Consider the following 110,877-nt stretch of genomic DNA (forward strand, 5'->3'; position numbering starts at 1 on the left):
AGAAGACCTTCGCGAAGTACATGTACTACCCGGACATGCCGGACGTGGACCTGTTCCTGCGGCCGAGCGGCGAGCAGCGCACCTCCAACTACCTGCTCTGGCAGAGCGCGTACGCCGAGATGGTCTTCCAGGACGTGCTGTGGCCGGACTTCGACCGGCGCAACCTCTGGCAGGCCTGCCTGGAGTACGCACAGCGCGACCGCCGCTTCGGCGGCGCGGTCCCGAACCAGGCGGAGGGCCCCACCGGCTGACGGGCGGCCGCGCGCCCCGGCGATAGGCTCCGCTGTCATGGACATGAACGCGGGCACGGATGCGGAGACGGCACGGCAGGACGGGCAGGCCGTCGAGCTCGTCTACCGGACGACCAAGGCGGACCTCGCGCACGCATTGCGAGTCCGGGACGCGCGCACGGCTCAGGGACGCCGTCGGCGCGGGGTATTGATCTTCGCCGGGACGCTGCTGCTGGGGCTCGGCCTGCTGGCGCTGGTGGACGGGGAGATCGCGCCGGGGAGACCGGCGGGCTTCCTCGTCGGCGGGGCGGTGCTGTGGGCCTTCGTGCTGTTCGGCCCGCGGCTCCAGGCGCGCGCCTTCGGCGGGCTGCTGGACAAGGCGGGGGAGGCCCGTACCGTCGTCGACGGGGCCGGGGTCCAGGTGAGCACAGCCGCCTCCCAGACGCGCATCGGCTGGGAGGCGCAGCCGAGGTACGCGGAGACGGCCGAGGCGTTCGTCATGCTCAGTGACGACAAGGGGGCGGTGGCCATGACGGTCCTGCCCAAGCGGGGCGTCCGGGAACCGGCCGACGTCGACCGTCTGCGGGCGCTCCTGGACGCGAACCTGCGTCGGATCTAGGCGCGGCCGTGGCCGGCTCCGGCGCCGCCGGACGGGCCCGGGGCGCGGGCGCCCGTACCGATCAGCCCGCGGCCGCGCAGTCCGCGCAGGTGCCGAAGATCTCCACCGTGTGGGCCACGTTCACGTAGCCGTGCTCGGCCGCGATGGACTCGGCCCACTTCTCCACGGCCGGGCCCTCCACCTCCACCGCCTTGCCGCACTTGCGGCAGACCAGGTGGTGGTGGTGGTCGCCGGTGGAGCAGCGCCGGTAGACGGACTCGCCGTCGCTGGTGCGCAGTACGTCGACCTCGCCGGCGTCCGCGAGCGACTGGAGCGTGCGGTAGACGGTGGTCAGGCCCACGGAATCGCCACGGTGCTTGAGCATGTCGTGGAGTTCCTGGGCACTGCGGAACTCGTCCACCTGGTCCAGCGCCGCCGCCACGGCGGCCCGCTGCCGGGTGGATCGTCCTCGTACTGGCGCGGCATTCGTCTCGCCAGGCGCAGTCGCCACCGGTTCCTCCTCGTATCGGCCTGCGGCCATTGTGCCAGTCCGCTAGACCTTCACATCGTCCCGAGTGCAGACCTCTTCCGCCGCCACCGCGGCTCTGGCCCGGCGCCGGGCCAGCGGAGCGGACAGCGCGGTCAGTGCCATGAAGACGGCGATCGCGAGCAGGACGATCATGGCACCCGAGGGCGCGTTGACGTAATACGTGGTGGCCGTGCCCGTCAGGGAGACGGCCAGGCTGATCGCGATGGCCAGGCCCAGCGTGGCGGCGAACCCGCGCGTGAGCCGCTGGGCGGCGGCGACCGGGATCACCATCATGGCGCTGACCAGCAGCAGGCCGACGATGCGCATCGCGACGGTCACGGTGACGGCGGCGGTGACGGCGATCAGCAGGTTCAGGGCGCGCACCGGCAGGCCCGTGACCTTGGCGAACTCCTCGTCCTGGCAGACGGCGAAGAGCTGCCGGCGCAGGCCGATGGTGACGGCGAGGACGAAGGCCGCCAGGATCGCCATCGCGGTGACGTCCTCGGACGCGACGGTGGTGATCGAGCCGAACATGGCGCTGAGCAGGTTGGTCGTGGAGCCGCCGCCCACGTTGATGATCATCACGCCGCCGGCGAGGCCGCCGTAGAAGAGCATGGCGAGGGCGACGTCACCGCTGGTCTTGCCGCGGGAGCGGATCAGCTCCATGCCGACGGCGCCGATGACGGCGATCAGGGTGGCCATCCACACCGGGCTGCTGTTGAGCACGAAGCCGAGGGCGACACCGGTCATGGCGACGTGGCCGAGGCCGTCACCCATCACGGCCTGGCGGCGCTGGACCAGGTACGTGCCGATGGCGGGCGCGGTGATGCCCACCAGGGCGGCGGCGATCAGCGCCCGCTGCATGAAGGCGTGGTCGAGGAGGTCCATCAGCTCAGCAGTCCCGTCCGCAGAGGCTCGGCGTCGTGCGCCGCGTGGGGGTGTACGTGGTCGTGGCCGGGCAGGGCGTGCTGGCCCACGGCCTCCGGGGGCGGGCCGTCGTGGACGACGCAGCCGTCACGCAGGACGACGGCCCGGTCGATCAGGGGTTCCAGCGGGCCCAGCTCGTGCAGGACGAGCAGGACGGTGGTGCCGACGGCGACCTGCTCGCGCAGCGCGGCCGCGAGGACCTCCTGGTTGGCGAGGTCGACGCCGGCCATGGGCTCGTCCATCAGCAGCAGCTCCGGCTCGCCGGCGAGTGCCCGGGCTATGAGCACGCGCTGGTGCTGGCCGCCGGAGAGGGCGTTGACCGAGACGTCGGCGTGCCCGTCCATGTCCACGAGGGCCAGGGCGCGCTCGACGGCGGCCCTGTCGGCCTTGCGCAGGAGGCCGAAGCGGGTGCGGGCCAGTCGGCCGGAGGAGACGACCTCGCGGACGGTGGCCGGGACGCCACTGGCGGCCGTGGTGCGCTGCGGGACGTACCCGATGCGCGACCAGTCGCGGAAGCGCTTGAACTCGGTGCCGAAGAGCGACAGGGAGCCCTCGGTGAGCGGGACCTGGCCGACGACGGCGCGCACGGCGGTGGACTTGCCGGAGCCGTTGGCGCCGAGCAGCGCGACGACCTCACCGCGACGGACGGTGAGGTCGATCCCGCGCAGCACGGGGCGCGAACCGAGCGAGGCCGTGGCCCCGCGCAGGGATATGACGGGCTGGTCCGCCTGCCGGGGCATGGACTGCATGGCTCGTGCCTCCGTAACTGCTGCTGTCATCTACTTGGCTCCGAGCGCCTTCTGGAGGTTCTTCAGGTTGGACCGCATGACCTCGAAGTAGTCAGCGCCCTGGGACTTGTCGGTGATTCCCTCGAGCGGGTCGAGGACGTCGGTCTTCAGGCCGGTGTCCCCCGCGAGGCTCTTCGCCGTCTTGTCGCTGGCCAGGGTCTCGAAGAACACGGTGGAGACATTCTCCTTCTTCGCGACCTCCTGGAGCTCCTTCATCCGGGCGGGGCTGGGCTCGGACTCGGGGTCGACTCCGGAGATGCCCTCCTGGTCCAGGCCGTAGCGCTCGGCGAGGTAGCCGAAGGCGGAGTGGGTGGTGATGAAGGTCTTGGTGGCCGTATTGGTCAGGCCGTCCTTGAACTCGGTGTCCAGCACGGTCAGCTTGCCGACGAGGTCGTCGGTGTTCTTCTTGTAGTCCGCGGCGTGGTCGGGGTCGGCCTTCTCCAGGGCCGCGCCGACACCCTTGGCGATCTCCGCGTACTTGGCGGGGTCCAGCCAGACGTGCGGGTCCGCGCCGGCCTCGCCCTCGTGGCCGTGGTCGTGGCCCGCCTCGGCCTCTGCCTCGCCCTCGTGACCGTGGTCGTGGCCGGAGGCCGCGTGGGCCTCGAGCTTGGTGAGGGTGGCGGCGTCGACGACGTTCTTCACGCCGGACTGGTCAACGGCCTTGTCGACGGCGGGCTGGAGGCTCTTGAGGTAGAGGATCACATCGGCGTCGGCGAGCTGCGCGGTCTGCTTCGGGGTGATCTCCAGGTCGTGCGGCTCGACACCCGGCTTGGTCAGGGTGTCGACCTGCACGTGGTCCTTGCCGATCTGCTCGGCGAGGAACTGCATCGGATAGAACGACGCCGTCACGCCGAGCTTGCCGTCCTTGCCGCCGGACGCGCCCGCGGCGGCTCCGGAGCAGGCGGTGAGGGCCGTGGCGCCGAGGGCGACGGCTCCGGCGAGGGCGGTGGCGGGTATGAGGCGTCGTACGTTCATGACATCCATTTTCATCAAAAATGGAAACGATTGTCAAAAAGCCTGGTGGGAGAGGTGTGGGCGGGCCCGGAGAGGGGGATCCGATTTGAAAGGGGGGGTGCGGGCGCCGGTAACCTGAGGCATTCGCCGTTCGTCCTCGTAATGAAGAGAGCACCGTGGCCGCCGACAAGATCGACACCATCGTCAGCCTGAGCAAGCGCCGTGGCTTCGTTTTCCCGTGCAGTGACATCTACGGCGGCTCCAAGGCCGCCTGGGATTACGGCCCGCTCGGTGTCGAGCTCAAGGAGAACATCAAGCGCCAGTGGTGGAAGGCGATGGTCACCGGGCGTGAGGACATCGTCGGCCTTGACTCGTCCGTGATCCTGGCCCCCGAGGTCTGGGTGGCCTCCGGCCACGTCGCGACCTTCTCGGACCCGCTGACCGAGTGCACCTCCTGTCACAAGCGTCACCGCGCGGACCACCTGGAAGAGGCGTACGAGGCCAAGCACGGCCGCACGCCCGCCAACGGCCTCGCCGACATCAACTGCCCCAACTGCGGTGTGAAGGGCCAGTTCACCGAGCCCAAGCAGTTCTCCGGCATGCTGGAGACCCACCTCGGCCCGACCCAGGACAGCGGCTCCAAGGCGTACCTGCGCCCCGAGACCGCCCAGGGCATCTTCACCAACTTCGCCCACGTGCAGACCACCTCGCGCAAGAAGCCCCCGTTCGGCATCGCGCAGATGGGCAAGTCCTTCCGCAACGAGATCACGCCCGGCAACTTCATCTTCCGCACCCGCGAGTTCGAGCAGATGGAGATGGAGTTCTTCGTCAAGCCGGGCGAGGACGAGCAGTGGCAGGAGTACTGGATGGCCGAGCGGTGGAACTGGTACCGCGACCTCGGCATCCGCGAGGAGAACATCCGCTGGTACGACCACCCGAAGGAGAAGCTGTCCCACTACTCGAAGCGCACCGCCGACATCGAGTACCGCTTCAACTTCGGTGGTAACGAGTTCTCCGAGCTCGAGGGCGTGGCCAACCGCACCGACTTCGACCTCAAGGCCCACTCCGCGGCCTCCGGCCAGGACCTCGTGTACTTCGACCAGGAGTCCAAGGAGAAGTACACCCCGTACGTCATCGAGCCGGCGGCCGGTGTCAACCGCGCCATGCTCGCCTTCATGCTCGACGCGTACAACGAGGACGAGGCCCCCAACGCCAAGGGCGTCATGGAGAAGCGCGCCGTGATGCGCCTCGACCCGCGCCTGGCGCCGGTCAAGGTCGCCGTCCTGCCGCTGTCCCGCAACGCGCAGCTCTCGCCGAAGGCCAAGGGCCTCGCCGCCGACCTGCGCAAGCACTGGAACATCGAGTTCGACGACGCGGGCGCCATCGGCCGCCGCTACCGCCGTCAGGACGAGATCGGCACGCCGTTCTGCGTCACCGTCGACTTCGACACCCTGGACGACAACGCGGTGACCGTGCGCGAGCGCGACACCATGAAGCAGGAGCGCGTCTCCCTGGACCAGATCCAGAGCTACCTCGGCAGCCGCCTGCTCGGCTGCTAGTCCCGAGCTTCCGCTTCGGCGAAACGACCGGTGGCCCGGTGCGCACGCGCGCACCGGGCCACCGGTCGTTTCTGCCGAACGTCAGACCGCAGAGGGGCCTTCGGCTGCGGCCGCCGTCGCCGTCGCCTTGGCCTCGGTCTCGGCCGCGCGGCGCTCGCCCTCGGCCTGGGACCGCTTTCCGTAGAGGGCGGTCCAGACGCCCAGGGCGCCCAGCACCGCATAGATCATGATCGGGCTGAGCGTCACCATGGTCTTGGTGTCCAGGGTGTACGTCAGCGCGATCCGGACCAGGGCCTCGGCCACGTAGGCCACGCCCCAGACGAGGGTCATGCGGCGCATGGTGGTGCGGAAGCCCTCGTACTGCCACAGGCCGTTCCACCAGGCGGTGCTCTCCGGGGTGCCGTCGGTGGCGAACTTGCGGCCGAAGTAGAACATCAGCGGGCGCGCCGCCGCCAGGGTGGCCAGGCAGAGCAGTCCGAACAGCCCCGTCACGGCGGAGTCCTTGATCAGCAGGGCCCGCGCCGAGTGGGCGCCGACGAGCGAGACAACAGCCGTGATCACGAGGAACACCAGGGTGACGACGGCGAATTCGTCGAGCTTGCGTCGCCAGGCCAGGCTGATGGCGCTGTCGAGCACCGGCCAGGCGCTGCTGAGGAGAAGGGCGGAGAACTCGCTCCAGGCGTGGTTTTCGGTCAGCGTGTTGTACGTGATGATCGGCGCGACCACGTTGAGGCCGATGGTCAGGATCCAGCCGAGGGCCGTGGCGGCGCCGGAGCGGGCGGGAGGTTCGGGTCGAGCTGCGTGGGTGGACAAGGTTCCCCCTGAAACATGCATGAAGAGTGCGGTAGGGGGACCGTAAGTACACGCCGATGACATGTACAAGGCGGGCACATCAAAATGATCACCAAGCCGACCGGACTGGACAGCTCCGGCTGCTTGATTCCTGACGGGGGCCGCGTCAGGCGCGCAGGCCCCGGATGATCAGCGCGGTGACCGCCTCGAACTCCGTGAAGATCGTGGGCGAGAGCCAGTCGGCCGCGTACTGCGGATCGTGGAAGCGGCCGGTGGCATCGAAGACCGCGCGGGCGGCGGCCGGCACGTCGTCGGCGGCGAGGGTGCCCGCCGCGACCCCTTCGGCGATGATCCGGGCCAACTGGTCGATCAGCTCGGTCAGGTGCGCGTCCACCACGCCGCTGTTCTCGGCCAGGAGCACGATGTAGGTGGCGAACAGCTCCGGGTCGTCACCCGCCTTGTGACGCTTCGCCTCGAAGAGCGCCTCCAGCCACGCCTCCAGCTTGGAGGGGGCGCTCTCGGCGGGAGCCGAGGTGATCTCCTCCAGCGCGACCACGCTCTTGGCGAGCCAGCGGTCCGTGACGGCCTCGCGCAGCGCCGCCTTCGACGGGAAGTGCCGGTACACGCTGCCGTGGCTGACGCCCAGCGCGCGGGCCACGTCCACCACCGTCGCCTTGGAGGGGCCGAAGCGGCGCAGCACGTCCTCGGTGGTCTCGAGGATGCGCTCGGGTGTCAGGGGCGCGGCAGCAGCGGGGGGCATGGGTACGACCGTACCGCCAGGTCAGTGTTCGCTGTCGAGGTGGGCCATCTGGGCCGCCGGATACCGCTCGCCCGCCGCGGCGCCGACGGGCACGGCCTCCTCGATGGCGGCCAGATCGGCGGCGCTCAGCGTGATGTCCATGGCACCCAGTGCCTCGGCGAGCCGGTCCCGGCGCCGGGCACCGACCAGCGGCACGATGTCCTCGCCGCGCGACAGGACCCAGGCGATGGCGGTCTGCGCCACGCTCACGCCCTTGCCCTCCGCCACCTTGCGCAGGGCGTCGACCAGGTCGAGGTTGCGGTCGAGGTTGTCCCCCTGGAAGCGCGGGCTCATCCCGCGGAAGTCGCCCGGGGCCAGCGCGCGGTCGCGGGTGAAGTGGCCGCTGATCAGGCCGCGGGACAGCACCCCGTACGCCGTGACCCCTATCCCGAGCTCCCGGGCGGTCGGCAGGATCTCGTCCTCGATGCCGCGGGAGATGAGCGAGTACTCGATCTGCAGATCGGCGATCGGGGCGACGGCGGCGGCCCGGCGCAGGGTGTCCGCGCCGACCTCGGAGAGGCCGATGTGGCGCACGTGCCCGGCCTCGACCGCCTCGGCGATGGCCCCGACGGTCTCCTCGATCGGGACGTCCGGGTCCACCCGGGCGATGCGGTAGATGTCGATGTGGTCCCGGCCGAGCCGCTGGAGCGAGTAGGCCAGGAAGTTCTTGACGGCCTCGGGCCGCCCGTCGTAGCCGGTGAAGCCGCCCTCGACCGTGCGCAGGGCGCCGAACTTGACGCTGGTCAGCGCCTGCTCGCGAGCCGCGGCGGGTGCGGTGCGCAGGGCTTCGTTGATCAGCAGTTCGTTGTGGCCCATGCCGTAGAAGTCGCCGGTGTCGAGCAGCGTCACGCCTGCGTCCAGGGCAGCGTGGATGGTGGCGATGGACTCCGCGCGGTCGGCCTCCCCGTACAGGGCGGACATCCCCATGCAGCCGAGGCCGAGCGGGAAGACGGCCGGCCCGGTGGTGCCGAGGCGGCGGTGGACAGGGTTCTCGTGGACAGGGTGCCCGTGGGTGGTGCTCTCGTTCGTCGTCATGGAACGAGAATGACATGACGAGTGACAGATTTCAATATCTGTCACTCGTCAGTGTGAGGGGGCTACGACAGGACCCGCAGGATCAGGGCGGCGGCCGCGACCACGGCGAGGACGGCGGCAGGTGCGAGCTCGTAGTCCTTGACGCGGAGGTGGCTGATGACCGCGCAGATGAAGTAGAGGGTCACGCCGATGGCGGCCGCGATGCCGAGCGGCGTGAACCACAGGCCCGCGACCAGTCCGATCGCACCTGCGGCCTTGAGGGTGGCCAGGCGTGGCAGCCAGGAGTCCGGGACCTGGACCTTCCGCATGCTGGCGACGATCTGGTCGTTGCGCTGGAGCGTGAAGGTGGCGGAGGCGGTGAGGACCAGGGCGAGCAGGCCACCGACGACGGCGTAGGCGATGAACATGGAGGACTCCAATGGTCGAAGATGCAGGATCATTGAATAGCATCAACGGTATCTCCGACGCAATCATTTCTCGATTGCTACGATGTGGACCATGACGGCAGATCAGGACGGATCGCACCCTCCGCAGCGGCTGGGCCTGCTGCTGGCCTGGCACGGATCGGTCACCCAGACCCGGATGAAGAAGGCGCTCAGCGCGGCCGGACTCACGCCGCGCCACGCGATGACGCTGATGCATCTGGAGGACGGCCCCGTCAGCCAGCGGGCGCTCGCCGAGCGGCTGGAGGTGGACCCGAGCGTGCTCGTCGGGATCCTGAACGACCTGGAGGGCGACGGCCTGGCCGAACGCCGCCGGGACCCGGCCGACCGGCGCCGCCACAACGTGGCCATCACCACCGCCGGATCCACCGTGCTCGGCAAGACGAACGCGGCGCTCGACGAGGTCGAGCAGGGCCTCTTCGCGGACCTCTCGGCCGCCGATCAGGAGACCCTGCGCGCCCTGCTGGCACGGATCGACGCCCACGGGGACGACGTCAACTGCGACGAGTAGCCCGGTGGCCCGAGCAGCCTTGGACGGGCAGCCCGGTGAACGAGCAGCCGGTGAACGAGAAGCCAGGTGAACGCGTAGCCCGATGGGCCGGGTGGCTCAGTGGCCGGGCTCCGACGCCCGCGGGGCCGCGGGAACGCGGGCGCCGGCCGGATCCAGGGTGCGGGCCGTGCGCTCCGCCGTCGAGCGGGCCCACTGGCCGCTCGACGCCGCGCCCACCACCAGGACCAGCAGCCCGCAGACCGTGATGATCCACCAGGCCGGGGCGGCCGACCCGGCGAAGTCGGAACCGCGCGCCAGACCGGCCGCCAGGACCGCACCGACGACCGCGACGCCGAGGGTGCTCCCGGTCTGCCGGCTGGTGGAGGCGATGGCGGCCGCGACCCCCGCCTGGGACCGCGGCATCCCGGAGACCGCCGTATTGGTGACCGGCGCGTTCACCATGCCGAAGCCGAGCCCGAACAGCACGTACCCGGTGAACATCAGCGCCGTGGACGTCTCGGCCCGGAAGGCCGCGAAGAGCAGCCCGCTCGCCGCCATCGCGACGCCGGCGATCAGCATGGGCAGCCGCGGCCCCCTGCTGCCCACCAGCCGGCCCGACAGAGGCGCGACGAGCATGGTCATCGCGGCCATCGGCAGCATGTAGAGCCCGGCGTGCAGCGCGTCCAGCCCCAGCACCTCCTGGAGGTACAGGGTGTTCAGGAAGAGGAACCCGGCCATCCCGGCGAAGGCGCTCACGGCGATCACCGTGGCCCCGCTGAAGGGCGCGCTCCGGAAGAACCGGAAATCGATCAGCGGCTCCTCGCGCCGGGGCTCGTAGCGCAGCAGCCCCACCAGCGAGGCGACGGCCACCAGGGCGCAGCCCATGATCAGCGGCGAGCGCCAGCCCGCGGCCGGCGCCTCGATGATCCCGTACGTCAGACTGCCCAGCAGCGCCATGACCAGCAGCTGGCCCACCGGGTCCACCCGGCGCGGCCGGGCCGCGCGGGACTCGGGCACGTGGCGCAGGGTCAGGGCGAGAGCGACCAGACCGACCGGCAGGTTCACCCAGAAGATGGAGCGCCAGCCCACCGAATCCACCAGTACCCCGCCGACCAGCGGGCCCGCGGCCATGGAGATGCCCGCGACCGCGCCCCACACCCCGATGGCCCGCGCGCGCTCGGCGGGCTCGGTGAAGGTGTTGGTGATGATCGACATGGCCACCGGGTTGAGCATCGCGCCGCCGACCGCCTGCACCATGCGGTAGGCGATGAGCCAGTCGAGGGTGGGGGCCAGCGAGCACAGCAGCGAGCCGACGCTGAAGAGGACCAGACCGGCGACGAACACCTTGCGGCGGCCGATCCGGTCCGCGGTGGAGCCCGCGAGCATCAGCAGCGACGCCAGCACGAGCGTGTAGGCGTCGATCGTCCACTGCATCCCCGCGACCGAGGCGTTCAGATCGCGGCGCATAGAGGGCAGCGCGACATTGAGGACGGTGTTGTCGAGGCTCACGATCAGGAGGCTCATGCAACAGATCGCCAGGACGACCATGCGCTGCCGGCGACTCGGCTGACTCGGCTCGATCATGCCGCCGATGGTACGTCTGCCGCACCGCCCCGGCATGCGGGACAATGGGCGGATGACCACGCTCCCTCCGCCCCTCGCGATCGGCCCGCACACCGTGCAGCCCCCGGTGGTGCTCGCGCCGATGGCCGGCATCACCAATGCCCCGTTCCGTACCCTCTGCCGGGAGTTCTCGGGCGGCAAGGGGCTGTTCGTGAGCGAGATGATCACGACCCGCGCCCTGGTCGAGCGCAACGAGAAGACCATGCAGCTGATCCACTTCGACGAGACCGAGAAGCCTCGCTCGATCCAGCTGTACGGAGTCGACCCGGCGACGGTCGGCAAGGCGGTCCGCATGATCGTCGAAGAGGACCGTGCCGACCACATCGACCTCAACTTCGGCTGCCCGGTCCCCAAGGTGACCCGCAAGGGCGGCGGCTCCGCCCTCCCGTACAAGCGGAACCTGCTGCGCGCGATCCTGCGCGAGGCCGTGGCCGGCGCCGGCGACCTCCCGGTGACGATGAAGATGCGCAAGGGCATCAACGACGACCACCTCACCTACCTCGACGCCGGCCGGATCGCCGTCGAGGAGGGGGTCACGGCGATAGCCCTGCACGGGCGCACCACGGCCCAGCACTACGGCGGCACCGCCGACTGGGACGCCATCGCGCGGCTCAAGGAGCACGTGCCGGAGATCCCGGTGCTCGGCAACGGCGACATCTGGTGCGCGGAGGACGCGCTGCGGATGGTCCGCGAGACCGGCTGTGACGGCGTGGTCGTGGGCCGGGGCTGCCTGGGGCGGCCGTGGCTGTTCAACGACCTGGTGGCGGCCTTCGAGGGCCGTCCCGAGGACTTCCACAAGCCGACGCTGCGCGAGGTCGCGGGCACCATGCACCGCCACGCACAGCTGCTGGGGGAGTGGATCGGCGACGAGACGCGCGGGGTGATCGACTTCCGTAAGCACGTGGCCTGGTACCTCAAGGGCTTCTCGGTCGGATCCGAGATGCGCAAGAGGCTCGCGGTGACCTCTTCGCTGGCCGAGCTGGATGCTCATCTGAGCGAGCTGGATCTGGATCAGGCGTGGCCCGAGAGCGCGGACGGCCCGCGGGGCCGGACGTCCGGAAACAACCGAGTTGTCCTGCCGGACGGCTGGCTGAAGGACCCGTACGACTGCGCGGGCGTCAGCGAGGAAGCCGAACTGGACACCTCCGGAGGCTGACAAATCGCCCTCCGTGTTGCGTGATATACGCCACGCATGGGTGGGGTTTCGCTCAGATGAGCACCAAAGTCACGGGTAAGACTTTCAAAGGGTGGCACTGGGTGCCACCCTTTGTGCATTCAATACTTGAACGCAAATGTATCGATGATCGCTCATCCGAGCGTGATCAGGCCTCAAAAGCCCCCTCCCCCTTCGGGAAGTGAAGGATCTTCGTACCTTCTGATTACCCATGAGTTACTTTCGATCTGGTGGCGCACGGGTGGTTACAGCCGCATGACGACCAAGTGGACGTACCCAGAAGCCTTCGATCTGGGTATGTTCCTGGCCGTCAGGGCAGCCACCGAGCCTCGAGGAGTCGAGACCCGTGTCGGAAAACAAAGATCAGAAGTTCGTCTACGACTTCACCGAGGGCAACCGCGACCTCAAGGACCTTCTCGGCGGCAAGGGAGCCAACCTCGCCGAGATGACCAACCTGGGTCTGCCGGTCCCTCCCGGCTTCACCATCACCACCGAGGCCTGCAAGGTCTACCTCGAGAGCGGCACGGCCCCGGCCGAGCTGCGCGACGAGGTCAGCGCCCACCTTGCCGCCCTCGAGACGAAGATGGGCAAGAAGCTCGGCCAGTCGGACGACCCGCTGCTGGTCTCCGTGCGCTCCGGCGCCAAGTTCTCGATGCCCGGCATGATGGACACCGTCCTCAACATCGGCCTCTCCGACGAGTCCGTGACCGGCCTTGCCTCCCAGGCCGGTGACGAGCGCTTCGCGTGGGACTCGTACCGCCGCCTCATCCAGATGTTCGGCAAGACCGTCCTCGGCGTCGAGGGCGAGCTCTTCGAGGACGCCCTCGACGAGGCCAAGGCCGCCAAGAAGGTCACCGTCGACACCGACCTCGACGCCGCCGACCTGAAGAAGCTGGTCAAGGTCTTCAAGAAGATCGTGGCCAAGGACGCCGGCCGCGAGTTCCCGCAGGACGCCCGCGAGCAGATGGACCTCGCCGTCGAGGCCGTCTTCAACTCGTGGAACACCGACCGCGCCAAGCTCTACCGCCGCCAGGAGCGCATCCCGAGCGACCTGGGCACCGCGGTCAACATCTGCTCCATGGTCTTCGGCAACCTGGGCCCCGACTCCGGCACCGGCGTCGCCTTCACTCGCGACCCCGCCAGCGGCCACGCGGGCGTCTACGGCGACTACCTCCAGAACGCCCAGGGCGAGGACGTGGTCGCGGGCATCCGCAACACCGTGCCGCTCGCGGACCTGGAGGCCATCGACAAGGCTTCGTACGACCAGCTCATGACGATCATGACGACGCTGGAGAACCACTACAAGGATCTCTGCGACATCGAGTTCACCATCGAGCGCGGCCAGCTGTGGATGCTCCAGACCCGCGTCGGCAAGCGCACCGCCGGCGCCGCCTTCCGCATCGCCACCCAGCTCGTGGACCAGGGCCTGATCGACGAGGCCGAGGCCCTCCAGCGCGTCACCGGCCACCAGCTGGCCCAGCTGATGTTCCCGCGCTTCGACGAGAATGCGAAGACCGAGCTGCTCGGCCGCGGCATCGCCGCCTCCCCGGGCGCGGCGGTCGGCAAGGCCGTCTTCGACTCGTACACGGCCGTCAAGTGGTCCCGCTCCGGCGAGAAGGTCATCCTGATCCGCCGCGAGACCAACCCGGACGACCTGGACGGCATGATCGCCTCCGAGGGCATCCTGACCTCGCGCGGCGGCAAGACCTCGCACGCGGCCGTCGTCGCCCGCGGCATGGGCAAGACCTGTGTCTGCGGCGCCGAGGAGCTCGACGTCGACACCAAGCGCCGCCGCATGACGGTCGGCGACACGGTCATCGAAGAGGGCGACGTCGTCTCCATCGACGGCTCCACCGGCAAGGTCTACCTCGGTGAGGTACCCGTCGTACCGTCCCCGGTCGTCGAGTACTTCGAGGGCCGGATGCACGCCGGCGCCGACGACGCCGACGAACTGGTCGCCGCCGTGCACCGGATCATGGCGTACGCGGACCGGGTACGCCGCCTGCGCGTGCGCGCCAACGCCGACAACGCCGAGGACGCGCTGCGCGCCCGCCGCTTCGGCGCCCAGGGCATCGGCCTGTGCCGCACCGAGCACATGTTCCTCGGCGAGCGCCGCGAGATGGTCGAGCGCCTGATCCTCGCGGACACCGACGGCGAGCGGGAGTCGGCACTCAGTGCCCTCCTGCCGCTGCAGAAGAAGGACTTCGTCGAGCTGTTCGAGGCGATGGACGGCCTGCCCGTCACCGTCCGCCTGCTCGACCCGCCGCTGCACGAGTTCCTGCCCGACATCACCGAGCTGTCGGTGCGCGTCGCCCTCGCCGAGTCCCGCAAGGACGCCAACGAGAACGACCTGCGCCTGCTCCAGGCCGTGCACAAGCTGCACGAGCAGAACCCGATGCTGGGTCTGCGCGGTGTCCGCCTGGGCCTGGTCATCCCCGGTCTGTTCGCCATGCAGGTGCGGGCCATCGCCGAGGCCGCCGCCGAGCGCAAGAACGCCAAGGGCGACCCGCGCGCCGAGATCATGGTTCCGCTCGTGGGCACCGTCCAGGAGCTGGAGATCGTCCGCGAGGAGGCCGACGCGATCATCGCCGAGGTCGAGGCCGCCACCGGCACGAACCTCAAGCTGACCATCGGCACGATGATCGAGCTGCCGCGCGCCGCCCTGACGGCCGGCCAGATCGCGGAGGCCGCGGAGTTCTTCTCCTTCGGTACGAACGACCTGACCCAGACGGTGTGGGGCTTCTCCCGCGACGACGTCGAGGCCAGCTTCTTCACCGCGTACCTGGAGAAGGGCATCTTCGGGGTCTCGCCCTTCGAGACCATCGACAAGGACGGCGTCGGCGCGCTGGTCCGCAGCGCCGCCGAGGCCGGCCGGGCCGCCCGTCCCGACCTCAAGCTCGGTGTCTGCGGCGAGCACGGCGGTGACCCCGAGTCCGTCCACTTCTTCCACGAGGTCGGCCTCGACTACGTCTCCTGCTCGCCCTTCCGGATTCCGGTGGCGCGCCTGGAGGCCGGTCGTGCGGCCGCCGAGGCGAAGGGCAGCGACAGCCGCTGATCCCCGGCCCTGAGAAGGGCCCCATAGACCGCGCCTGCCCCCGGGTTCCCTGACTGCCCGGTGGCGGGCGCGCCTATTTTTTGCTGTTCAACAAATCTTTACGCCAGCAGGCGGTGGACGGATCCCCACCCGTCCACCGCCGCTGTCATTCTGCCGGGCACGTCGGCGCTTCCCGGTGCGACCGACCGCCAGGCCCCGCAAAGCCCCCCACGGCCTTCACGGAGCGTTTCGGTCGCATCGGAGTGTGCCCGGCGGAGTACAGGATTTCGGTTGTCACGCCCCTGCCGAAAGGGGTTTCAACTGTGGCCGAAAGGGCGTGGTGACCACGTGTGACGGCATGCATACTCATGGGGCGGGGGGATTGCGGTTGCACAGGTGGGGGTTCGGTGCTGCGTATCCATTTCACTGGAGTGGACCTGGCACGCGTACGGATGGCAGGGCGTCCCGATGCGTTGTGGGAAACGATTCTCAGCTTTCACCGTTTAAGGGACCGGCGTGATGCCCGGTTGTTCGGTGAATGGCGCACGGAAACTCGGAGCCGGTTGAATAGTGAAACACGCATGCTGGGCATGCTCATACCGGCACGCGGCTATTTCCCCGATTTCCTGACCCCCGTGGAGGGGCAGTACGGGTGGGACGTGGCGCTCGACGCACTGCGCGGGATCCGGCCCGAGCGGATGCGGCGCGAGCTCGTGCTGCTCGGCGGCGGGTCCGGAGCGGGAGCGGTTGCCGGAGCGGTTGCCGGGACGTCGCCGGCGCCGCGGTTACGGGAGTTCATGGACGGCGGCACCAAGCACCTGCCGAGGCTCCTGGGCGAGCTGCGCGGGTACCACCGGGCGGCCGTGGAGCCGTACTGGACCCACATACAGGCCCAGATAGAGGCCGAGCGGGCCGCGCGCGGCCGGGCCCTGCTGGACGGGGGCGCGGACGAACTGCTGGCCTCGCTGCCGCCGATGCTGCGCTGGCGGGCCCCGGTGCTGGAGTGCGACTACCCCGTGGACCGCGACGTACGGCTGCGGGGGCGCGGGCTGTTGCTCCAGCCGTCCTTCTTCTGCCGGCGCACCGCAGTGACCCTGCACGATCCGGAGCTGCCGCCGGTGCTGGTCTATCCGGCCGCCTCGCACCTGGCCTCGGCCCCCACGGGGGGCGAGGCGGCGCGCACCGTCCACGTCGAGGAGCAGCGCCAGCGCACGCTGGGCAAGCTGGTGGGGCACACCCGCTCGGTGGTGCTGCGGGCCATCGGCGACGGCGCCACCACCAGCGAACTGGCCCGCCGGGCCGGGGTCTCGCTGGCCTCGGCGAGCCAGCACGCCTGCGTGATGCGCGAGGCGGGCCTGGTCACCACCCTCCGCCACGGGAACGCGGTGCTGCACACGGTGACCCCGCTGGGCGCGGCCCTCCTCAAGGGCGGCGCCGTGGCCTCGTGAAACGGTGCGGCCCCCGGCTGGGCGCCGGGGGCCGCGGTGGTGTGGGGCTCAGGTGCGGAAGGGGCCCGTCACCTCGTACGTGATGCCCGCCGACGAGCTGCCGCTCGTACCGCGCTGGCTGGAGAAGTAGAGCCGGTTGCCGGCCGGGGAGAAGGCCGGGCCGGTGATCTCCGAGGAGGACTGGCCGGTGATCCGCAGGAACGGCGCCACCACGTCGTCCGGAGTGATCACGCAGATCTCCATGTTGCCGCCGTCCTCGGCGACGTACAGGTCGCCGTAGGAGGACCCGGTGACGTTGTCGACACCCGTCAGCGGGGCCGCGCCGCCGGGCACGAGGGAGTCGTCGTACGCCAGCTCGTACGTGCTGTTGGCGAGGTTGAGCTGCCAGACGCGGTTGTCGCCCTTGGTGGTGAACCAGACCGTGTCGTTGGCGTAGTGGCAGCCCTCGCCGCCGTTGAACTTCTTGGAGCCGGAGACCTGGGTGCGGGTGGTGGTCGGGGAGCCGTCCGGGTCCGGGACGTTGGCCCAGGTGAAGGAACCGGAGGTGGCCGTACCGGCCTTGAGGACCTGGAGGGTGCCCGAGGAAAGGTTTCCCCAGGTGGTCGGGATGAAGCGGTAGAAGCAGCCGCTCGTCTCGTCCTCCGTCAGGTAGATCACCTGGCGGACCGGGTCGGCGGCGGCCGCCTCGTGCTTGAACCGGCCCATCGCCGGGCGCTGGACGGCCGCGTTCACGCCGTACGGGTCGGTCTCGTAGACGTAGCCGAGGCTGACCTCCTCACAGGAGAGCCAGGTGTTCCACGGGGTCTTGCCGCCCGCGCAGTTCTGCCGGGTGTTGGAGAGGATCCGGTAGGCGCCGGTGATGGTGCCGGAGGAGTTGAACTTGACCGCGCTCGCGCCGCCGGACGGGTTGATCTCCGAGTTCGACACGTAGATCCAGCCCGTGCCGTCCGCGAAGCAAGCGCCGCCGTCCGGGGCGCTGTGCCAGGTGTACGAGGTGCCGCTGACGGTCTGGCTCGAGCGGGCGATCACCCGGCTGCTGAAGCCGGCGGGCAGCTGGATGCCGTTCGCGTCCGCCGCTCCGAGTGCTCCGTACGGCCCGGCGCCGGGCTGGGCGGGCGCCGCGTAGGCGGCCCCGTGCATCAACGTGCCGCCGAAGGCGGCGGCCGACGAACCGATTACAGCGCCGCGCAGGAAGGTACGACGTTCCACGGTCACTCCTGTGGGAGGAAGGCCCCGCGGCCGGTCGGACGCGGGGTCGCACGCGTCGAGGAACCTAGGAGACGCCAGTTGACGTGGCGCCAATTCCTCATTACGCCCGAGCGACCGGTCGAGGTTCAATCCTGCGGCAGAGATTTCAGGGCGGCGAAGCGCCCTTTCCGGAAGGTGGCTGATTTCCCCGGCCGGTGCGTGCGCAGGTCGAAATCGGCGTGCGGCAGCCGGCGTTCGCACGGCGCCGGCGCCCGCCAAGGCCTCGGTGACCCGCTCGGCATCGGCCACCGCGGCGCGCCTGCCGGTCCCCTTCGCCGGACCGGCCGAGCCCGCGCATCCCGCGCTCCTGCCCGTGACCGACCGTGACCGCCCGGGCGGACCACGCACCGGCACGATGTGACGTACCGCGGGACTTTCTCCCCTGGGGAGGCCCGTCGTGGGGAAGGATGGTGGAGCAATGAACCACTTCGCCGCCGCCGACGACATCTCGGGCCGCGCCGACCTCGACGTCGTGCTGCGCCGCTTCTACACGGCGGCCTTCGCCGATCGCGGGATCGGGCCCTTCTTCACCGAGATCGCCGGCACGGACCTCGAGGCCCACCTGCCCCGGATCACCGACTTCTGGGAGCGGGCCCTCTTCCGCACCGCCGAGTACCGGCGGGACGCCTTCGCCCCGCACGCCGCCCTGAACTCGGCGCGGGCACTGACCGCCGCCGACTTCGGGCGCTGGGTACAGCTGTGGCACGCGACCGTCGACGGCCTGCACCGGGGGCCGAACGCCGAGCGGGCCAAGGCGCAGGGCGAGCGGATCGCGCTGGCCCTGCACAAGCGGCTCGCGGGCCCTGAGGCGTCCATGGCGAGCGAGGACGGCCTCGGCTTCGTCCCGCTGGCCGCACTGGAGCTGCGCTCGGTGGCCTGACCTGCGGTTTCGTGCTGCCGGGCAGGGTCGGGAAGAAATCTCGGGAAAACTTTGCGGGGAGCGATGAGTTTTCTCGCGGCCCCCGGTCTACCTCTCGAAGCAGCGAACACCGCGTGAGAGAAGAGAGACCGAGATGCCCCAGCCCCAGATGATCTTCGTAAACCTGCCGGTCAAGGACCTGGACGCCACCAGGGCCTTCTGGGAGAAGCTCGGCTACTCCTTCAACCCGCAGTTCTCCGACGAGACCGCCGCCTCCCTGGTGATCAGCGACACCATCTTCGCGATGCTGCTGACCGAGGAGAAGTTCAAGCAGTTCGCCACCAAGCCGGTCGCCGACGCCGCGAAGACCACCGAGGTGATGGTCGCGCTGAGCGCCGACAGCCGCGCCAAGGTCGACGAGATCGTGGACGGCGCTCTCGCGGCGGGCGCCATCGAGCCGCGACCGGCCATGGACATGGGCTTCATGTACGGCCGCGCCTTCGAGGACCTGGACCACCACGTGTGGGAGTACGTCTGGATGGACCCGGCCGCCATCCAGGGCTGATGCCAGCTACGAGGTCGCGGCGGTCCGCACCGGGTAGGTCCGGACCGCCACCTCCTCGTCGTCCAGGCATCGCCCCGACTCCAGGTCGAAGCGCTGCTTCAGCAGCGGCGAGGCCACGAACGGCCTGCCCGCCGCGCTCCCCAGCAGCCCCCGCGACAGCACCTGAGCGCCCGTGAAGGGGTCCTGGTTGCCGATGGCGTACGGGCGCCCCGCGCGGTCGACGAACACCGCGGCCTGGCTCCCGTCGGGCAGCAGGGCCGCGACCCCGCGCCCGGGGACGAGCGCGGACAGCTCGCACACCGTCAGCCAGCCTTCGGCCACCCGCAGTTCGATGGTCATCGGACAGCTCCTCCTATGGTCAGAACGGCCAGGTCGGGCTTGACCTGGTCGCGCTCGGGGACGAACTTCACGGTCGGGTCGGGGGCGCCGGGCGCGTTGACGAAGGACACGAACCGGCGCAGCCGCTCCGGGTCCTGGAGCGTCTCGGCCCACTCGTCGCGGTAGTGCGCCACGTGGTCGGCCATCAGGGCCTCCAGCTCCGCGCACAGCCCCAGCGAGTCGTGCACGACCACGTCCCGCAGATGGGCCAGGCCGCCCTCCAGCCGCTCCAGCCAGGTCGAGGTCCGCTCCAGCCGGTCGGCGGTGCGGATGTAGAACATCAGGAACCGGTCGATCAGCCGGACCAGTTCCGCGTCCGACAGGTCCTGGGCGAGGAGGTCGGCGTGGCGCGGGGTGGCTCCGCCGTTGCCGCCCACGTAGAGGTTCCAGCCGCTCGCCGTCGCGATGACCCCGAAGTCCTTGCTCTGCGCCTCCGCGCACTCGCGGGCGCATCCGGAGACCGCCGACTTGAGCTTGTGCGGGGCGCGCAGTCCCCGGTAGCGCAGCTCCAGGTCGATGGCCATCCGTACGCTGTCCTGCACCCCGTAGCGGCACCAGGTCTGCCCCACGCAGGACTTCACCGTCCGCAGGGCCTTCCCGTAGGCGTGCCCGGACTCGAATCCGGCGTCGACGAGCCGGGCCCAGATCCGCGGGAGCTGGTCCACGCTCGCGCCGAAGAGGTCGATCCGCTGACCGCCGGTGATCTTCGTGTAGAGGCCGAAGTCGCGGGCCACCTCGCCGATCACGATCAGCTTGTCGGGGGTGATCTCACCGCCGGGGATGCGGGGGACGACCGAGTAGGAGCCGTTGCGCTGCATGTTCGCGAGGAAGTGGTCGTTGGTGTCCTGGAGGGCGGCCTGCTCCCCCTCCAGGACGTAGCCGCTGGCGCCGACGGTCGGGGCGAGCGAGGCGATGATCGAGCCGACGGTGGGCTTGCACACCTCACAGCCGTCGCCGCCGCGGGCCTCGGGGCGGCCGTGGCCGTCGAGGAGCTGCTGGTACGAGGTCAGGCGGAGGGTGCGGACGATCTCGTAGAGCTCGGCACGGGTGAAGGGGAAGCAGCCGCACAGCCCCTTGTCGGCGGAGGCCGGCAGCAGCTGACCGATCACCTTGAGGCAACCGCCGCAGCCGGTGCCCGCCTTGGTGCACTTCTTCACCTCGGGGAGGGTGGAGTAGGCGGTGATGGCCTTCTTGGTGACGTTGTGGCAGGAGCAGATCACCGCGTGGTCGGGGAGCGAGGACGGGCCGAGCGCGACGGGCGCGCCGAGACCGGCGGGCAGGACCAGCTGCTCGGGTGCGACGGGCGGCACGCTGCCGGTGAGCGGGCGCAGCAGACCGTACGAGTCGGCGTCGCCGACCAGGACCCCGCCGAGCAGGACCCCGTCCGGGGAGACCACCAGCTTCTTGTAGACGCCGGAGCGGGAGTCGGACCAGACGACGTCGAGGCTGCCCGGGGCGCTGCCGTGCGCGTCACCGAAGGAGGCCACGTCCACGCCGAGCAGCTTGAGCTTGGTGGAGAGATCGGCTCCGGTGAACTCCTTCTCCCGGCCCAGCAGATCGTCGGCGGCCGTCTCGGCCATCTCGTAACCGGGGGCGACCAGGCCGTAGACGCGGCCGTCGGAGGCCAGCGCGCACTCGCCGATGGCGTAGACGTGCGGGTCGGAGGTGCGGCAGCGGGAGTCCACCGCGATGCCACCGCGCTCGCCGACGTCCAGTCCCGAGTCGCGGGCCAGCTGGTCGCGGGGGCGGACACCGGCGGAGAAGACGACGAGGTCGGTATCGACGGCGGAGCCGTCGGAGAGCAGCATGCCGTCGACGTGGCCGTCCTCGCCGGTCCGCACCTCCTGGGTGCCGACACCGGTGTGGACGGTCAGCCCCATGGACTCGATGGTGCGCAGCAGGGCGGCGCCGCCGCCCTCGTCGACCTGGACGGGCATCAGGCGCGGGGCGAACTCCACGATCCGGGTGGCGAGTCCGAGCCCCTGGAGGGCGCCGGCGGCTTCGAGCCCGAGGAGGCCGCCGCCGACCACCGCGCCGCGGGTGCGGTCCTTCGCGTACTCCTCGATGGCGAGGAGGTCCTCGATGGTGCGGTAGACGAAGCAGCCGGGGGCGTCCTTGCCGGGGACGGGCGGCACGAAGGGGAAGCTGCCGGTGGCCAGGACCAGGACGTCGTACGGGAAGACGCGGCCGGAGCGGGAGGTGACGGTACGGGCGTCCCGGTCGATGGCCTCGGCGGGGTCGCCGAGGTGGAGGCCGATGCCGTGCTCCTCCATGAAACCGGGCGGCGTCATGGACAGGTCCTCGGCGGTGCTGCCGGAGAAGTACGAGGTCAGGTGGACGCGGTCGTAGGCGGGCCGGGGCTCCTCGCAGAGGACGGTGATCCGGTGGGACCGGGTCGCACCGCGCTCGGCGAGCGCCTCCAGGTAGCGCTGGCCGACCATGCCGTGCCCGATGAGCACGATCGCGGGCAGGGGCTCGGTCATGTCAGTGGCCTCCGTCGTCGGTGAGCAGGTGGAACAGGTCGTGGGGTGCCTCGTCGCCCTCCCAGGTGCGGGCGACGGCGCCCACGGTGGAGAGTTCGCCGAGCAGGACCCCGCCGACCAGGCGGTCGTCGCGGAGGACGACCGTGCGGTAGGTCCGCCGGGTGGCGTCGGCGAAGCGGACCACGTCGTCGCCGGGGCGGGGGGTCGTCTCGCCGAAGCAGGCGAGGTCGAAGGGGCCGCTGCCTCCGGCGGTGGTGAGGGTGAGCCGGGTGAGGGCGCGGGTGCCGGTGTACGCGGTGTCCGCGCCGGCCAGGACGCCGGCGAGGACGTCGGCCTGCTCCAGCGCGGCTCCCGCCAGGCCGTACACCTGGCCGGCGTGCTCGGCGCAGTCGCCGATGGCGTGGATCCGGGGGTCGCTGGAGCGCAGCCGGTCGTCGACCACGATGCCCTTGCGCACCTCGAGCCCGGCGGCCTGGGCGAGCCCGGTGCGGGGCCGTACACCGCAGGCGAGCACGACGAGATCGGCGTCGAGCCGATAGCCGTCGGCGAGCTCGACCCCGGTGACCCTGCGCTGCGCCGTCGTCCGCGGAGCCGCAGGCGAGGTGGTCAGGCCGCGGACGCGGCACTCCGTGTGGATCTCCACGCCCAGGGCTTCGAGGTGGGCGTGCAGCAGAGCGGACGCCTCGGCGTCCAGCTGCCGTTCCATCAGGCGTGCGGCCTGCTGGGCCAGGACCACCTGCGCACCCCGCGCGGCCAGCGCCCTGGCCGCCGAGACGCCCAGCAGGCCCCCGCCGATCACCACCGCCCGCACGCCCGGACGGACGGCCGCCGAGAGCGCGAGGCAGTCGTCCATCGTGCGGAACGCGTGGACCCCGTCGGGGAGTTCCCGCCCCTCGGGCTCGAACAGCCCGCGCAGTGGCGGCAGCACCGGGTTGGACCCGGTGGCCAGCACCAGCGTGTCGTACGCCAGCGCCGCGCCGTCGTCGCAGTGGACCGTCCGGTCGGCGCGGTCGATGCGGACGGCACGGACCCCCCGTCGCAGCGCCGGACCGACCGCCGGGAGGGCGGCCACCTCCGGCGCGTACCGGCCCGCCAGGACCTCGGCGAGCAGCACCCGGTTGTACGGAACGTGCGGCTCCTCGCCGAGGACGGTCACCGCCGCACCGCCGGTCAGCCGCGCAGCGAGCCGCAGGCCCGCGAGGCCGCCGCCGATCACCACCACACGCTGTTCCGAGGTCATGCCCCGAGCGTGCGGGTCCGCTGTTTCCCCGCCGCATCGCCGTTGTTACCCGGACGGAACACCGGCCTCAGCGCACGGGTTAAGCGTCAGTGAGGCCTCCCTCAAGGCCGCCTTAAGGATCATCAAACCCGTCCGCCGGGCCCTTAGCGTGACCCGTATGCGAGATGTGGCGGTGCTGGTCAGGGGCGGGATGCTGGGCGGGGCGGGGGTGGTGGCCCTGCTCTGGGCGGTGCAGGTACGGCCCTCGGCCCGGCCCGACGCGCTGTTCGCCACCGCCGCGCACCTGACCGGCCTGTTCGCCGGGTACGGGGTACTGGTGCTGTTGTTCCTGATGGCCCGGGTGCCCGCCGTCGAGCACGGGGTCGGCGCCGACCGGCTCGCCCGCTGGCACGCGCTCGGCGGCCGTCATGTACTGCTCCTCTGCTTCGGGCACGGGCTCTTCGCCCTGCTCGGATACGCCGTGCACGAGGGGGTCGACGTGCTCTCCGCCGCCCGGGAGCTGCTCGGCTACCCCGCGCTCGCCGCCGCCGCGGCCGGGACCGTCCTCCTGGCCGCGGTCGGTGTGACCTCCGCCCGGGCGGTACGCCGCCGGGTGTCGCACGAAACCTGGCGCGGGGTGCACCTGCTCGTCTACCTCGCCGCCGCCCTCGCCTTCGGGCATCAGCTCGCCGGGCCCGATCTCGCCCTCGCCTCCTGGTTCTGGGCGCTCGCCCACACCGTGGTCGCCGTCCTGCTCCTGTGGTACCGGGCCGTCGTCCCCGTACGGCAGGCCATGCGGCACGCGCTGCGGGTCGCGGAGGTCAGGGCCGAGGGGCCGGGGGTGGTCTCCGTCGTCATGTACGGGGAGCACCTCGCGGAACTGCGCGCGGAGCCGGGCCAGTTCCTGCGCTGGCGGTTTCTCCAGCGGCGGCTGTGGCACACCGCGCTGCCGTTCTCGCTGTCCGCGCCGGTCCGCGGGAACACCCTGCGCATCACCGTCAAGGGGCTCGGCGGCCACTCCCGCCGGATCCGCCGGCTGCGGCCCGGCACGCGGGTCCTGGCCACCGGGCCGTTCGGGGCGCTCACCGCCGCCCGGCGGACGCGGCCCAAGGTGCTGCTGATCGCGGGCGGGGTCGGGATCACGCCGATGCGGGCCCTGTTCGAGACGCTGCCCGGCGGCCCCGGGGACATCACCCTGCTCTACCGGGCCGGGGCCGAGGAACAGCTCGTACTGCGCGCCGAGCTGGAGGCCATCGCCGCGGAACGGCAGGCCGGGCTGCACTACCTGCTCGGGCCCTCGGGCGCCGCCTACGATCCGCTCGCGCCGCAGGCGCTGGCCGCGCTGGTGCCGGACCTGGCCGAGCGTGACGTGTACCTGTGCGGGCCGCCCGGGATGTCCGGGGCGGCGCAGGCCGGGCTGCTGCGGGCCGGGGTGCCGGCCGGACGCATCCATTCCGAGTGCTTCGGCTTCTGACTCCGGCTTCCGACTGCAGGTACTGACCGCAGCCTCCGACTTCAGCTTCCGAGAGGGGCCACCGCTCCATGCGTCATCCGCTGCACATCGCCCTGTCCGCGCCCGTACCGGCCACTGCCTCCGCCGGCCGGGTGGCCCGGCACCGCAAACCCCGTAGGCCCCCGGTGCTCGCCGCCGGGCTGGGGCTGGCCAGTGTGCTGGCCGCCAGCGTGCTGACGGCGGCCGTGGACCCGGCGGCGCCGGTGGCCCCGGACCGGGCACCCGCCGGGCGAAGCTCAACCTTTGCGCAAGTTTCCGGAGATTGATGGCACCTGCACGCGACAGCTCCATAGGGTCAGGTCGTGCCTGACATATCAACGACCATGATCATCGTGCTGTGCGTGGCCGCCGCGGCGGCCGGCTGGATCGACGCGGTGGTGGGCGGCGGCGGCCTGCTGCTCCTGCCCGCCCTGCTGCTCGGCCTGCCGAACGCCCACCCGGCCACCGTCCTCGGCACCAACAAGGCCGTCGCCATCGTCGGTACCACGGGCGCGGCCGTGACCTACCTCCGCAAGACCACGGTGGACGTGAAGCTCGCCGTCCGCATCGGCCTCGCCGCGCTCGCCGGCTCGATGGGTGGCGCCGCGCTGGCCGGTGGCATCAGCAAGGACGCGCTCCGCCCGCTGATCATGGTGGTGCTGGTGGTGGTCGCCGCCTTCGTGCTGTTCCGGCCCGCCTTCGGCACCGCCCCGAGCGCCTCGGCCGTCAGCCGGCAGCGGGTGCTGCTCGCCATCGGCCTCGCCGGGCTCGGCATCGGCTTCTACGATGGTCTCATCGGGCCGGGCACCGGCACCTTCCTGGTGCTCGCGCTCACCGCACTGCTCCACCTCGACCTGGTCACCGCCTCCGCGACCGCCAAGATCGTCAACGTCTGCACGAACGCCGGGGCGCTCGCGATGTTCGCGTACCAGGGCATGGTGCTGTGGCAGCTGGCCGCGCTGATGGCGGTGTTCAACCTGGCCGGCGGCATGATCGGCGCCGGCATGGCCCTCAAGAAGGGCAGCGGCTTCGTCCGCGGCGTCCTGCTGACGGTGGTGGGCGCGCTGGTCATCAAGCTCGGCTTCGAACAGTGGGGCTGACCGGGCCGGCTCAGTACGTCCCGGTGAGGTGGGCGAAGACGACCACGTTGCCCCGGTAGCCCGTACGCGGCGAGAAGCCGCCGCCGCAGGTGATCACCCGCAGTTCGGCGCGCGCCGAAGGGCCGTACACACGCGTGTCGGGAAAGGCCTTGGCGTCGTAGACCTCGACCGCGTGGACCGTGAACACGGCGGTACGGCCGTCCGCGCGCCGGATCTCGACGCCGGCCCCACGGTGCAGGGCGCCCAGGTGGTAGAAGACCCCCGGCCCGGCGGCGTCGTCCACGTGCCCCGCGATGACAGCCGTGCCGGTGGCGCCCGGGGTGGTCCCGTCGCGGTACCAGCCGGCCAGGTCCCGCCGGTCGGGCGGGGGCACTTCGAGGCTGCCGCCCGGCTGCAGGCCGAGCCCGGTCAGCGGGGCGTCGACCCGGATGGAGGGGATCCGGATCCGCGTGGGCGGCGATCCGGGGAGCGGCGCGATGCCCGGGCCCGTGGCGCCGGCGGCCGTCAGGGCCTCGGCGGGGGAGGGCAGCGGCGGCCCGACGGGCTCGCGGGAGCCGCTGGTCACGAGCCAGACGCCGACACAGGCGGCGAGGGCCACGAGGCCTCCGTGGCGGGCTCCGCGGAAATCGCCACCCATGCGTACCCCCTCGGCCTTCCGTTTCGGGGTGACTGGCCGTCGCCCGGCCCCGCGAACGGGGGGACCTCGCGGGGCGGGCGACGGGGGACGGTACCGGTCGGACCGCGGCCGGAGCCGCGGTGGGCGTCCGTCAGCTCCGCGTGCCGCTCGCCCGGCGACGCAGGAGCCAGGTACCGCCGACGGCGGTCGCGGCCAGCACTGCCGCTCCCGCCGCGATCTTGGCGGGGTCGGTGGTGGTGGTCGTGCCACCGCCCACCCCGGTCTGGACGTGGCCCTGCGGGCCGCGTTCGGTGACGACCAGGTCGCCGGTGGCGAACTTGCCGTTTGCGCAGGTCGCCCCGATGCCGTAGGTGCCGGGGCGGGTGCCGGGGGCGACCTGGAACTGCCCCACGACCACCTCCTTGTGGGTCCCCGGGACCAGCTTGAACCGGCTGCCGCCCACCGTGGTGGCATCACCCTCGGCATGGCTGCCGGACCCGCAGGCGGTGGTGTTCACGGTGACGGTGGCGCCCGGGGCGGCGGACTTCGGCCACACCTCCAGCGCGGCGAAGTCTCCGGGAGCGAAGCTCACCATGCCGAGATCCACGGCGGCGACCGCACCGGCGACGGGGCCGGCGAAAGCGGCGCAGGTCATCGCGGTGGCAGTCAGCGCGTGGGCCGTACGTCGGCGCATGGGAACTCCCTGGAGACACGGGGTCGTGTCTCCGAGATAACCCGGCCCGCCCGCCGCGCGCCTGCTGATGTTCTGTCAGATTCCCTCGCGAGCGGCCTGCCACCGAGTCGTTTCCGCAGGTCAAGGCCGCCTATTCGGCCATCCGGGCCGCCTTCGCCGTCCGGGTGACCGCGGGGAGGAAGCGGGTCAGGCCGGCGGAAGCACCACCGTGGCCAAGGCTCCCGAAGGCGGCAGGTTCTCGAGGGTGACCCGGGCGCCGATCACCTGCGCCTGGCCGAGGGCGATGGTCAGGCCGAGCCCCGTGCCCTGGCCGCGCTCGGCGGCGCTGGTCAGGAACCGCTGCGGTCCCTCGCGCAGCAGCTTCTCCGGGAAGCCCGGCCCCCGGTCCCGGACCGTCACCGTGGTCCCGGACACGGTCACGGTGACCGGCTCCCCGCCGTGCCGCCGCGCGTTGGCCAGCAGGTTCGTCAGGATGCGCTCGAAGCGCCGTACATCGGTGCGGACGTACGCCGCCTCCGCCGTGCCCGCCGCCTCCGTACCGGAAGCACCGGACGCCCCAGCCGCCCCGGACGCGCCCACCACCTGCGCCGTCACCCCCGAGCGCCGCGTGATCGACTCCACCAGCGGCCCCAGCCGGTGCGCCTCCAGCTGCGGTTCCTCCCGGTTGGCGTCGAGCCGGGCCACCTCCAGCAGGTCCTCGGTCAGGGTCCGCAGCGCCGCGACCCGGTCCCGTACGAGCTCCGTCGGACGCCCGGGCGGCAGCAGTTCGGCCGCGGTGTGCAGACCCGTCAGCGGGGTCCTCAGCTCGTGCGCCACATCCGCCGTGAACCGCTGTTCTGCCTCCAGGCGCTGCTGCAGGCTGGCGGCCATCGTGTCGACCGCCGAGGAGAGTTCGGCGACCTCGTCCCGCGTCCCCGGCACCCCGGACAGCCCGATCCGCGCGTCCAGTTCGCCCGCGCTGATCCGGCGGGCCGTCTCCGCCGCCGTCCGCAGCTCCCTGCTCAGCCGGCTGGCGATCAGCGCCCCGCCGACCGCCGCGAGCGCCACGACCACCACCCCGTACGCCACGAGCCCGCGGTCCAGCTCGGCCAGCTCCTCGCGGTCGTCGGTCAGCGACAGCCGTACGGACAGCACGTGCGCCCCGCCGACCGGCCGGGCGGCCCAGACCGCCGGGTGCGGCCCGGACATGTCCAGGTAGGTGGTGCGCTCCCCGGCGAGGGCCGCCGTCCGCAGCGGGGCCGGCAGCTCCGGGCAGTCGATCCGGGCATCGGCCTCGCCGGAGGGTCACGGGCACCGGGAGGTCGTGTAACAGCGGTGCGTACGGTGGTGGGGCGCAGGCAGGTCGGGACCTTGGTCCCGGTCTGCGGAGTGTTCCGCCGTACCCCAGGGAGGGCCCCGTGACATCGGTCGTTCGGCCACAAGACCCGACCGCACCGCTCCCGTTCTTCGTCTACGGGACGCTGCGCCCGGGCGAGGTCAACCACGACCTGTTCCTGCGCGGCCGAACCGTCTCGGAGGAGCCCGCCGGCCTCCCGGACGCGGCCCTGTACGAAGGTCCCGGCTATCCCTTCGCGGTCGACTGCCCGGGTTCGGTCGTGGTCGGGGAGCTGATCACCGCGGCGCCGGGTGCGTACGGGGAGCTGCTGGCCGCCCTGGACGTGCTGGAGGAGTACGGGGGCCCGGGCCGCCCGGGGAACGTCTACGACCGGATCGCCCGCGATGCCGTGCGCCCCGACGGCACCCCGGTCCGGGCCTGGGTCTACCTGGCGTCGCCGCTGCTAGCCCGTGACCTGCGGGAGTCGGGCACCGAGATACCGGGCGGGGACTGGCTCAAGCGGCTCTAGGTCGTGTCGTCAAAGTCCCGTCTGGCTGGCGGGGCCTGGCACGCACGCTCGCCGCGTTGTCGTCGGTCACCGACGCTCCGCGTCGATTCCCTCCTCCGCCTTGCGATCGCACGCACCAGGCCCCGCCAGCCCCGCCCTTCGGGCGGCCGACGCTACTTTGACGACACTCCCGAGGGCCTAGAGGCCCTCGGCGCCGCGGTTGCGCAGCCGCTGGCCGTACTGCTGGAGCACCCACAGCTCCTCCTGGACCGCAGCCAGTTGCTCCGGCGGGGCCTGCGGGCCCAGCCGGGACAGCGTGCCCTGGATCTCGTGGACCCGGCGGTCGACGGCGCGCAGCCGCACCTGGACCAGCTGCACCCCCGCGTAGACCTCGTCCACCGTCTTCGCGTGGATGGCCTCGACCGCCAGCTCCGTGACGAGCGCGCGGACGGTGTCGTTGGGGGCCGCGTCACGTACGCGGACCAGATAGTCCTCGGTACCGAGCGAGGCGCCGCCGGCCTCCTGGATGGCCTGGCGCACGGCCGCGTAGGGCGGGGCGGTGAACTCGTCGCCCCCGTACGCGTCGAACGCCGGGGAGACCAGGGCCGGGCGCTGGAGGGCCAGCTTCAGCAGCTCGCGCTCGGTGCGGTGGGCCGGGCTGCGCAGGTTCAGCGCGGGGCCGCCCCCCGGCTGGGCGGCAGGCGCGGCGGCGGCCTCGTAGGACGGGCGGCCCCTGCCCTGCTGCTGGGGCTGGTTGCCGCGGTCGCGGGCCCAGCGCGCGAGCTGCGCGACGCGCTTGACCACGAACTGTTCGTCGCGGATGCCGAGCATTCCCGCGAGCTGCACGGCGGACTCGTGCTGGATCGCGATGTTCTTGATGTGGGCGACGACCGGAGCGGCCTCGTCCAGCGCCGCCGCCCGGCCCGCCGGGTTCTCCAGGTTGTGCCGGGCGACGATGTGCCGCAGCGCGAACTCGAAGAGCGGGGTCCGGGAGTCCACGAGCCCGGCAACGGCCGCGTCCCCCTGTGCCAGGCGCAGGTCGCAGGGGTCCATTCCGCCCGGGGTGATCGCGATCGAGGTCTCGGCGGCGAACTTCTGGTCGTCCTCGAAGGCCCGCAGCGCCGCCTTCTGGCCGGCCGCGTCGCCGTCGAAGGTGAAGATCACCTCGGCGGTGGCGTTGTCCATCAGCAGCCGGCGGAGGATCTTGATGTGGTCCCCGCCGAAGGCCGTGCCACAGGTGGCGATCGCGGTGGTGACCCCGGCCATGTGGCAGGCCATCACGTCCGTGTAGCCCTCGACCACCACGGCCCGCGAGGTCTTCGCGATCTCCTTCTTCGCCAGGTCGATGCCGTACAGGACCTGGGACTTCTTGTAGATCGCCGTCTCGGGCGTGTTCAGGTATTTGGGGCCGTTGTCGTCGTCGCGCAGCTTGCGGGCGCCGAAGCCGACCACCTCGCCGCTGATGTCGCGGATCGGCCACATCAGCCGGCCGCGGAAGCGGTCGATGGGCTTGCCGCTGCGGCTGTCCTGGGCGAGCCCGGAGGTGATCAGCTCCTTGTCGCTGAAGCCCTTCCCGCGCAGGAATCGGGTCAGGTGGTCCCAGCCGGCCGGGCTGTAGCCCACGCTGAAGTGCGCGGCCGCCCCCTGGTCGAAGCCCCGCTCGGCCAGGAACTTGCGGCCGATCTCCGCCTCGGGGCTGTCCAGCTGGTCGACGTAGAACTGGGCGGCCGCCTTGTGCGCCTCGACCAGCCGGATGCGCTCACCGCGGCCGCTGGTGCCGGCGGTGTAGCCGCCCTCCTCGTACCGCAGGGTGATGCCGGCCTGGCCGGCGAGGCGCTCGACCGCCTCCGAGAAGGAGAGGTGGTCGATCTTCATGATGAAGTCGAGGGTGTCCCCACCCGCCTGGCAGCCGAAGCAGTGGTAGAGACCCTTGCTGGGGCTGACCTGGAAGGACGGGGACTTCTCGTCGTGGAAGGGGCACAGGCCCTTGAGGTTGCCGCCGCCCGCGTTGCGCAGCTGGAGGTAGTCGGAGACCACGGCGTCGATCGGGACCGCGTCCCGTACCGCCTTCACGTCGTCGTCGTTGATCCGTCCTGCCACGCGTGAAGTCTACGGCCGGACGCCGACAAACCCGTCAGGCCCCCTCGGGCGTGAGCAGCGACGAGAGCGGAACCGAGGGATCCGACAGTTTCTCGCGGTCCACGGGCTCCTTTGACCTGATCAGGGCCTGGATGTGCTCGGTCACATCCCACACGTTCACGTTCATCCCGGCGAGCACCCGCCCCTCCGAGAGCCAGAAGGCGATGAACTCCCGCTTGCCCGCGTCCCCGCGGATCAGCACCTGGTCGTAGCCGCCGGGCGGCGCGTAGCCCGAGTACTCCAGACCCACGTCGTACTGGTCGGAGAAGAAGTAGGGCACCCGGTCGTACGAGACCTCCTGCCCCAGCATGGCCCGCGCGGCGGCCGGGCCCCCGTTGAGGGCGTTGGCCCAGTGCTCGACCCGCAGCCGGGTCCCGAGCACCGGGTGGTGCGCGGCGGCCACGTCCCCGACCGCGAAGACGTCCGGGTCGGAGGTGCGCAGGGAGGCGTCCACCGCGATCCCGCCACCGTGCTCCCGGTCGACCAGGGCCAGCCCGGAGGTCTCGGCGAGCGCGGTGCGCGGCGCGGCCCCGATCGCGGCGAGCACCGCGTGCGCCGGGTGCTCCTCCCCGTCGTCCGTACGGGCGGCCAGCACCATGCCGTCGTGGCCCACGATCTCGGTCAGCCGGGCCCCGAAGTGGAACCGCACCCCGTGATCGGCGTGCAGGTCCCCGAAGAGCCGGCCGATCTCCGGGCCGAGCACCGCGTGCAGCGGGGTGGGCTCGGGCTCGATGACCGTGACCTCCGCGCCGTACCCGCGGGCCGCCGCGGCGACCTCCAGGCCGATCCACCCGGCGCCCGCGATCAGCAGGTGGCCGTTGTCCCGGCCGAGCCCGGCCAGGACGCCCCGCAGCCGCTCGGCGTGCGCGAGGCGCCGCAGGTGGTGCACCCCGGCCAGGCCCGTGCCCGGGATGTCCAGGCGGCGCGGTTCGGCGCCGGTGGCCAGCAGCAGCTTGTCGTAGTGCAGGGCGGTGCCGTCGCCGAGGACCACCTTCTTGGCGTCCCGGTCCAGGTGGACGGCGGGCTGGCCGAGGTGCAGCTCGATGTCGGCGGCCGCGTACCAGGACGGCTCGTGGACGAAGACGCTGTCGCGGTCTTCCTTGCCCATCAGGTACCCCTTGGACAGCGGGGGCCGTTCGTAGGGATGGTCGCGCTCGTCGCCGATCAGGATCACCCGCCCAGTGAACCCCTCGGACCTCAGCGTTTCGGCCGCCTTTGCCCCGGCAAGCCCTGCGCCGACGATGACGAATGTCCGGTGTGCGTCGACCACCTGATGCCTCCTCATAACCTCTCCGCCACATGCGACCACATGCGAGCGTCCCGCAATGAGCCTGCCGCGTGAAGGGGGAGTGGCCCGATCAGCTCACCTGTCGGCGCGTCGCGTGCGCAGGGTGAGGCGTGCGTGCAGGGAACGGGCGGCTGCGTCGGTGAGGGACGCGATCTGGTCGATGACCGCTCGTTTCCTGGCCTTGTCGTTCGGTGCCGCGTCGAAAATGGCCCGGAACTGAGGGTCCAGACCCTCGGGGGCGCGGGCGCTGAGCGCCTCCGCGAGTTCGGCCAGGACGATGCGCTGGTCGGCGCGGATCCGCTCCTGTTCGTCGCGCTGCATGACGTACAGGTCGGCGACCGCCTTGAGGACGGCGCATTCGTTGCGCGCCTCGCGGGGGATCACCAGTTCGGCGGCGTACCGGGTGAGGCGGCCGGAGCCGTACGCCTCGCGGGTGGCGCCCTCGGCGGCCAGGCAGAAGCGGCCGATGAGCTGGCTGGTCGCGTCCTTCAGGCGGGCCTGGGCCACGGCCGAGCCGTCGTACCCGTGCGGCCACCACTCCTGCTCCATCAGCCGGTCGAGGGCGGCCCGCAGCTCCTCCGGCTCGGTGTCGGCGGGCACGTAGCGGCCGATGGCGACCCGCCAGATCGCGGTGCGCTCGGGTTCGGCGAAGAGGAGATTGGGGTCGAGGTGGCCGGCGTGCAGCCCGTCCTCGAAGTCGTGGACGGAGTACGCGACGTCGTCCGCCCAGTCCATGACCTGGGCCTCGAAGCACTTGCGGTCCGCGGGCGCGCCGAGGCGCAGCCACTCGAAGACCGGCAGGTCGTCCTCGTAGGCCCCGAACTTCACCGAGCCGGGGTCGGTCGGGTGGTCCCCGCGGGCCCACGGGTACTTGGTGGCGGCGTCCAGGCAGGCCCGGGTGAGGTTGAGGCCGACGCTGACGAGTTCGCCGCTCGCCGGATCGGGCACGAACCGCTTGGGTTCCAGACGGGTCAGCAGGCGCAGCGACTGGGCGTTGCCCTCGAATCCGCCGCAGTCCTTGGCGAACTCGTTCAGCGCCTCCTCGCCGTTGTGGCCGAAAGGCGGGTGTCCCATGTCGTGGGAGAGGCAGGCGGCCTCGACGAGGTCGGGGTCGCAGCCGAGCGCGGCGCCCAGCTCCCGGCCGACCTGGGCGCACTCCAGGGAGTGCGTCAGGCGGGTACGGGGGCTGGCGTCCCAGTCGTAGGAGCGGGTGCCGGGGGTGACCACCTGGGTCTTTCCTGCGAGGCGGCGCAGGGCGGCGGAGTGCAGCACGCGGGCGCGGTCGCGCTGGAAGGCGGTCCGCCCGGGCCGCTTGTCCGGCTCGGCGGCCCAGCGCTCGGTGGCGGTGGAGTCGTACAGGTCGTCTGCCAGGGCGTGCGCGGTGCCTTCCATGAAGAGACGGTAACCGGAACCTCTGACAAACCGGGATCAGGCGGAGAGGAGTTCCGGCCGTTCGGCGCTGAGGGGCAGGGCGCGCGCCCGGTCGTAGCGGTGGAGCAGGAGGCGGGCCAGGGCGGGGTGGTCGCCCAGGGGCGCGGCGGCGAGGGCGGGCGCGGCCGCGGCGGCCTGGGTGGCGAACCGGCCGGGCGCGGCGAAGTACGAGGCCACGGCCGGCCGGTGGTGACCGCGGGCGGCCAGGGCGCGGACGGCCTCGGGGACGGTGGGGGAGGCGGCGGAGGCGTAGGCGGGGACCACCGGGACGCCGCCGAGGCGCTCGGTGAGCAGGGCGGCGGTGTGGCGGGTGTCGGCGGCGGACTCGGGATCGCGGGAACCGGCGGCGGCGAGCACGACGGCCGTGCTCGCGTGGTGGGCGGAGCCCCAGCCGGCCTCCAGGAGGCGTTCGTACAGGGCCTCGACGAGCAGCGGGTGCGGGCCGAGCGGCGCGGCGACGGCGACCCGCAGGTGCGGGGCGGCGGCGGCCGCCGCGGGGAGATCACGTTTGACGTGGTGCCCGCGGCCGAGGAGCAGCGGGACGAGGACCGCCTCGCCGTCCAGCTCGTGCAGGGTGTCGCCGAGCAGCGGCCGGTTCAGCTCGATGTGCCCGAGCCGGACGTCGAGCCGCGGGCGGAGCTCGCGGACCTGTTCGAGGAGGGCGAGGGCGGTATGGAGGGCGCGCGGGTCGCGACTGCCGTGGGCCACGGCGACGAGGGTGGGCTGCTGCATGGGTGGGCTCCGTGGGGCCGGGCGCGCGGCGGGCGCACTCCGCTGAGCTGCGTGCCGAGTTGGGCGGTGATCCGGGACAGCAGTTCGGCGGCGCTGCCGAAGGGGAGGGGCAGGGTGTCGGGAGGGTGCACCGGCTCCGTCATGAATCGATCCTGCGCGCCGGAGGTTGCCGGTGCGTTGCGCGGGGATGACGGGTGTTTTCCGGGTGCTCACCCGCCCGCTCGGTCATCCGTGCGAGTGAATGGAGGGGAGGAGGGAACTGGGGGCCGGGGCCCGCTCGTCAATCCGTGCGAACGAGGTGTGAAGCGTGGGGTGCAAGGGGGCGGTCATGAGGATGGACAGCTGGGCTCGGTCGGCGGCTCGGTCGGCGTCACGGACGGTGGCGCGGGCGGTGGCGGGCCGGCGGCCGAGGCTGCCGCGGGGCGTGCGGGCGCGGCGGCGGGTCGTGCAGGTGGTGATGGCGGGCTGCGCGCTGGCGCTGCTGCCCGCGGCGTGGACGCACGCGGCGGCCGCGGACCGGCTGCGGACCACGGCCGACGCGCCCTCCGCCGAGGTGGCCGTGGTGTTCGGGGCGGGCCTGTGGAACGGGCGGCCGACGCCCTATCTGGCCAACCGGCTCGATGCCGCCGCCGAGCTGTACCGCGCGGGCAAGGTCAAGGTCGTGCTGGTCACCGGGGACAACAGCCGCACGGAGTACGACGAGCCCGACGCGATGCGCAGGTATCTGACCGGGCAGGGGGTGCCGGACGGACGGATCGTCAGCGACTTCGCGGGCTTCGACACATGGGACTCGTGCGTCCGGGCCAAGGAGATATTCGGGGTCGACCGGGCCGTGCTGATCAGCCAGGGCTTCCACATACGCAGGGCCGTCGCCCTGTGCCAGGCGGCGGGCTTGGACTCGTACGGGGTCGGGGTGGTCGACGAGCACGACGCCACCTGGTACTACGGCGGGACCCGCGAGGTCTTCGCGGCCGGCAAGGCGGCGCTGGACGCGGCCTTCAAGCCGGATCCGCACTTCCTGGGACCCAAGGAGCAAGGGGTGTCGCGGGCCCTGGGGGCTCTGGCAGACTGACGCGGCGTCGGCTATGCCGATTAGTCATATCCCGGTCGGTCTGTTCGAGCATCAGAGGTGTGAACCGTGGCTGTTGTGGATCTGAGCGGCAAGGTCGTCGTCATCACCGGCGCAGCCCGCGGCCTGGGCGCGGCGGCGGCGCGGGCCGTGGTGGACGGTGGCGGCAAGGTACTGGTCACCGATGTGCTGGAGGCGGAGGGCGCGGAGACGGCCGCGAAGCTCGGCGGCTCGGCACGCTTCCTGCGGCACGACGTGACGAGCGAGGCCGACTGGCAGGCGGCACTGGAGTACGCGGTCGCCGAGTTGGGCCGCATCGACGGACTGGTGAACAACGCCGGGATAGCCACCGGCCAGTTCCTGGAGCACGAGAGCGTCGAGCACTTCCGCCAGGTCGTGGAGATCAACCTGGTCGGCGTGTTCATCGGCATCAAGACCGCGATCCCGCTGCTGCGGGCGAACGGCGGCGGCTCCATCGTCAACATCTCCTCCGCCGCGGGCCTGACCGGCCTCGCGCTCACCGCCGGCTACGGCGCGTCCAAGTGGGGCGTGCGCGGCCTGTCGAAGATCGGCGCGGTCGAGCTCGCCGAAGCCCGGATCCGCGTGAACTCCGTACACCCCGGCATGACCCTGACCCCGATGACCGCCCCCGTCGGCATCCAGGCCGGCGAGGGCAACTACCCCGGTACCCCGATGGGCCGCGTCGGCGTCCCCGAGGAGATCGCCGCCGCCGTGGCCTTCCTGCTCTCGGACGCCGCCGGATACATGACGGGCGCCGAGCTGGCGGTCGACGGCGGCTGGACGGCGGGCCTCACGGTGAAGTACCTGACCGGCCAGTGATCCTCGCGGAGGTGCGCGTGCCACCGCCGGTGCTCCGGGCCTCACAGGAGCGGGCGGGCGGTGCTGAGGGGGAGCAGGCCGGCTTGTAACGCGAGGCGGCGGCCCGCGTAACACCGCCGTCGCACGCTGGACCGCATGCACACCCCGGAAGCAGCCGCCACCGCCACGCACTGTCCGTACTGCGCGCTGCAGTGCGGGATGAACCTCCGCCCTGAACCGGGCGGCGAAGGCGTCGCGGTGGAGGAGCGGGCGGACTTCCCCGTCAACCGGGGCGCGCTGTGCGGCAAGGGCCGTACCGCCCCCGCCGTGCTCTCCTCCCGGGTACGCCTGACCGGACCGCTCGTCCGCACCCACGCAGGGCGGCTCGAACCGGCCACCTGGGAGGAGGCCCTCGACACCGTCGCCGAGGGCCTCGCCCGCACGGGCCGCGCGTACGGGCCGGACGCGGTCGGCGTCTTCGGCGGCGGCGGGCTCACCAACGAGAAGGCGTACGCGCTCGGCAAGTTCGCCCGGGTGGCCCTGCGCACCTCGCAGATCGACTACAACGGCCGCTTCTGCATGTCCTCGGCCGCCGCCGCGCACCAGCGGGCCTTCGGGCTCGACCGGGGCCTGCCCTTCCCGCTGGAGGACATCCCCCGCACCGGCTGCGTGATCCTCGTCGGCTCGAACCTCGCCGAGACCATGCCGCCCGCCCTGCGCTACCTCACCGAACTGAAGGAGAACGGCGGCACCCTGATCGTCATCGATCCCCGCCGCACCCGCACCGCCGAACAGGCCGACCTGCACCTCGCCCCACGGCCCGGTACCGACCTCGCGCTCGCCCTCGGCATGCTGCACCTCGTGGTGGCGGAGGGGCACACGGACGAGGAGTTCATCGCGGACCGCACCACCGGCTGGGAGGCGGCGCGGGCCGCCGCCATGGCCCACTGGCCCGAGCTGGTGGAACGCATCACCGGCGTCCCCGTCCCCAGGCTCCGCGAGGCCGTCGAGATGTTCTGCGCGCCGTCCTCCGCGATGGTCCTCACCGCCCGCGGCCCGGAGCAGCAGTCCAAGGGCACCGACACCGTCGGAGCCTGGATCAACCTGTGCCTGGCCACCGGCCGGGCCGGCCGCCCGCTCTCCGGCTACGGCTGCCTCACCGGCCAGGGCAACGGCCAGGGCGGCCGCGAGCACGGCCAGAAGGCCGACCAGCTCCCCGGCTACCGCAAACTGACCGACCCGGCGGCCCGGGCGCACGTGGCAGGGGTCTGGGGCGTCGACCCCGACGCACTCCCCGGCCCCGGCCGCAGCGCGTACGAACTCCTCGACGCCCTCGGTACGGACGTCCGCGCCCTCCTCCTCATGGGCTCCAACCCGGTGGTCTCGGCCCCCCGCGCCTCCCACATCGAGGACCGCATCCGCTCCCTGGACTTCCTCGCGGTGGCCGACGTGGTCCTCTCCGAGACCGCCGCCCTCGCGGACGTGGTCCTTCCGGTCACCCAGTGGGCGGAGGAGACCGGCACCACCACCAACCTCGAGGGCCGCGTCCTGCTCCGCCGCCGCGCCCTGACCCCGCCGCCCGGAGTCCGCACCGACCTGGAGGTCCTGCACGGCCTCGCCGCCCGCCTCGGCATCGAGAAGGGCTTCCCCACCGCCCCGGAGGAGGTCTTCGACGAACTGCGCCGCGCCTCCGCCGGCGGCCCGGCCGACTACTCGGGCATCAGCTACGACCGCATCGAGGCCGAACAGGGCGTCTTCTGGCCCTGCCCGGACGGCTCTTCGGGCACGCCCCGCCTCTTCCTGGACGGCTTCGCCACCGACGACGGCCGGGCCCGCTTCGTCCCCGTCACCCACCGGGACGCCGCCGAGGTCCCGGACGCCGACTACCCGCTGTTCCTCACCACCGGCCGCGTGGTCGCCCAGTACCAGTCCGGCGCCCAGACCCGCCGCGTCGCCGAGCTCAACGCGGCCGCCCCCGGCCCCTTCGTGGAACTCCACCCCCGCCTCGCCGCCCGCCTCGGCGCCGTCGACGGCAGCCCGCTGGCGGTGATCTCCCGCCGCGGCCGGGCCGTGGCCCCGGCCCGCATCACGGACACCATCCGCGCGGACACCGTCTTCATGCCCTTCCACTGGCCGGGCGAGGGCCGCGCCAACACCCTGACCAACCCCGCGCTGGACCCGGTCTCCCGCATGCCGGAGTTCAAGGTCTGCGCGGTCCGCGTCGAGCCGGCCTGACCGGCAGGACGCCCCGCGCCCTCAGGACGCGAGCCGGGTCACTTTCGTCACCTTGCACGTGACCTGTCCTCGAATCTGCTCGAGGGCACCGGCGGTCGTCTCCGCCCGCTGCCCCGGGGCCAGGTCGTTGCTGAGGGCCGCACCCTCGGCGAGCCGCACGCCCGAGGGGCCCACGAACTCGACGCCGACGATGTACGTACTGGTCTCGCCGCTGCGATTCGTGATCATCAGCTTGGCCGACGGCCAGTGCGTGGCCGGGTCCACCTGGCACGAGGTGATCCGCACGCGGTCCGGGCGGAGGGCGGCTGTCCCGGGGGTGCCAGCCGGGGGGCGGATTCGGGTTCGACACGGGACACCCCCGGGGTTCGGGCCGGTGGCCTGCCTGCGGCTTCGACGTCTGCCGTGCTGTTCAGCATCGCACCGGTCCGGCGCGGCCACCTGTCGGCGAAGGCCCGTCCGGGCGCCGCGGCCGGATCGGACATGGGTGCGGCCCGCTTCGGGGCCGCCCTCGGGGGGTAACCATCCGGTCACGCACCGGACGCAGAAAGTGCTCGCACGCCCCTCGTGGCAGCGATGTGTCGTACCCCACACTGAGTTGCGGTGCCTGAGTCCTCGGACCCCTGGAGGTCGCCCCCGTGCAGACCCAGACGCAGCCCCCGACCGCCACCCTGACCGTGACCGATCAGCCCGAGCGCGAGGCCGAGGCCATGGACGACGAGCCAGAGCCCCTCGACCTGGCCGAACAGATCGAACAGGTCGAGCAGGTGCCGGCACAGCGCAAGCGCGTGGACAGCGGGGGCGGAGCGGCGAGTCCGTCCGCCGACCTGTTCCGGCAGTACCTGCGCGAGATAGGCAGGATCCCGCTGCTCACCGCCGCCGAGGAGGTCGACCTCGCGCGGCGCGTCGAAGCCGGCCTGTTCGCCGAGGAGAAACTCGCCGGCACCCCGGACCTCGACTCCCAGCTCGCCTTCGACCTCGACAAACTCGTCGTCATGGGGCGCATGGCCAAACGCCGGCTCATCGAGTCGAACCTCCGCCTCGTGGTCTCCGTCGCGAAGCGGTACGTGGGCCGCGGGCTCACCATGCTCGACCTCGTGCAAGAAGGGAACCTCGGGCTCATACGGGCCGTTGAGAAGTTCGACTACGCCCGCGGGTTCAAGTTCTCCACCTACGCCACCTGGTGGATCCGGCAGGCGATGTCCCGGGCCCTCGCCGACCAGGCCCGGACCATCCGCGTGCCCGTCCACGTCGTGGAGCTGATCAACCGCGTCGTGCGCGTACAGCGCCGCATGCTCCAGGAGCGCGGGTACGAGCCCACCGCCGAAGAGGTCGCCGCCCACCTGGAACTGACCCCCGAGCGGGTCCTCGAGGTGCTCCGCCTCGCGCAGGAGCCGGTCTCCCTGCACGCCCCGGTCGGAGAAGAGGACGACGTCGCGCTCGGCGACCTCATCGAGGACGGCGACGCCGCCTCTCCCGTGGAGTCCGCCGCGTTCTTCCTGCTGCGCGAGCACCTGGAGGCCGTGCTGTCGACCCTCGGCGAGCGCGAGCGCAAGGTCGTCCAGCTGCGGTACGGGCTCGACGACGGGCGCCCGCGCACCCTGGAGGAGATCGGCCGGATCTTCGGCGTGACGCGCGAGCGGATCCGCCAGATCGAGTCCAAGACCCTCAACAAGCTGCGCGATCACGCCTTCGCCGACCAGCTGAGGGGCTATCTGGACTGAGGCGGGACACCGGAAGGGGGCGCCCCGAAGGACGCCCCCACCCCACCGTTCGACCGCGGTCGGCCAGTCGGCCGCTCGGCTAGTCGACCTCGGCCACCGCCTGCGCGAACTGCGCCGCGTACAGCCGCGCGTACGCGCCGTCCGACGCGAGCAGCTCCTCGTGCGTGCCCTGTTCCACGATCGAGCCGCTCTCCATCACCAGGATCACGTCCGCGTCGCGGATCGTGGACAGCCGGTGCGCGATCACGAAGGACGTACGGCCGTGCGCCAGGCGCGCCATCGCCTTCTGGATCAGCACCTCGGTACGGGTGTCCACCGAGCTCGTCGCCTCGTCGAGCACCAGGATCACCGGGTCCGAGAGGAACGCCCGGGCGATGGTGATGAGCTGCTTCTCGCCCGCGCTGACCCCCGCGCCCTCGTCGTCCAGCACGGTGTCGTAGCCGTTCGGCAGGGTGCGGATGAAGCGGTCCGCGTGGGCCGCCCGCGCCGCCTCCTCGATCTCGGCGCGCGTGACCTCTCGCGAGGCACCGTAGGCGATGTTCTCCGCGATGGTGCCGCCGAACAGCCAGGTGTCCTGGAGCACCATGCCGATGCCGCCGCGCAGTTCCTCGCGCGTCATCTTCGCGATGTCCACGCCGTCCAGGGCGATCTCGCCGCCCGTGACCTCGTAGAACCGCATCAGCAGGTTGACCAGGGTGGTCTTGCCCGCGCCCGTCGGGCCGACGATCGCGACCGTGTGCCCGGGCTCGACGGTCAGCGAGAGGTTCTCGATCAGCGGCTTGTCCGGCTCGTAGCGGAAGGCCACCTTGTCGAGGGTGACCTGACCGCGCAGGGTCTCCGGCCGCTCCGGAACCTCGGCGTCCGGCTCCTGCTCCTCCGCGTCCAGCAGCTCGTAGACCCGCTCCGCCGAGGCGACGCCGGACTGGATGAGGTTCGCCATCGTGGCGACCTGCGTCAGCGGCATCGAGAACTGGCGCGAGTACTGGATGAAGGCCTGCACATCACCGATCGACAGGGTGCCCGAGGCGACCCGGAGACCGCCGACGACCGCGATCAGCATGTAGTTGACGTTCGATATGAAGAACATCACCGGCTGCATGATGCCGCTGACCAGCTGCGCCTTGAAGGAGGCCCGGTACAGCGCTTCGTTCTGCTCGGCGAAGAGGGCCGCGGACTCCTTCTGCCGGCCGAACACCTTGACCAGCGTGTGGCCCGAGTACATCTCCTCGATGTGCGCGTTGAGCGTGCCGGTGGTCTTCCACTGCGCCACGAACTGCGGCTGCGACTTCTTGCCGATCTTCGCCGCGGCGTAGACCGAGATCGGCACGGTCACCAGCGCGACCAGCGCCAGCAGCGGCGAGATCCAGAACATCATGGCGAGCACGCCGAGGATGGTCAGCAGCGAGTTCAGCAGCTGCCCCATCGTCTGCTGGAGCGTCTGGCCGATGTTGTCGATGTCGTTGGTGGCCCGGCTGAGCACCTCGCCGCGCTTCTGCTGGTCGAAGTACGACAGCGGCAGCCGCGACAGCTTCGCCTGGAGCTCCTCGCGCATCCGGTAGACGGTGCCGTTCATGACGTGGTTCGACAGCCTGGTGGCGACCAGCATCAGCAGCCCGGCGAGGGTGAACACCACCAGCGCCCAGATCGCCACGACCCCGACCGCGCCGAAGTCGATGCCCTGGCCCGGCGTGAAGTCGGTGCCGGACAGCATGTCCGCCATGCCGTCCTGGCCCTTGGCGCGCAGCCCGTCCAGCGCCTGCTGCTTGCTGATCCCGTCCGGCATCTGCCGCCCGACGATCCCCGCGAAGACCAGGTCGGTGGCCTCGCCGAGGATCTTCGGGCCGACGACCGCGCACCCGACGCTGCCGACGACGGCCGCGACCATGCCCCACAGCTTGGCCCGGTCCTGCGCGATCTGGCCGAGCAGCCGCTTGCCCGAGCCCTTGAAATCCATGGACCGTTGGACCGGTCCCGCCATCATCCGTCCTCCGGGCCCGCTCATGCGGCCTCCGCCTCCGTCAGCTGGGAGAGCACGATCTCCCGGTAGGTCTCATTGCCGGCCATCAGCTCGTGGTGGCGTCCTTCGCCCACGACCTGTCCCTCGTCCAGGACGATGATCCGGTCGGCGTCGCGGATCGTGGAGACCCGCTGGGCGACGATCACCACGGTCGCGTCCTCGGTCTCGCGGGCGAGCGCCGCGCGCAGCGCCGCGTCCGTCGCGTAGTCCAGGGCCGAGAAGGAGTCGTCGAAGAGATAGATCTCCGGGCGCTGAACCAGGGTGCGGGCGATGGCCAGACGCTGGCGCTGCCCGCCGGAGACGTTGGTTCCGCCCTGGGTGACGGGCGCCTCCAGACCGCCTTCCAGCGCGGACACGAACTCCTTGGCCTGGGCCACCTCCAGCGCCTGCCACAGCTCTTCGTCGGTCGCGTCCGGGCGCCCGTAGCGCAAGTTGGAAGCGACGGTTCCGGAGAACAGGTAGGGCTTCTGCGGGACCATGCCGACGGTCTTGGCGAGCAGGTCCGGGTCCAGCCGCCGTACGTCCTCCCCGTCGACCAGCACCTCGCCGCCGGTCGCGTCGAACAGCCGCGGGATCAGGCCCAGCAGCGTGGACTTGCCGCTGCCGGTGGAGCCGATCACGGCCGTGGTCTCTCCCGGACGGGCCAGCAGGTCGACCCCGCGCAGGACCGGGGCCTCGGCGCCGGGGTAGCGGAAGTCGGCGCCGCGCAGCTCGAGGCGTCCGCTCCGGGTGAGCTCGCGCACCGGGTCGGTGGGCGGGACCACGCTGGAATCGGTGTCCAGGACCTCCTGGATGCGCTCGGCGCAGACCTCGGCGCGCGGCACCATCATGAACATGAAGGTGGCCATCATCACGGACATGACGATCTGCATGAGGTAGGCGAGGAAGGCCGTCAGCTGGCCGATCTCCATGCCGCCGCTGTCGACGCGCATCGCACCGAACCAGATGACGGCGACGCTGGAGATGTTCACGACCACGATGACGGTCGGGAACATGTACGCCAGCAGCTTGCCGACGGCCAGCGAGACGCCGGTCAGGTCGGCGTTCGCGTCCCGGAAACGATCCTTCTCGTAGTCGTCGCGGACGAAGGCGCGGATCACCCGGTTGCCGGTGATCTGCTCGCGCAGCACCCGGTTCACGGTGTCCAGGCGGTCCTGCATCTGGCGGAACAGCGGCCGCGTCTTGAAGACGATCGTGCCGACCGACAGGCCGAGTACGGGGACCACGGCGAGCAGGACGCCCGACAGCTTCACGTCCAGCGACAGCGCCATGACGATGCCGCCGACGCACATGATCGGCGCCGAGACCATCAGCGTGAAGGTCATCAGCACCAGCATCTGGACCTGCTGGACGTCGTTCGTCGTACGGGTGATCAGCGACGGGGCGCCGAACTGGCCGAGCTCCCGCGCGGAGAAACTCTGTACGCGGTCGAAGATCGCGGCGCGCACGTCCCGGCCGAAGGCCGCCGCCGTGCGGGCGCCGTAGTAGACGGCCCCGACGTTGCAGACCAGCTGGACGAGCGAGACACCGAGCATCAGCACGCCGAAGCGCAGGATGTAGCCGGTGTCACCGTTGACGACACCGTTGTCAATGATGTCCGCGTTGAGGGTGGGCAGGTAGAGGCTCGCACTGGTCTGGAGCAGTTGCAGCAGCACCAGCAGGGCGATGGGTTTTTTGTACTGACCCAGATGGGTCCGCAGCAGTCGTATGAGCACGCGCAGGCTCCGGTCGGCATGATCGAGGGGGTTCACCCCATCTTCGGCCAACCGGAGGCTTGATCCCCAGCGGTTTTCGCAAAGGACGGTCAAAAGGAGTAGACCGCTCTGCGACGCCCGACCTAGAACGCGCCGGGGTGGATCTGCTCCCGCGTCGCGATGTACTGCTGGCGCACGGCCTGCCAGGCCGGGAACTCCTCGCCGGGCTCGAACACCTGCGCCGCGGGGGCCGGCCAGACCGGCGGGGTGTGCGGGGCCAGTGTGCCCTGCGCCACTCCGAGCGCCCACGCCGCCTGTCGCGCCGCGCCCAGCGCCGCGTAGTCGGCCGGCGCGGGGACGACGATCTGCGTCCCGAACAGCCCGGGGGCCGCGGCCTGTACGGCGGGCAGCTCGGCCGCCGCGCCCAGCAGGAACACCCGGCGGATCTCGACCCCGCGCGAGCGCAGCACGTCCAGCGCGTCCACCAGCCCGCACAGCATGCCCTCGAAGGCGGCCCGGGCCAGGTGCTCCGGCTTCATCGAGTCGCGGCGCAGCCCGGACAGCGTTCCGGCGGTGTGCGGCAGGTTCGGCGTCCGCTCGCCCTCCAGGTACGGCAGGAGTACGAGGCCGTGTGCGCCCGGCGTCGACTTCAGCGCCAGCTCGGACAGTCCCTCCAGGTCGGTGCCCAGCAGTTCGGCGGTGCCGCGCAGCGCCCGTACGGCATTGGAGGTGTTCACGACCGGCAGGTGCATGCCGCTGGCGTCGGCCAGCGAGGTGATCAGGCCGCCCGGCTCCGACAGCGCCTCGTGGTGCACCGCCATCACCGAGCCGGAGGCGCCCAGCGAAACCACCGCGTCGCCGGGGCCGAGCCCCAGCCCGAGCGCGGCGGCCATCGTCTCGCCGGTGCCGGCCGATATCAGCAGCCCCTCGGGAGTGGTCCCGGCGGCATCGGCCGGACCGAGCACCTCGGGCAGCAGCGCCCGGTGCCCGAGCGCCAGCTCGACCAGGTCGGGCCGCCAGGAACCGGTGGCCGCAGACCAGTACCCGGTGCCGGAGGCGCCGCCCCGGTCAGTGGTCCGGCGGGCCGGCCGGCCCAGCAGCTGCCAGACCAGCCAGTCGTGCGGGGACATCACCACGGCCACCCGGCGGGCGGCCTCCGGCTCGGTCCGGGCCAGCCAGGCCAGCTTCGCTACCGGCTGGGCGGCGTGCGGGACCGAACCCACCGCCTCGGCCCACGCGTGCCGGCCGCCGAAGGTGTCGACGAGGTCGGCCGCGGCGACCTGCCCGCGCTTGTCGTTGCCGACCAGGGCGGGGTGTACGAGTGCGCCCTGCGCGTCCAGCGGCAGCAGGCCGTGCTGCTGCGCGGAGACCCCGATGGCCTGGACCCCTTCGAGGAGCCCGCCGCCGGCGGCCTCGCCGAGCGAGAGCAGCCAGGCCTGCGGATCGGTCTCGTAGGGGTTCGTGCCATCGGGTTCCCCGGTGGGCTGTGGATGGGGTGCGTACCCCTGGCGCAGCACGGCACCGGTGTCGGTGTCGCAGACGACTATGCGAGTGAAGGCGGAAGAGCTGTCCAGCCCGGCGACTATCCCCATGTGGAGAATTCTGCCGCACGCCGGGCCGGTCTCCTCCGCCTCGGACGCCTCAGGTGTTGCTGGTGCCCCAGTCGTCCTCGCCGCCGCCGACCCGGTCGCGCAGTCCGCGTACCCGCCCGGCCAGCGACGCGGGTACGGCGTCGCCGACCTTTTCGCTCACCGCGGCGAAGGCCTTCCCGGCGAACTCGCGCCCGGTGTGCCCGGCGGTCTCGGCGGCGTTCCGCACCGCGGGATTCTGCGCGAACTCCCGCGCCGACTTCTTCAGCGACTCGTAGCGCTCGCGCCCGGCCCGGGTCCCGAGCACGTACCCGAGGGCCAGTCCGACCGCGAACGTGACCTTGTACCGCATGCCTGCCACCCTTCGTCGTGTGGTGCCCGGCCTGCTGTCGATACCGATTGGCGGAGCACCCCCCTGCTTGCGCTAATCTATGACTCGCAACGGGCGCTCGCCCCCCGGCAAGGCCGGAGGTGGGCTGTTCGATGCACCGCAGCAATCCCCTGTAGCTCAATTGGCAGAGCAGCCGGCTGTTAACCGGCAGGTTACTGGTTCGAGTCCAGTCGGGGGAGCGCGGTCCCCTGTAGCTCAATTGGCAGAGCATTCGGCTGTTAACCGGAGGGTTGCTGGTTCGAGTCCAGCCGGGGGAGCAACGAGAAGAAGAGGGCCCCTCGTGGGTCCTCTTCTTTTCTTTGTCGCCCCGTCCGGGAACCGGGCAGCCCTCAGCGCGGTCTCTCTGAACAGGCGAAGCCGATCATGCGAGGCATCCGAGGCAGGAGATCGTATGAGCGGCTATGCTGCGGCAGACGGCGCGCACACATGTACGCGCCACGCCGTGAAGGGGCGGTAGCTCAGCCGGTTAGAGCAGCGGACTCATAATCCGTCGGCCGTGGGTTCGAGTCCCACCCGCCCCACTGCGAGCCGCAGGTGCAGAAACGATCGCACCTGCGGCTTTGGCGTGTTGCGGGCTAGAAGTTCTCCGTTTCGTCCGCGAGGTGGCGCAGTACGTCCGTCAGATCCTGGCGGCGGGCGAACGCGACGCGCTGGCGGTGGGCGCCCGAGCCGTCGCGGAGCAGGCCCGCCAGGGTCTTGGCCGCGTGGTCGAGGTCGCCCGAGGCGGCCAGGGCCGGGGCGACCAGGTCCAGCAGGGCCTCCGCCAGGTCGGCCGCCGGGAGTTCGGCGCCCGTGTACGGGTCGAGGCCGAAGCCCTCCAGGCCGTCGTGGGCCGCCCGCCAGCGCGCCAGGCGCAGTACGTCGTCCCGCAACGGTGGATCGGGGTGCTGTTCCGCGATCTCCCGCAGCGCCGTGGCCACCAGCGCACGGACCAGCTCGGCCTGGAGGATGGCCGTGTCCAGGTACGGGGACATGTCCGGCGCCCGGATCTCGAGCGTCGGCCAGTGCCCCGAGGGGCGCAGGTCCCAATAGACCATCTTCGTGTCCAGCGCCGCGCCCGAGCCGAGCAGCGTCTGCACCGAGCGCCGGAAGTGCGCCGTGGACGTGAAGTGCGGAGGCAGTCCCGCGGAGGGCCAGCCCGACCAGGCCATCGCCCGCCAGCTGGCGTGGCCGGTGTCACGGCCGCCCCAGAACGGCGAGTTGGCGGCCAGCGCGATCAGCGTCGGCAGCCACGGTCTGACCCGATTGGACACCGCGACCGCCGTGTCCACGTCGAGCGTCCCCACGTGGATGTGCCGGCCGCAGCTCACCAGGGTGTCGGTGAGCGCGCCGAAGCGGCGGTGCTGCTCGCGCTGGCGCGGCTCGTCGTCGGTCAGGTGCAGGGGCCCCTCCACCGCCAGGACCGGAGAGGGAGCGGCCAGCAGGCGGCAGCCGTGGGCGCGGGCGGCCCGGCCGAGGGTGCGCCGCAGGGCGGCGAGCTCCTCGCGCAGCGTGGCCGCCGAATGGGCGATCGGGGTGGAGATCTCCACCTGGTAGCGGGTGCCCTCGGGATGCAGCTCGCCCGGCAGCCCGCCGGCCGTGGCGAGGACGAGTTGGGCGGCGGGGACCACCCGGAAGGTGCGGGCGTCGACGAGGAGGAACTCCTCCTCGACACCGACGGTGAGGGGAACGGTGGAACGCACCGTGTTCTGCGCGGTGCCGGTGCTCGTGGTGCTGTTGCCAGGTTCGATCACTACGCCTCCCTGGACATACGAGTCTTTTCATCATGAGCTGAACACCAGGCGAGGAGCGCACGTCGATTCGGTCAAAAGTCCGGTGATAGTGGCGAGTTAGCGGCAAGGGCCGGTCCGGCGTGGGGCCGGGGATCCGGGTGGGGTGACTGGTGCCGGTGCGTGCATACGGAAAAAAGATCCGGGGGCCGCCACCGGCCGGTGGTTATCATCCGCTGTGACCCCGATCGCCGCGCCCGACCGCCCGCAGCGGCGAATATTCGCCGACCTCACCCCGTTGCGCACGTCCCGCGACTACCGGCGGCTGTGGATCGGCGGCACCATTTCCTGGGTCGGCCAGGCGATGACGGCCCTCGCGATCTCCCTCCAGGTCTACGACATCACCCGGTCCAGCTTCTCCGTCGGGCTTGTCGGACTCTTCTCGCTCGTCCCGCTCGTCGCCTTCGGGCTCTACGGCGGGGCCATCGCCGACACCGTCGACCGCCGCAAGCTCGGCCTCTACAGCTCGCTGGGCGCCGCCGGACTGTCGGTCGCGCTCGCCGCCGCCGCGCTGCTCGACTACCACCGCGTCTGGTTCCTGTACGCCGTCGTCGCACTCCAGGCGGTGTGCGGGGCGCTCTCCGGGCCGGCCAGGTCCGCCATGATCCCGCGGCTGCTGCCGGCCGGGCAGCTGCCCGCCGCCAACGCGCTGAACTCCGTGACGATGACCTCCGGGACCATGGCGGGCCCGATGCTGGGCGGGCTGATCGTCGGCTGGTGGGGGTACCAGGCGGCGTACCTGATCGACGCCGTGACCTTCCTCGCCGCCCTCTACGCGATGTGGCGGCTGCCGTCGATGAAGCCCGACCGCGCGGAGGGGACGCGGGGGAGGGCCTCCGTCGTCGACGGCCTGCGCTTCCTCGGGACCCGGCCCAACATCCGGATGACCTTCTTCTCCGACATGGCCGCCATGGTGCTGGCGCACCCCCGGGCGCTGTTCCCGGCCGTCGCCGTGCTCTGGTACGGCGGCGACGCCAAGACGGTCGGCCTGCTGGTGGCCGCGCCCGCCGTCGGAGCCCTGCTCGGCGGGCTGTTCTCCGGATGGCAGGGCCGCATCCGCCGGCACGGGCTGGCGATCGTGTTCGCCGTCGCCGCGTGGGGGCTGGCCATCGCGGTCTTCGGGCTCACCCGGAACCTGTGGCTCGGGCTGTTCTTCCTGGCCGTGGCCGGGTGCGCGGACACCGTCTCGATGGTGTTCCGGACCACCATGCTCCAGGCCGCCACCCCGGACGAGATGCGCGGCCGCCTCCAGGGCGTGTTCATCGTGGTCGTCGCGGGCGGGCCCCGGCTCGGGGACTTCCTCGCCGGGACCGCCGCGGACCTGACCTCCCCCGCCGTGGCGATCACGGGCGGGGGCCTCGGCTGCGTACTGGTGCTCGGCCTGCTCGTGCTCCGGTGGCGGGGCTTCGCCCGCTACGACGCGCGGTCGCCGCAGGCCTGATCGCCCGGACCGGACAGGGCCTAGGCGTCCACCGGTTCCCGGGTGCGGTCGCCGCCCGCCGTGCCGGTGTTGGTGGTGCCGGCCGGCTCGAACAGCAGGATCTGCGCCTCCTCGTCCGCCGCCGGGCAGTGCTCCACCCCGCGCGGGACGACGTACATCTCGCCGGGGCCCAGGACCACGTCCCCGTCGCGCAGACGGATCGTCAGCGTGCCGCCGACCACCAGGAAGAGCTCGTCGGTCTCCTCGTGGGTGTGCCAGACGAACTCGCCCTGGAGCCTGGCGAGCTTGACCTCGTAGTCGTTGACGCGGGCGATCCGTCGCGGGGCCCACTGATCGGTGAATCCGGCCAGCTTCTCGGCGATGTTGACCTTCTGTGTCGTCATGCGGACAGCCTGGGGGAGGCGTCGCGGGCGGTCTTGTACGTTCCTGACATGGCCGCGATACGTCCGCGCAGTACCGTCTCCGCCTGGCAGCCGCCGGTTGCGGGCATCGCCGAGGTCTTCCACGCCCGCTTCACCGAGCACGCCTACCCGGCCCATGTGCACGACACCTGGGCGCTGATGATCCTGGACGGCGGACGGGTCGACTTCGCGCTGGACCGCGAGCGGCACGGCGTCGGCGTCGACGGGGCGGTGATCCTGCTGCCGCCCGGGGTGGTCCACGACGGACGGACCGTGACCGAGGCCGGCTTCCGCAAGCGCGTGCTGTACCTGGACACCTCCGTGCTGCCGGAGCGGCTCACCGGAGCCGCCGTCGACACCCCGCTGCTGGCCGACCCCGCGCTGCGCGAGCGCGTGCACGGGCTGCATCTGGCGCTCGGGGAGCGGGACCCCTTCGAGGCCCAGTCGAGGCTGGCCTTCGTGGGGGAGCGGCTGCACCGGTGGCTGGCGGGGCGCGAGGCGCCGGCGGCCGGGGCGGCGGGCGCGGAGGTCGCCGTACGGCTGCGCGAACTGCTCGACGCGCGGGTCGTCGAGGGGATCACCCTGGAGGAAGCCTCGGCGGAGCTGGGGCACATCCATTCCACGCAGCTGATCCGGAGCTTCCGGACGGCGTACGGGCTGCCGCCGCACGCGTATCTCACGGGGCGTCGGGTGGCGGCGGCGCGGCGGCTGCTGCTGGCGGGGATGCGGCCGGCCGAGGCGGCCACGGCGGCGGGGTTCTACGACCAGGCGCACCTGACCCGCCACTTCGGGCGTCATGTCGGGATCAGTCCGGCGCGGTTCGCCCGGTCCGGCCGGTCCGGCCGGCCGTGACGGACGTACGGTCTCCGGCCGCCGGCGTCAGGGCCTGCCGACGATGCCGCGGGCCACGCCCAGGTCCACCAGGTCCTGGGGGCGGATGCGGAGTTGGTCCGCGGTGGCGGGGGCGTCCTCCGGGGGGCGCTTGAGGATGGCCGCCGCCAGTTCCGGGGCGATGACCGAGAAGTAGCTGTCCGGGGTGACCCAGGTGTTCCCGGGCGCGGCCAGCGCCAGGGCGCCGCCCGAGCCGCCCTCGCCGATCAGCAGGGTGGTGATGGGAACGGCGGCCGCGGCCAGTGCCGCGAAGGCGTCCGCGATGGCCGGGCCCGCGCCCGCGTGTTCGGCGGCGGCGTCGTTGGCCGCGCCCGGGGTGTCCACCAGCGTGAGCACGGGGACGCCGAGCCGGTCCGCGAGGCGGATGACGCGGGCGGCCGTACGGTATCCCGCCGGGCGGGTGGCGGTGCCGCACTGGGCGGCGTACGCCACGGCCCGGCCCTCCCGCAGCCCGAATCCGCACAGCATTCCCGGGTCCGTGCCGCCCGCCCGGTCCCCGGAGAGGGGGAGGCGGAGGTCGAAGTACGCGTCCAGGTACGCCTCGGCGCGCGGCCGGTCCGGACGGCGGGCCTGGAGTACGGCGTCCCAGCCGGTCTTCGGGAGCTCCGCGTCGGCCAGGGCGGCCGGGGGCTCGACGGGACCGTCGGCGCGGAGCGCGGCCAGTACGCGGAGCCAGTCGGACAGGGTCCCCGGGAGCTCCGCCGGGGGCACGACGGCGTCCACGTGGCCCGCGGCGTACTGGCCCTCGGCGCAGTACGCCGCCGGGTCCGCGTCCGCCGGGCGCACCCGGGAGCCGGCGAAGCCGACCTGGGCTCCGGGCAGCGCGAGGACCACGTCGGCCCCGGCGCCGAGGGTGGCCCAGCCGCCGCCGGTGGTCGGATCGCGCAGCACGGCGATCTGGGGGAGCCCGGCGGCCCGGGTCAGGACGCACTGGCGGGCCACGCGCTGCAGCTGGGTCAGGGCGAGCATCCCCTCCTGCATGCGGGAGCCGCCGGTGGCGATCAGGGAGACGAGGGGGAGGCCGTGCTCGCGAGCGTGGGTGTACGCGGCTTCGAGCCGGTCTCCGGTGCGCTCGCCCAGCGAACCGCCGAGGAAGCCGAACTCGAAGGAGATCACGGCGGCTTCGCGGCCGCCGATGCGGGCGGTGCCGGTGACGACGGACTCCCGCTCGCCGGTGCGTGCTTCGGCGCGGGCGCGGGAGGCGTCGTAGCCGGTCCAGGCCAGGGGGCCGTCGGCCGGCGACGTCCTCGGGGGCGAGGGGAGTTCGGTGAAGCTGCCGGGGTCGGTCACGGAGGCGATGGCCGCGCGGGCCGAGAGGCGGGTCGTCACGGGTTCACCCTAGGGCGCGTCGTGCCGATCAGGCAGGGGGCGGCCCAGGGGGCGAGCGCCGGGGTCGGGTGTTACCCGAGGGGCGACGGCAGCGGGAGGGCGATCTTGACCGCGTAGGCGGCGACCAGGCCGTAGCCGAGGCGGAAGGTCCACGCGCGGGCGGTGGCGGAGATCCGGCTCCCCGCGAGGGCGCCGAGCGTGACGAGCGTCTGCTGCCAGAGGAGGGAGGAGGCGCCGACGCCGACGAGGAAGGCGGCTCCGGCCGCGCCGGTGCCGAGGGCTGCGCCTTGCGCGGTGGTGAGGGCGGCGAAGTAGAGGGCGGTGGTGGGGTTCACCGCGGTGAGGCCGACGTACCGCGCGAAGGCCTTGACCGGCCGGGCCGCGAGCGCGGAGTCCGCCGCCTCGAGCGGGGGCGGGGGCGAATGGTCCGGGCGGCGGCGGGACTTCGCGAGGCCGTGGGCCGCGATGGCCAGGAGGATCAGCGCCGAGGCCAGGCGGACCCAGGCCTCGACCGGGGAGACGTGGGAGGCCACCCAGGGGCCCAGGGCCGTGGCGAGGGCGGCGTATCCGAGGTCGACCGCAGCGATCCCCGCGGCCGCCGCCACCGCCGTCCGGCGGTGGCGCATCGCCTCCTGGAGCAGCAGCACGCTCATCGCGCCCATCGGCATCGCCACGCCCAGGCCCGCGGCCGTTCCCGCAAGGGCCGGTGTCATCAGTTCGCTCATGACGGGAGGGTCCGGCCCGCGGGCCGCCGGACGGGCGCGAATATCGGCCCCGACTGCGAGAATCGCGGTATGGACCGCCTCGACAGGGAAATCCTCGGCATCCTCCAGCAGGATGCGCGGATCTCGTACCGCGACCTCGGCGTCCGCGTCGGCCTCAGCGCCAACGCCACCGCCGACCGGGTGCGCCGGATGCGCCGGGACGGGGTGATCCGCGCCTTCACGGTCGTGGTGGACCCGGCCGCCGACACGGCCGGCGGGCTCGTGGTGTTCATCGACGTCACCTTGCGCCAGGACACCACCAACGAGGAGTTCGAACGGCAGGTCGCCAAGCTCTCCGGGATCACCGAGGTGGTGCACGTGACGGGCGAGCACGACTACCTCGTACGGGCCCGGGCCGCCGATCCCGCCGCCCTCGACGGGCTGCTGCGCCGGCTGAAACGGGAGGCGGGGGTGGCCCAGTCCAACACCCGGATCGCCCTGCGCGCCGCCGACCGCCCGGCCTGAGGGTGCCCCGTACTCGCGGCGAGCGCTGAGCGGCGACCGGCATGCTGCTCTTGCCCGCCGCGAGGCGGTACGGGATTACGCGGTGTGCTTCGCGCGGTGCCGCTCGATCTCCAGGGCGAGTTCACCGCGCTCCCGGCGGGCCGCGTCCGCCTCCTCGCGCACCGTGTCGAGACGCTCCTCGAGCTGGCCGACCCGCGCGCGGTAGCGCTCGAGCTCGGCCCGCACGAACTCGGCGTCGGCCACCTGCTGCGCGGCCTCGTTGCGGATCTTCTCCGTCTCCTCTTCGAACCTCTGCTTGGCCTCGTCCAGCTGGGCGATGGCCAGCTCCGCGGCCTCTTCCGCCAGCGCGGTGCGCTGCTCGGCGGCCAGGTTCCGCTGAGCGGCGGCCTTGGTCACGGTCTCGATGCGCGCTTCGGCGGCAACCGAGTCCGTGATGATGGCCAGCTCTTCGAAGTAGGCGGGCAGGTCCGTGGCCAGCTGGGACATGAGCGCGATGAGCTTGTCGCGAGCCTCAGCCCCGTCCCGTACGGCCTCCATCGTCTCCTCGGCCTGGGGAGCGGCCGAGCCGGGCGCCACGGGGGGCGGCGTGGTGGACTGGGCGGGGAGCTGGGCGGAGGCCGCTGCCTTGGCCGCCTTCTTGGCCTCGGAGGCCTGGCGCTTCTCCTCCTTGCGCTGCTGCCTCGTGGCCCGGAACTTGCGGAATGCCCCCAGCGCGTTGTGGTCCGGGTGAGCGCAGTAGTGGGGCGTCGGGTTGCCGGGCGCCGGCGCCTCGACGGGGTTGGTGCATTCCGGGTAAGCGCAGTGGGGAAGCGTCTCGACAGTCATTTCTCCGCCAGTCCAATGGTGTTCGGGGTCGACGCGGCAGCCGGCGCGGCTTGAGCCGACCGGTCGCACGCGGGGGATGTACCGATCACGCTAGAGGCGGACGGAGCCCTGCGGGCGGTCCAGGGGGTGGCCGTCAGGAATCGGTAAGATCGCGCGGCCGCCCAGGGCTTGTGTCCTGGAGCGCCGACTTCCAGGTCATCGTCGTGCCCCGCGTCCCCGATTCCGTACGGCCGTCGTCCGTGACCGTCAGACGCACCACGGACGGGTTCGCGTCCACCGCCACCTCGATCGAGGTGACGTCGCCGCGCCGGTGCGCCGCGGCCAGGGCCCCGCGCAGCGCGGACAGCAGCTCGCCCGCCACCGGCTCCGTGAGCAGGGCGTCCACCGCTCCCGCGAACTGCACCGACGGCTGGAAACCGAGCAGCACCCCCGCGCCGCCCGTCTCGCGCAGGACCCGGCCCCGGAACGTCGTCGGGGCATCGGTCGGCGGCTGCTGGAGGGCGAAGATGGCCGTCCGGACCTCCTGGATGGTGGAGTCCAGTTCGTCCACGGCGAGGCTGAGTTCGTCTCCCACCAGGTCACCGGCAGGGGCGTTCGAGGAGCGCCGCCGGGTGCTCTCCAGCATCATCTCCGTCGCGAACAGCCGCTGGACCACGAGGTCGTGCAGGTCCCGGGCGATCCGGTCGCGGTCCTCGTACACCGCGAGCTGCTCCCGGTCGTGCTGCGCGTCCGCGAGGACGAGGGCCAGCGCGGCCTGGGACGCGAACTGCGAGGCCAGCAGCCGGTCCACGGCGTCGTACGGGCGACCGCCCCGGGCACGCGGCAGCGCGAGGGTGCCGATCAGCTGGCCGCCGCTCTGGAGCGGGAGCATCATGCTGGGCCCGAACCGCTCCCGGACGTGCGTGGTCATCCGGGGATCCGTCGCCGAGTCCTCTATGAACACCGGCTCGCCGCCCAGGAGTTGCTCCAGAACCGGCGAACCGGGGGCGATCGCCGTCCCCACCAGGTCGCCGGGATCCCCGTGGGTGGAGGCGGCCACGATCTCCATGCCGCCCTCGGGGGTCGGCTGGAGCACCACCCCGGCCGCCGCGTCCGCCAGCAGCCGGGCCCGTTCGGCCACGCACATCAGCGCGTCCGCCGCCGGACGCCCGGCCAGCAGGGCCGTGGTCACGGCGGCGGCGCCCTCGATCCAGCGCTCCCGGCGGCGCGCGGTCTCGTAGAGCCGGGAATTGCCGATCGCTATGCCCGCCTGGGCGGCCAGGACGCGCAGCAGGGAGAGGTCCGTCTCGGTGAAGCTGCCGCCGCCGCGCTTCTCGGTGAGGTAGAGGTTGCCGAAGACCTCCGTGTGCACCCGGATCGGCACGCCCAGGAAGCTGTGCATGGGCGGGTGGCCCGGCGGGAAGCCGGCCGCCCGGGGGTCCTGCGTGAGGTCGTCCAGCAGGAGCGGGCGCGGGTCGCGGATCAGGATTCCGAGCAGGCCGGAACGCCCGTCCGGCAGGCGGGGGATCACGTTTCGCTCCGCGTCGCTCATCCCCGCGGTGAACAGCTCGGTCAGCCGGGAGCGCTCGGGGTCGATGACCCCGAGCGCTCCGTAGCGCGCCTCGCAGAGCTCGGCCGCGGAGTCCACGATGTGCTGGAGGGTGGAGTGCAGCTCGAGCTCGGAGCCGACGCTGAGCACCGCCTCCAGCAGGACGGGGAGACTCGCCCGCACCGGCTCGGGATGCGTCATTCGGCCAGCGGGTTGAGGACCATCGGGGCGATCTTCCCTTCCAGCATGGCGCCGAGACCGAGTACGGCGCACACGTCCGGCCGCTCGGCGATGGCGACGGGCATCCCGGTGGCGTCGCGGAGCATCTGGTCGAGGCCGGGCAGCAGGGCGCTGCCGCCCACCATCATGATCCCCCGGTCCGTCAGGTCCGCGACCAGGTCCGGCGGGCAGTCCCGCAGCACCTTGCCGATGCCGTCGAGGACGGCGGTCAGCGGGGTGTGGATGGCGTCCCGCACAGCCGCCGTGTCCACCTGCACGGAACGGGCCAGTCCGGTGGCCACGTCGCGGCCGTGGATGAGGGTGGAGGCCGGTCCCTCGGCGGTGATGCCGTTGCCGTGCAGGGCCAGCTGGAGCGGCCGGACCGCCTGGCTGGGCAGCATCAGCTCGTGCGCGTGGCGCAGGTGCTGGACCACCGCGTGGTCGATGGCCTCGCCGCCGACGGGGATCCGCTCGGCGGTGACGATCGAGCCGAGGGACAGGACGGCGACCTGGGTGGCCGCGGCCCCGCACACCATGATCATCGTCGCGGTCGGCTGCTCCACGGGCAGGCCGCAGCCGACGGCCGCGGCGATCAGGGTGTCGACCAGTTCGACGCGTCGGGCACCGAGCCCGACGAGGGTCTCCACGGTCGCCCGCTGGGCCAGCGGGTCGGCGTCGTGCGGGGTGCAGGCGGCGGCCCGTAGCCGCGGCTTGCGGCGCAGGGCGCGCCGCAGCTTCTCGCCGAGCAGGTGGCGCAGCATCCGCTGGGCCATCTCGATGTCGACGACGGTGCCGCCGGAGACGGGGCGTACGACCCGGATGTAGTCGGGTGTGCGGCCGGTCATCCGCTCGGCGAACGTCCCGACGGCGATGAGCGCGCCGGTTCGTGTGTTCACCGCGGCGACGCTGGGCTCGTCGACGACGAGGCCGGCGCCCTTGACGTATACGCGGGTACGGGCCGCCCCCAGGTCGACGGCGACGTGGCAACGGCGCAACTGCTCAAGACTGACGGTCACGGCAGATCCTCCCGAGAGCGCTGACGCAAGAGGACCGGCAGGGCGCCGGTCGCTTTTCATATCATCCCGGGCATTTGGGGCTATCCGCCTGTTGGGCTGCTCCGGCCGGGGGCTGCCGCATGGCCGATTCGCAGCTGCATGGGGGTGGATTTCTGTACCGACAGGCAGCAGCATGCGCGCACCGCACGCGCTACTCGCCCGTAACAAGGTAAAGGGGACCCGATGCTGACGGCCCGCCAGGGATTGCTGGCACTCCTGACACTCTGCCTGGCGCTGCTGGCGCCCTTCCCCGCCCATGCCGCCGACCGGGTTACGGGCCTCGCTCCTGACCAGGTGTCATCGCGCAATCCGGTGATCTTCGTGCACGGCTACAACGCCGATCCGGGGGTCTGGGGAAGCCTGCGCGAGGACCTGCGGGCCGCCGGGTACGCCGACTCGGAGCTCTTCTCCTGGGGCTACGACACCCACCAGTCGGTCAACGAGGTCCTCGCGGGGCGGTTCGGCGCGTACGTCGACGAGGTCCGCCGGCAGACCGGCGCCGCCAAGGTCGACGTCGTCGCGCACTCCTTCGGCTCGCTGGTGAGCCGCTGGTACGTGAAGTTCGGTGGCGGCACGGCCACCGTGGACCACTGGGTCTCCCTGGCCGGGCCCAACCGCGGCACCTCCACCGCCTGGGCCTGCGCCCTGTGGGACCAGGCATGCCGGGACATGACCCCCGGCTCGTACGTGGTGAAGAACCTGAACGGCGGGGACGAGACCCCGGGCGCGGTGAAGTACGCGACCTTCTGGTCGAACTGCGACGAGGTCGTCAACCCGGACGACAGCGTCCCGCTGACCGGAGCCGCCAACACGCCGGTCGGCTGCCTCAAGCACAACGACCCGCTCGGCGACGACGGAACCTCGGCGGGCGTACGGGCCTTCCTCGCCGCCTAGCCCGTCTGGGCGTCCACGGCGACCCGCTGGAGCAGGCCGTACGTGAACTCCGCCACGCAGGGCTTGCCCCGGGCGGTGAACGCGAGGCGCCAGCGGGTCGGCGCGGTGCCCTCCATCGGCCGCACCGGCGCGAAGGCCCGCGCCACCTCGTCCACCGTCGCCGACCAGGGCAGCAGATCGTCCGGCGACTCCAGTACGGGTCCCCGTGCGCCGGGGGCCCGTACCAGCCACTCGTTCCACACCGCACCGTCCGGCGCGGCCAGCACCTCGAAGCGCAGGTCCGGCCAGAGCGGCACCGCCCACAGCAGTGCCTCGCACTCCAGGTCCCCGATCCTGCGGGGCCCGGCGGACTCCGGCGGGCCGAGCACCGAGCGGTAGCGGGCCAGGGCCCCGCGGGCGCGGGGCTGGGGGCCCCTCCCGGACGGAGTCTGGGGGAGCACCATCGCCTGCCAGCGTTTGTTTGCCTCCCGCTGCTCCGCGAGCGAGGCGCCGAGCCGGCGCCGCGCCTCATCGGCGAGGTCCGGCTGGAAGTCCGCCATTCTGCGCAGCAGCACCAGTTGGAAGGCGGCCGGCCCGAAGGATCCCCGGACGCCCGGAGGAGGATTCGCTGTCACGGAGTCAACGATTCCACACAGGATCCTTACGTTCCCGGGATCCGGATGTTGCCGGGGACCGCGTAGCCTGCGGGCCCTATGAACTACTGCCCCGCTTGTCGGAGGCACCTCAACGGCGCACTGGCGTGCGCCGGGTGCGGAACCCCGGCCGAATACCTGATGCCCGCGCCGCCTGCCGCGCCCGCGGTACCGGCTGCCGCGGTGGCAGAGCCCGAGCCGCAGTCCACGTTGGCCGACGTGTACGCGGACTCCCTCGTCGTGCTGTCCGCGCCGAACGAGCGCCGGACCGGTGCCCGGCGCCGCGCCACCCACCGCAGGCGCCGCCGGACCGTGCTGACCATGGGGCTCGGGCTGCTGGTCGCCACCGCCGGCACGCTGGCGGTGGCCCGGATGGCCACCGAGGGGCAGCGCAGCGACCGGGCCGCCACGGTGGTGCTGACCGACGACGGGCCCCAGCAGCCCGCGCCGCTGCCGCAGGCCTCGACCCCCGTGCGCCCGCACCCGCCGGGTCCGGGAAGGCCTCCGCGGCCGCGAAGGCCACCGGGGCCGCTTCGAAGACGGGCGGGCCCGGGGTGGGCTCCGCGGGGGTCACGCAGCCGGGACCGGCGTCCTCCGCCCCCGCGCCCGCGACATCGGGACCGGCCTCCGGTACCCCCGGTCCGGGGGGCTCCGTAAAGCCGAGTGGTTCGGGACAGCCGACGCCGAGCGGTTCCGCGACGACGCCACCGCCACCGAGCCCTTCGCCCGCGCCGCCCAAGGACTGCGGCTTTCTGGGCATCCTGTGCTGGGGCGACTAGCCGAGCATCCGCTTGAGCAGGTCCCGCAGGGCCGTCCGCTCCTCCGCCGACAGGCCCGCCAGCGGTTCGCGCGCGAAGTCCAGTGACTCGCGCAGCCGGTCCGCGGTCTGCATGCCCTCCTCGGTGGGGGCCGCCAGCTTGACCCGCCGGTCGGCGGGGTCCGGGCGTCGTTCCACCAGGCCGCGGGTCTCCAGCCGGTCGACGATGCCGGTCACGTTCGAGGGCTCGCACCTCAGCTTCTGTGCGATCCGGCGCATCGGCAGCGGCTCCAGGGCCAGCAGGTTCAGCACCCGGGCCTGGGCGCCGGTCAGCTGGTGGCTGGCGGCCGCGTGCTCGTACTCCATGTGGTAGCGGGCCACGACATCGCCGATGAGCTCGACGACCTCGACGGTCACTGGGTCTGCGCGACGACTGGGCATGGAACCAGCGTACCCATTTACTTGACAACATGAAATATCCAGGCGCATGGTTGTTTCACCTAGTGAAGCAATTTTCGTTCTTACCAGGAGCGCCGCATGTCTGAGATCCCCGCCGTCAGCCGCGAGTGGCACCTCGTCCGTCGCCCGCAGGGCTGGCCCGTCGCCGAGGACTTCGCCCTGCGCGAGGTCCCCGTATCCGCCGAGCCCGCCGCCGGCCGGATCCTCGTGCGCAACCTCCACATGTCCGTGGACCCGTACATGCGCGGCCGGATGAACGACGTGAAGTCGTACATCCCGCCCTTCCAGCTCGACGAGCCGATGCAGGGCGGTGCGGTCGGCGAGGTCGTCGCCTCCGCCGCCGAGGGCTTCGCCGTCGGCGACCACGTCCTGCACCACCTGGGCTGGCGCGAGTACGCGGACCTCGACGCGAAGTTCGCCACCAAGGTGGACGCCTCGCTCGCCCCGCTCTCCGCCTACCTCGGCGTGCTCGGCATGCCGGGCCTGACCGCCTACGCCGGCCTCTTCGAGGTCGCCTCCTTCAAGGAGGGCGACTCCGTCTTCGTCTCCGGCGCGGCCGGTGCCGTCGGCAGCCTCGTCGGCCAGTTCGCCAAGATCAAGGGCGCCTCCCGGGTGGTCGGCTCCGCCGGCTCGGACGAGAAGGTGACGCTCCTCACGGAGAAGTACGGCTTCGACGCCGCCTTCAACTACAAGAACGGCCCCGTCGCCGAGCAGCTCCCCGCGGCCGCCCCCGAGGGCATCGACGTCTACTTCGACAACGTGGGCGGCGACCACCTGGAAGCCGCGATCTCCTCGATGAAGGTGGGCGGCAGGGCCACCCTGTGCGGCGCGATCGCCGGCTACAACGACACCGAGGCCGCCCCCGGCCCGCGCAACCTGATGCAGGTCATCGGCAAGCGCCTGCGCCTCCAGGGCATCCTCGTCAACGACCACGCCGGCCTCCAGACGCAGTTCGTCCAGGACGTCGCCGGATGGCTGCGCTCCGGCGAACTCCGGTACGACGAGACGGTCGTCGAGGGTGTCGAGAACGCGACCTCCGCCTTCCTCGGCATGCTGCGCGGCGAGAACACCGGAAAGATGATCGTTTCTTTCACCGGTTAGGCTCACCCCACACCGCTGTGGTCGTGGGCGCGAGTCACGGCGATTCACCTGGAGGATTTTCTTCATGTCCATCACGCAGTCCGACGTCGCGTACACCGCTGTCGCCACCGCCGAGAACGGCCGTGACGGCCGCGTCGCCACCAACGACGGCTCGCTCGACGTCGTCGTGAACCCGCCGAAGGAGCTCGGCGGCAGCGGCGCCGGCACCAACCCGGAGCAGCTGTTCGCCGCCGGCTACAGCGCCTGCTTCCAGGGCGCCCTGGGTGTCGTCGCCAAGAACGTGAACGCCGACATCTCCGGCTCCACGGTCACCGCCGAGGTCGGCATCGGCAAGAACGACGAGGGCTTCGGCCTGATCGTCAAGATCTCCGCCGTGATCCCGAACGTGGACGCCGCCACCGCCAGGGACCTCATCGAGAAGGCCCACGAGGTCTGCCCGTACTCCAAGGCCACCCGCGGCAACATCACCGTCGAGCTCGCCGTCTGATCCGGCACCGCTCAGCGAAGGCCGCACCCCGATCCGGGGTGCGGCCTTCGTCGCTAGGGGGTGTTCCTCCTAAACTGGCGCCATGCGTGATCTTGCGGGGGGTTTCCGGTATCTGCTGGCCGGACAGCGATGGGTGTTCGGGCACGGACGGTGGCTGGGCTTCGGGCTGCTGCCCGGGCTGGTGTCGCTCGTCCTCTACGCGGGCGCGCTGATCGGGCTCGGCTACGGCGCCGACGACTTCACGGCCTGGGCCACCCCCTTCGCCGACGGCTGGGACTCACCGTGGCTCGGGCTCTTCCGGGGCTTCCTGACCGGGCTGGTCTTCTCCCTCGGGCTCTTCCTCTCCGTCATCACCTTCACGGCCGTGACCCTGCTGATCGGCCAGCCGTTCTACGAGTCCCTCGCGGAGCACGTCGACCGCAGCGAGGGCGGCGACGTCCCCGAATCCGGGCTTCCGCTCTGGCGGGAGCTGTGGGTCTCGGCCCGGGACAGCGTGAAGGTGCTCGGCCGGGTGCTCCTGTACGGGATCCTGCTCTTCGCCCTCGGTTTCATCCCGCTGATCGGGCAGACCGTGGTCCCGGTACTCGGGTTCTGCGTCTCCGGGTACTTCCTGACCCAGGAGCTCACCGCCGTCGCCCTCCAGCGGCGCAAGGTGGACCTGCCCGAGCGGCTGGTGCTGCTGCGGTCGCGGCGGATGCTGGTGCTGGGCTTCGGGGTGCCGCTGGTGCTGGCGTTCCTGGTCCCGCTGGTCGCGGTGTTCCTGATGCCGGGCGCGGTGGCCGGGGCCACCCTGATGGCGCGGGACCTCCTGCGGACCGACGAGGCCCCGGCTGCCGAAACCACCCCCGCGGGTTTCGGACCGCCGCCGCCCGCTTACTCGTGATCAGGGGCGCTTGAGCAGAGTGATCGCCCCGGCCGTGTCCTCGGCGCCGTGCGCGGCCGGGTCCGCGGCCAGCCGGCGCCGCAGCAGGTCCACGTACGGGGAGATCAGCTCGGTGCTGACGCCCTGCTCCTCCGCCGTGCGCAGCATGGTGCCGGTGCCCGTGACCTGCATGGCCAGGTTGGAGACCACGCCCGAGGTGAAGTCCCGCGAGGTCAGCCGCTCGGCGGCGTTGCCGACGAAGAAGCCCATCGCGCCGAGCCACTCGGACAGCAGCGGAGCCAGGTCCTTCGGGGCGATGTCCTCGCCCTCGGTCAGCGCATAGGCCTGCGAGATACCGGCGAACATCCCCCACATCGCGCTGAGCAGCGCCACGTCGTGCAGGGCTGCGTGCCCGGGGTTCTCGCCGACGAAGCGGGCGCCGGCCGGGACCTCCAGTACCGCCCGGTGGGTGTCGAAGAGGTCGCGCGAGCCGCTGTAGAAGACGTAGCCGCCGGACTCCGGGACCCCGATCATCGTCGGGGTGGCCATGATGCCGCCGTCCGTGAACCGGGCCCCGCGCTCCTCGGCCCAGGCGGCTCGCGCGCGGCCCTCGGCCGGGGTGCCGGTGGTGAGGTTGACCAGGTCCTTGCCGGTCAGGTCGATGCCGTCGAGGGCGGAGCCGACGGTGGAGTCGTCGAGCAGGCAGACGACGACGAGCCGGCTCGCGGCCACCGCCTCGGCGGGGGTCGCGGCGACGACGGCGCCCTGGGCGGCCAGCGGCTCGGCCTTGGCGGCGGTGCGGTTCCAGACGGTGAGGCGGTGCCCGGCGGCGAGCCAGGTGCGGGCCAGGGCGGTGCCCATGTCGCCGAGGCCGAGCAGGGTGAGCGAGTTCTGAGGCGTGTTGTCGGTCATGGCGTTTAGCCTGGTGGCAGGCCGTGAGGCGCTCAAGTACGCACCTTGGAGTGGGTGGTTACCCCGAGGTGAGCGAGCAGGTGGGAGGGGTGCGCGATGGCGGTGACACGGAGGCCCGGTGCGGATCACTGCGGGATCGCCGCGGCGATGTCGGTGATCGACGGCAAGTGGAAGGTCTCGCTCCTGTGGGAGCTGGAGCAGCGCCCGCAGCGCCGCTTCGGCGAACTGCGCCGGCTCGTACCGGGAGTCTCGGAGAAGGTGCTCGCCGCGCAGCTGCGTGAGCTGGAGTCGGACGGCATCGTGCACCGCGAGGTCTTCGACGAGGTCCCGCCGCGGGTCGAGTACTCCCTGACCCCGCTGGGCCAAGAGCTGAACACGGCTCTGGAAGCCCTGGGGCAATGGGGTGCGAAGCACCTTCTTCCGGATTCGGCGTAGCCTCCGGTCCTCGGTTCCGGGCCCCCCTTTACCCCCGGTGGGCCCGTAGTATGCATGGCAGCAAGTGCCAAGGCTGTCTCTCACTGCCCTTGAGTTCGCCCTGGCCCGGAGCTTCGGCGGGGGCCGGAGTCGGGCAACGGCTTGCCGAGCAACGACCGGCCGTCGGGCCGAGGACCGACCAGCAGTTAGGGACACAGCAGTGACAGTCAGTACCGAGGGCACGGTCACCGTGCTGCCCCCGGGCGGACCGGCCGCGCCCGCCCGCCCGATACCGGCCGTCCGGCGCGGGCCGGCCTCCCGAGGCACGCTCCTGCTCCTCGAAGCCGTCGTCGCCTTCGCCGCCGCGCTCGTGCTCCCGCTGCTGGCCCGTGGCTTCAAGCTCGACCCGCTGGACCGGATCGCGCAGGTCAGCGGCCTCGCCGCGATCCAGCTGCGGTTCGCGCTCGTCGGCCTGCTGTTCATCGCCGCGGTGGCGCTGGCCATGCGGCTGCGCAAGGGCCGGCACTTCAACCTGACCGTCCGGATCGCCGCCGCCGCCATCGCGGGGCTGGCCAGCGGCTTCGTCGCCGCCGGCGCGGTCGTCGCCCTGCACGGCACGCCCTGGCCGATGTTCGGCCTCAACGGCGACAGCGGCCGCATCGTGGAGTGGGCCCACGCGGTGGCCAACGGCCGCCCCTCGGGCTCCCCGGTCTACCCGCCGGCCCCCCTCTACACCCTCGGCTACTACGCCGAGTGGTTCCGCGGCGGCAACACCGCGTACGCCTTCAAGGACCTCCAGATCCTCGGCGCCGCCGCCTTCGGCCCGCTGGTCTACCTCTGCTGGCGCATGCTGCTCAGCCCGGTCCGGGCCCTGGCCTTCGGAGTGGCCCCGGCCTTCGCGCTGATCGACGCGTACAAGCCGTACAGCCAGACCGTCCTCGTCCTGCTGGTGCCGGTCCTGGTGGCGCTGGTGGTGTCGCTGAGCCGCAGCGCCGCGCAGGGCTGGCGGCCGCTCCTGATCAAGGGCGCCGGATTCGGTGCGCTGCTCGGCGTGCTGTTCCTCACCTACTCGGGCTGGTTCCTGTGGAGCGCGGCGGGTGTGTTCTTCGCCGCGCTGCTGTACTTCCCGTGGCGGACCGGCCGGCTCGGCCGGCTCAAGGGCGCGGCCTTCCTCGGCACCACCCTGGCCGCCTTCCTCGTGGTCGCCGGGCGCTACCTGATGGTCATGCTGACCGAGGGCCAGACCACCAAGGACTACAACTTCCGGTTCGACAACTTCACCGACCCGGCGTATTACCTGATGTGGCGCACGGACATGCCCGGCAAGGTGGGGGACTGGCCGCCGCCCGGCGAGTACGGCGGGGTCGGGCTGTTCGCCCTGGTCACCTTCGTCTGCCTCGGTGCCGCGATCTGGCTGGGCATCCGCAAGCCGATGGTGGTCACCATCGCGGCCATGTTCATCAGCGCGTGGGTGATGCGCATGTACATCGCCTCGCACATGTACGAGACGCAGACCGTCCAGCTGTACACCCGCACCAACAACCAGCTGCTCTACTGCGGGCTGCTGCTGTGCGCGCTCGTCGCGCACCTGGTCTCGCAGCGGATGGCCGCACGCCGGGCCGAGTCGGCGACCGGGTCCGAGGCCGCGGGTGGTACGGCGGGCACCGGCCTCCCCGGTCGCGAAGGGGCGGTGATCGGAGCCCTGTGCGCCCTGCTGCTGCTCCTCGGCACCGTCTCCTCCTCGATGGCCGACCGCTACATGCCGGCCAAGGAGAACACCTACCGGATCCTGCCGTGGGTGTCGCACACCATCACCGAGAAGGACGGGAGCTGCCCGAAGTACGCACCCGGCGGCACCTGCTCCAAGGACGGCGACCAGACCTGGCTGAGTTTCATCCGATGACTCGAGGGAACCGATGATCTCCGCACTGACGCGGCTGGCCGACTGGTCGGCCAGAACACCCAAGCGGCTCTGGCTGATCGCGTTCGCGCTGTTCTTCGCGCTCGCGGGCTCCTGGTCCGCCGCCAGCCCCCTCGGGAGCTCCCCCGACGAGCACGCGCACTTCATCCGTGCCGCTGCCGTCGCCAGGGGTCAGATCGGCGGAACCCAGGTGATGGTTCCGCACACGGTGGCGGGCATCGAGGGGCAGTTCGCCGAGACCGGCGTGCAGCTCCCGGAGTGGTACCGGAACCTGCCCGCGGTGCACGAGTGCTACTCGTGGCACCAGTCGAGGCCCGCGTCCTGCGCGCCCTCGCTCGGGAACTCCGAGAAGATCGTGCAGGCCACCACGGCGGCCGGCCGCTACCACCCGGCCTACTACCTGGCGACCGGCTGGCCGAGCCTGCTGGTCGACGGCCCCAAGGGGCTGTACCTGATGCGCTTCGTGTCGGCGCTGCTCTGCTCGGCCCTGCTGGCCAGCGCGGTGGTCACGGCCGCCGAGTGGCGGCGGCGCTCGCTGGCGATGATCGGCGTGCTCACAGCGGCCACGCCGATGACGCTGTACATGGCCGGCATGGTCAACCCCAGTGGTGGTGAGATCGCCGCCGGGATCCTGGTGTGGACGGCCCTGCTGTCGATCGTGCTGTCGCCCGACCCACAGCTGCTGAACCGCCGGCTCGCCCGGCTGGGCATCGGCGGACTGGTGCTGATCAACATCCGGCCGCTGGGACTGATCTGGTTCGCCGGGGCCGTGGTCTTCTGCCTGCTGCTGACGCAGCGGCGCGGAGTACTGGGATCGGTGCTGCGCCGCAAGGCCCTGTGGATGTGGACGGCCCTGCTGGGCGCCGCGACGGCCGGTGCGCTGCTGTGGGCGGCGTCGCACCCGGACAACTCGAAGATCGACATCCCCGACTCGCTCACCTCGGGCGTGGCCGCGAAGCGCACCCTCGGCAACACCGAGGTCTACATCAAGCAGATGCTCGGGTACTTCGGCTGGCTGGACACCCCGGCCCCGGCCTTCATGTACGTGGTGTGGATGGCCGTGCTCGGGACGCTCGTCGCGCTGGCGCTGGTCTACGGCCGCAGGCGCGATGTGGTGGCGGTACTCGGCATGCTGGCGGCCGTCGTGCTGGTCCCGGTGGCCGCCCAGGCTTCGGAAGCGGAGCGGATCGGCATGGTGTGGCAGGGCCGCTACCTGCTGCCCTTCGCCGTCGGCCTGCCGCTGATGGCCGTGCTGATCTGCGCCACGCGCGCCCCCGAGCGGGGCTTCCCCTGGCGACGGCTGGTCGGCTTCTCCGTCGCCGGCCTCGCGCTGGCCAACGGGGCGGCGTTCTACTGGACGCTGCGCCGCTTCACGGTCGGCACCAAGGGTTCGTGGCTGGCGACCCACGCGCACTGGGCCCCGCCCGGCGGCTGGGTTCTGTGGACCGGCGTGTACACGGCGGCGGCTCTCGCCATCGTGGTGGCGGCCCTGGTGTCGGACCGCAAGCCCGCCGCGCCGCAGCCCCCGGACCTGGACACCCCGCGTCCGGGCCGCCACTCGCGGGTGCCCGAGCCCGTCTGACGCACCCCGTCAGGTGGTGACCCCGATCTCGGTGGTCACCACCGACGGCGTACGGTCGTCCGCCTCGGCCAGCAGCATGCCCCCCGGGGCCCACACGGCCGCGCCGCCACAGCCGGTCCACGGGCCCGCCGGGCCGACGTGGTTGGCGAGGACGACGTACAGACCGTGCTCCTTCGCGATCCCCGGATGGACGGTCGCGCGCTCGTGGACGCCGTCGCCCGTCCCGTACAAGGACGAGGCGAGGTGCACCCGGCAGCCGTCGGCCGCGCCCCGGCCCGGCAGGTCGGGGAAGTGGTTGTCGTAGCAGATGCCCAACGAGAAGCGGATCCCGCCGAGTTCGAACCGCCCGTCGCGCTCCCCGGGCCGGAAGACGTCCTGCTCGTGCCGGAAGAGGTGCTGCTTCAGGTACGTGGTCACGTGCGCGCCGTCCGCGTCGTGGACCAGCGTCGCGATGGCGGGCCGCCCGTCTTCGGTCGGCAGCGCGACGTTGACCGCGGTGGCGATGCCGGCGGAGCGCACCGGGTCCAGCCGGGGGTCGTCGGCGGCCGTCCACAGCCCGGGGTCGGCGGCCAGCGCGTCCAGCTCGTAGCCGGTGAGCGTGAACTCGGGGAACACCACGAGCCCGGCGCCCTCCTCCCGGGCCCGGACGGCGAGCCCGGCGGCCCGGTCGGCATTGGCCCGCACATCGGCGGGAACACAGGTCATCTGAGCTGCGGCGATCTTCACGCGGCCCAGCCTAGGGGATGTCCTGGCGCTGCCGTCAGAGCTCCGCGGGCCCCCGCAGCAGGGTCAGGAAGGAGCGGAACGCCGCGGGCATGTCCACCGATTCGGGGGCGAGGAGCCACTGGTACTGGAGGCCGTCCATGACCGCCGTCAGGAGCGGGGCCGCCTGTTCCGGGGTGAGGCCCGAGGGGAGGCGGTCGCCGAACTCGGCGCGCAGGACCGCCGCCATCTCGCCGCGGACCTGGGCGTAGCGCTCGGTGAAGAACTCCCGGGCCGGGTGCCCGTCGGTGACGCTCTCGCCCAGCAGCGCCGAGAAGGTCTGCACGATGCCCGGGCGCATGGCGTTGTACTCCACCAGTGAGGCCAGCAGGTCCAGGCGCCAGGTGTCCGCCGAGGCGCGCGAGCCGCCGCCCGTGTCCCAGCGGTCGCGTTCCTGCAGCACCGCGACCAGCAGGGCCTCCTTGGTCGGGAAGTAGTGCAGCAGCCCCTGCTGGGTCAGACCGACGCGCTCGGCGACCGCACCCAGTGACGCGCCCCGGTAGCCGCGCTCTGCGATCACCTCGACGGCCGCGCGGACGATCTCCTCGCGCCGCTCCTCGCTCCTCGCCCTGGCCATCGCCCCGGCACCCCTTTTCGTTCGCGCCTGTCCGCAGCACCGTACGACATCCGGATATTACGAACAGATTACGAGACCTACCGCTCTACAGGCAACAGGTCCACGATGGGGGCACCGCACCGCACCGCACGCATCGCACTCAACGAGGAGGCACGGCCGTGACCGATGCCGATCAGGTCCGCAACAGCGTCGTAGAAGAGGCGCTCGGCAAGCTGGATCTCGACACCAAGGCCCGCCTGCTGGCCGGCCAGGACATGTGGTCCCTGCCCGCCGTCCCCGAGATCGGGCTGCAGTCCCTGGTCATGTCCGACGGCCCCATCGGGGTGCGCGGTGTGCGCTGGACCGCCGACGACCCGTCCATCGCGCTGCCCTCCCCGACCGCGCTCGCTGCCGCCTGGGACCCCGCCCTCGCCCGCCGCGCCGGCCGGCTCCTCGCCCAGGAGGCCCGCCGCAAGGGCGTCCACGTGCTCCTCGCGCCCACCGTCAACCTGCACCGCTCCCCGCTCGGCGGCCGCCACTTCGAGTGCTACTCCGAGGACCCGTACCTCACCGGCGTGGTCGGCGCCGGCTACGTGAACGGCGTCCAGGACGGCGGGGTCGGCACCACCGTCAAGCACTTCGTCGGCAACGACGCCGAGACCGAGCGGTTCACCGGGGACAGCGTCATCGCCCCGCGCCCGCTGCGCGAGCTGTACCTGACACCCTTCGAGGCCATCGTCGCCAATGCCCACCCCTGGGGCATCATGACCGCGTACAACCAGGTCAACGGCACGACGATGACCGAGCACCGCTACCTGGTCAACGAAGTCCTGCGCGGCGAGTGGGGCTTCGACGGCTACAACGTCTCCGACTGGATGGCCGCCCGCTCCACCACCGGGGACATCGAGGGCGGCCTCGACGTGGCCATGCCCGGCCCGCAGACCGTCTACGGACCCGCCCTCGCCGAGGCCGTCCGGGCCGGCGAGGTCCCCGAGTCCGCCGTGGACGAGGCCGTGCGCAACGTGCTGCGCCTCGCCGCCCGCGTCGGCATCCTGGAGGGCGCCCCCGCCGTGGTCACCGAGGCCCCCGCCCCGGTCGACGGCCAGGCGCTGGCCCGCGAGCTCGCGGCCCGCGGCTTCGTCCTCGTACGGAACGAGGGCGGCGCCCTGCCGCTCGACGCCGCCGGCCGCACCGTCGCCCTGATCGGAGCCGCCGCCCGCGACGCCCGCGTCCTCGGCGGCGGCTCCGCCACCGTCTTTCCCGAGCGGATCGTCTCCCCGCTCGACGGCCTCACCGCCGCGCTCCCGGACGGCGCGCTGACCTACTCCGTCGGCGCCGACCCCTCCGACGAACTCGCCCCCGCCGAAAAGGGCTTCGAGCTCCGCGCCGTCTGCCGCGACGCCTCCGGCGCCGTCCTCGGCGAGGGCAGCCTGCCGACCGGCCAGGTCCAGTGGATCGGCAACGACCTGCCCGCGGGCGCCACGTACGAGACCATGGCGAGCATCGAGGTCACCGGTACCTTCCTGCCGCGCGAGAGCGGCGAGCACGCCTTCGGCACCCGGGGACTGGGCGCCTTCACCCTCGCCGTCGGGGGACGGACCCTCTGGGAGGGCGTCCAGGAGATGGGCAACGAGGCCGACCCCTTCGAGGCCTTCTTCGGCGCCCCCAGCGAACGCGCCCGGATCGACCTCACCGAGGGCGAGCCCGTCGAGGTCTCGCTGACCTTCCACGTCCCCGACATGACCGCGCTGCCGCTCAAGGCGATCATGTTCTCGCTGCTGCACCTCGGACCGCGGCGCGACGCCGAGGAGCTCATCGCCGAGGCCGTGGCGGCCGCCCGCGCCGCCGACACCGCCGTCGTGGTCGTCGCCACCACCGACCGCGTGGAATCCGAGGGCTTCGACCGCAAGGACCTCGACCTGCCGGGCCGTCAGGACGACCTGGTCCGCGCCGTCGCCGCCGCCAACCCGAACACCGTGGTCGTCGTCAACGCCGGCTCCCCGGTCGAGCTCCCGTGGCGCGAGGACGTCGCCGCCGTGCTGCTGACCTGGTTCCCCGGGCAGGAGGGCGGGGCCGCGCTGGCCGACGTACTCCTCGGGCACGCAGAGCCGGGCGGGCGGCTGCCCACCACCTGGCCCGCGCGGTTCGCGGACGCGCCCGTCACCGAGGTCGTGCCCACCGAGGGGCGCCTGGAGTACCGCGAGGGGCTGTTCATCGGCTACCGGGCGTACGAGGCCCGGTCCATCACCCCCGCCTTCCCCTTCGGGCACGGCCTCGGGTACACCGACTGGGCGTACGAGTCCCTCGAGGTCACCGCCACCACGGCCCGGGTCCGCATCACCAACACCGGCACCCGGCCCGGCCGCGAGGTCGTCCAGGTCTACCTGGCCCCCGTGGCCGACCCCGTGGAGCGCCCGGCGAGCTGGCTGGCCGGCTTCGCGGGCGTCGAGGCGGGCCCCGGCGAGAGCGTCGAGGCCGAGATCGCCCTGCCCGCCCGGGCCTTCGAGATCTGGGACGAGGAGGCCCGCGGCTGGCAGCGGATCGGCGGCACCTACGAGGTCCGCGCGAGCCACTCGCACGGCGACACACGGCTGACGGCCACGCTCGACCTCGGGTGACGCAGCGTCACGACACGCCGTAAGGACGAAATGGCCGGAAATAACCCCTGTCGCGTCCTCTGAAGCTGGACCGGAGGCGGGCCCTGACTCCCGCCTCCGGTCCGTCGCGTCAACGTGGCGGCTGCGCCGCCGTCACCTGTCGGTGCGCCAGTTCCGCCAGCCGCGCCTGCCCGTCCTTGCCCGGATGGAACCAGTCCCAACGGCTCAACTGGTCCGCCGAGAACGGGTACTGGAAGACCGCGCCGCCGTCGTAGCGGCACAGCGCGTCCTTCGCGCACACCTCGCGGAGCACCTCGTTGTACTCGACCACCCGTGCCCGCACCTGCTCGCGCCGGGTCTTCGCACCCGAGCCCGCCGCCAGCGGATCGGCGAGCATCGACTGGCAGATGCCCAGGCTCCAGATCCTCCGCACCATCGGGTCGTCCTTGCCCTGCTCCCACAGCCGCTGGAGGTCCGGGACGCTGGAGACGTACACCTGGGTGGAGGCGGACGAGGCCCGCAGCCCCGCGAGGGCCTCCTCGAAACCGGACCGGAACTCCGCCACCGGCGTCATCGACGAAGTCGTGGGCCGGCAGGCGTCGTTCGAGCCCACCATGACCGTGACCAGGTCAGGCTTGTGTGCGACCGCCTGGGACAGCTGCCCCGGCAGGTCCGCCATCCGCGAGCCGGTCACCGCGAGGTTCCAGCTGCGGGCGGGCGCCTCGGCCTCCCCCAGAAGTCGCGCGGCCAGCGAGCGGACCGCCGGATCGTTCCCGGTGACCCAGGAGACCTCCGGGCAGTCGGCGAGGACCGAACAGGCGTCGAAACCACGGGTGATGGAGTCGCCGACGGCGGCGATCGAGGCGGGCGCCGTGTTCCAGCGCGGCCCGGCCTGCGCCCCGCGCTCGCCCTCGTCACCCGAGTCGCCCGGCCCGCACCCCGTCAGCGCCCCGGCCAGCAGGGCGACCGCCGCTCCCGCGCCCGCGAGCGTCCGGCGCGCGCGGCGGCGCGGAGCGGTGGTGCGCATCGGATGGTCCCCTCCTCGACACCCCCGCGTCGTTCGGGGGGTCCTGCTGAGTGAAAGCTCTGTGTTTACCGGCCTTGGAGCGACCGTACGTCACACCATGACCCCTGACGCACGGTAGCTTTTTCCCGTGGCGTTTCGGCCGCAGGTCCCGTAGCGCAATGTCAAATAATTTCCGTTACATTACATCACGTCACATACTGTCCGTTTTCTGGAGTTTATTCCCGACCTCGTCCCACACTGGAGGTCCCGGTGACGACACGTGGAGTTCTGTACGTGCATTCCGCACCGCGCGCGCTCTGCCCGCACGTGGAATGGGCTGTTGCGGGCGTGCTCGGGGTGCGGGTGAACCTCGACTGGATCAGGCAGCCCGCCTCCCCGGGCACCTGGAGAGCCGAGTTCTCCTGGCAGGCCGAGGCGGGCACCGCCTCGAAACTCGCCTCCGCGCTGCGCGGCTGGCACCTGCTGCGCTTCGAGGTGACCGCGGAACCCTGTCCGACCGCCGAGGGCGAGCGCTACAGCTCCACCCCGGAGCTCGGCATCTTCCACGCCGTCACCGGCATGCACGGCGACATCCTGATCCCCGAGGACCGGCTGCGCGCCGCCCTCGCCCGGTCCGGCCGAGGCGAGACCGACCTGGAGGCGGAGATCGCCAAGCTGCTCGGCAAGCCCTGGGACGACGAACTGGAGCCCTTCCGCTACGCGGGCGAGGGCGCCCCGGTCCGCTGGCTCCACCAGGTGGTCTGACACACGCGAAGGGCCCCGCCCGGCAATTGCCGGGCGGGGCCCTTCGTACGTGCGTCAGACGGTACGGAACGCGAGCGTCACGTTGTGGCCGCCGAAGCCGAAGGAGTTGTTGATCGCGGAGATCGGGCCGTCGGCAGGCAGCTTGCGCGGCTCGCCGCGCACGATGTCCGCGTCGATGTCGTCGTCGAGGTCGTCGACGTTGATCGTCGGCGGGGCCAGCCGGTGGTAGAGCGCCAGTACGGTCGCGACGGTCTCGATGCCGCCCGCACCGCCCAGCAGGTGACCGGTCATCGACTTGGTCGCGGAGATCGCGATGTGGTCGAGGTCCTCGCCCAGCACCTTGCGCAGGGCCTTCAGCTCGGCCGTGTCACCCTGCGGGGTGGACGTGGCGTGCGCGTTCAGGTGGACCAGTTCGGCCTTGTCGAGCCCGGTGTTGTCGAGCAGGTTCTGCACCGCGGCCGCGACACCGCGGCCGGTCGGCTCCGGCTGCGCGATGTGGTGGCTGTCCGCGGACAGGCCCTGGCCCAGCACCTCGCAGTAGACCCGGGCGCCGCGCGCGGCGGCGTGCTCGGCGGACTCCAGGACGACGACGCCCGCGCCCTCGCCCAGGACGAAGCCGTCACGGGCCTTGTCGTACGGGCGGGAAGCCTGCTCGGGGTTCTCGTTGTTCTTGGACATCGCCATCATGTTGGCGAACGCGGCGATCGGCAGCGGGTGGATCGCCGCCTCGGTGCCGCCCGCGACGACCACGTCGGCACGGCCGCTGCGGATCATCTCCATGGCGTAGCCGATGGCCTCGGCGCCGGACGCGCAGGCGCTGACCGGAGTGTGCACGCCCGCCTGGGCGTTGACCTCCAGGCCGACGTTGGCGGACGGGCCGTTCGGCATGAGCATCGGGACGGTGTGCGGGGAGACCCGGCGCACACCCTTCTCCTTCAGCACGTCGTACTGGTCGAGCAGGGTCGTCACGCCGCCGATGCCGGAGGCGATCACGGTGCCCAGGCGCTCGGGCGCGATGGGGCCGTCCTCACCGGCAGGGGCGGTGTAGCCGGCGTCGGCCCACGCCTCCCGGGCCGCGATGACGGCGAACTGCGCCGAGCGGTCGAGCTTGCGGGCCAGCGGCCGGGGCAGGACCTCGCTCGGGTCCACGGCGGCCGGCGCGGCGATGCGGACCGGGAGTTCGGCGAAGCGCTCGCCCTCCAGGGGCTTTACGCCGGAACGGCCGGCGAGCAGACCTTCCCAGGTCGAAGCGCTGTCGCCACCCAGCGGAGTGGTTGCGCCGATACCGGTGACGACCACGGTGCGATTGGTCGGGCTCACAGGAATTCTTTCTCCACGTCTCAGGGGGTGCTGAATTGTCACGGCGCCACCGCCAGGTGGCGACAAACGCTCGTCAGGCTCAGGCCTGGTGCTTCAGGATGTAGCTCGCGGCGTCGCCGACCGACTTGAGGTTCTTGACGTCCTCGTCCGGGATCTTGACGTCGAAGCGCTCTTCGGCGGCGACGACGACCTCGACCATGGAGAGGGAGTCGACGTCGAGGTCGTCGGTGAACGACTTCTCGATCTGGACGTCCTCGACGGGGATGCCGGCGATCTCGTTGACGATCTCCGCGAGACCGGCGACGATCTCTTCCTGGGTGGCGGCCATGTGGCGCTCCTTCTCTGGGTAACTGGGTAAAGCAGGATCGGAATGTGGTTCCCGGTCCTAGGGGAGGGTAACGACCGTCGCGGCGTAGACGAGTCCCGCCCCGAAGCCGATGACGAGCGCGGTGTCGCCGCTCTTCGCCGCTCCGGTCGCCAGGAGCCGCTCCATAGCGAGCGGGATCGAGGCGGCCGAGGTGTTGCCGGTGGTCTCCACGTCACGGGCGACCGTGACGTGCTCCGGCAGCTTCAGAGTCTTCACCATCGAGTCGATGATCCGCATGTTTGCCTGGTGCGGAATGAAGACGTCCAGGTCGTCCGCGGTGATCCCGGCGGCGTCGAGCGCCTGCTGGGCCACCTTGGCCATCTCGAAGACGGCCCAGCGGAAGACCGCCTGACCCTCCTGCGTGATGGCCGGAAACTTCTCGGCGCTGTCCTTGCTGCGGAACTCGTCCCACGGCACGGTCTGCTTGATGGTCTCGGACTTGTCGCCCTCCGAACCCCACACCGTGGGGCCGATGGCCGGCTCGTCCGAGGGGCCGACGACCACGGCACCGGCGCCGTCGCCGAACAGGAAGGCCGTCGCGCGGTCCTCCAGGTCGGTCAGGTCCGAGAGCCGCTCCACGCCGATGACGAGCACGTACTGGGCGGAACCTTCCACCACCAGGCCCTTGGCCAGGGTCAGGCCGTAGCCGAAACCGGCACAGCCCGCGGAGATGTCGAAGGCGGCGGGCTTGACCGCGCCGATCCGGTGCGCGATCTCCGTCGCGATGGCCGGGGTCTGCTTGAAGTGCGAGACCGTGGAGACGATCACCGCCCCGATCTGCTCGGGGGAGACACCGGCATCGGCCAGCGCCTTTCCGGAGGCCTCCACCGACATCGCGGCGACGGTCTCCTGGGGCGAGGCCCAGTGCCGGGTCGCGATGCCGGAACGGGAGCGGATCCACTCGTCGGACGAGTCGATCGTCTCGAGGATGACCTCGTTGGGCACCACACGGGTCGGGCGGTAGCCGCCGACACCGAGAATGCGGGCGTAAGGGGAGCCCTTGGCCGGCTTGATCTTGGACATGCTGTGTGGGCTCCTTCTCTCAGACCGTCTGCTCGGCGACGAGCGCCGCGGCCTTGTCGAGATCGTCCGGGGTCTTCAGGGCCACGTTCGGTACGCCCTTCAGCGCGCGCTTGGCCAGACCCGTCAGGGTGCCACCGGGGCAGAGCTCGATGATCCCCGTGACGCCCAGCTCGGCGAACGTCTCCATGCACAGGTCCCAGCGGACCGGGTTCGCGACCTGGCCGACCAGGCGGGCGACGACGTCGGCGCCCTTGGTGACGACGAGACCGTCCTTGTTCGAGACGTACTTCAGCGCCGGGTCCGCCGGAGAGAGGGCCTCGGCGGCCTTCTCCAGCGTGGCGACCGCGGGGGCCATGTGGTGCGTGTGGAAGGCGCCCGCGACCTTGAGGGCGACGACCTTCGTGGAGCCTTCGGGCTTCTCGGCCACCAGGGCGGCGATCTGCTCGGCGGTGCCGGCGGCCACGATCTGGCCCGCGCCGTTGATGTTGGCCGGGGTCAGCCCCATCTTCTCCAGGTGTGCGACGACCATGTCACGGTCACCGCCGAGGACCGCGGCCATGCCGGTCTCCGTGACGGTGGCGGCCTCGGCCATGCCCAGACCGCGCGTACGGACGAACGACAGCGCGTCGGCGTCGGACAGGACGCCGGCGTACGCGGCGGCGGTGATCTCACCGACGCTGTGGCCGGCGACGGCACCGAAGGCCGAACGGCCGGTGCCGTTGACGGTGAGCAGGGCATCGGCGGCCAGCAGACCCGCCGCGACCAGCAGCGGCTGGGCCACGGCCGTGTCGCGGATCTCGTCCGCGTCGGCCTTGGTGCCGTAGTGGGCAAGGTCGAGCCCGATGGCGTCCGACCAGGCGGCGACGCGGTCAGCGGCACCGGGAAGGTCGAGCCAGGGAGTCAGGAAGCCGGGCGTCTGAGCGCCTTGGCCGGGAGCGACGAGTACGAGCACCCTCACACTCTCTCTTGTGGATGGTCCCTGCCGCCCGTGGGGACAGGGACGAAGAACCGTCGGGGTAATTGTTGATGTCCGACAAAAGTCTAGGACTGGCTGTCGCCGTCGGCCAGACGCCCCAGAATCAGGGCGATCCGCAGCGTGAACGCCGAGCGGACATCAGAGGGTGACCAGCCGGTGACGTCGGTCACACGTCGCAGCCGGTAGCGCACCGTGTTCGGGTGCACGAACAGCATGCGGGCCGCCCCTTCGAGGCTGCTCGCCTGCTCCAGATAGACACTCAGCGTCTCCAGCAGCGCCGAGCCCGCCTCTTCCAGCGGTCTGTAGATCTCCTCCACCAACTGGTCCCGGGCGGCGGGATCCGAGGCGATCGCCCGCTCCGGCAGCAGATCATCCGCCAGGACCGGGCGCGGGGCATCCTGCCACGCCGTGCAGGCCTTCAGCCCGGCCGCCGCGGCCTGCGCCGACTTCGTCGCGTTCAGCAGGTCGGACACCACCGGGCCGGCCACCACCGGACCGGCCGCGAACGGTCCGATCAGGGACTTCGCCACCTGCATCGGGTTGTCGCTGCCGCCCGCGATGACGACCAGGCGGTCGCCGAGCACCCCGGTCAGGACCTGGAGCTTGTGGTGCCGGGCCGCCCGCCGGATCGCCTCGACCGTCAGCTCGCTGTCCCCCTCCGGCGCGGTGCCCAGCACCACGCACACGTGCTCCGGAGAGTTCCAGCCCAGCGCCGCCGCCCGCGAGAGCGCACCCTCGTCGGCCTCACCGGACAGCACCGCGTTGACGACCAGCGACTCCAGCCGCGCGTCCCACGCCCCGCGCGCCTCGGCGGCCTGCGCGTACACCTGGGCCGTCGCGAAGGCGATCTCCCGGGCGTACACGAGCAGCGCCTCGCGCAGGATCTGCTCGTCGCCCGGGGCCGCCACCTCCTCGATCGCCGTCTCCATGACCTCGATCGTGGTGCGGACCATCTCGACGGTCTGGCGCAGAGTGATCGCCCGGGTCAGCTCGCGCGGAGCCGTCCCGAACACGTCGGTGGAGATCGCCTGCGGGGTCTCCGGGTGCCGGAACCACTCCGTGAACGCGGCGATGCCGGCCTGGGCGACCAGGCCGATCCAGGACCGGTTCTCCGGGGGCATCGCCCGGTACCACGGCAGGGTCTCGTCCATGCGCGCGATCGCGTTGGCGGCGAGCCGGCCGGAGGACTTCTCCAGTCGGCGCAGCGTCGCGGTGTGCGGATGGGCGGGAGCGGGATGCGCGGCGTGTGTCGCGGGGGAATGCTCACGTTCGGGTTGGGGCACGTGACAAGACTGCCTTATCGGGACGGCTGCGCGGAGTCCGGTCCCATGCCCGCCGCGCACGCGGGGGCTACGGTGGCCTCCATGATTGATGTACGGCGCGGCTCCGACCGGTACGAGGGCGGGGAACCGGCCGCCGGGATCACCACCCGGCACGCCTTCTCCTTCGGGTCCTTCTACGACCCGGACAACCTGCGCTTCGGCCCGGTCCTGGCCTGCAACGAGGAGACCCTCGCCGCGGGCGCCGGATTCGACGAGCACCCGCACAGCCACACCGAGATCGTCACCTGGGTGGTCGAGGGCGAGCTCACCCACCGGGACGACACCGGCGAGGAGGGCCTGGTCCGGCCCGGCGACGTACAGCGGCTCAGCGCCGGATCCGGGGCGCGGCACGTGGAGCGCAACGACGGCGGCGGGCGGCTGCGCTTCGTGCAGACCTGGCTCGCGCCGCTCACCCCGGGCGGCGACCCCTCGTACGAGGTGATCCGGGGCATCGCCGACAGCACGCCCTACGCGGTCCCCGCGGCCGGAGCCGTGCTGCACGTCCGGCGGCCGGGCGCGGGCGAGCGGGTCCCCGTACCGGCGGCGGAGCGGGTGTACCTGCACGTGGTGCGCGGGGACCTGCGGCTGGACGGGCAGGAACTCGGCCCGGGGGACGCGGTCCGGATCACCGATGAGAAGGATCTGGAGATCGTCGCCGGGTCCCCGGGCGAGCTGCTGATCTGGGAACTGCCGGGTGAGTCCGCCCAGGGCTAGCGGAGCTCGGCGAGGACCGCGTCGGTGAACGGGGTCCAGGCCTCCACCGCCCACGGGCCGAACGCGCGGTCCGTCAGGGCCACGCACGCGGCGCGGGCGTCCGGGTCCACCCACAGGAAGGTGCCGGACTGGCCGAAGTGGCCGAAGGTGCGCGGGGAGGACGAAGCGCCCGTCCAGTGCGGGGACTTGCCGTCGCGGATCTCCATGCCCAGACCCCAGTCGTTGGGCGACTGGTGCCCGTAGCCCGGCAGGACGCCCTTGAGGCCGGGGTGCACGACGGAGGTGGCCGCCGCGACCGTGCGGACGTCGAGCAGCCGGGGCGCCTGGAGCTCGGCGGCGAACCGTACGAGGTCGGAGACGGTCGACACGCCGTCCTTGGCGGGCGAACCCTCCAGGGTGGTGGACGTCATGCCCAGCGGCTCGCACACCGCCTGGTGCAGGTACTCCGCGAAGGGGATCCCGGTGGCCTTGGCGATGTGGTCGCCGAGCACCTCGAAGCCGGCGTTCGAGTACAGCCGGCGCTGCCCGGGCGGGGCGCTCACCCGGTGCTCGTCGAAGGCCAGCCCGCTGGTGTGCGCGAGCAGGTGACGGACCGTCGACCCCTCGGGCCCGGCCGGTTCGTCCAGCTCGATCGCCCCCTCCTCGTACGCGACGAGGGCCGCGTACGCGGCGAGCGGCTTGGTGACCGAGGCCAGCGTGAAGCGGTGGCCGACGGGCCCGTGGGAGCCGGCCAGGCTGCCGTCGGCGCGCACGACGGCAGCCGCGGCCGTCTGCACCGGCCAGTTCTCGATGATCTGCAAGCTCTGCATGGCGTCGAGCCTACTTGCTTGGAGTGCACTCAAGGGTTTTAGCGTGTGGGCCATGAGTCTGACGCAGACGCGGTACACGATCAGCGAGGTCGAGGCCCGGACCGGTCTGACCCAGCACACGCTGCGCTGGTACGAGCGGATCGGCCTGATGCCTCACGTGGACCGCTCCCACTCGGGCCAGCGGCGGTTCAGCGACAAGGACCTCGACTGGCTGGCCTTCGTGGGCAAGCTGCGCGCTACCGGGATGTCGGTGGCGGACATGGTCCGGTACGCCGAACTGGTCCGCGAGGGCGACCACACCCTCGGCGAACGCCGCGAGCTGCTGGAGCGGACGCGCCGCGACGTACGGGCGCGGATCTCGGAGCTGACGGACGCGCTCGCCGTACTGGACTACAAGATCGATTTCTATGCGACGAACGCGGTCGCGGGGAAGGCGCAGTCATGACAGTCATTTCGGAGTATGACGGCTCCCCCATCGAGCAGGCCGAACTCGGCAAGGGCGGCCCGCTGGTCGGCGTCCAGGGCCTGGGCTGCATGGGCATGAGCGAGTTCTACGGGGACACCGACGAGGCGGCGGCGCGCGAGACCCTGGAGGCGGCGCTGGCCGCCGGGGTCACCCTCATCGACACCGCGGACGTCTACGGGCGGGGGCGCAACGAGGAGTTCCTCGCCCCCTTCGTGGCCGCGCACCGCGAAGAGATCACCCTGGCGACGAAGTTCGCCATAGAGCGCAGCGACGACCCGGGCTACCGCGGCGTCCGCAACGACCCGGCCTACGTCCGGCAGGCGGTGGAGGACAGCCTGCGCCGGCTCGGCGTGGAGGTCATCGACCTGTACTACATGCACCGGCGCGACCCGGCCGTGCCGCTCGCCGAGTCGGTGGGCGCCATGGCGGAGCTGGTGCGGGAGGGCAAGGTGCGCCACCTCGGGCTCAGCGAGGTCACCGGCGCGGAACTGCGCGAGGCGCACGCCGTGCACCCCATCGCGGCGCTCCAGTCGGAGTGGTCGCTGTTCAGCCGGGACGTGGAGCGCAGCGCGGTGGGCGCGGCGGCCGAGCTGGGCGTGGCCTTCGTCCCGTACTCACCGTTGGGCCGGGGTTTCCTGACGGGGGCCTTCACCGACGCGTCGACGGACCTGGCGGCCGAGGACTTCCGCCGCCGGCAGCCCCGGTTCACCGGCGACAACGCGAAGGCGAACGCCGCGCTGCTGGCCCCGGTCCGGGAGGTCGCCGAGGCGCACGGGGCGAGCCCGGCGCAGATCGCCCTGGCCTGGGTGCAGCAGCGGGCGCGGGTGCACGGGCTGACCGTGGTCCCGATCCCGGGCACCCGCAAGGCCACGCGGCTGCGGGAGAACGCGGCGGCGACGCGGATCACGCTGACGGCGGCGGAGCTGGAGCTGCTGGAGCCGATCGCGTCCCGGGTCGCGGGGGACCGCTACCCGGACATGACCTTCACCTCGGCGTCCCGCGAGGTCTGAGGGGACCGGAGCGGGGTCGGGGCTCAGGGCCGCTCCGCGGTGAACCGGTCCCGCAGGGTCACGTACTCCGCGTCCGTCAGCAGGCCCGCGCAGTGGAGCTCGCTCAGGTGCTCGAGCCGGTCGTCGGACGGCCGGGGCCGGGGGACGGCGGCGACCGGGGTGCGGCCGCGCAGGGCGGCCAGGACGGCCGCGGCGAACGGCAGCGACTCGTGCACCGCCCCGTACCCCATGCCGAAGACGGCCGCCGCGAGATCGTGGCTCGGACGGGGGTCGGCCGCGGTGAGCCGGGGCTCCCGCAGCAGCAGCCGCAGGTGGCCGCCGGGGCCGTCCGGTGAGCTCCACTCCACGCCGGCGAGGGCGGCCAGCGGGTAACGCTGGTCGCCCGCCTTCCATTTGGTGCTGGTGGCGCCCGTACGGGACCAGTGGAAGGTGACCGCCGAGCCGTCGAAGGCCACGCGCGCGTCGTACGCCTTCAGCTGGAGCGGCGGCTGCGGGACGTCGACCAGGAAGTGCGCGGCGGGCTCGGCGGCCTCCGGGCCGAGCCGGGAGCGCAGCGCGTCGGCGAAGGCGGCCGCGTACGGGGCCCGTTCGCCCGGCAGCACCAGCCGGTAGGGGTCGCAGGCCTCCTTCAACTGCCCGGCGGCGGCCTCCATCAGCGGATCCGCGCCCGGCCGCGGGACGGCACGCAGCACCACCGTGTCCCGCTTCCCGGCGCTCACGGTCACCCCGGACACCGCTTCCAGGGGGATCCGGCGCTCGCCGAGGGCATGGAAAAGTCTCGGCGCCCTCGGCGTTCTTATCCCCCGTGCGAAGCGGATGAGCACCGAGTCCGAGTCGAACTCCCAGACGGCATGGTTTCCGGCCAGTACGTCACCCATGTGCCACATGGTAAAGGGAGGCGCCCTCGCGCGTCCCCCTCGATGCGAGGCCCACTTTCCGGGCCTCTACGCGCGTCAGTCCCCCTCGGCGCCGGAAATACCGTCTCGGCAGGCGTCGTCCCCGGTCGCGCACACAACGGAACCGAATGCACCGGTTCCGATTTTGGCGAAGTTGTCCACCGAGTCGGTCCCTGGCGCGAAATAGCCGGTGTGGCTCTTGGCCGTGGCCGAGGACAGCAGCCGCGCGCCGAACTCCGGGGAGACCGGGTCGGCTCCGTGGCCCAGCCCGCCGACCTCCAGGTGCGGTACGTCCGCGATCCAGTCGCCCTCGTCCCGCGTGGCCCAGACCCGGGCCGAGGTGTGCAGTCCGGCGACGCTCGAAGCGCGCATCCCGGGGCTGCCCGCCACCACCACGTCCGTCACCCGGTCCGGCAGCTCGTGCGCGGCGACCCCGCACACCACCGATCCGTAGCTGTGGCAGAACAGCGCCACGCGGGAGTCCCCGGGCAGGGCGGTGGTCAGGGACTTGAGCCGGACGGCGCCGTCGAAGGCCATGCGGCCGGTGGCGGCGTCCATGCCGACCCCGGTGGGCGCGTTGTACCCGGCCCAGGCGATGACCGCCGTCCGGCCGTCCGGGTCGGCCGCGCGCTGGGCGTCGTACAGGGACCGGGCCATGCCGACCGGGGCGGTGAAGCGGCGCTGCGTGCGCTCGAAGGTGACCACGTCGGTGTCGACGCCGGGGACGACCACCGAGACCCGGCGGGCCAGGTCGAGGTCGCCGAACACCTCGGCGACGAGGCCGCCGCCGGTGGGGTCGAAGGCGAGGATCTGCCGGCCGGGCTCGGTGAGCGAGGCGAAGCGGTGGGCGCGACGGGTGGCCGCGGCCCGGTCGGCCGGGGTCAGGGCGACGTCCTGGCTGCGGGCGTTCTCGACCTGGCCGGCCTGCTCCAGGCCGCGCTGGTTGGCCCGGTAGCGGGTGGCGGCGGGGGCCCCGTCGAGGTTGCCCACGACGAGGGGGTAGCCGTCGGCGAGCCGGGCCCGCTGGGCCCCGTCGAGCCCGTCGAAGAAGCGGGCCACCGTCCGTGCGGGGGCGTCGGCGGGTGGCACCGGGCGGCCGCCGATGCGGGCCTGTGCCCAGGCGGCGAGAGCCGCGGCGCGCAGCGGGGTGCCGCCCTCGGGGCGGTGCACGGCCGTCCAGCCGGTGGTCGCCAGCATGACGAAGACCACCGCCAGCGCGAGCAGGGTGCGCAGGACGGCGGGGCGCGGGTCGGCGCCGTGGGCGGTGGGGAGGGCATGGCCGGACAGGTTCACTGGGACCAGCGTAGGAGACCTCTTCCGGCCGGGGCGCGCCGGGTGACGGGTCTCACGGCCGACCGGGTGCCGCCGCGCCGACGGTCGTTGATCAGCAGTCAGCCGTTCGCAACCCCGGCTCCGGCGGACGTACGGCGCCAGTTCCCGGCCAGGGCAGGGCCGATCTGGTCCAGACAGGCCTCGGTCATCCGCCGGATCGTGGCCACGCTGGTGTCCTCGCCCTGCCCCCAGAGCCGCCCGGTGACCCGCATCACACCCGAGAACGCGGCGACGGCCACGCGCGGGCGCGGGTCGCCGTCCACGTCCAGGCCCTCGCGGGCGGCGATCAGCCGGGAGATCCGCTCCTCCAGGCCGGTGCAGCGGCGCAGGTGCACGGCGAGCAGGGCCGGGGTGGACTCGATCAGCCGGTAGCTGCGCATGTAGAGGTCGACGGGGACCACATCGGAGAGGGCCTGCTCGAGGTGGTCCCAGGTGGCGAGCACCGCGCCGCGCATCGCCTCGAGCGGGCCCTCGGTGGCCGGCCGGGCCTGCAGTTCGGCGAAGAAGTGCGACTCGACCAGGTCCTGGACGGCGAACGCCACCTCCTCCTTGTTCGCGAAGTAGCGGAAGAAGGTCCGCTGCGACACGTGCACGGTGTCGGTGATCTCGTCGACGGTGGTGCGCTCGTACCCCTGGGAGACGAAGAGCAGCAGGGCGGCGCGCAGCAGCGCGTCCCGGGTGCGCCGCTTCTTGCGCTCGCGCAGTCCCGCCACCACCGGTGCGGCCGGTGCCGGCCGCTCGTCGGTCATCACGGGGGGCTCCTTTCTGACGCCGAGTGGGCGGTCAGGCTATCTGTGACCCACATGACAGCGGCCGTCCCGTTAAGCCGTTGGTGGGCCTCGGCGGCTGCCGGGCCGCGGTCATGGCCCCGCGGTCGGCAACTCGTTCGGGGACAACCGGCGGGCGGCGCCGCTGCCTCTGCCCCGCGGAGGCGTCAACTCCGCACCTACGACGGCCCCGCCGGACGGTTCCCGCCGGGCCGTCGCCTATCAGGGTGGAGCCGGCCGAGCCCCCTTCCCACCGCCCGTATTCGCAGGTCAGCGTGGTGTCGACGGCGCTTCGGAACCCACCGCGGCGCCCCTCGTCCACAAGGAGTTGACCCGTCATGCGTACGTGTAACACCGCTCGCGTCACCGCCCTGGCCGCCGCCGTCCTGGCCGCCACCGCCCTCATCCCGAGCGCGGCCGGTTCCGCGCACGCCGCGGGCCCGGCGACCCTCGGGGCATGCGCCACCGGGCAGCTGTGCCTGTGGGCGAAACCGGAGTTCAAGGGCACCCGGTACACCCACGAACTGAGCACCCTGGACATCAACAGCTGCACCGCGCTGCCCGCCGGAACCAGCGCGCAGTCGCTCACCAACCGCACCGGGCGCCCGGTGACCACCTACCAGTCGGCCGTGTGCGCGGAGACCGGCGAGTTCCAGACCTATCCCGGGGACGGGGTCTGGCTACCCCAGTCCCCCTACCAGGTGAGGGCGTTCAAGGTGTGGGAGAACTAGGCCCCGCCACGGCCTCGCGCGGCGCCGGGGCGCCCGGCTGCCCGGCCTGCGGGTCACCCAGCCGGGCGACCTCGGCACGCAGCGCCCGTACCTCCGCGTGGAGTTCCTCGATGGCCGCCAGCTGGAGGCGCTCCGCCCGGTCGTCCCGCTCGAAGCGGGAGATGAACCAGGCGGCGATGTTCGCGGTCACCACACCGAGCAGGGCGATCCCCGACAGCATCAGACCGACGGCCAGGACCCGGCCGAGGCCGGTGGTGGGGGAGTGGTCGCCGTACCCGACCGTCGTCATGGTGGTGAAGGACCACCACACCGCGTCGCCCAGGTTCTTGATGTTCCCGTCCGGGGCGTCCCGCTCCACGCTCAGCACCGCGAGGGAGCCGAACATCAGCAGCCCCACGACCGCTCCGGCCACATAGGTCGTCAGCCGGATCTGCGGAGCCATCCGGGCCCGCCGGCCCACCAGCAGCAGCGTCGACACCAGCCGCAGCAGCCGCAGGGGCTGCGCCAGCGGCAGCACCACGGCGCACAGGTCCAGCCAGTGCGTCCGTACGAAGTGCCGGCGGTCCGCCGCGAGACCCAGCCGGACCACGTAGTCGACGGCGAAGGCCCCCCACACCACCCACTCCGCGTACGTGCACGCCCGGTGCACCTGCGCGCTCGCGTCGGGGACGACGATCGGCACGGCGTACGCCACGGCGAAGCCCACGGCGAGGACGAGCAGCGGGGTCTGGCTCCGCCGCTCCCAGAGCAGCTGGCGGGAGGGTTGCTTCATGCCCAGCATCGTAAAGAACGCGTAAGGGGCGCTGGGACAGGTGTCCCGGCGCCCCTCACGGAAGGGTGACGGCTACGCGTCGCCGCCCGCCGCGCCCGGGTCCGCCGCCGCGACGTCCAGCAGCTGGTACCGGTCCACGGCCTGCTTCAGCACCGAACGGTCGATCCGGCCGGCCTTGGCGAGCTCGGTGAGCGTCGCCAGGACCACCGACTGGGCGTCGATGTGGAAGAAGCGCCGGGCCGCACCACGGGTGTCCGCGAAGCCGAAGCCGTCCGCGCCCAGCGAGGTGTACGGGCCGGGCACCCAGCGCGAGATCTGGTCCGGCACCGCCCGCATCCAGTCGGAGACCGCCACGAACGGACCCTCCGCACCCGACAGCTTCCGCGTCACGTACGGGACGCGCTGCTCCTCCTCCGGGTGGAGCAGGTTGTGCTCCTCCACCTCGACGGCCTCGCGGCGCAGCTCGTTCCAGGAGGTCGCCGACCAGACGTCCGCCTTGACGTTCCAGTCGGCCGCGAGGATCCGCTGCGCCTCCAGCGCCCACGGCACCGCCACGCCCGAGGCCATGATCTGCGCCCCGATGGTGCCGGACGTGCCCGCCGACACCCGGTGGATGCCCTTGAGGATCCCGTCCACGTCCACGTCCGCCGGCTCGGCCGGGTGCTGGATCGGCTCGTTGTAGACGGTCAGGTAGTAGAAGACGTCCTCCGCCTGCGGCCCGTACATGCGCCGCAGACCGTCCTTGACGATGTGCGCGATCTCGTAGCCGTAGGCCGGGTCGTACGCGACGCAGCCCGGGTTCGTCGACGCCAGCAGCTGGGAGTGACCGTCGGCGTGCTGGAGCCCCTCACCCGTCAGGGTGGTCCGGCCCGCGGTCGCGCCCAGCACGAAACCGCGTGCCAGCTGGTCGGCCATCTGCCAGAACTGGTCACCGGTGCGCTGGAAACCGAACATCGAGTAGAAGACGTAGACCGGGATCAGCGGCTCGCCGTGCGTGGCGTACGCCGAACCCGCGGCGATCAGCGAGGCCGTGCAGCCCGCCTCCGAGATGCCGTCGTGCAGCATCTGGCCGGTCGGCGACTCCTTGTACGCGAGCAGCAGGTCGCGGTCGACCGCCTCGTACTGCTGCCCCAGCGGGTTGTAGATCTTGGCGCTCGGGAAGAACGCGTCCATGCCGAAGGTGCGGTACTCGTCGGGCGCGATCAGCACGAAGCGCCGGCCGATCTCCTTGTCCCGCATCAGGTCCTTCAGGATGCGGACGAAGGCCATCGTGGTGGCGATCGACTGCTGGCCCGAGCCCTTCTTGGCCGCCGCGTACGTCGCGTCGCCCGGCAGCTGCAGCGGCTTGGCGCGCACCACACGGGTCGGCACGTAGCCGCCGAGCGCGCTGCGCTGGTCGTGCATGTACTGGATCTCGGGCGACTTCGGGCCCGGGTGGTAGTACGGCGGGGCGCCGCTCTCCAGCTGCGCGTCCGTGATCGGGATGTGCAGGCGGTCGCGGAAGCGCTTGAGGTCGTCGACCGTCAGCTTCTTCATCTGGTGCGTCGCGTTGCGGCCCTCGAAGTTCGGGCCCAGCGTCCAGCCCTTGACCGTCTGGGCCAGGATCACCGTCGGCTGGCCCTTGTGGGCCTTGGCCGCCGCGTAGGCCGCGTAGACCTTCTTGTGGTCGTGCCCGCCGCGGCCCAGGTGCTGGATCTGATAGTCGGTCATGTTCTCGACCATCGCGCGCAGCCGCTGGTCGCCGCCGAAGAAGTGATCACGGATGTACGCGCCCGACTCGGTGGCGTACGTCTGGAACTGCCCGTCCGGGGTGGAGTTCATCTTGTTGACCAGGATGCCGTCGCGGTCCTGGGCCAGCAGCGGGTCCCAGGAGCGGTCCCAGATCAGCTTGATGACGTTCCAGCCGGCGCCGCGGAACTGCGACTCCAGCTCCTGGATGATCTTGCCGTTGCCGCGCACCGGGCCGTCGAGGCGCTGGAGGTTGCAGTTGACCACGAAGGTCAGGTTGTCCAGACCCTCGCGGGCGGCGATCGACAGCTGGCCGAGCGACTCCGGCTCGTCCATCTCGCCGTCGCCGAGATACGCCCAAACGTGGGACTTGGAGGTGTCCGCGATCCCGCGCGCCTCCATGTACCGGTTCATCCGGGCCTGGTAGATCGCACCGAGCGGGCCCAGGCCCATCGAGACGGTCGGGAACTCCCAGAAGTCCGGCATCAGCCGCGGGTGCGGGTAGCTCGAAAGGCCGTACGGGGCCTTCGACTTCTCCTGACGGAACGCGTCGAGCTGCTGCTCGGAGAGCCGGTCCAGGAGATAGGCGCGCGCGTAGATACCGGGGGACGCGTGGCCCTGGAAGAAGATCTGGTCGCCGCCGTCGCCCTCGTCCTTGCCCCGGAAGAAGTGGTTGAAGCCCACGTCGTAGAGGGAGGCGGAGGAGGCGAAGGTCGCGATGTGGCCGCCGACCCCGATGCCCGGGCGCTGGGCGCGCGAGACCATGACGGCCGCGTTCCACCGGGTGGCGTTGAGGACCTTGCGCTCGATCTCCTCGTTTCCGGGGAAGAACGGCTCGTCCTTGGTGGCGATGGTGTTGACGTAGTCCGTGCTGCGCATCTCGGGCACGGCCACGCGCTTCTCGCGGGCCCGCTCGATCAGCCGCAGCATCAGATAGCGGGCGCGCTCACGGCCCCGCTCGTCGACCGCTGCGTCCAGGGAGTCGAGCCACTCCTGCGTCTCCTCCGGATCGAAGTCCGGGACCTGACTGGGCAGGCCGCCAATGATGATCGGATTGCGATCGGATGCGGAAACCACGCTGTTCCTTCGCTGTCGGGGGAGTCGTGCCTTGGGTTCGCCGCCTCCCATCGTCTTACGCTCGGCCGAGATCGTCATCTCTACCGCTGGGTAATCCCTGGAGTCGGCAGGAAGTCTGGGGTGGGCGATCCGAAGGCGGGCCGGTCAAATCGCAACCTTACGCCCAAGTCGGTCACACGCCGCCAACAAAGTCGTAAGGACGTTCGTCCCTCAAGCGGGTAGGAAAGTCATCAAGCGTTGCCGATGATGCCGAATGGACCGCAATGGTGTGGGATGAGTCACCAGAGCCCCACACGGGGAGGCTGAAAGTTGCGGCGAGACGGCCGCAATCGTCACCGTTTCGACGGTCTCGGCGGCCGGGTACTTGCGCGATCCGCCGCGCCCGTGTGGACTACGTCCAATGCTGCGCGTACGCGCGCCGCCAGAAGACATTCACCGAACATGAGCAGGAGGCACCCCGTGAGCGCGACCGCGGACCACGCGGAGAACCTGGCCGCCCGGCTGGGTTTCCAGTCCGAACAGGTGGTCCAGGAGATCGGCTACGACGACGACGTCGATCAGGATTTCCGTGATGTCGTTGATGAGCTCGTCGGCGATCTCGTCGACGAGGACTACGACGACGTCGCGGACGCCGTTTTGCTGTGGTTCCGCGAGGACGACGGCGATCTGGCGGACGCACTGGTCGATGCCACCGAGCTGATCGAGGACGGCGCACTGATCCTGCTGCTGACCCCCAAGACGGGCCGCCCCGGCTACGTCGAGGCCAGCGACATCAAGGAAGCCGCGGAGACCGCCGGCCTCTCGCTGGCCAAGGGTCTTCCCGTAGGCAAGGAGTGGGCCGCCACCAAGCTGGTGACGCCCAAGACAGCCGTCAAGAAGCGCTAAGCCGCGCCTTCCGCTGCCGAGCGGACACATCGTGCACCCCGTCGACCCCCGGTCGGCGGGGTGTGTGCGTTCCGGGCCCCGCCCCGCCTAGGCTGTGCCTCACCCGAACGGCCCACTGCGGGCATCCAGGAAATGCGGGACGAAGGGATGCGAGAGATGGCGATCGAGGTCGGCGACAAGGCCCCGGACTTCGAGCTCAAGGACAACCACGGCGCCACCGTGCGGCTCTCCGACTTCCGGGGGGAGAAGGCCGTGGTGCTGCTCTTCTACCCGTTCGCCTTCACCGGCGTCTGCACCGGCGAGCTGTGCGAGCTGCGCGACCAGCTGCCGCGGTTCCAGAACGACGAGGTCCAGCTCCTCGCCGTCTCCAACGACTCCGTGCCGACCCTCCGGGTCTTCGGGGAGCAGGAGAACCTGGACTACCCGCTCCTGTCGGACTTCTGGCCGCACGGGGAGACCTCCCGCGCGTACGGGGTCTTCGACGAGGAGAAGGGGTGCGCGGTCCGCGGCACCTTCATCATCGACAAGGACGGCGTCGTGCGCTGGACTGTCGTCAACGGACTGCCCGACGCGCGTGACCTGAACGAGTACATCAAGGCACTCGACAGCCTCTGAGGCTCGTCGTCGCAGTTCCGCGCGAAAACCGTTTACAGGCGGGAACCCGTCACTAGGATCGAAACGTTGATCCGGTAGCTCCCCCGGCCACGGCCGGGAGAGCCCCCTGCACGACGGGGCACCGCCCCACACACAGAACCCAATGGAGGACCCGTGGGAGTCAGCCTCAGCAAGGGCGGCAACGTCTCGCTGACCAAGGCCGCGCCTAACCTGACGGCGGTCATCGTCGGTCTGGGCTGGGATGCTCGCACCACCACCGGTGTCGACTTCGACCTCGACGCCAGCGCGATCCTGACCAACGACCAGGGCAAGGTCGCCAGCGACGCGAACTTCGTCTTCTTCAACAACCTGAAGAGCCCCGACGGCTCGGTCGAGCACACCGGTGACAACACCACCGGTGAGGGCGAGGGCGACGACGAGGCGATCAAGGTGAACCTCGCCGGTGTACCGGCCGATGTCGCCAAGATCGTCTTCCCGGTCTCGATCTACGAGGCCGAGAGCCGCCAGCAGAGCTTCGGCCAGGTCCGCAACGCGTACATCCGCGTCGTGAACCAGGCGGACAACACCGAGCTCGCCCGTTACGACCTCTCCGAGGACGCCTCGACCGAGACCGCCATGGTCTTCGGCGAGCTGTACCGCAACGGCGCGGAGTGGAAGTTCCGCGCCATCGGCCAGGGCTACGCCTCGGGCCTGCGCGGCATCGCGCAGGACTTCGGCGTCAACGTCTGAGCCCAGAGCAGTTCACCCGTCCGGCGCCGTGCACTGTGTGTACGGCGCCGGACCGGCTTTGCGGCCCGTACGGACCGGTTCCACGGCCGGTACGGGGCCGCGTCGCACGGCACACCGTCAGTCAGCACACCGTCACACAGGCACACCGTCGTCCGGGGAGGACCACAACATGGGCGTCACACTCGCCAAGGGGGGCAATGTCTCCCTGTCCAAGGCCGCACCGAACCTGACCCGGGTTCTCATCGGGCTCGGCTGGGACGCGCGCTCGACCACGGGCGCGGACTTCGACCTCGACGCCAGCGCGCTGCTGTGCAACAGCGGCCGGGTGCTCGGGGACGAGTACTTCGTCTTCTACAACAACCTGAAGAGCCCCGACGGCTCCGTCGAACACACGGGGGACAACCTCACCGGCGAGGGCGACGGCGACGACGAGTCGATCATCATCGACCTCACCAAGGTGCCGGACCGCGTCGACAAGATCGTCTTTCCGGTCTCGATCCACGAGGCGGACAGCCGCCGGCAGAGCTTCGGCCAGGTCAGTAACGCCTTCATTCGCGTGGTGAACCAGGCGGACGGCCAGGAACTGGCCCGCTACGACCTTTCCGAGGACGCCTCCAGCGAGACCGCGATGATCTTCGGCGAGGTCTACCGGTACGGGGGTGAATGGAAGTTCCGTGCGGTGGGGCAGGGGTACGCGTCGGGCCTGAGGGGCATCGCTCTAGACTTCGGGGTCAACGTTTCGTAAAGCCGTACAAGACGATGGGGTGCCAGTGGTTCTCAAAACCTTCGGCTGGTCGTTCGCAATCACTGCGCTCGGTCTGGTCGCAGCGGTGTTCTACGGGGGGTGGCAGGCCTTCGGTATCGTGGCGATCCTGTCGGTCCTCGAGATCTCGCTGTCTTTCGACAACGCGGTGGTCAACGCCGGAATCCTGAAGAAGATGAATGCCTTCTGGCAGAAGATCTTCCTCACCGTCGGCGTACTCATCGCGGTCTTCGGTATGCGACTGGTCTTCCCCGTTGTGATCGTCGCGATCAGTGCCAAGATCGGGCCCCTCGAGGCCGTGGAACTGGCCGTCAACGACAAGGAGATGTACGAGCAGCTGGTCACGGACGCCCACCCGTCCATCGCTGCCTTCGGCGGCATGTTCCTGCTGATGATCTTCCTCGACTTCATCTTCGAGGACCGTGACATCAAGTGGCTCGCCTGGCTGGAGCGTCCGCTCGCCAAGCTCGGCAAGGTCGACATGCTGTCCGCCTGCATCGCCCTGATCGTCCTGGTCGTCACCTCGATGACCTTCGCCGCCAACGCCCACCAGCACGGCGGCGTCCACGTGGACAAGGGCCAGACCGTCCTGATCTCCGGCATCCTCGGCCTGATCACCTACATGGTCGTCGGCGGCCTCTCCGGCTACTTCGAGAACAAGCTGGAGGAAGAGGAAGAAGCCGAGCACGAGGCCGAGGAAGAGGCCAAGAAGAGCGGCAAGCCCGTTTCGGCCGTCGCGATGGCCGGCAAGGCCGCCTTCTTCATGTTCCTCTACCTCGAAGTCCTCGACGCCTCGTTCTCCTTCGACGGGGTCATCGGCGCCTTCGCCATCACCAACGACATCGTGCTCATGGCCCTCGGCCTCGGCATCGGTGCCATGTACGTCCGGTCGCTGACGGTCTACCTCGTCCGCCAGGGCACCCTCGACGACTACGTCTACCTGGAGCACGGCGCGCACTACGCCATCGGCGCGCTCGCCGTGATCCTGCTCGTCACCATCCAGTACGAGATCAACGAGATCATCACCGGCCTCGTCGGCGTGCTCCTGATCGGATGGTCCTTCTGGTCCTCGGTGCGCCGCAACAAGCGCCTGGAACTGGAGGGTTCCGCCGCCGAGGCATGACGGCGGCGGTAATGCGGAACGCTCCATGGCGGGGCGGCCTGCGGGGTCCACGGACCCGGCGGGCCGCCCCGCTTCCGTAGGCGTCCACGGACACACAGGGGACCAGGGGAACAGGGGGGTAGGGGAATGGGCTTCTTCGACGGCATCATGGGCAGCCGCGCCGTGCAGTTCCAGTCGGGCAGCGCCTCGTCCAACGCGATCGAGCTGACCAAGCGGCACCCGACGGTGTCGCTCACCAAACAGGGGGCGGTCCACGGCAATCTGCGCGTCAACCTGTCCTGGCGCATGCGCACCTCGGACATCGGCGGCAGCAGCTACGGGCAGAGCGGCCGGCTCCTGCGGCATCCGTTCAAGCTGTTCAAGCCCGACATGGTGCAGGCGCACACCCAGGGCATGGTCAACGTCGACCTCGACATGGGCTGTCTGTACGAGCTGACCGACGGCACCCGGGGCGTCGTCCAGCCGCTGGGCAACCTGCTGGGCGACATCAACGACCCGCCGTACGTGAAGCTCAGCGGGGACGACCGGTTCGGGTCGGCGTCGGGGGAGACCCTCTACGTCAACCTCGACCACGCCGATGAGATCAAGCGGATGCTGGTCTTCGTCTACATCTACGACCAGACCCCGGCCTTCGACCGCACCCACGCCATGGTCACGCTGTTCCCGGTCACCGGGCCGCGGGTCGAGATCCCCCTGGAGGAGCGGCACCCGCAGGCCCGCTCCTGCGCGGTGGTCTCCCTCGAGCACGTCAAGGGCGAGTTCGTCGTACGGCGCGAGGTGAAGTTCGTGTACGGGTTCCAGGCCGAGCTGGACCGGCTGTACGGCTGGGGGCTCCAGTGGGGGCGGGGCTACAAGAGCACCAAGGCCTGACCGGAGCCCCGAGCGGGGGCCGGATGCGTCTGCGGCGTCAGCGGCGTGTGCGGCGTCAGCGGCGGATGAACTGCGGGCCCTGCACCGGCAGCCGGAAGGACGGGTCGGCGCCCGGACCCGGCACCGGGGCCGGGGACACCGGCTGCGGATACCCGTAGGCGGGCTGGACGGGCGGCAGGGCCTGGGTGGGCGGGGCCATCGCGGCCGTCTGCTCGGCGGTGGGCCCGGCCGCCGGGCTCCCGGCCGCCGGGCTCGCGGCGGGCTCGGGGGCGTTCTCGTCGACCGAGATCCCGTGATCGGTGGCCAGCCCCACCAGCCCGTCGGAGTAGCCCTCGCCGAGCGCGCGGAATTTCCACCCCTCGCCCCGGCGGTACAGCTCCCCGCAGATCAGAGCCGTCTCGGCGCCGGTCTCGGGCCGCACGTCGAAGTAGGCCAGCGGTTCGGAGCCACCGGTCGCGGTGGCGTCGTAGAGGAGGATCCGCAGGTCGCGGACCCGCTGGAAGGGGACGTCCTCGGCGGAGGCGACCACCAGGATCCGGTCCACGGCCGGGGTGACCGTCCGCAGGTCCGCCTGGACGGCGTCGGTCACCGCCTCGCCGAGCTGCTTCTTGCCCAGCCGCCAGACGGCCCCCGAGGGGTGCCGGGGCTGGTTGTAGAAGACGAAGTCCTCGTCCGAACGCACCCGGCCGTCGGGGCCCACGAGCAGTGCGGAGGCGTCCACGTCGGGCACCTCGGGGCCGGTTGTCCAGCGCAGCACCGCCCGGACCGCCGTGGCGGCCACCGGGATGTTCGAGCCCTTCTGCATCGCGTGCGTCATGCCCGTCATCCTGCCCTCCCCGGGTGGACCGGGACAATGCGGCCCCCCGTAGGGCCTTGTCTCGAACGCGAGAGCTGGGCATGGTGCAAGAGGGTTACCTGAACTTCATGTGCTTGAGGAACTCTTGACTCATGTTCGTACGTACTATTACCGGCTATTACCGGCCATGCCAGTTGGGCCGCCGAGGCAGTACGGGGGAAGCACATGCGTCACTTTGGGCACGTATCGCCCACCGTCCGTAAGGACCTCTTCCACCAGGAACCGGCGGAATTCACCGGAGCCTCGCCCGCCCGCACCCTCGCCGCGGCCCTCGGGGCCACGCTCTACAGCCCCGCCACCCGCCCCCAGCTCGCCCGGGACATCCGCAAGCAGGCCGGCCGCGGAGTCGTCTCCATGGTCCTCTGCCTGGAGGATTCCATCAGCGACGGCGACGTCATCGACGCCGAGGAGAACCTCGTCCGGCAGTTCGGCGAGCTCGACGCGGACAGCGACGAGCTCCCGCTGCTGTTCATCCGCGTCCGCACCCCCGAGCAGATACCCGACCTGGTGCGCCGCCTGGGCGGCTCCGCGCGCCGACTGGCCGGATTCGTACTTCCCAAATTCAACGAGAGCAGTGGTACCGCCTTCCTCGAGGCCGTGGCCCAGGCGGAGGCCGTCGGCGGCCACTCCCGCCTGTACGCCATGCCCGTCCTGGAGACCCCGGACCTGCTCCACCTCGAAACCCGCGCCGAAACGCTCGCCGGCATCTCCCGCACCGTCAACAGCCACCGCGAGCGGGTCCTGGCCCTGCGGCTCGGCGTCACCGACTTCTGCTCCGCCTACGGCCTGCGCCGCACCCCCGACATGACCGCCTACGACGTCCAGATCGTGGCCGGGGTGATCGCCGACGTGGTCAACGTCCTCAGCCGCGCCGACGGCACCGGCTTCACCGTCACCGGACCCGTATGGGAGTACTTCCGCAGCCAGCAGCGCCTCTTCAAGCCCCAGCTGCGCCGCAGCCCCTTCCTCGCGGAGGGCGTGGAGGAACTGCGCACCGCCCTGATCGAACACGACCTGGACGGCCTGCTGCGCGAGATCGAACTCGACCGGGCCAACGGGCTGCTCGGCAAGACCTGCATCCACCCCGCCCACGTCACACCCGTCCACGCACTGTCCGTGGTCTCCCACGAGGAGTACTGCGACGCCGAGGACATCCTGCGCCCCGAGCGCGGCGGCGGCGGCGTGATGCGTTCCGCCTACACGAACAAGATGAACGAGGTGAAGCCCCACCGGGCCTGGGCCGAGCGCACCATGCAGCGCGCCGAGGTCTTCGGTGTGGCGAAGGAGGAGGTCGGCTTCGTCGACCTGCTCACGGCCGGGCTCCAGGTGTGAACCCCCTGGTGACGGCGTCGACGACGAGGAAAGGCAAGAAGATCGAAGCGGTGTGGTCGGGAACCTGGGTCGCGGACCGGCTGGGCGTCAGCCTGGAGGAGGCCGGTACGCCGGGCTCGCCGCGGCTCGCGGAGCTGCTCGGACTCGCGCTGCGGCGCAACCCCAAGCGGGCCCACCTGCTCGTCTCGCAGGTGCTGGGCAAGCACGTCCCGCAGTCCCCGGCGACCGTCTACGCCGCCGGGTACGGGCTCGGCGAGCGGGTCCGGGCGCTGCTCGGCGAGGACGGCGCCGCCGCGGCGGTGGTCCTCGGCTACGCCGAGACGGCCACCGGGCTCGGCCACTGCGTGGCCGACGGCCTGGGCCCCGCTCCCTACCTGCACTCCACCCGCCGTCCCGTGCCGGGAGTGCGGCCCGCCGGCGGCTTCGAAGAGGCCCACTCGCACGCCACCTCGCACCTGCTGCTGCCCGAGGACCCCCGGCTGCTCGCGGGCAGCGGGCCGCTGGTCCTCGTCGACGACGAGTTCTCCACCGGCAACACGGTCCTGAACACCATCCGCGACCTGCACGCCCGCCACCCCCGCGGGCACTACGTGGTCGTCGCCCTCGTCGACATGCGCTCCCCGGCCGACCGCGACCGGCTCACCGCCTTCGCCGCCGAGATCGGCGCCCGCGTCGACCTCATCGCCCTGGCCTCCGGCACGGTCTCCCTCCCGGACGGAGTCCTGGCCAAGGGCCAGGCCCTGGTGGAGGAGTACGAGTCGCACGCCGGGGCCCAGGCCGGGGCCCAGGCCGGGCACACCGGGCAGCCGGTCACGCGCGTCGACCTGAACTGGCCCGCCGGGCTCCCCGACGGCGGCCGCCACGGTTTCACGGCGGCCCACCGCGCAGCCCTCGAAGCGGCCCTGCCGGACCTGGCCGGCCGGCTCACGGCCGCGCTCGGCGACGGGCCCGGCCGGGTCCTCGTACTCGGCAACGAAGAGCTGATGTACGCGCCGCTGCGCCTCGCGAAGGCCCTGGAGGAGGCGGGCGCGGCCCGCGAGGTCCGCTTCTCCACCACCACCCGCTCGCCCGTGCTCGCCGTCGACGACCCCGGCTACGCCATCCGCACCCGGCTCGTCTTCCCCGCCCACGACGACCCGGCCGACGGCCCCGGCGACCGGTACGCCTACAACGTCGCGGGCGCCCGTTTCGACGCCGTCGTCGCCGTCGTCGACTCGGCCGGTGACACCCCCGAGCTGCGCGCCGGACTGCTCGCGAGCCTCGCCCCGCACACCGGCCGCGTCCTGCTGGCCGCCGTACCTTCCTACGTACCCGACCGGCAGGAGCACAAGCCGATCATGCCCGAGCCGATCACGCACGAGTCGATCACGCACGAGCCCTTGCGCGGGCCCGCCTTCTCCTCGTACGCCGCAGAGGACGTCGGCTGGCTGCTCCAGGACTTCTCCGACGTCGAGCTGGAGGCCCCGACCGAGGAGCGCGAGGAGGCGATCCAGGCGGGCGGTGCGCACTACGCCGAATCCCTGCCCGTCGAGTACCAGCCGTCCCCGCAGTACCAGGAGCTGTACCAGAACGCCCTGACCGCGTCCGCTGCCCGCATCGCCCGCGCCGTCGGCACCGTCACCGAGACCGTCCTCGCCGAACGCTCCCCGTCCCCGGTGCTCGTCTCCCTGGCCCGCGCCGGCACCCCCGTCGGCGTACTGATGCGCCGCTGGGCACAGGCCCGGCACGGCCTGGACCTCCCGCACTACGCCGTCTCCATCGTGCGCGGCCGCGGCATCGACGCCAACGCCGTGCGCTGGCTGGCCGCCCGGCACGACCCGGCCGACGTCGTCTTCGTCGACGGCTGGACGGGCAAGGGCGCCATCACGCGGGAGCTGACGGCCGCGCTCGCCGAGTACCCCGGCTTCAACCCGGAGATCGTGGTCCTCGCCGACCCCGGCTCATGCGTGGAGACCTACGGCACCCGCGAGGACTTCCTGATCCCCTCCGCCTGCCTCAACTCCACCGTGTCCGGGCTCATATCGCGTACGGTCCTGAGGTCCGACCTGGTCGGGCCCGCCGACTTCCACGGCGCGAAGTTCTACCGCGAGCTCGCCGGCGCGGACGTCTCCACGGCGTTCGTCGACACGGTCGCCGCCCACTTCGACGAGGTGGCCGACGCCGTCGACGAGGAGGTCAAGGAACTCCTCGCCGCGGACCGCACCCCGACCTGGGAGGGCTGGGCGGCCGTCGAGCGGATCAGCGAGGAGTACGGCATCCACGACGTGAACCTGGTCAAGCCCGGCGTCGGCGAGACCACCCGGGTGCTGCTGCGCCGGGTGCCGTGGAAGATCCTCGCCCAGCGCGGCGCGGGCGCCGATCTGGACCACGTACGGCTGCTCGCCGAGCAGCGCGGGGTCCCGGTGGAGGAGGTCGACGGACTGCCCTACACCTGCGTCGGACTCATCCACCCACGATTCACGCGCGGCGCCACCGGCGCCGACGGAAAGGCTGTGGCCTCGAAGTGACTGTCCTGGTAGCCAGTGATCTCGACCGTACGCTCATCTACTCGGCGGCGGCCCTCGGCCTGACCATGCCCGACCCGGTGGCCCCCCGGCTGCTGTGCGTCGAGGTCCACGAGAGCAAGCCGCTGTCCTACATGACGGAGACGGCGGCGGGACTGCTGGCGAAACTGACGGCCGACCCGTCGGCCGTCTTCGTCCCGACGACCACGCGGACCCGCAAGCAGTACCAGCGCATCCGCTTCCCCGGCCGCCCGGCCAAGTACGCGATCTGCGCGAACGGCGGCCAGCTGCTGGTCGACGGGGTGCCGGACCGGGACTGGCGGCGGCAGGTCGCGGCGCGCCTCGCCGAGGAGTGCGCCCCGCTGGAGGAGGTGCACGCCCACCTGCTGGCGACGGCGGACCCGGCGTGGCTGCGCAAGGCGCGGGTGGCGGAGGAGCTCTTCACGTACCTCGTCGTGGAACGCGCGCTCGTCCCCGACGCATGGCTGAAGGCCCTGGTGGAGTGGGCGGAGGCGCGCGGCTGGACGGTCTCCCTCCAGGGCCGCAAGATCTACGCCGTACCGCGCCCGCTGACCAAGAGCGCGGCGATGCGCGAGGTGGCCCGCCGTACGGGCGCCACCGCCACCCTGGCCGCCGGCGACTCGCTCCTGGACGCCGACCTGCTGCTCGCGGCGGACGCGGCATGGCGCCCGGGCCACGGCGAACTGGCCGACGCGCAGTGGCACGCGCCGACCGTGACGGCCCTGTCCACGGCGGGCGTGCTGGCGGGTGAGGAAATCGTCCGCGAATTCGGCCGCGCGGTTGCAAGACTGGCCGTATGACCAAGGGCAACAGCACCAAGATCACTGACGAGCTCTACCGGTACATGCTCGACCACAACCCTCCGCTGGACGAGGTCCAGCGGAGGCTGGTGGCGACGACCTACGCCACGTTCCCGGACGTCGCCGGAATGCAGTCGGCGGAGGAGCAGGGGCCGCTGCTGGCCTTCCTGGTCCGGCTGACGGGCGCCCGCCACATCGTGGAGGTGGGCACCTTCACCGGCTTCTCGGCCCTGTCGATGGCCCAGGCGCTGCCCGCCGACGGCCGCCTCATCGCCTGCGACGTCTCCGAGGAGTGGACGGCGTACGGCAAGGAGGCCTGGGAGGCGGCGGGCGTCGCGGACCGCATCGAGCTGCGGATCGCCCCGGCGCTGGACACGCTCCGCGCCATGCCCGCGGAGCCGCACATCGACCTGGCCTACGTGGACGCCGACAAGGAGAGCCAGATCGCGTACTGGGAGGAGCTCGTGCCGAGGCTGCGTACGGGCGGCCTGATCGTCACGGACAACACGCTCTTCCACGGCACGGTCCTCGACGAGTCGGCCACCGGCTCGGCGGCCGGTGTCCGCGCGTTCAACGACCACGTTTCGGCGGATCCCCGCATGGAATCCGTCCTGCTGGCGATCTCGGACGGCCTCACGCTCTCCCGGAAGCGGTAGGCCTGGCTGCTGCGGCGGCCGCCACTGCTGCCGTCGCCTAGCCGCAACCGCCTCCACCGCAGCAGCCCCCGCCGCCCATGGCACGAGCGGGCGCGGGGGCACTGCTGGTGCCGCCGACGGCGACGGCGGACAGCAGCTTGACGGTGTCGGCGTGCCCTGCGGGGCAGTCGGCGGGCGCGGACGACTCGGCCATCGGCCGGCTCAGCTCGAAGGTGTCGTCGCAGGTCCGGCAGCGGTACTCGTATCGAGGCATGCGGCCAAGGCTATGCGGCCGGAGCCGGGACTTCTACGGGCGACCCGGTCTGCTGCGGGTGACCCGTGTTGCTACGGGCGACCCGCATAGCTACGGGCGGCCCCGCCCGGGCTCCGCGTACGCCCGGTCCTCCCGGGCCGCCTGCTCGGGGTGGCGGGCCCGCCAGTACGGATTGTCGTGCGGCAGCGCGCTGCCCACCCGCCCGTACATCCCGAACCACATCAGCATCACGCCGACGACGAAGCTGAACAGTACGTTCTGGATCTTGAAGGCCAGGAAGTTCAGCTCCGTGTCCAGCAGCGCGAGGTTCACGAACCCGCTCGCGATGAACAGCAGGCCCAGCACGATGTTCAGGGTGGAGGCGAAGGTCCCGCCGATCACCATGCCGATGAACAGCAGCGCCCCGATACAGATCGACAGGACGCTCAGCGCGCCGTTGGTGTTCAGGGCGAGCACCGTGTCGCCGCCGGTGTCGAAGAACCCGATCCGGTCGATGAGCCCCAGGATGCCGAAGGCGATCAGCAGCAGCCCGGTCAGGCCGGCGCCGACCCGGTAGACCTTGTTGAGCTTGTGATCGGAGGGCAGATGCTCGTCGAGCCGGGTATTGACGGGATGCAGGACGCGTTGCAGCACCCGGTGCGAGACCGGTGGTGGTTCGTGGGACGCATAAGGCTCATGGGGCACGTACGGCGCGTAGTTCTCATGGGGCTCGGTGCACCCGTAGAGCGCATGAGGCTCGTAGGGCTCATGCGGCACCGGGGGTGCCTGGCGTACGCGCGGTGCACGAGGCTTGTGGAATACGTGGGCAGCCATACCGCCCCTCCTCTGCTCCGTTCCGGGCACCTCCAGCATCCGCCCATGCCCACCCGCGGACAACTCCCGGCTCACCCGACGGCGCGCCGGCCCCGGATATCCGCCACCACCCGGCCTACCGCCACCCGGACCTCCTCCATCTCCTGCAGGAAATGCCAGTAGTCCGGATGCCGCCCCTCCAGCTCGGCCAGCGCCCGGCCCACCCGGGCCACCGACTCGTCCAGCGGCCCCGCGTGCCGCGGATCGGGCACGCTGCGGCCCGCCATCGCCAGCCGCTGCGCGTCCCGGATCGCGAACCGGGTCCGGTCCACCTCGGCCTGCGGATCGCGCGCCACCGCCTCCAGCCGCGTCAGCCGGTCCTGCGCCGCCGACACCGCCTCGTCGGTGGCCTCCAGCGAAGCCCGCACCGCGTCGATCAGTTCCCCTACGTCGGTCCAGCGCTGCTCGTCCCGGGCACGGGACGCCTCCCCCAGCCGGTCCTCCGCCTGCGCGACGTCCCGTATCGCCTGGTCCGGAACGTGCTGGAGGTCCTGCCAGCACGCCGCACTGAACCGCCGACGCAGCTCGCTGAGGACCGGATCCACCCGGTCCGCCCGATTGCGCAAGGCCTGGGCACGCGTCCGCAGGCTCACCAGCCGCCGGTCGATCTCCGCAGCCCGCTCCGGCAGCCGCGCCGCCTCCGCCCGTACGCCCTCCGCGTCCCGCAGGATCCGGTCGGCGCGCTGCACGGTGTCCTGCACCCCGTGCCGGCCCGCGCCCTCGTTCAGCTTGGTCAGCTCCGGGCCCAGGGCCGCCAGCCGCGCGGCCAGGTCATCGGCCCGCATCCCCTTGGCCCGTACGGCATCCAGCGCATCGCTCGCCGCGAGCAGCGCGGCCTTCGCCCGCTCCCTGGCCGGCGCGACCCGGGCGAGCTGCGTCTCGGCCTTGTCCAGCAGCGGCTGCAACCCCTGCGCGAACCGGTCCAGCTCCCCCTTGACCCGCATCAGCTCGTCGCGCGCCCGGGTCAGCTCCTCCCGGGCCCGGGAGGCGGCGGACGCCTCCAGATCGACCCGGTCCAGGTCGTGCGCGTCCACGGCCTCGATGTACACGTGGCTGACCTGATCGATCCGCTGCCCCAGCGCGGCGAACCCCTCGCTCGCCTGCCGCCCGGCGGGAGACCCGTCCGCGGCGGCAATGGTCTCGATCGAGATCCGCAGATCCCGCTGCGCCGAGTCCAGCTCGTAGAACGCCGCGGCGGCGGCATCCTTCGCCGCCTGAGCATCCGCCCGCCGACTCTCGTCCCGCCCACCAAACCAACGCCGGGATGCCGTTGTCACAATCCCTCTCCCGTACCGCGTCCGCCTTGCCCCGGACCATTCTCCCCCACGGGAACGCGTTTGCGTCGGGGGTGTGCCCGCCATGTAGGCTGTCCACTCATCCACGGGTGTGTAGCTCAGGGGTAGAGCGCTGCTCTTACAAAGCAGATGTCGGCGGTTCGAAACCGTCCACGCCCACCAGTACGAAGGCCCCCGCCGATCACGGCGGGGGCCTTCTGCGTGTTCGTCCGGCACCAACGAGCAGTCGGGCAGGGCCGGGACGCCGTCGCGTACGCCTCGCCCCACGACGCTCCCTCGCTCCTGCCGGTGCCCGTATCGGCCCGGGCGGGCGGGCTACGTGAGCCAGGCCGTCAACGCCTGCTCCTCTTCCTGTTCGAGATCCACGACGCTCCCGATTCGGTTGGTGATAAACGAGGAGTAGATGTTCTTGACCTGTTCCTCCGTCAGCGGGCCGCGTAGATTCTTGGAGAAGAGCAGAGCCTTTGTGATGTAGTCCAGATTGGGTCGCGAAACGGCGAGGCAGTCGGAGTCGACCTGACGCGCCCGACGGGTCATGTCATTCACCCGGGCGAGATCGGCCACCGCCTCGGCCCAGTTGATGTCCTGGGACGCGCGAGAGAGTCGCTCGTAGGCGGCGAGCAGCTGTTCCCGGCTGAGGAGGGGAAAACCCTTGTCGATTTCCTTGAGGGTGCGGGCCGCTCCCGGAATGTTCGCCGGAGTCAATGATCCGGCCGCAGCGGATGCCACGAAATCCGCAGGCATGACATAGGCCGGCGGCCGATCCGTGATCGTGACTCCCTTGGATGACGCCCGGACAAGCGATTTGAACGACTGGAACCCGAACCAGCTCTGGCTGACCTCCTGTCCGAATTCGCGCTGGAGCTCCCATGCCAAGCTCGCGAGATCGATCGGGCGATTCAGACCGTCCAGGCGTTCACGCAAATACCGCATGGCAGCCTCTTGCGACCCTGCCTCGCTCCTCATCTCGGCCGGGACCCGCTCCGGTTCTTTTCCTTGCGGGTCCGCAGACGTGGACTCTGCAGGTTCATCGATGGCGACGATGGAAAGCCTGTCCAGCTCCTCCCGCAAATCCTGTGCAATGTCATCCACGGCGGCGAGCAGGTCGGCCATTCGCCTGCTCAGAGTGCGCACCAGTGCGGGCGGCTCACTGCCTGGTTTGTAGGTGTCCTCGTGGGTCAGCTCTCCCCAGCCGTCTTGCAGGAGAGTTCTGACCTGCAATTCGCACGTCACGAGGTGCCATTCGACACTCAGGGAGATCGCCGTCTTCAGGTTCACGTGGACGGCTCGATAGCCACTGGGCTTGGGGACATCGGCGTAGTCTTTCCAGGAGTCGAGCTCCTGGGTCAATACCGATTCAAATGCCCCATCGGAGACCGGCAGCTCCTTGATCAATTCAGTCACCCGGATGACATCGGACTGGTTGTTGCACGTGATGCGAAGCCCGACGAGATCGTCGATGATTTCCGGAATCTCGTTCAGACTTCCGATCGAATCCATGTACTTCGGCAGGTTGAGCTTCCGCCATGTTCGGGCCTTGCTCTTGACTCGACGTCCGGTGATTCGTACGCGAGCCCCCTCCATCTCGCTCAGCTTGTCTTCCAGATATTCCGAGAGCGCTCGCGCGGCGGCATCCCGGGCGGTATCGAGATATTTCTTGCGGTGCGCGTCGTACCAGTCGCTGAACTCCGGGTAGGAGAAAGGAGGCTCGTTCGCCAATTTGCGTCCCTGGGTGAAAGGATGAATCAAAGTGCGGCGGGCAGGGCAAGATTTCAGGACGACCCGAATATGGGATTGTCGCCCGATTGCCCAACAGGTTACATGGTGATCATGGTCTGAATGGGCCGATTACCTCGAGAGGGTTACCGGCTCCCGGGAGACGGGGTCGGGCCGCGGCCGCGCGACGGCGGCGGTCGCCGGCGGGCAGGCCGGGCGAAGCGGTTGTGGGGGGTGGGGATGGGCGGATTCCGGCGAAACGCGGCGGAGTTGGGGTGGCGTTCATATGATGTGCCTCCTCTTTGAACCGCTTTTGGGTGGGGGTACCGATGAGCAGTGGCATGGGTGAGGGCCGGAGAGGTCACAGACGGGCTGGGGGCGCCGTTCGGCGGGCGTTGGTCGCGCTGGTGGTGGCCGGGATGGCCGTCGCGTGTGGGCCGGCCGAGGGTGGCGGGCCCGCCGTGTCGGCGCCGCCGCCCCTTACCTCGGCGGCGCCGACCACCGCCTCACCGACACCGACGCCGTCCCCGACGCCATCGGCCGAACCGACTCCCGCTGCCGACCAGAAGGCACCCAGCGTCGCCCCGGTGACTCCGGCCGCCACCAAGCCCGCGCCGAAGCCCACGACCAAGGCCCCGACGAGGGAGCCGACCGAGCCCGCGGCCGCCGAGTGCGAAATCGTCTCCAACGCCGGGAACTGCTACAACGCGGGCCAGTTCTGCCGCAAAGCCGACGTCGGCCGGTCCACGCACGCCGCCAACGGACGCATGATCTACTGCCGCCAGGACGGCGGCCAGCCGCGCTGGGGTTACTAGGACGGCCGGGCCGTGGGAACCTCGGGGGATGGGCGAGTGGCTCGCGTGGGGTGGGGTGGTCGTGGCGGTCGCCGCGGCCCTGTTGGTGCTCGTGATCCTGGATCGGGCGGCCGGTGTGGCCTTCGAGCGCAAGCGGGCCGAGGAGAGGGTCCGACTGCTCGCCCACGTCGCCGAGCCCACTGCCGCGCCGGGGAATCCGAAGTTCGACGACGTCGGCGGCATCCCGCATCCGACGGTGGCGCAACTCGGCGACCGGCGCGACGACTTCACACCGATCCTCGTCGAGTACTACGCCTACGGACTGACGCAGGCCCGCAGCAGCTTCGCGACCAGCCAGCGGTTCGCCGGGGTCGGCGCGGCGATCCTCCTCGTCGGAGTGGCCCTGGCCGTCTGGAAGGCCGAAAGCGGCGGGGAGCTGTACCTCGGGATGGTGACCAGCTCGGTCGGACTGGTCACGACCCTGGTCGGCCAGCTGTTCCACCGGCGGGCCGACATCGCCCTCAAGCACATGGCCGACCAGACCACCTCGCTGCGCGACGACCGGCGCGCCGCCGAGACCACGCAGCAGGCCATAGGGCTGCTGGACGAGGTCGCGGACCCGGAGCTCCGGGGCCGGCTCCAGGCCGGACTGATCATGAAATTGTCCGGGGCCGAGCTGCCCCGCTAGCGGGATAGTAGGAGTATGTGCCGCTCCATTAAGACCCTGCGCCCGCCCGCCATCCCCGAGAAGGCCACCGAGGAGGAGATCCGCGCCGCCGCGCTGCAGTACGTACGCAAGGTGTCCGGCTTCCGGGTGCCCGCCGCGCACAACCGCGAGGTGTTCGAGGCGGCGGTGGACGCCATCGCCGAGGCCACCGCCGAGCTCCTCGACGGGGTGCACGTACGGGGCCAGGCCGCCCCCGCATGACCCGGGCGGGGGCCGCCCCGATCGGGTGCGCGGTCAGGCGGCCGCGCGGCGCCGCAGTACCCACACCCCGGCGCCCAGCGCACCCGCGACGAGGGCGCCGCCCATGGCGATCTGACCCGGGCTCATCGAGTCGATGCTGCCGCCCATCCCGCCGCGCGCGGCGCCCGAGCTGACCTGCAGGGACACGGTGACGCGCTCACCGCCCGGGCTGCACTCGAAGGTGACGCGGTGGGTGCCCAGGGAGGCGTTGCGGTAGACGGTGGCGCCGCCGAAGAGGTTGGTGGCCTCCAGGTTGCCCGGAGTCAGGCGTACCTCTCCGAAGGCGCTGGAGGTGGCCCGGCCGACCTTGGTGCCGCAGCCCGCGAGGTTGAGGGCCACCCGGCCGCCTGGGGCGACGGTGTTGGGGGAGACGGTGGCGGTGGGGGCGGCATACGCGATGGCGGCGGGCGTGGCGGCGGCGATGGCGAGGGTCGCGGCCGCGACGGCCAGCAGGCGGCGCGGCGCGGCACACGGCCGGATGGTCTCCTGGCCGGACTGGCGTACGGACTGCTGGACACGGGGCGTGGCGGGCTGTTTGGCGGGCATGGAGAGAACTCCTCGGCTCCTCGAAACGGCGCGGCCAGGGCACGGGTGTGACGCGGATTCGGTTGCGCACCGTGCTGTGGACGCTAGGAGCCCAGCCCGGGGGCGGCGATCGGGGCCGGGTGAACGGGTGAGCCACTGCTCCGCCCGGGGGAGCGGCGGGGTGGCTCCCTACGCCACCGGCGCCGCCGTCGGCGGGGCCGGGCGGCGGACGAGGAAGGCCGCCAGGGCGCCCGCGGCGAAGAGAGCGACGATGGAGACGGCGGTCCCGAGCCACTGCGTGCCGAGCCACTGGGTGCCGAAGTAGCCCAGGGCCACGCTGTAACCCGCCCAGGCCATGCCCGCCAGCATCGACCAGGGCAGGAACTCCTTCACCTTGCGCTGCGTCTTGCCCGCGCCCAGTGACACCACCGAGCGCCCGGCCGGGGCGAAGCGGGCGATCACCACCAGGGCGCCGCCACCACGGGCCAGAGCCGCGCCGAGACGCTCGTGGGCCCGCGTCAGTCGGCGGGAGCGGGCGATGGCCCGGTCCAGCCGGGCACCGCCGCGCCGGCCCAGCCGGTACGCGGCCATGTCACCCAGCACCGAGGCGGTCGTGGCGATCACGAGCAGGGCCAGGATGTCCGGCACCTGTTCGGGCACGGCCACCGGACCCGCCGCCCCGGCTGCCGCCGCGGCCGCCGCAGCGGTGATCACCAGGACCCCGCTCGGCAGTACCGGAAGGAAGACGTCGAGCACGACGGACACCGCCACCACGGCGTAGATCCATGGGCTCGCGGTCAGCGACCCCAGAGTCTCAAACAAAGCGGGACTCCCCAGTCCGGTTGACGTGCAGCGGCATGAAGCGCCGCGACGTCGCGGGGGAGCGGCAGGAGCGGCTTGACAGCCATACAGCGTACGCCCGGCGTTCGCACACCGGTTGCCCGGGGCGCCCCCGCACCCCCGGCGCGTCAGGCCCCCGACGCCACACCCGATGACACACCGAACGTCACACCCGACGTCACACCCGAGGCCAGGCCCGCACCCTACTCCGCCCCGGTGAGCTCCCGGTCCAACACCGTCACCAGCCGGGCACTGCCGCGTCCCCTGCGACCCTTGCGCGCCTGGTCCAGCCGCAGCCGGGCCGTGCGACCCGCCAGAGCCAGCGTCATCAGCTGGTTCCCGAACCACGGCCCGTCCGTACGCCGCCAGCTCAACGGCGGCCGCCCCGTACGCCCGTGCCGGGAGAAGCCGCGCCCCAGCCACCGCCCCACACGCGACCAGCCCAGCCGGAAGCCCAGCTTCACCGCCGTGTGGATGGAGTTGTGCACCGGTGAGCACGTCAGCTGGAACACCCGCGCCGTGCTCGGTATGCGGGGTTCGGCCACATACGCGTGGTGCACGTCCCCCGACAGTACGCACACCGTCGCCGGCGCCCGCGGCCCCGTCCCCACCTCCTCGATCAGATCGGTCAGCGCCGCGAACGAGGCCGGGAACGCCGCCCAGTGCTCCAGATCGCTGCGCCGGCGCAGGTTCTCACCGATCCGCGCCCACCGCGGCCCCCGGTCCCCGCGGCACAGCGCGGCGTTCCACGTCTCCGCGTCATGGATCAGCGGCGGCATCAGCCACGGCAGCGAGGACCCGATCAGCAGGTGGTCGTACCCTCCGTGCCCCGCGAGCGCGTTCTCGCGCAGCCACCCCTGCTCCGCCGGGTCGAGCATCGCCCGCCCGTCCTCGGCCAGCACCCGGGCGGCCCGGGTGTCCACCATCAGCAGCCGGGTCCGGCCGAAGTCGCGCCGGTAGCTCCAGCGCACCGTGGCCGGATCGGCGTCGGCCGCGGACGCGAAGGAGCGCAGCAGGTCGGTGCCGTCAGGGGTCTGCCGTATCGCCCCGTACAGCCCGTCGGCCGCCAGCTCGGCGGGCGAGAGATTGCCCAGGTGCTGGTACACCCAGTACGACATCAGCCCACTGAGCACCCGCTCCTGCCACCACGGGGTCGCCCGCATCTCCGCGAGCCACGCGGCGCTCGTGTTCCAGTCGTCGATGACGTCGTGGTCGTCGAATATGTGCAGGCTCGGCACGGTCGACAGCAGCCAGCGGATCTCCGGATCGAGCCAGGACTCGTAGTAGAGCCGGGTGTACTCCTCGTAGTCCGCGACCTGGGCGCCGGGCGGTTCCCGCAGGTCCCGCCGGGCCGCGAGCCACTGCCGCGTCTCCTGCGACAGCGCGTCGGCGTACACCTGGTCGCCGAGCAGCAACAGGACGTCCGGGCGCACCGCCTCAGGGTCGGCGGCCAGCCGCGCCGCGAGGGTGTCGAGGGCGTCCGCCCCGTGCGGACCGTGTCTCCCGGCGGGCGGCGCGGCCTGCCGGCAGGAGCCGAAGGTGATGCGCACTCCGGGATCGCCCGGGAGTGCCGGGGCGGCGATCGTGCTCGGCGGGAAGCCGCTGTCCGGCAGCGGCCACACGCTTACCCCGTCGAGCAGGACCTCATACGCCGTCGTGGTCCCCGGAGTCAGTCCGGTCACGGGCACGAGCGCGTAGTGGTGCCCGGCGATCTGGAAGGTGCGCACACTGCCGCCCGCACCATCGGCGCACCGCACCTCGGCCGTGCACGGGCGGTCCGCCTCGACCCATATGGTGGCGGACCCGCCCGTGTCCCAGTCGACGTGGCGCAGCAGCGGCCCCAGACGCAGTCCGGCCATCTAACTCCCCCTCCTCCGTAGCCCCTTTGATCACGGTACGACGGGGAGGGGGAGCCTCGCCTCCCCCTGGCGGGGGAAATGATCGGCCGGCCGGGTCAGCAGCCGTTGAGGACGTTCACCAGGGCGGTCTTCTCCGCGGAGTCGATGCTCAGGCCCCAGTACTGCTTCACGTGGACCCACATCCGCGCGTACGTGCAGCGGTACGAGGTGCGCGACGGCATCCACTCGGCGGGGTCGAGGTCGCCCTTGGCCTGGTTGACGTTGTCGGTGACCGCGATGAGCTGCGGGCGGGTGAGGTCGTTGGCGAACTGCTGGCGCTTGGCGGTGGTCCAGGAGCTGGCGCCGGACCGCCAGGCCTCGGAGAGCGCCACGACGTGGTCGATGTCGAGGTCGGCGGCGGCGGTCCAGGTGGCGCCGTCGTACTCGGAGTACCAGGTTCCGCTCACGGCCGCACAGGCGGAGTCCTGGACGACGTTCACGCCGTCGCGCTTGAGGACGGTCTCGCGGGTGTTGCAGCTGCCGGAGACGGTGCTCCAGTGCGGGAAGAGGTCGCGGCTGTAGCCACTGCTGGATCCTTCCGCCTTCGGCGTGACGGTCGCCAGGTACGAGCGGGCGGCCGAGGCGCTGATGGGGGTGGGCGGAGCGGCCTGGGCGGCGGGGGCGTTGACGAGGGAGGTGAGGGAAGCGAGGGCGACTGCCGACGCGAACACGCCAATTCGACGCGCGTAGACGGTGGGTATGAGTGCCATGAGGGGCTCCCTGAGTGCGGGGGGTGTGGCCGTGCGGGCCCCGGCGGGGCGCGGCCATGCTTCCGGCGCCAGGTTTCGCGGGGATGGGCGCCAGGTGACAGCGTGGCGACATGAGCACGTCAGATCAAGCCGCACAACACCGTTCCCTCAATCGGAAGTTGAGATTCCGGCAGGGTGGGGCGTCAGGAGCGGGATGGAGCGGGGTCAAAGACCTATTCCGGACGGCCGGGGGCGTCGCATGCCCCGGGTGGAGCAGAAGGGGAGTGACTCTTCGCCGGAAGCGACCCCGGGCACGCGCACTTCAGGTCTCTCGGTACGGCGGCGTCCTGCCCGACCGATCGAGGTTCCATCCTTGTGCTTCAGCTTCAGCTTCAGCGTCACGGCGATCGCCTTCGGCGTCGCCTTCCTCGCCGAACTCCCCGACAAGACGGCCCTCGCCGGCCTGATGCTCGCTGTACGAGGCGGTTGGGGGGTGAGGGGGTGGGGCGGGGCTTCGGGGGGCGGGTGGGGGCTTCGGGGGTCGGGGTCTCGGCGGGGCGGGATCAGGGAGGGTTTGGGGGTTTCCCGTCAGTCCCACTGTCTCCCCGGGTCGGGCCGGTCCCTCAAGAGCGCTCCTTCGTTGCGTCGCTTCGCGATGTCGCTGCGCTCCACTCTTGACCGACCGTCCCGCCCCGGAAAGACAGGACTGTCGGGAAGCCCCCAAAAGAACGGTCCACCGGTTCCATGGACGGGCAGGAGCCATCAGCGACCGGCTCCCTGGTTGCCCTGGGCGGGCATGCGCCCGGGCTCGTAGCGAGCGGATGGCGGGGTCGGCGGGCGCATCAGATCGCTACACACTTCTCGCCCATGGCGTCCGGCGCCCGTCTGGGGCTGGACATAAGCCGCCCACGGCCGGCACACGCGTCTCGATCACGCGACTGCGGGCCGTTTGTCCCTATTTGGCGGCGAGTTGAGAGCCAATCGATCACTTCCCGGAGTGAGAGACCCAAAAGTCCGGCACCACACTCCGCCAGAGCACTTTCCGTGCCCGCGAACACCCGCAGACGCCCTCCAAGAGCGTCAACTGACGGTCTCGGGCGGCTTATTGTCCAGCCCATGCCGGTCTGATCGCCGCCAGACCACCTCAGGCGGGCAGCGACCAGTGGGCGGCCTATTCCCAGCCCCAGACGGCCCGCAGCCGCCAAGCAATGAGCAAGCGCGTAGCGATCTGACGCGCCCACCGACCCCGCATCCGCTTCCGACGGGCCCGGGCTCAGACCTGCCCCCTGGCCACCAGGGAGCCGGTCCCTGATCTCCCCCGGTCTGAATCGTGAACCGGTGGACCGTTCTTTTGGGGGCTTCCCGACAGTCCTGTCTTTCCGGGGCGGGACGGTCTGTCAAGGGTGGCCGAAGGCCATCGCGAAGCGACGCGACCGAAGGGAGCGCCCTTTACAGACCGGCCCGACCCGGGGAGACGGTGGGACTGACGGGAAACCCCCAAACCTTCTCTGATCCCGCCCCGCTGAGACCCCGACCCCCGAAGCCCCCACCCGCCCTTACGCCCCCGCTTACGCCCCCGCTTCGACCGTGACCCGGATCGAGCCGTCAGGGGTCGTGGTCACCCGGAGGGTCGTGAGGTCCGGGGCGTGGGTCGTCGGGTTGTGGGCGGCCGCGCGGGGGCCGATGCCGATCACGCGCATGCCCGCGGCCTGGCCTGCGGCGATGCCTGCGGCCGAGTCCTCGAAGACGATGCAGTCGGCCGGGTCCATGCCCAGCGCGGCGGCGCCCTTGAGGAAGCCCTCCGGGTCGGGCTTGCTGGCCTGGACGGACTCGGCGGTGACCCGTACCGCCGGCATCGGCAGGGCCGCCGCGGTCATCCTGGCCGTGGCCAGGGGTGCGTCGGCGGAGGTGACCAGGGCGTGCGGCAGTTCGGCGATCGACGCCATGAACTCCGGGGCACCCGCGACCGGGACCACGCCGTCGGTGTCGGCGGTCTCGCGGGCCAGCATCACGGCGTTCTCCGCGAGATTGACCTCCATCGGGCGGTCCGGCAGCAGGACGGCCATGGTCGCGTAGCCCTGGCGGCCGTGGACCACCTTGAGGGCCTCCTGCGGGTCCAGCCCGTGTGACACCGCCCAGTCGCGCCAGCACCGCTCGACCACCGC

The 110,877-nt window shown here is 71.7% G+C and carries 106 protein-coding genes and 4 tRNA genes (2 of these 110 cut by a window edge); 51 read left to right on the forward strand and 59 right to left on the reverse strand.

All coding sequences use genetic code 11. The features are described from left to right. Both OHA89_RS24840 and OHA89_RS24845 read left to right on the forward strand, forming a co-directional pair. Positions 1-251 carry the 3' portion of an isoprenyl transferase gene (locus tag OHA89_RS24840; protein ID WP_215141945.1) on the forward strand. Its footprint begins 571 nt before the window's first position, so only the last 251 of its 822 coding nucleotides appear in the window; its start codon lies beyond the left edge, outside the window; the stop codon is at positions 249-251. Positions 252-288: 37 nt separating this feature from the next. Beyond that, positions 289-849, forward strand: coding sequence for a YcxB family protein (locus OHA89_RS24845; RefSeq protein ID WP_215141947.1), 561 nt, complete (start codon positions 289-291; stop codon positions 847-849). Between the two features lie 61 nt (positions 850-910). On the opposite strand, the gene OHA89_RS24850 is transcribed toward OHA89_RS24845, so the two are convergent. Genes OHA89_RS24850 through OHA89_RS24865 form a run of 4 tightly spaced genes read right to left on the reverse strand, consistent with a single transcriptional unit; the run spans position 911 to position 4,047 of the window. After that, positions 911-1,339 carry a transcriptional repressor gene (locus tag OHA89_RS24850; RefSeq protein WP_308296605.1) on the reverse strand — a complete coding sequence of 143 codons (429 nt, stop codon included), beginning with the start codon at positions 1,337-1,339 and terminating at the stop codon, positions 911-913. A 42-nt stretch (positions 1,340-1,381) separates the two neighbouring features. Beyond that, the gene (locus tag OHA89_RS24855; protein ID WP_215141951.1) at positions 1,382-2,245 is read right to left on the reverse strand and encodes a metal ABC transporter permease; all 864 of its coding nucleotides are present in this window, start codon (positions 2,243-2,245) and stop codon (positions 1,382-1,384) included. After that, a complete protein-coding gene (locus tag OHA89_RS24860; RefSeq protein ID WP_215141998.1) occupies positions 2,245-3,033 on the reverse strand; it encodes a metal ABC transporter ATP-binding protein in 789 nt (262 codons plus the stop codon). The genes OHA89_RS24855 and OHA89_RS24860 overlap by 1 nt, the downstream gene beginning before the upstream one ends. Before the next feature lie 30 nt (positions 3,034-3,063). Beyond that, positions 3,064-4,047, reverse strand: a complete 984-nt coding sequence (locus OHA89_RS24865; protein WP_266609763.1) for a metal ABC transporter substrate-binding protein — start codon at positions 4,045-4,047, stop codon at positions 3,064-3,066. Positions 4,048-4,202: 155 nt separating this feature from the next. Here OHA89_RS24865 and OHA89_RS24870 point away from each other — a divergent pair, with 155 nt between their 5' ends. Continuing rightward, complete coding sequence (locus tag OHA89_RS24870) at positions 4,203-5,585, forward strand: glycine--tRNA ligase (protein ID WP_257556408.1); 1,383 nt, start codon at positions 4,203-4,205, stop codon at positions 5,583-5,585. A gap of 81 nt (positions 5,586-5,666) precedes the next feature. Here OHA89_RS24870 and OHA89_RS24875 read toward each other — a convergent pair whose 3' ends face one another. The 4 genes from OHA89_RS24875 to OHA89_RS24890 all read right to left on the reverse strand — a co-directional run bounded on the left by OHA89_RS24875 (position 5,667) and on the right by OHA89_RS24890 (position 8,618). After that, on the reverse strand, positions 5,667-6,419 hold the full coding sequence (locus tag OHA89_RS24875; protein WP_406367131.1) for a VC0807 family protein: 753 nt from the start codon (positions 6,417-6,419) through the stop codon (positions 5,667-5,669). Positions 6,420-6,543: 124 nt separating this feature from the next. Continuing rightward, entirely contained in the window at positions 6,544-7,137 is a 594-nt protein-coding gene (locus tag OHA89_RS24880; RefSeq protein ID WP_215141959.1) for a TetR family transcriptional regulator, read from the reverse strand. Positions 7,138-7,158: 21 nt separating this feature from the next. Then, complete coding sequence (locus tag OHA89_RS24885) at positions 7,159-8,211, reverse strand: aldo/keto reductase (protein ID WP_406367132.1); 1,053 nt, start codon at positions 8,209-8,211, stop codon at positions 7,159-7,161. A gap of 62 nt (positions 8,212-8,273) precedes the next feature. Then, positions 8,274-8,618, reverse strand: coding sequence for a DoxX family protein (locus OHA89_RS24890; RefSeq protein WP_406367134.1), 345 nt, complete (start codon positions 8,616-8,618; stop codon positions 8,274-8,276). Between the two features lie 91 nt (positions 8,619-8,709). Between OHA89_RS24890 and OHA89_RS24895 the strand changes: the two genes are divergently transcribed. Next, positions 8,710-9,165: a MarR family winged helix-turn-helix transcriptional regulator gene (locus tag OHA89_RS24895; RefSeq protein WP_266609765.1), complete on the forward strand. Its 456-nt coding sequence runs from the start codon at positions 8,710-8,712 to the stop codon at positions 9,163-9,165. Positions 9,166-9,261: 96 nt separating this feature from the next. Here OHA89_RS24895 and OHA89_RS24900 read toward each other — a convergent pair whose 3' ends face one another. After that, on the reverse strand, positions 9,262-10,728 hold the full coding sequence (locus tag OHA89_RS24900; RefSeq protein ID WP_406367136.1) for an MFS transporter: 1,467 nt from the start codon (positions 10,726-10,728) through the stop codon (positions 9,262-9,264). 34 nt (positions 10,729-10,762) lie between these two features. Between OHA89_RS24900 and dusB the strand changes: the two genes are divergently transcribed. From dusB to OHA89_RS24915, 3 genes are all read left to right on the forward strand, one after another. Continuing rightward, a complete protein-coding gene (dusB, locus tag OHA89_RS24905) occupies positions 10,763-11,923 on the forward strand; it encodes a tRNA dihydrouridine synthase DusB (RefSeq protein ID WP_406368582.1) in 1,161 nt (386 codons plus the stop codon). 364 nt (positions 11,924-12,287) lie between these two features. After that, positions 12,288-14,996, forward strand: coding sequence for a pyruvate, phosphate dikinase (gene ppdK / locus OHA89_RS24910; protein ID WP_266609767.1), 2,709 nt, complete (start codon positions 12,288-12,290; stop codon positions 14,994-14,996). A 386-nt stretch (positions 14,997-15,382) separates the two neighbouring features. Continuing rightward, entirely contained in the window at positions 15,383-16,423 is a 1,041-nt protein-coding gene (locus OHA89_RS24915; RefSeq protein WP_406367137.1) for a helix-turn-helix domain-containing protein, read from the forward strand. Between the two features lie 48 nt (positions 16,424-16,471). Here OHA89_RS24915 and OHA89_RS24920 read toward each other — a convergent pair whose 3' ends face one another. Continuing rightward, a complete protein-coding gene (locus OHA89_RS24920; protein ID WP_257556420.1) occupies positions 16,472-17,632 on the reverse strand; it encodes a PhoX family protein in 1,161 nt (386 codons plus the stop codon). Between the two features lie 457 nt (positions 17,633-18,089). Here OHA89_RS24920 and OHA89_RS24925 point away from each other — a divergent pair, with 457 nt between their 5' ends. After that, complete coding sequence (locus OHA89_RS24925; RefSeq protein ID WP_266609769.1) at positions 18,090-18,551, forward strand: group III truncated hemoglobin; 462 nt, start codon at positions 18,090-18,092, stop codon at positions 18,549-18,551. A 133-nt stretch (positions 18,552-18,684) separates the two neighbouring features. Continuing rightward, positions 18,685-19,095: a VOC family protein gene (locus tag OHA89_RS24930; RefSeq protein WP_406367139.1), complete on the forward strand. Its 411-nt coding sequence runs from the start codon at positions 18,685-18,687 to the stop codon at positions 19,093-19,095. A 6-nt stretch (positions 19,096-19,101) separates the two neighbouring features. On the opposite strand, the gene nirD is transcribed toward OHA89_RS24930, so the two are convergent. From nirD to OHA89_RS24945, 3 genes are read right to left on the reverse strand one after another with little or no spacing between them, the layout of a single operon-like run. Continuing rightward, positions 19,102-19,434, reverse strand: a complete 333-nt coding sequence (gene nirD / locus OHA89_RS24935; RefSeq protein ID WP_215141978.1) for a nitrite reductase small subunit NirD — start codon at positions 19,432-19,434, stop codon at positions 19,102-19,104. Further along, positions 19,431-21,956 (reverse strand): nitrite reductase large subunit NirB, encoded by a 2,526-nt coding sequence (gene nirB / locus OHA89_RS24940; protein ID WP_266609770.1) that lies wholly within the window; start codon positions 21,954-21,956, stop codon positions 19,431-19,433. The genes nirD and nirB overlap by 4 nt, the downstream gene beginning before the upstream one ends. 1 nt (position 21,957) lies before the next feature. Then, on the reverse strand, positions 21,958-23,196 hold the full coding sequence (locus OHA89_RS24945) for an NAD(P)/FAD-dependent oxidoreductase (protein WP_266609771.1): 1,239 nt from the start codon (positions 23,194-23,196) through the stop codon (positions 21,958-21,960). A 157-nt stretch (positions 23,197-23,353) separates the two neighbouring features. On the opposite strand from OHA89_RS24945, the gene OHA89_RS24950 reads away from it, so the two are divergent. From OHA89_RS24950 to OHA89_RS24960, 3 genes are all read left to right on the forward strand, one after another. Then, a complete protein-coding gene (locus OHA89_RS24950; protein WP_406367142.1) occupies positions 23,354-24,649 on the forward strand; it encodes a ferric reductase-like transmembrane domain-containing protein in 1,296 nt (431 codons plus the stop codon). A 68-nt stretch (positions 24,650-24,717) separates the two neighbouring features. Next, positions 24,718-24,954: a hypothetical protein gene (locus OHA89_RS24955; RefSeq protein WP_266609773.1), complete on the forward strand. Its 237-nt coding sequence runs from the start codon at positions 24,718-24,720 to the stop codon at positions 24,952-24,954. Positions 24,955-24,990: 36 nt separating this feature from the next. Further along, positions 24,991-25,767: a TSUP family transporter gene (locus OHA89_RS24960; protein WP_266609774.1), complete on the forward strand. Its 777-nt coding sequence runs from the start codon at positions 24,991-24,993 to the stop codon at positions 25,765-25,767. 10 nt (positions 25,768-25,777) lie between these two features. On the opposite strand, the gene OHA89_RS24965 is transcribed toward OHA89_RS24960, so the two are convergent. From OHA89_RS24965 to OHA89_RS24975, 3 genes are all read right to left on the reverse strand, one after another. Then, entirely contained in the window at positions 25,778-26,404 is a 627-nt protein-coding gene (locus OHA89_RS24965; RefSeq protein ID WP_266609775.1) for a class F sortase, read from the reverse strand. 130 nt (positions 26,405-26,534) lie between these two features. Further along, positions 26,535-27,038: a hypothetical protein gene (locus OHA89_RS24970; protein ID WP_215142004.1), complete on the reverse strand. Its 504-nt coding sequence runs from the start codon at positions 27,036-27,038 to the stop codon at positions 26,535-26,537. A 225-nt stretch (positions 27,039-27,263) separates the two neighbouring features. Continuing rightward, positions 27,264-28,265, reverse strand: a complete 1,002-nt coding sequence (locus tag OHA89_RS24975; RefSeq protein WP_406367144.1) for a sensor histidine kinase — start codon at positions 28,263-28,265, stop codon at positions 27,264-27,266. Between the two features lie 209 nt (positions 28,266-28,474). Here OHA89_RS24975 and OHA89_RS24980 point away from each other — a divergent pair, with 209 nt between their 5' ends. Further along, complete coding sequence (locus tag OHA89_RS24980) at positions 28,475-28,921, forward strand: gamma-glutamylcyclotransferase family protein (protein ID WP_215141989.1); 447 nt, start codon at positions 28,475-28,477, stop codon at positions 28,919-28,921. A 177-nt stretch (positions 28,922-29,098) separates the two neighbouring features. Here the strand turns inward: OHA89_RS24980 and dnaG are convergent, their stop codons facing one another. The 4 genes from dnaG to OHA89_RS25000 all read right to left on the reverse strand — a co-directional run bounded on the left by dnaG (position 29,099) and on the right by OHA89_RS25000 (position 34,490). Next, positions 29,099-31,000, reverse strand: a complete 1,902-nt coding sequence (gene dnaG / locus OHA89_RS24985) for a DNA primase (RefSeq protein ID WP_215140880.1) — start codon at positions 30,998-31,000, stop codon at positions 29,099-29,101. A gap of 34 nt (positions 31,001-31,034) precedes the next feature. Continuing rightward, positions 31,035-32,309, reverse strand: coding sequence for an NAD(P)/FAD-dependent oxidoreductase (locus OHA89_RS24990; protein WP_215140881.1), 1,275 nt, complete (start codon positions 32,307-32,309; stop codon positions 31,035-31,037). A gap of 93 nt (positions 32,310-32,402) precedes the next feature. Continuing rightward, on the reverse strand, positions 32,403-33,719 hold the full coding sequence (locus tag OHA89_RS24995; RefSeq protein WP_266609777.1) for a deoxyguanosinetriphosphate triphosphohydrolase: 1,317 nt from the start codon (positions 33,717-33,719) through the stop codon (positions 32,403-32,405). Positions 33,720-33,755: 36 nt separating this feature from the next. Next, a complete protein-coding gene (locus tag OHA89_RS25000; RefSeq protein WP_406367145.1) occupies positions 33,756-34,490 on the reverse strand; it encodes a sirohydrochlorin chelatase in 735 nt (244 codons plus the stop codon). A gap of 328 nt (positions 34,491-34,818) precedes the next feature. On the opposite strand from OHA89_RS25000, the gene OHA89_RS25005 reads away from it, so the two are divergent. From OHA89_RS25005 to OHA89_RS25015, 3 genes are all read left to right on the forward strand, one after another. Continuing rightward, positions 34,819-35,562 carry a vancomycin high temperature exclusion protein gene (locus OHA89_RS25005; RefSeq protein ID WP_406367147.1) on the forward strand — a complete coding sequence of 248 codons (744 nt, stop codon included), beginning with the start codon at positions 34,819-34,821 and terminating at the stop codon, positions 35,560-35,562. A 66-nt stretch (positions 35,563-35,628) separates the two neighbouring features. Beyond that, positions 35,629-36,399: a glucose 1-dehydrogenase gene (locus tag OHA89_RS25010; protein ID WP_406367149.1), complete on the forward strand. Its 771-nt coding sequence runs from the start codon at positions 35,629-35,631 to the stop codon at positions 36,397-36,399. Positions 36,400-36,534: 135 nt separating this feature from the next. After that, positions 36,535-38,613 (forward strand): molybdopterin oxidoreductase family protein, encoded by a 2,079-nt coding sequence (locus OHA89_RS25015; RefSeq protein ID WP_266609778.1) that lies wholly within the window; start codon positions 36,535-36,537, stop codon positions 38,611-38,613. A gap of 21 nt (positions 38,614-38,634) precedes the next feature. On the opposite strand, the gene OHA89_RS25020 is transcribed toward OHA89_RS25015, so the two are convergent. Beyond that, on the reverse strand, positions 38,635-38,841 hold the full coding sequence (locus OHA89_RS25020) for a hypothetical protein (protein ID WP_406367151.1): 207 nt from the start codon (positions 38,839-38,841) through the stop codon (positions 38,635-38,637). A 407-nt stretch (positions 38,842-39,248) separates the two neighbouring features. Here OHA89_RS25020 and OHA89_RS25025 point away from each other — a divergent pair, with 407 nt between their 5' ends. Beyond that, the gene (locus tag OHA89_RS25025; protein ID WP_266609780.1) at positions 39,249-40,334 is read left to right on the forward strand and encodes an RNA polymerase sigma factor; all 1,086 of its coding nucleotides are present in this window, start codon (positions 39,249-39,251) and stop codon (positions 40,332-40,334) included. Positions 40,335-40,413: 79 nt separating this feature from the next. Here the strand turns inward: OHA89_RS25025 and OHA89_RS25030 are convergent, their stop codons facing one another. The 4 genes from OHA89_RS25030 to OHA89_RS25045 all read right to left on the reverse strand — a co-directional run bounded on the left by OHA89_RS25030 (position 40,414) and on the right by OHA89_RS25045 (position 45,986). Then, a complete protein-coding gene (locus OHA89_RS25030) occupies positions 40,414-42,336 on the reverse strand; it encodes an ABC transporter ATP-binding protein (RefSeq protein WP_257556460.1) in 1,923 nt (640 codons plus the stop codon). Then, positions 42,333-44,066, reverse strand: a complete 1,734-nt coding sequence (locus OHA89_RS25035) for an ABC transporter ATP-binding protein (RefSeq protein WP_266609781.1) — start codon at positions 44,064-44,066, stop codon at positions 42,333-42,335. Before OHA89_RS25035 ends, OHA89_RS25030 begins: the two co-directional genes overlap by 4 nt. Positions 44,067-44,188: 122 nt before the next feature. After that, positions 44,189-45,637 (reverse strand): FGGY family carbohydrate kinase, encoded by a 1,449-nt coding sequence (locus OHA89_RS25040; RefSeq protein ID WP_266609782.1) that lies wholly within the window; start codon positions 45,635-45,637, stop codon positions 44,189-44,191. 49 nt (positions 45,638-45,686) lie between these two features. Continuing rightward, positions 45,687-45,986 carry a YtxH domain-containing protein gene (locus OHA89_RS25045; RefSeq protein ID WP_215140891.1) on the reverse strand — a complete coding sequence of 100 codons (300 nt, stop codon included), beginning with the start codon at positions 45,984-45,986 and terminating at the stop codon, positions 45,687-45,689. Positions 45,987-46,131: 145 nt separating this feature from the next. On the opposite strand from OHA89_RS25045, the gene OHA89_RS25050 reads away from it, so the two are divergent. From OHA89_RS25050 to OHA89_RS25060, 3 genes are all read left to right on the forward strand, one after another. Next, positions 46,132-46,204 (forward strand) — tRNA-Asn (locus OHA89_RS25050). Positions 46,205-46,209: 5 nt separating this feature from the next. Beyond that, positions 46,210-46,282 (forward strand) — tRNA-Asn (locus OHA89_RS25055). Between the two features lie 190 nt (positions 46,283-46,472). After that, positions 46,473-46,546: transfer RNA gene (locus tag OHA89_RS25060), tRNA-Ile, on the forward strand. 54 nt (positions 46,547-46,600) lie between these two features. Here the strand turns inward: OHA89_RS25060 and OHA89_RS25065 are convergent. Then, a complete protein-coding gene (locus OHA89_RS25065) occupies positions 46,601-47,758 on the reverse strand; it encodes a glutamate--cysteine ligase (protein WP_215140892.1) in 1,158 nt (385 codons plus the stop codon). A gap of 214 nt (positions 47,759-47,972) precedes the next feature. Between OHA89_RS25065 and OHA89_RS25070 the strand changes: the two genes are divergently transcribed. Further along, the gene (locus tag OHA89_RS25070; RefSeq protein ID WP_257556467.1) at positions 47,973-49,235 is read left to right on the forward strand and encodes an MFS transporter; all 1,263 of its coding nucleotides are present in this window, start codon (positions 47,973-47,975) and stop codon (positions 49,233-49,235) included. Positions 49,236-49,255: 20 nt separating this feature from the next. On the opposite strand, the gene OHA89_RS25075 is transcribed toward OHA89_RS25070, so the two are convergent. After that, positions 49,256-49,618: a cupin domain-containing protein gene (locus OHA89_RS25075; RefSeq protein WP_406367154.1), complete on the reverse strand. Its 363-nt coding sequence runs from the start codon at positions 49,616-49,618 to the stop codon at positions 49,256-49,258. A 48-nt stretch (positions 49,619-49,666) separates the two neighbouring features. Between OHA89_RS25075 and OHA89_RS25080 the strand changes: the two genes are divergently transcribed. Next, positions 49,667-50,488, forward strand: a complete 822-nt coding sequence (locus OHA89_RS25080; RefSeq protein ID WP_266609783.1) for an AraC family transcriptional regulator — start codon at positions 49,667-49,669, stop codon at positions 50,486-50,488. A gap of 27 nt (positions 50,489-50,515) precedes the next feature. Here OHA89_RS25080 and OHA89_RS25085 read toward each other — a convergent pair whose 3' ends face one another. Both OHA89_RS25085 and OHA89_RS25090 read right to left on the reverse strand, forming a co-directional pair. Continuing rightward, positions 50,516-51,856 (reverse strand): carboxyl transferase domain-containing protein, encoded by a 1,341-nt coding sequence (locus OHA89_RS25085; protein WP_266609784.1) that lies wholly within the window; start codon positions 51,854-51,856, stop codon positions 50,516-50,518. Between the two features lie 71 nt (positions 51,857-51,927). Beyond that, the gene (locus OHA89_RS25090) at positions 51,928-52,581 is read right to left on the reverse strand and encodes a hypothetical protein (RefSeq protein ID WP_406367155.1); all 654 of its coding nucleotides are present in this window, start codon (positions 52,579-52,581) and stop codon (positions 51,928-51,930) included. A gap of 69 nt (positions 52,582-52,650) precedes the next feature. Here OHA89_RS25090 and OHA89_RS25095 point away from each other — a divergent pair, with 69 nt between their 5' ends. After that, on the forward strand, positions 52,651-53,085 hold the full coding sequence (locus tag OHA89_RS25095) for an Lrp/AsnC family transcriptional regulator (protein ID WP_257556475.1): 435 nt from the start codon (positions 52,651-52,653) through the stop codon (positions 53,083-53,085). Positions 53,086-53,160: 75 nt separating this feature from the next. Here OHA89_RS25095 and OHA89_RS25100 read toward each other — a convergent pair whose 3' ends face one another. The 3 genes from OHA89_RS25100 to OHA89_RS25110 all read right to left on the reverse strand — a co-directional run bounded on the left by OHA89_RS25100 (position 53,161) and on the right by OHA89_RS25110 (position 56,673). Then, complete coding sequence (locus tag OHA89_RS25100) at positions 53,161-53,910, reverse strand: hypothetical protein (RefSeq protein WP_266609786.1); 750 nt, start codon at positions 53,908-53,910, stop codon at positions 53,161-53,163. 133 nt (positions 53,911-54,043) lie between these two features. Continuing rightward, complete coding sequence (locus OHA89_RS25105; RefSeq protein WP_406367156.1) at positions 54,044-55,639, reverse strand: GAF domain-containing protein; 1,596 nt, start codon at positions 55,637-55,639, stop codon at positions 54,044-54,046. Next, positions 55,636-56,673, reverse strand: a complete 1,038-nt coding sequence (locus tag OHA89_RS25110) for a rod shape-determining protein (protein WP_215140901.1) — start codon at positions 56,671-56,673, stop codon at positions 55,636-55,638. The genes OHA89_RS25105 and OHA89_RS25110 overlap by 4 nt, the downstream gene beginning before the upstream one ends. A gap of 222 nt (positions 56,674-56,895) precedes the next feature. Here OHA89_RS25110 and OHA89_RS25115 point away from each other — a divergent pair, with 222 nt between their 5' ends. After that, positions 56,896-57,606 carry a triacylglycerol lipase gene (locus OHA89_RS25115; RefSeq protein WP_266609788.1) on the forward strand — a complete coding sequence of 237 codons (711 nt, stop codon included), beginning with the start codon at positions 56,896-56,898 and terminating at the stop codon, positions 57,604-57,606. On the opposite strand, the gene OHA89_RS25120 is transcribed toward OHA89_RS25115, so the two are convergent. Beyond that, positions 57,603-58,220, reverse strand: a complete 618-nt coding sequence (locus OHA89_RS25120; RefSeq protein ID WP_406367159.1) for a hypothetical protein — start codon at positions 58,218-58,220, stop codon at positions 57,603-57,605. The genes OHA89_RS25115 and OHA89_RS25120 overlap by 4 nt on opposite strands. A 201-nt stretch (positions 58,221-58,421) precedes the next feature. Here OHA89_RS25120 and OHA89_RS25125 point away from each other — a divergent pair, with 201 nt between their 5' ends. Continuing rightward, positions 58,422-58,895 carry a hypothetical protein gene (locus OHA89_RS25125; protein ID WP_406367160.1) on the forward strand — a complete coding sequence of 158 codons (474 nt, stop codon included), beginning with the start codon at positions 58,422-58,424 and terminating at the stop codon, positions 58,893-58,895. A gap of 118 nt (positions 58,896-59,013) precedes the next feature. On the opposite strand, the gene OHA89_RS25130 is transcribed toward OHA89_RS25125, so the two are convergent. After that, the gene (locus OHA89_RS25130; protein ID WP_215140905.1) at positions 59,014-59,436 is read right to left on the reverse strand and encodes a MarR family winged helix-turn-helix transcriptional regulator; all 423 of its coding nucleotides are present in this window, start codon (positions 59,434-59,436) and stop codon (positions 59,014-59,016) included. 96 nt (positions 59,437-59,532) lie between these two features. Here OHA89_RS25130 and OHA89_RS25135 point away from each other — a divergent pair, with 96 nt between their 5' ends. The 3 genes from OHA89_RS25135 (at position 59,533) to OHA89_RS25145 (ending at position 61,925) form a co-directional block, all read left to right on the forward strand. Next, the gene (locus OHA89_RS25135; RefSeq protein WP_215140906.1) at positions 59,533-60,555 is read left to right on the forward strand and encodes an NADP-dependent oxidoreductase; all 1,023 of its coding nucleotides are present in this window, start codon (positions 59,533-59,535) and stop codon (positions 60,553-60,555) included. Positions 60,556-60,619: 64 nt separating this feature from the next. Then, on the forward strand, positions 60,620-61,042 hold the full coding sequence (locus OHA89_RS25140; protein WP_406367162.1) for an organic hydroperoxide resistance protein: 423 nt from the start codon (positions 60,620-60,622) through the stop codon (positions 61,040-61,042). An 82-nt stretch (positions 61,043-61,124) separates the two neighbouring features. Then, positions 61,125-61,925, forward strand: a complete 801-nt coding sequence (locus tag OHA89_RS25145; protein ID WP_257556485.1) for an EI24 domain-containing protein — start codon at positions 61,125-61,127, stop codon at positions 61,923-61,925. Here the strand turns inward: OHA89_RS25145 and OHA89_RS25150 are convergent, their stop codons facing one another. Next, positions 61,926-62,816 (reverse strand): NAD(P)-dependent oxidoreductase, encoded by an 891-nt coding sequence (locus OHA89_RS25150; RefSeq protein WP_266609793.1) that lies wholly within the window; start codon positions 62,814-62,816, stop codon positions 61,926-61,928. A gap of 96 nt (positions 62,817-62,912) precedes the next feature. Between OHA89_RS25150 and OHA89_RS25155 the strand changes: the two genes are divergently transcribed. The 3 genes from OHA89_RS25155 to OHA89_RS25165 all read left to right on the forward strand — a co-directional run bounded on the left by OHA89_RS25155 (position 62,913) and on the right by OHA89_RS25165 (position 66,733). Next, the gene (locus OHA89_RS25155; RefSeq protein ID WP_215140910.1) at positions 62,913-63,251 is read left to right on the forward strand and encodes a helix-turn-helix domain-containing protein; all 339 of its coding nucleotides are present in this window, start codon (positions 62,913-62,915) and stop codon (positions 63,249-63,251) included. Between the two features lie 199 nt (positions 63,252-63,450). Then, complete coding sequence (locus OHA89_RS25160; RefSeq protein ID WP_406367165.1) at positions 63,451-65,133, forward strand: hypothetical protein; 1,683 nt, start codon at positions 63,451-63,453, stop codon at positions 65,131-65,133. Positions 65,134-65,146: 13 nt separating this feature from the next. Further along, complete coding sequence (locus OHA89_RS25165; RefSeq protein WP_406367167.1) at positions 65,147-66,733, forward strand: DUF2142 domain-containing protein; 1,587 nt, start codon at positions 65,147-65,149, stop codon at positions 66,731-66,733. Positions 66,734-66,742: 9 nt separating this feature from the next. Here the strand turns inward: OHA89_RS25165 and OHA89_RS25170 are convergent, their stop codons facing one another. Further along, positions 66,743-67,459, reverse strand: coding sequence for a carbon-nitrogen hydrolase family protein (locus tag OHA89_RS25170; RefSeq protein ID WP_266609797.1), 717 nt, complete (start codon positions 67,457-67,459; stop codon positions 66,743-66,745). 34 nt (positions 67,460-67,493) lie between these two features. After that, on the reverse strand, positions 67,494-68,072 hold the full coding sequence (locus OHA89_RS25175) for a TetR/AcrR family transcriptional regulator (protein WP_215140914.1): 579 nt from the start codon (positions 68,070-68,072) through the stop codon (positions 67,494-67,496). Positions 68,073-68,230: 158 nt separating this feature from the next. Here OHA89_RS25175 and OHA89_RS25180 point away from each other — a divergent pair, with 158 nt between their 5' ends. Then, a complete protein-coding gene (locus tag OHA89_RS25180) occupies positions 68,231-70,669 on the forward strand; it encodes a beta-glucosidase (RefSeq protein WP_406367169.1) in 2,439 nt (812 codons plus the stop codon). Positions 70,670-70,778: 109 nt separating this feature from the next. Here the strand turns inward: OHA89_RS25180 and OHA89_RS25185 are convergent, their stop codons facing one another. After that, positions 70,779-71,675, reverse strand: coding sequence for an SGNH/GDSL hydrolase family protein (locus OHA89_RS25185; protein WP_406367170.1), 897 nt, complete (start codon positions 71,673-71,675; stop codon positions 70,779-70,781). 249 nt (positions 71,676-71,924) lie between these two features. Here OHA89_RS25185 and OHA89_RS25190 point away from each other — a divergent pair, with 249 nt between their 5' ends. After that, on the forward strand, positions 71,925-72,419 hold the full coding sequence (locus OHA89_RS25190; protein ID WP_069920163.1) for a DUF3145 domain-containing protein: 495 nt from the start codon (positions 71,925-71,927) through the stop codon (positions 72,417-72,419). Between the two features lie 54 nt (positions 72,420-72,473). On the opposite strand, the gene OHA89_RS25195 is transcribed toward OHA89_RS25190, so the two are convergent. From OHA89_RS25195 to OHA89_RS25215, 5 genes are all read right to left on the reverse strand, one after another. After that, positions 72,474-73,739, reverse strand: coding sequence for a beta-ketoacyl synthase (locus OHA89_RS25195; RefSeq protein WP_215140917.1), 1,266 nt, complete (start codon positions 73,737-73,739; stop codon positions 72,474-72,476). 79 nt (positions 73,740-73,818) lie between these two features. Beyond that, positions 73,819-74,067, reverse strand: a complete 249-nt coding sequence (locus OHA89_RS25200; RefSeq protein ID WP_215140918.1) for an acyl carrier protein — start codon at positions 74,065-74,067, stop codon at positions 73,819-73,821. Between the two features lie 57 nt (positions 74,068-74,124). Continuing rightward, the gene (locus OHA89_RS25205) at positions 74,125-75,129 is read right to left on the reverse strand and encodes a ketoacyl-ACP synthase III (RefSeq protein WP_215140919.1); all 1,005 of its coding nucleotides are present in this window, start codon (positions 75,127-75,129) and stop codon (positions 74,125-74,127) included. A 19-nt stretch (positions 75,130-75,148) separates the two neighbouring features. After that, positions 75,149-76,081 carry an ACP S-malonyltransferase gene (locus OHA89_RS25210; protein ID WP_266609807.1) on the reverse strand — a complete coding sequence of 311 codons (933 nt, stop codon included), beginning with the start codon at positions 76,079-76,081 and terminating at the stop codon, positions 75,149-75,151. 89 nt (positions 76,082-76,170) lie between these two features. Then, a complete protein-coding gene (locus OHA89_RS25215) occupies positions 76,171-77,388 on the reverse strand; it encodes a CdaR family transcriptional regulator (RefSeq protein WP_215140921.1) in 1,218 nt (405 codons plus the stop codon). A gap of 81 nt (positions 77,389-77,469) precedes the next feature. Between OHA89_RS25215 and OHA89_RS25220 the strand changes: the two genes are divergently transcribed. Then, positions 77,470-78,141 carry a pirin family protein gene (locus tag OHA89_RS25220; RefSeq protein ID WP_215140922.1) on the forward strand — a complete coding sequence of 224 codons (672 nt, stop codon included), beginning with the start codon at positions 77,470-77,472 and terminating at the stop codon, positions 78,139-78,141. On the opposite strand, the gene OHA89_RS25225 is transcribed toward OHA89_RS25220, so the two are convergent. Then, the gene (locus OHA89_RS25225; RefSeq protein ID WP_406367173.1) at positions 78,138-78,950 is read right to left on the reverse strand and encodes a serine hydrolase domain-containing protein; all 813 of its coding nucleotides are present in this window, start codon (positions 78,948-78,950) and stop codon (positions 78,138-78,140) included. The genes OHA89_RS25220 and OHA89_RS25225 overlap by 4 nt on opposite strands. A 52-nt stretch (positions 78,951-79,002) precedes the next feature. On the opposite strand from OHA89_RS25225, the gene OHA89_RS25230 reads away from it, so the two are divergent. Together OHA89_RS25230 and OHA89_RS25235 are read left to right on the forward strand one after the other, a co-directional pair. Further along, the gene (locus OHA89_RS25230; RefSeq protein WP_251064184.1) at positions 79,003-79,395 is read left to right on the forward strand and encodes a MerR family transcriptional regulator; all 393 of its coding nucleotides are present in this window, start codon (positions 79,003-79,005) and stop codon (positions 79,393-79,395) included. Next, on the forward strand, positions 79,392-80,426 hold the full coding sequence (locus OHA89_RS25235; protein WP_406367175.1) for an aldo/keto reductase: 1,035 nt from the start codon (positions 79,392-79,394) through the stop codon (positions 80,424-80,426). The genes OHA89_RS25230 and OHA89_RS25235 overlap by 4 nt, the downstream gene beginning before the upstream one ends. Before the next feature lie 23 nt (positions 80,427-80,449). Here the strand turns inward: OHA89_RS25235 and OHA89_RS25240 are convergent, their stop codons facing one another. The 3 genes from OHA89_RS25240 to OHA89_RS25250 all read right to left on the reverse strand — a co-directional run bounded on the left by OHA89_RS25240 (position 80,450) and on the right by OHA89_RS25250 (position 83,403). After that, positions 80,450-81,304 (reverse strand): DUF4429 domain-containing protein, encoded by an 855-nt coding sequence (locus OHA89_RS25240; RefSeq protein WP_266609814.1) that lies wholly within the window; start codon positions 81,302-81,304, stop codon positions 80,450-80,452. Positions 81,305-81,379: 75 nt separating this feature from the next. After that, positions 81,380-82,531, reverse strand: coding sequence for an alpha/beta hydrolase (locus OHA89_RS25245; protein WP_406368584.1), 1,152 nt, complete (start codon positions 82,529-82,531; stop codon positions 81,380-81,382). 182 nt (positions 82,532-82,713) lie between these two features. Continuing rightward, entirely contained in the window at positions 82,714-83,403 is a 690-nt protein-coding gene (locus tag OHA89_RS25250; protein ID WP_266609816.1) for a TetR/AcrR family transcriptional regulator, read from the reverse strand. Between the two features lie 356 nt (positions 83,404-83,759). Between OHA89_RS25250 and OHA89_RS25255 the strand changes: the two genes are divergently transcribed. Then, positions 83,760-84,152 (forward strand): peptidase inhibitor family I36 protein, encoded by a 393-nt coding sequence (locus OHA89_RS25255; RefSeq protein WP_257556507.1) that lies wholly within the window; start codon positions 83,760-83,762, stop codon positions 84,150-84,152. On the opposite strand, the gene OHA89_RS25260 is transcribed toward OHA89_RS25255, so the two are convergent. Together OHA89_RS25260 and aceE are read right to left on the reverse strand one after the other, a co-directional pair. Continuing rightward, positions 84,133-84,924, reverse strand: a complete 792-nt coding sequence (locus OHA89_RS25260; protein ID WP_215140929.1) for a potassium channel family protein — start codon at positions 84,922-84,924, stop codon at positions 84,133-84,135. The genes OHA89_RS25255 and OHA89_RS25260 overlap by 20 nt on opposite strands. A 72-nt stretch (positions 84,925-84,996) precedes the next feature. Beyond that, complete coding sequence (gene aceE, locus OHA89_RS25265) at positions 84,997-87,729, reverse strand: pyruvate dehydrogenase (acetyl-transferring), homodimeric type (protein WP_215140930.1); 2,733 nt, start codon at positions 87,727-87,729, stop codon at positions 84,997-84,999. Between the two features lie 459 nt (positions 87,730-88,188). Here aceE and OHA89_RS25270 point away from each other — a divergent pair, with 459 nt between their 5' ends. The 6 genes from OHA89_RS25270 to OHA89_RS25295 all read left to right on the forward strand — a co-directional run bounded on the left by OHA89_RS25270 (position 88,189) and on the right by OHA89_RS25295 (position 92,714). Continuing rightward, the gene (locus OHA89_RS25270) at positions 88,189-88,614 is read left to right on the forward strand and encodes a DUF3052 domain-containing protein (RefSeq protein ID WP_215140931.1); all 426 of its coding nucleotides are present in this window, start codon (positions 88,189-88,191) and stop codon (positions 88,612-88,614) included. A 156-nt stretch (positions 88,615-88,770) separates the two neighbouring features. Beyond that, the gene (locus OHA89_RS25275; protein WP_215140932.1) at positions 88,771-89,229 is read left to right on the forward strand and encodes a peroxiredoxin; all 459 of its coding nucleotides are present in this window, start codon (positions 88,771-88,773) and stop codon (positions 89,227-89,229) included. 153 nt (positions 89,230-89,382) lie between these two features. After that, on the forward strand, positions 89,383-89,958 hold the full coding sequence (locus tag OHA89_RS25280) for a TerD family protein (RefSeq protein WP_008739115.1): 576 nt from the start codon (positions 89,383-89,385) through the stop codon (positions 89,956-89,958). Between the two features lie 169 nt (positions 89,959-90,127). Continuing rightward, positions 90,128-90,703 carry a TerD family protein gene (locus tag OHA89_RS25285; RefSeq protein ID WP_215140933.1) on the forward strand — a complete coding sequence of 192 codons (576 nt, stop codon included), beginning with the start codon at positions 90,128-90,130 and terminating at the stop codon, positions 90,701-90,703. Positions 90,704-90,728: 25 nt separating this feature from the next. Then, positions 90,729-91,844 carry a DUF475 domain-containing protein gene (locus OHA89_RS25290; RefSeq protein ID WP_266609826.1) on the forward strand — a complete coding sequence of 372 codons (1,116 nt, stop codon included), beginning with the start codon at positions 90,729-90,731 and terminating at the stop codon, positions 91,842-91,844. 126 nt (positions 91,845-91,970) lie between these two features. Beyond that, positions 91,971-92,714 (forward strand): Tellurium resistance, encoded by a 744-nt coding sequence (locus tag OHA89_RS25295; RefSeq protein ID WP_257556508.1) that lies wholly within the window; start codon positions 91,971-91,973, stop codon positions 92,712-92,714. 55 nt (positions 92,715-92,769) lie between these two features. On the opposite strand, the gene OHA89_RS25300 is transcribed toward OHA89_RS25295, so the two are convergent. Beyond that, the gene (locus OHA89_RS25300; RefSeq protein WP_215140936.1) at positions 92,770-93,531 is read right to left on the reverse strand and encodes a TerD family protein; all 762 of its coding nucleotides are present in this window, start codon (positions 93,529-93,531) and stop codon (positions 92,770-92,772) included. Positions 93,532-93,735: 204 nt separating this feature from the next. On the opposite strand from OHA89_RS25300, the gene OHA89_RS25305 reads away from it, so the two are divergent. Genes OHA89_RS25305 through OHA89_RS25320 form a run of 4 tightly spaced genes read left to right on the forward strand, consistent with a single transcriptional unit; the run spans position 93,736 to position 98,883 of the window. After that, positions 93,736-94,902: an HpcH/HpaI aldolase/citrate lyase family protein gene (locus OHA89_RS25305; protein ID WP_257556509.1), complete on the forward strand. Its 1,167-nt coding sequence runs from the start codon at positions 93,736-93,738 to the stop codon at positions 94,900-94,902. A 41-nt stretch (positions 94,903-94,943) separates the two neighbouring features. Then, positions 94,944-97,409: a phosphoribosyltransferase gene (locus OHA89_RS25310; RefSeq protein ID WP_406368586.1), complete on the forward strand. Its 2,466-nt coding sequence runs from the start codon at positions 94,944-94,946 to the stop codon at positions 97,407-97,409. Then, positions 97,406-98,227 carry an HAD family hydrolase gene (locus OHA89_RS25315; protein ID WP_215140938.1) on the forward strand — a complete coding sequence of 274 codons (822 nt, stop codon included), beginning with the start codon at positions 97,406-97,408 and terminating at the stop codon, positions 98,225-98,227. Before OHA89_RS25310 ends, OHA89_RS25315 begins: the two co-directional genes overlap by 4 nt. Continuing rightward, positions 98,224-98,883, forward strand: coding sequence for an O-methyltransferase (locus OHA89_RS25320; RefSeq protein ID WP_266609832.1), 660 nt, complete (start codon positions 98,224-98,226; stop codon positions 98,881-98,883). Before OHA89_RS25315 ends, OHA89_RS25320 begins: the two co-directional genes overlap by 4 nt. 37 nt (positions 98,884-98,920) lie before the next feature. Here the strand turns inward: OHA89_RS25320 and OHA89_RS25325 are convergent, their stop codons facing one another. From OHA89_RS25325 to OHA89_RS25335, 3 genes are all read right to left on the reverse strand, one after another. Beyond that, positions 98,921-99,136 carry a zinc ribbon domain-containing protein gene (locus OHA89_RS25325; RefSeq protein WP_215013785.1) on the reverse strand — a complete coding sequence of 72 codons (216 nt, stop codon included), beginning with the start codon at positions 99,134-99,136 and terminating at the stop codon, positions 98,921-98,923. Positions 99,137-99,226: 90 nt separating this feature from the next. Then, positions 99,227-99,949, reverse strand: coding sequence for a DUF4383 domain-containing protein (locus tag OHA89_RS25330; RefSeq protein ID WP_257556513.1), 723 nt, complete (start codon positions 99,947-99,949; stop codon positions 99,227-99,229). Positions 99,950-100,020: 71 nt separating this feature from the next. Beyond that, positions 100,021-101,349, reverse strand: a complete 1,329-nt coding sequence (locus OHA89_RS25335; RefSeq protein WP_266609836.1) for a hypothetical protein — start codon at positions 101,347-101,349, stop codon at positions 100,021-100,023. A 21-nt stretch (positions 101,350-101,370) separates the two neighbouring features. Here OHA89_RS25335 and OHA89_RS25340 point away from each other — a divergent pair. Continuing rightward, positions 101,371-101,445 (forward strand) — tRNA-Val (locus OHA89_RS25340). Between the two features lie 153 nt (positions 101,446-101,598). Here OHA89_RS25340 and OHA89_RS25345 read toward each other — a convergent pair. Further along, positions 101,599-103,002, reverse strand: coding sequence for a GTP pyrophosphokinase family protein (locus OHA89_RS25345; protein WP_266609838.1), 1,404 nt, complete (start codon positions 103,000-103,002; stop codon positions 101,599-101,601). A gap of 584 nt (positions 103,003-103,586) precedes the next feature. Between OHA89_RS25345 and OHA89_RS25350 the strand changes: the two genes are divergently transcribed. The 3 genes from OHA89_RS25350 to OHA89_RS25360 are packed head-to-tail and all read left to right on the forward strand — an operon-like array spanning position 103,587 to position 104,721. Then, positions 103,587-103,814, forward strand: a complete 228-nt coding sequence (locus OHA89_RS25350) for a hypothetical protein (RefSeq protein ID WP_266609840.1) — start codon at positions 103,587-103,589, stop codon at positions 103,812-103,814. A 28-nt stretch (positions 103,815-103,842) separates the two neighbouring features. Next, a complete protein-coding gene (locus OHA89_RS25355) occupies positions 103,843-104,481 on the forward strand; it encodes a TRADD-N-associated membrane domain-containing protein (protein WP_266609842.1) in 639 nt (212 codons plus the stop codon). 15 nt (positions 104,482-104,496) lie between these two features. Continuing rightward, positions 104,497-104,721, forward strand: a complete 225-nt coding sequence (locus tag OHA89_RS25360) for a DUF2277 domain-containing protein (RefSeq protein ID WP_215140943.1) — start codon at positions 104,497-104,499, stop codon at positions 104,719-104,721. 33 nt (positions 104,722-104,754) lie between these two features. On the opposite strand, the gene OHA89_RS25365 is transcribed toward OHA89_RS25360, so the two are convergent. From OHA89_RS25365 to OHA89_RS25385, 5 genes are all read right to left on the reverse strand, one after another. Then, positions 104,755-105,306 carry a hypothetical protein gene (locus OHA89_RS25365; protein ID WP_406367183.1) on the reverse strand — a complete coding sequence of 184 codons (552 nt, stop codon included), beginning with the start codon at positions 105,304-105,306 and terminating at the stop codon, positions 104,755-104,757. A 168-nt stretch (positions 105,307-105,474) separates the two neighbouring features. Then, positions 105,475-106,107, reverse strand: a complete 633-nt coding sequence (locus tag OHA89_RS25370) for a DedA family protein (RefSeq protein WP_266609846.1) — start codon at positions 106,105-106,107, stop codon at positions 105,475-105,477. A 221-nt stretch (positions 106,108-106,328) separates the two neighbouring features. Next, positions 106,329-107,984, reverse strand: coding sequence for an alkaline phosphatase D family protein (locus tag OHA89_RS25375; RefSeq protein WP_266609848.1), 1,656 nt, complete (start codon positions 107,982-107,984; stop codon positions 106,329-106,331). Between the two features lie 95 nt (positions 107,985-108,079). After that, complete coding sequence (locus tag OHA89_RS25380; RefSeq protein WP_257559459.1) at positions 108,080-108,724, reverse strand: HNH endonuclease family protein; 645 nt, start codon at positions 108,722-108,724, stop codon at positions 108,080-108,082. Between the two features lie 1,556 nt (positions 108,725-110,280). After that, positions 110,281-110,877: the 3' portion of an HAD-IA family hydrolase gene (locus OHA89_RS25385; RefSeq protein WP_266609850.1), read on the reverse strand. Its footprint extends 87 nt past the window's final position; the window shows 597 of its 684 coding nt (coding positions 88-684); the start codon falls outside the window, past its right edge — the gene reads right to left on this strand; its stop codon occupies positions 110,281-110,283.

It is taken from the genome of Streptomyces sp. NBC_01546 (assembly GCF_045208355.1).
In the GTDB taxonomy this organism is placed as follows: Bacteria; Actinomycetota; Actinomycetes; order Streptomycetales; family Streptomycetaceae; genus Streptomyces.

What these genes read in the sequence shown, in the direction of transcription:
- OHA89_RS24845 (WP_215141947.1), top strand. Translation starts at nt 289, where the DNA reads ATGGACATGAACGCGGGCACGGATGCGGAGACGGCACGGCAGGACGGG.
- OHA89_RS24855 (WP_215141951.1), bottom strand. Translation starts at nt 2,245, where the DNA reads ATGGACCTCCTCGACCACGCCTTCATGCAGCGGGCGCTGATCGCCGCC.
- OHA89_RS24860 (WP_215141998.1), bottom strand. Translation starts at nt 3,033, where the DNA reads ATGCAGTCCATGCCCCGGCAGGCGGACCAGCCCGTCATATCCCTGCGC.
- OHA89_RS24865 (WP_266609763.1), bottom strand. Translation starts at nt 4,047, where the DNA reads ATGAACGTACGACGCCTCATACCCGCCACCGCCCTCGCCGGAGCCGTC.
- OHA89_RS24875 (WP_406367131.1), bottom strand. Translation starts at nt 6,419, where the DNA reads ATGCATGTTTCAGGGGGAACCTTGTCCACCCACGCAGCTCGACCCGAA.
- OHA89_RS24880 (WP_215141959.1), bottom strand. Translation starts at nt 7,137, where the DNA reads ATGCCCCCCGCTGCTGCCGCGCCCCTGACACCCGAGCGCATCCTCGAG.
- OHA89_RS24885 (WP_406367132.1), bottom strand. Translation starts at nt 8,211, where the DNA reads ATGACGACGAACGAGAGCACCACCCACGGGCACCCTGTCCACGAGAAC.
- OHA89_RS24890 (WP_406367134.1), bottom strand. Translation starts at nt 8,618, where the DNA reads ATGTTCATCGCCTACGCCGTCGTCGGTGGCCTGCTCGCCCTGGTCCTC.
- OHA89_RS24895 (WP_266609765.1), top strand. Translation starts at nt 8,710, where the DNA reads ATGACGGCAGATCAGGACGGATCGCACCCTCCGCAGCGGCTGGGCCTG.
- OHA89_RS24900 (WP_406367136.1), bottom strand. Translation starts at nt 10,728, where the DNA reads ATGATCGAGCCGAGTCAGCCGAGTCGCCGGCAGCGCATGGTCGTCCTG.
- dusB (WP_406368582.1), top strand. Translation starts at nt 10,763, where the DNA reads ATGCGGGACAATGGGCGGATGACCACGCTCCCTCCGCCCCTCGCGATC.
- OHA89_RS24925 (WP_266609769.1), top strand. Translation starts at nt 18,090, where the DNA reads ATGAACCACTTCGCCGCCGCCGACGACATCTCGGGCCGCGCCGACCTC.
- OHA89_RS24930 (WP_406367139.1), top strand. Translation starts at nt 18,685, where the DNA reads ATGCCCCAGCCCCAGATGATCTTCGTAAACCTGCCGGTCAAGGACCTG.
- nirD (WP_215141978.1), bottom strand. Translation starts at nt 19,434, where the DNA reads ATGACCATCGAACTGCGGGTGGCCGAAGGCTGGCTGACGGTGTGCGAG.
- nirB (WP_266609770.1), bottom strand. Translation starts at nt 21,956, where the DNA reads ATGACCGAGCCCCTGCCCGCGATCGTGCTCATCGGGCACGGCATGGTC.
- OHA89_RS24945 (WP_266609771.1), bottom strand. Translation starts at nt 23,196, where the DNA reads ATGACCTCGGAACAGCGTGTGGTGGTGATCGGCGGCGGCCTCGCGGGC.
- OHA89_RS24950 (WP_406367142.1), top strand. Translation starts at nt 23,354, where the DNA reads ATGCGAGATGTGGCGGTGCTGGTCAGGGGCGGGATGCTGGGCGGGGCG.
- OHA89_RS24955 (WP_266609773.1), top strand. Translation starts at nt 24,718, where the DNA reads ATGCGTCATCCGCTGCACATCGCCCTGTCCGCGCCCGTACCGGCCACT.
- OHA89_RS24965 (WP_266609775.1), bottom strand. Translation starts at nt 26,404, where the DNA reads ATGGGTGGCGATTTCCGCGGAGCCCGCCACGGAGGCCTCGTGGCCCTC.
- OHA89_RS24970 (WP_215142004.1), bottom strand. Translation starts at nt 27,038, where the DNA reads ATGACCTGCGCCGCTTTCGCCGGCCCCGTCGCCGGTGCGGTCGCCGCC.
- OHA89_RS24975 (WP_406367144.1), bottom strand. Translation starts at nt 28,265, where the DNA reads ATGTCCGGGCCGCACCCGGCGGTCTGGGCCGCCCGGCCGGTCGGCGGG.
- OHA89_RS24995 (WP_266609777.1), bottom strand. Translation starts at nt 33,719, where the DNA reads ATGGAAGGCACCGCGCACGCCCTGGCAGACGACCTGTACGACTCCACC.
- OHA89_RS25000 (WP_406367145.1), bottom strand. Translation starts at nt 34,490, where the DNA reads ATGCAGCAGCCCACCCTCGTCGCCGTGGCCCACGGCAGTCGCGACCCG.
- OHA89_RS25005 (WP_406367147.1), top strand. Translation starts at nt 34,819, where the DNA reads ATGAGGATGGACAGCTGGGCTCGGTCGGCGGCTCGGTCGGCGTCACGG.
- OHA89_RS25015 (WP_266609778.1), top strand. Translation starts at nt 36,535, where the DNA reads ATGCACACCCCGGAAGCAGCCGCCACCGCCACGCACTGTCCGTACTGC.
- OHA89_RS25020 (WP_406367151.1), bottom strand. Translation starts at nt 38,841, where the DNA reads ATGATCACGAATCGCAGCGGCGAGACCAGTACGTACATCGTCGGCGTC.
- OHA89_RS25030 (WP_257556460.1), bottom strand. Translation starts at nt 42,336, where the DNA reads ATGAGCGGGCCCGGAGGACGGATGATGGCGGGACCGGTCCAACGGTCC.
- OHA89_RS25040 (WP_266609782.1), bottom strand. Translation starts at nt 45,637, where the DNA reads ATGGGGATAGTCGCCGGGCTGGACAGCTCTTCCGCCTTCACTCGCATA.
- OHA89_RS25045 (WP_215140891.1), bottom strand. Translation starts at nt 45,986, where the DNA reads ATGCGGTACAAGGTCACGTTCGCGGTCGGACTGGCCCTCGGGTACGTG.
- OHA89_RS25075 (WP_406367154.1), bottom strand. Translation starts at nt 49,618, where the DNA reads ATGACGACACAGAAGGTCAACATCGCCGAGAAGCTGGCCGGATTCACC.
- OHA89_RS25080 (WP_266609783.1), top strand. Translation starts at nt 49,667, where the DNA reads ATGGCCGCGATACGTCCGCGCAGTACCGTCTCCGCCTGGCAGCCGCCG.
- OHA89_RS25090 (WP_406367155.1), bottom strand. Translation starts at nt 52,581, where the DNA reads ATGAGCGAACTGATGACACCGGCCCTTGCGGGAACGGCCGCGGGCCTG.
- OHA89_RS25095 (WP_257556475.1), top strand. Translation starts at nt 52,651, where the DNA reads ATGGACCGCCTCGACAGGGAAATCCTCGGCATCCTCCAGCAGGATGCG.
- OHA89_RS25100 (WP_266609786.1), bottom strand. Translation starts at nt 53,910, where the DNA reads ATGACTGTCGAGACGCTTCCCCACTGCGCTTACCCGGAATGCACCAAC.
- OHA89_RS25105 (WP_406367156.1), bottom strand. Translation starts at nt 55,639, where the DNA reads ATGACGCATCCCGAGCCGGTGCGGGCGAGTCTCCCCGTCCTGCTGGAG.
- OHA89_RS25115 (WP_266609788.1), top strand. Translation starts at nt 56,896, where the DNA reads ATGCTGACGGCCCGCCAGGGATTGCTGGCACTCCTGACACTCTGCCTG.
- OHA89_RS25130 (WP_215140905.1), bottom strand. Translation starts at nt 59,436, where the DNA reads ATGCCCAGTCGTCGCGCAGACCCAGTGACCGTCGAGGTCGTCGAGCTC.
- OHA89_RS25135 (WP_215140906.1), top strand. Translation starts at nt 59,533, where the DNA reads ATGTCTGAGATCCCCGCCGTCAGCCGCGAGTGGCACCTCGTCCGTCGC.
- OHA89_RS25140 (WP_406367162.1), top strand. Translation starts at nt 60,620, where the DNA reads ATGTCCATCACGCAGTCCGACGTCGCGTACACCGCTGTCGCCACCGCC.
- OHA89_RS25145 (WP_257556485.1), top strand. Translation starts at nt 61,125, where the DNA reads ATGCGTGATCTTGCGGGGGGTTTCCGGTATCTGCTGGCCGGACAGCGA.
- OHA89_RS25150 (WP_266609793.1), bottom strand. Translation starts at nt 62,816, where the DNA reads ATGACCGACAACACGCCTCAGAACTCGCTCACCCTGCTCGGCCTCGGC.
- OHA89_RS25155 (WP_215140910.1), top strand. Translation starts at nt 62,913, where the DNA reads ATGGCGGTGACACGGAGGCCCGGTGCGGATCACTGCGGGATCGCCGCG.
- OHA89_RS25165 (WP_406367167.1), top strand. Translation starts at nt 65,147, where the DNA reads ATGATCTCCGCACTGACGCGGCTGGCCGACTGGTCGGCCAGAACACCC.
- OHA89_RS25175 (WP_215140914.1), bottom strand. Translation starts at nt 68,072, where the DNA reads ATGGCCAGGGCGAGGAGCGAGGAGCGGCGCGAGGAGATCGTCCGCGCG.
- OHA89_RS25185 (WP_406367170.1), bottom strand. Translation starts at nt 71,675, where the DNA reads ATGCGCACCACCGCTCCGCGCCGCCGCGCGCGCCGGACGCTCGCGGGC.
- OHA89_RS25200 (WP_215140918.1), bottom strand. Translation starts at nt 74,067, where the DNA reads ATGGCCGCCACCCAGGAAGAGATCGTCGCCGGTCTCGCGGAGATCGTC.
- OHA89_RS25205 (WP_215140919.1), bottom strand. Translation starts at nt 75,129, where the DNA reads ATGTCCAAGATCAAGCCGGCCAAGGGCTCCCCTTACGCCCGCATTCTC.
- OHA89_RS25220 (WP_215140922.1), top strand. Translation starts at nt 77,470, where the DNA reads ATGATTGATGTACGGCGCGGCTCCGACCGGTACGAGGGCGGGGAACCG.
- OHA89_RS25225 (WP_406367173.1), bottom strand. Translation starts at nt 78,950, where the DNA reads ATGCAGAGCTTGCAGATCATCGAGAACTGGCCGGTGCAGACGGCCGCG.
- OHA89_RS25230 (WP_251064184.1), top strand. Translation starts at nt 79,003, where the DNA reads ATGAGTCTGACGCAGACGCGGTACACGATCAGCGAGGTCGAGGCCCGG.
- OHA89_RS25235 (WP_406367175.1), top strand. Translation starts at nt 79,392, where the DNA reads ATGACAGTCATTTCGGAGTATGACGGCTCCCCCATCGAGCAGGCCGAA.
- OHA89_RS25240 (WP_266609814.1), bottom strand. Translation starts at nt 81,304, where the DNA reads ATGGGTGACGTACTGGCCGGAAACCATGCCGTCTGGGAGTTCGACTCG.
- OHA89_RS25250 (WP_266609816.1), bottom strand. Translation starts at nt 83,403, where the DNA reads ATGACCGACGAGCGGCCGGCACCGGCCGCACCGGTGGTGGCGGGACTG.
- OHA89_RS25255 (WP_257556507.1), top strand. Translation starts at nt 83,760, where the DNA reads ATGCGTACGTGTAACACCGCTCGCGTCACCGCCCTGGCCGCCGCCGTC.
- OHA89_RS25260 (WP_215140929.1), bottom strand. Translation starts at nt 84,924, where the DNA reads ATGAAGCAACCCTCCCGCCAGCTGCTCTGGGAGCGGCGGAGCCAGACC.
- OHA89_RS25275 (WP_215140932.1), top strand. Translation starts at nt 88,771, where the DNA reads ATGGCGATCGAGGTCGGCGACAAGGCCCCGGACTTCGAGCTCAAGGAC.
- OHA89_RS25285 (WP_215140933.1), top strand. Translation starts at nt 90,128, where the DNA reads ATGGGCGTCACACTCGCCAAGGGGGGCAATGTCTCCCTGTCCAAGGCC.
- OHA89_RS25295 (WP_257556508.1), top strand. Translation starts at nt 91,971, where the DNA reads ATGGGCTTCTTCGACGGCATCATGGGCAGCCGCGCCGTGCAGTTCCAG.
- OHA89_RS25300 (WP_215140936.1), bottom strand. Translation starts at nt 93,531, where the DNA reads ATGACGCACGCGATGCAGAAGGGCTCGAACATCCCGGTGGCCGCCACG.
- OHA89_RS25305 (WP_257556509.1), top strand. Translation starts at nt 93,736, where the DNA reads ATGCGTCACTTTGGGCACGTATCGCCCACCGTCCGTAAGGACCTCTTC.
- OHA89_RS25320 (WP_266609832.1), top strand. Translation starts at nt 98,224, where the DNA reads ATGACCAAGGGCAACAGCACCAAGATCACTGACGAGCTCTACCGGTAC.
- OHA89_RS25325 (WP_215013785.1), bottom strand. Translation starts at nt 99,136, where the DNA reads ATGCCTCGATACGAGTACCGCTGCCGGACCTGCGACGACACCTTCGAG.
- OHA89_RS25330 (WP_257556513.1), bottom strand. Translation starts at nt 99,949, where the DNA reads ATGGCTGCCCACGTATTCCACAAGCCTCGTGCACCGCGCGTACGCCAG.
- OHA89_RS25335 (WP_266609836.1), bottom strand. Translation starts at nt 101,349, where the DNA reads ATGGCGGGCACACCCCCGACGCAAACGCGTTCCCGTGGGGGAGAATGG.
- OHA89_RS25355 (WP_266609842.1), top strand. Translation starts at nt 103,843, where the DNA reads ATGGGCGAGTGGCTCGCGTGGGGTGGGGTGGTCGTGGCGGTCGCCGCG.
- OHA89_RS25360 (WP_215140943.1), top strand. Translation starts at nt 104,497, where the DNA reads ATGTGCCGCTCCATTAAGACCCTGCGCCCGCCCGCCATCCCCGAGAAG.
- OHA89_RS25365 (WP_406367183.1), bottom strand. Translation starts at nt 105,306, where the DNA reads ATGCCCGCCAAACAGCCCGCCACGCCCCGTGTCCAGCAGTCCGTACGC.
- OHA89_RS25375 (WP_266609848.1), bottom strand. Translation starts at nt 107,984, where the DNA reads ATGGCCGGACTGCGTCTGGGGCCGCTGCTGCGCCACGTCGACTGGGAC.